This is a genomic window from Nocardia sp. NPDC060249 (assembly GCF_042728755.1).
GTDB lineage: Bacteria > Actinomycetota > Actinomycetes > Mycobacteriales > Mycobacteriaceae > Nocardia.
The window spans coordinates 1-114,243 of the sequence record NZ_JBHXAQ010000009.1; the positions used below are offsets into that span (position 1 = coordinate 1).

The 114,243-nt window shown below is 67.4% G+C and carries 107 protein-coding genes, 2 tRNA genes and 1 pseudogene (1 of these 110 only partly in view); 48 read left to right on the forward strand and 62 right to left on the reverse strand.

The window, feature by feature from the left end:
* Positions 1-196: 196 nt before the first annotated feature.
* Entirely contained in the window at positions 197-2,047 is a 1,851-nt protein-coding gene (locus ACFWFP_RS26220) for a TerD family protein (protein ID WP_379299272.1), read from the forward strand.
* On the opposite strand, the gene ACFWFP_RS26225 is transcribed toward ACFWFP_RS26220, so the two are convergent.
* Positions 2,044-2,334 (reverse strand): hypothetical protein, encoded by a 291-nt coding sequence (locus tag ACFWFP_RS26225; protein ID WP_378637732.1) that lies wholly within the window; start codon positions 2,332-2,334, stop codon positions 2,044-2,046. The two genes, ACFWFP_RS26220 and ACFWFP_RS26225, sit on opposite strands and share 4 nt — an antisense overlap.
* A 206-nt stretch (positions 2,335-2,540) precedes the next feature.
* On the opposite strand from ACFWFP_RS26225, the gene ACFWFP_RS26230 reads away from it, so the two are divergent.
* Positions 2,541-2,813 (forward strand): hypothetical protein, encoded by a 273-nt coding sequence (locus ACFWFP_RS26230; protein ID WP_101469239.1) that lies wholly within the window; start codon positions 2,541-2,543, stop codon positions 2,811-2,813.
* 166 nt (positions 2,814-2,979) lie between these two features.
* On the opposite strand, the gene ACFWFP_RS26235 is transcribed toward ACFWFP_RS26230, so the two are convergent.
* The 7 genes from ACFWFP_RS26235 to ACFWFP_RS26265 form a co-directional block, all read right to left on the reverse strand.
* Positions 2,980-3,468, reverse strand: coding sequence for an FBP domain-containing protein (locus ACFWFP_RS26235; protein WP_379299274.1), 489 nt, complete (start codon positions 3,466-3,468; stop codon positions 2,980-2,982).
* 110 nt (positions 3,469-3,578) lie between these two features.
* Positions 3,579-4,802: a VWA domain-containing protein gene (locus ACFWFP_RS26240; RefSeq protein WP_379299558.1), complete on the reverse strand. Its 1,224-nt coding sequence runs from the start codon at positions 4,800-4,802 to the stop codon at positions 3,579-3,581.
* Positions 4,803-4,853: 51 nt separating this feature from the next.
* Positions 4,854-5,474: a response regulator gene (locus tag ACFWFP_RS26245; RefSeq protein WP_379299276.1), complete on the reverse strand. Its 621-nt coding sequence runs from the start codon at positions 5,472-5,474 to the stop codon at positions 4,854-4,856.
* Positions 5,471-6,613 (reverse strand): sensor histidine kinase, encoded by a 1,143-nt coding sequence (locus tag ACFWFP_RS26250; RefSeq protein ID WP_379299278.1) that lies wholly within the window; start codon positions 6,611-6,613, stop codon positions 5,471-5,473. Before ACFWFP_RS26250 ends, ACFWFP_RS26245 begins: the two co-directional genes overlap by 4 nt.
* The gene (locus ACFWFP_RS26255) at positions 6,610-7,422 is read right to left on the reverse strand and encodes an ABC transporter permease (protein ID WP_379299280.1); all 813 of its coding nucleotides are present in this window, start codon (positions 7,420-7,422) and stop codon (positions 6,610-6,612) included. Before ACFWFP_RS26255 ends, ACFWFP_RS26250 begins: the two co-directional genes overlap by 4 nt.
* Positions 7,419-8,345 carry an ABC transporter ATP-binding protein gene (locus tag ACFWFP_RS26260; protein ID WP_379299282.1) on the reverse strand — a complete coding sequence of 309 codons (927 nt, stop codon included), beginning with the start codon at positions 8,343-8,345 and terminating at the stop codon, positions 7,419-7,421. The genes ACFWFP_RS26255 and ACFWFP_RS26260 overlap by 4 nt, the downstream gene beginning before the upstream one ends.
* A gap of 91 nt (positions 8,346-8,436) precedes the next feature.
* Positions 8,437-9,114, reverse strand: coding sequence for a hypothetical protein (locus ACFWFP_RS26265; protein WP_379299284.1), 678 nt, complete (start codon positions 9,112-9,114; stop codon positions 8,437-8,439).
* Between the two features lie 39 nt (positions 9,115-9,153).
* Here ACFWFP_RS26265 and ACFWFP_RS26270 point away from each other — a divergent pair, with 39 nt between their 5' ends.
* The 3 genes from ACFWFP_RS26270 (at position 9,154) to ACFWFP_RS26280 (ending at position 11,251) form a co-directional block, all read left to right on the forward strand.
* A complete protein-coding gene (locus ACFWFP_RS26270; RefSeq protein WP_379299286.1) occupies positions 9,154-9,774 on the forward strand; it encodes a TetR/AcrR family transcriptional regulator in 621 nt (206 codons plus the stop codon).
* Positions 9,775-9,843: 69 nt separating this feature from the next.
* On the forward strand, positions 9,844-10,371 hold the full coding sequence (locus tag ACFWFP_RS26275) for a nitroreductase family deazaflavin-dependent oxidoreductase (RefSeq protein WP_379299288.1): 528 nt from the start codon (positions 9,844-9,846) through the stop codon (positions 10,369-10,371).
* A gap of 100 nt (positions 10,372-10,471) precedes the next feature.
* A complete protein-coding gene (locus ACFWFP_RS26280; RefSeq protein WP_379299290.1) occupies positions 10,472-11,251 on the forward strand; it encodes an ATP-grasp domain-containing protein in 780 nt (259 codons plus the stop codon).
* Between the two features lie 7 nt (positions 11,252-11,258).
* Here ACFWFP_RS26280 and ACFWFP_RS26285 read toward each other — a convergent pair whose 3' ends face one another.
* Entirely contained in the window at positions 11,259-12,278 is a 1,020-nt protein-coding gene (locus tag ACFWFP_RS26285) for an aldo/keto reductase (RefSeq protein WP_379299292.1), read from the reverse strand.
* Between the two features lie 120 nt (positions 12,279-12,398).
* Here ACFWFP_RS26285 and ACFWFP_RS26290 point away from each other — a divergent pair, with 120 nt between their 5' ends.
* Positions 12,399-12,971: a TetR/AcrR family transcriptional regulator gene (locus tag ACFWFP_RS26290; protein ID WP_379299294.1), complete on the forward strand. Its 573-nt coding sequence runs from the start codon at positions 12,399-12,401 to the stop codon at positions 12,969-12,971.
* A gap of 50 nt (positions 12,972-13,021) precedes the next feature.
* Positions 13,022-13,192 (forward strand): hypothetical protein, encoded by a 171-nt coding sequence (locus tag ACFWFP_RS26295; protein ID WP_379299296.1) that lies wholly within the window; start codon positions 13,022-13,024, stop codon positions 13,190-13,192.
* Positions 13,193-13,410: 218 nt separating this feature from the next.
* On the opposite strand, the gene ACFWFP_RS26300 is transcribed toward ACFWFP_RS26295, so the two are convergent.
* From ACFWFP_RS26300 to ACFWFP_RS26310, 3 genes are all read right to left on the reverse strand, one after another.
* Positions 13,411-13,692, reverse strand: a complete 282-nt coding sequence (locus ACFWFP_RS26300) for a hypothetical protein (RefSeq protein ID WP_379299298.1) — start codon at positions 13,690-13,692, stop codon at positions 13,411-13,413.
* A 59-nt stretch (positions 13,693-13,751) separates the two neighbouring features.
* Positions 13,752-13,825: transfer RNA gene (locus tag ACFWFP_RS26305), tRNA-Ile, on the reverse strand.
* Positions 13,826-14,192: 367 nt separating this feature from the next.
* On the reverse strand, positions 14,193-15,197 hold the full coding sequence (locus ACFWFP_RS26310; RefSeq protein ID WP_379299300.1) for a zinc-binding dehydrogenase: 1,005 nt from the start codon (positions 15,195-15,197) through the stop codon (positions 14,193-14,195).
* A gap of 502 nt (positions 15,198-15,699) precedes the next feature.
* On the opposite strand from ACFWFP_RS26310, the gene ACFWFP_RS26315 reads away from it, so the two are divergent.
* Positions 15,700-16,203 (forward strand): hypothetical protein, encoded by a 504-nt coding sequence (locus ACFWFP_RS26315; protein ID WP_379299302.1) that lies wholly within the window; start codon positions 15,700-15,702, stop codon positions 16,201-16,203.
* Between the two features lie 5 nt (positions 16,204-16,208).
* On the opposite strand, the gene ACFWFP_RS26320 is transcribed toward ACFWFP_RS26315, so the two are convergent.
* From ACFWFP_RS26320 to ACFWFP_RS26335, 4 genes are all read right to left on the reverse strand, one after another.
* Positions 16,209-17,981, reverse strand: coding sequence for an SDR family oxidoreductase (locus ACFWFP_RS26320; RefSeq protein WP_379299304.1), 1,773 nt, complete (start codon positions 17,979-17,981; stop codon positions 16,209-16,211).
* Between the two features lie 31 nt (positions 17,982-18,012).
* Positions 18,013-19,050 carry a PDR/VanB family oxidoreductase gene (locus tag ACFWFP_RS26325; protein WP_379299560.1) on the reverse strand — a complete coding sequence of 346 codons (1,038 nt, stop codon included), beginning with the start codon at positions 19,048-19,050 and terminating at the stop codon, positions 18,013-18,015.
* Positions 19,051-19,103: 53 nt separating this feature from the next.
* Positions 19,104-20,006 carry a metal-dependent hydrolase gene (locus ACFWFP_RS26330; RefSeq protein ID WP_379299306.1) on the reverse strand — a complete coding sequence of 301 codons (903 nt, stop codon included), beginning with the start codon at positions 20,004-20,006 and terminating at the stop codon, positions 19,104-19,106.
* A gap of 151 nt (positions 20,007-20,157) precedes the next feature.
* The gene (locus tag ACFWFP_RS26335) at positions 20,158-20,823 is read right to left on the reverse strand and encodes a rhomboid-like protein (RefSeq protein ID WP_379299308.1); all 666 of its coding nucleotides are present in this window, start codon (positions 20,821-20,823) and stop codon (positions 20,158-20,160) included.
* 113 nt (positions 20,824-20,936) lie between these two features.
* Here ACFWFP_RS26335 and ACFWFP_RS26340 point away from each other — a divergent pair, with 113 nt between their 5' ends.
* The 3 genes from ACFWFP_RS26340 to ACFWFP_RS26350 are packed head-to-tail and all read left to right on the forward strand — an operon-like array spanning position 20,937 to position 23,027.
* Positions 20,937-21,254: a plasmid stabilization protein gene (locus ACFWFP_RS26340; RefSeq protein WP_379299310.1), complete on the forward strand. Its 318-nt coding sequence runs from the start codon at positions 20,937-20,939 to the stop codon at positions 21,252-21,254.
* Between the two features lie 20 nt (positions 21,255-21,274).
* The gene (locus tag ACFWFP_RS26345; protein ID WP_379299312.1) at positions 21,275-22,234 is read left to right on the forward strand and encodes a TIGR03557 family F420-dependent LLM class oxidoreductase; all 960 of its coding nucleotides are present in this window, start codon (positions 21,275-21,277) and stop codon (positions 22,232-22,234) included.
* 28 nt (positions 22,235-22,262) lie between these two features.
* Entirely contained in the window at positions 22,263-23,027 is a 765-nt protein-coding gene (locus tag ACFWFP_RS26350; RefSeq protein WP_379299314.1) for a DUF72 domain-containing protein, read from the forward strand.
* A gap of 109 nt (positions 23,028-23,136) precedes the next feature.
* Here the strand turns inward: ACFWFP_RS26350 and ACFWFP_RS26355 are convergent, their stop codons facing one another.
* On the reverse strand, positions 23,137-25,170 hold the full coding sequence (locus ACFWFP_RS26355; RefSeq protein WP_379299316.1) for a CocE/NonD family hydrolase: 2,034 nt from the start codon (positions 25,168-25,170) through the stop codon (positions 23,137-23,139).
* Between the two features lie 155 nt (positions 25,171-25,325).
* Between ACFWFP_RS26355 and ACFWFP_RS26360 the strand changes: the two genes are divergently transcribed.
* Positions 25,326-25,979, forward strand: coding sequence for a TetR/AcrR family transcriptional regulator (locus tag ACFWFP_RS26360; RefSeq protein ID WP_379299318.1), 654 nt, complete (start codon positions 25,326-25,328; stop codon positions 25,977-25,979).
* Positions 25,976-26,857: a transcriptional regulator CynR gene (gene cynR, locus ACFWFP_RS26365; RefSeq protein ID WP_379299320.1), complete on the forward strand. Its 882-nt coding sequence runs from the start codon at positions 25,976-25,978 to the stop codon at positions 26,855-26,857. Before ACFWFP_RS26360 ends, cynR begins: the two co-directional genes overlap by 4 nt.
* A gap of 10 nt (positions 26,858-26,867) precedes the next feature.
* On the opposite strand, the gene ACFWFP_RS26370 is transcribed toward cynR, so the two are convergent.
* On the reverse strand, positions 26,868-27,626 hold the full coding sequence (locus tag ACFWFP_RS26370; protein ID WP_379299322.1) for an ankyrin repeat domain-containing protein: 759 nt from the start codon (positions 27,624-27,626) through the stop codon (positions 26,868-26,870).
* 334 nt (positions 27,627-27,960) lie between these two features.
* Between ACFWFP_RS26370 and ACFWFP_RS26375 the strand changes: the two genes are divergently transcribed.
* The 11 genes and pseudogenes from ACFWFP_RS26375 (at position 27,961) to ACFWFP_RS26425 (ending at position 42,174) form a co-directional block, all read left to right on the forward strand.
* On the forward strand, positions 27,961-28,830 hold the full coding sequence (locus ACFWFP_RS26375) for a hypothetical protein (protein ID WP_379299324.1): 870 nt from the start codon (positions 27,961-27,963) through the stop codon (positions 28,828-28,830).
* A 43-nt stretch (positions 28,831-28,873) separates the two neighbouring features.
* The gene (locus ACFWFP_RS26380) at positions 28,874-29,092 is read left to right on the forward strand and encodes a three-helix bundle dimerization domain-containing protein (protein ID WP_379299326.1); all 219 of its coding nucleotides are present in this window, start codon (positions 28,874-28,876) and stop codon (positions 29,090-29,092) included.
* 59 nt (positions 29,093-29,151) lie between these two features.
* On the forward strand, positions 29,152-30,237 hold the full coding sequence (locus ACFWFP_RS26385; RefSeq protein WP_379299328.1) for an S-(hydroxymethyl)mycothiol dehydrogenase: 1,086 nt from the start codon (positions 29,152-29,154) through the stop codon (positions 30,235-30,237).
* Positions 30,234-30,857 (forward strand): MBL fold metallo-hydrolase, encoded by a 624-nt coding sequence (locus ACFWFP_RS26390; protein WP_379299330.1) that lies wholly within the window; start codon positions 30,234-30,236, stop codon positions 30,855-30,857. The genes ACFWFP_RS26385 and ACFWFP_RS26390 overlap by 4 nt, the downstream gene beginning before the upstream one ends.
* Positions 30,858-30,958: 101 nt before the next feature.
* The gene (locus tag ACFWFP_RS26395; RefSeq protein WP_379299332.1) at positions 30,959-32,233 is read left to right on the forward strand and encodes an acyl-CoA dehydrogenase family protein; all 1,275 of its coding nucleotides are present in this window, start codon (positions 30,959-30,961) and stop codon (positions 32,231-32,233) included.
* Positions 32,230-33,666 carry an LLM class flavin-dependent oxidoreductase gene (locus ACFWFP_RS26400; RefSeq protein WP_379299334.1) on the forward strand — a complete coding sequence of 479 codons (1,437 nt, stop codon included), beginning with the start codon at positions 32,230-32,232 and terminating at the stop codon, positions 33,664-33,666. Before ACFWFP_RS26395 ends, ACFWFP_RS26400 begins: the two co-directional genes overlap by 4 nt.
* Before the next feature lie 153 nt (positions 33,667-33,819).
* Entirely contained in the window at positions 33,820-35,202 is a 1,383-nt protein-coding gene (locus tag ACFWFP_RS26405; protein WP_379299336.1) for a styrene monooxygenase/indole monooxygenase family protein, read from the forward strand.
* Positions 35,203-35,418: 216 nt separating this feature from the next.
* Positions 35,419-35,739 (forward strand): annotated as a pseudogene (locus ACFWFP_RS26410) (alcohol dehydrogenase catalytic domain-containing protein); the annotation flags it as partial.
* A gap of 150 nt (positions 35,740-35,889) precedes the next feature.
* Positions 35,890-37,557 (forward strand): fatty acyl-AMP ligase, encoded by a 1,668-nt coding sequence (locus ACFWFP_RS26415; RefSeq protein ID WP_379299338.1) that lies wholly within the window; start codon positions 35,890-35,892, stop codon positions 37,555-37,557.
* A gap of 10 nt (positions 37,558-37,567) precedes the next feature.
* A complete protein-coding gene (locus ACFWFP_RS26420) occupies positions 37,568-37,834 on the forward strand; it encodes an acyl carrier protein (RefSeq protein ID WP_379299340.1) in 267 nt (88 codons plus the stop codon).
* On the forward strand, positions 37,831-42,174 hold the full coding sequence (locus tag ACFWFP_RS26425; protein WP_379299342.1) for a type I polyketide synthase: 4,344 nt from the start codon (positions 37,831-37,833) through the stop codon (positions 42,172-42,174). Before ACFWFP_RS26420 ends, ACFWFP_RS26425 begins: the two co-directional genes overlap by 4 nt.
* A gap of 19 nt (positions 42,175-42,193) precedes the next feature.
* Here ACFWFP_RS26425 and ACFWFP_RS26430 read toward each other — a convergent pair whose 3' ends face one another.
* Positions 42,194-43,507, reverse strand: coding sequence for a reverse transcriptase family protein (locus tag ACFWFP_RS26430; RefSeq protein WP_379299344.1), 1,314 nt, complete (start codon positions 43,505-43,507; stop codon positions 42,194-42,196).
* Between the two features lie 182 nt (positions 43,508-43,689).
* Here ACFWFP_RS26430 and ACFWFP_RS26435 point away from each other — a divergent pair, with 182 nt between their 5' ends.
* Positions 43,690-44,835 carry a DUF2254 family protein gene (locus ACFWFP_RS26435; RefSeq protein ID WP_379299346.1) on the forward strand — a complete coding sequence of 382 codons (1,146 nt, stop codon included), beginning with the start codon at positions 43,690-43,692 and terminating at the stop codon, positions 44,833-44,835.
* Here the strand turns inward: ACFWFP_RS26435 and ACFWFP_RS26440 are convergent.
* From ACFWFP_RS26440 to ACFWFP_RS26480, 9 genes are all read right to left on the reverse strand, one after another.
* Positions 44,830-46,155 carry a diacylglycerol/lipid kinase family protein gene (locus ACFWFP_RS26440; RefSeq protein ID WP_379299348.1) on the reverse strand — a complete coding sequence of 442 codons (1,326 nt, stop codon included), beginning with the start codon at positions 46,153-46,155 and terminating at the stop codon, positions 44,830-44,832. The genes ACFWFP_RS26435 and ACFWFP_RS26440 overlap by 6 nt on opposite strands.
* Before the next feature lie 9 nt (positions 46,156-46,164).
* A complete protein-coding gene (locus tag ACFWFP_RS26445; protein WP_379299350.1) occupies positions 46,165-46,524 on the reverse strand; it encodes an amphi-Trp domain-containing protein in 360 nt (119 codons plus the stop codon).
* A 117-nt stretch (positions 46,525-46,641) separates the two neighbouring features.
* On the reverse strand, positions 46,642-48,270 hold the full coding sequence (locus ACFWFP_RS26450; RefSeq protein ID WP_379299352.1) for a serine/threonine-protein kinase: 1,629 nt from the start codon (positions 48,268-48,270) through the stop codon (positions 46,642-46,644).
* A gap of 91 nt (positions 48,271-48,361) precedes the next feature.
* Positions 48,362-49,249: a DUF4231 domain-containing protein gene (locus tag ACFWFP_RS26455; protein ID WP_379299354.1), complete on the reverse strand. Its 888-nt coding sequence runs from the start codon at positions 49,247-49,249 to the stop codon at positions 48,362-48,364.
* Positions 49,250-49,252: 3 nt separating this feature from the next.
* A complete protein-coding gene (locus ACFWFP_RS26460; protein ID WP_379299356.1) occupies positions 49,253-53,527 on the reverse strand; it encodes a TIR domain-containing protein in 4,275 nt (1,424 codons plus the stop codon).
* Between the two features lie 5 nt (positions 53,528-53,532).
* Positions 53,533-54,687, reverse strand: coding sequence for a S8 family serine peptidase (locus ACFWFP_RS26465; protein ID WP_379299358.1), 1,155 nt, complete (start codon positions 54,685-54,687; stop codon positions 53,533-53,535).
* Positions 54,688-54,699: 12 nt separating this feature from the next.
* Positions 54,700-55,719, reverse strand: coding sequence for a trypsin-like serine peptidase (locus ACFWFP_RS26470; RefSeq protein WP_379299360.1), 1,020 nt, complete (start codon positions 55,717-55,719; stop codon positions 54,700-54,702).
* Positions 55,720-55,921: 202 nt separating this feature from the next.
* A complete protein-coding gene (locus ACFWFP_RS26475) occupies positions 55,922-56,077 on the reverse strand; it encodes a hypothetical protein (RefSeq protein WP_379299362.1) in 156 nt (51 codons plus the stop codon).
* 131 nt (positions 56,078-56,208) lie between these two features.
* Positions 56,209-56,454 (reverse strand): hypothetical protein, encoded by a 246-nt coding sequence (locus ACFWFP_RS26480; RefSeq protein ID WP_379299364.1) that lies wholly within the window; start codon positions 56,452-56,454, stop codon positions 56,209-56,211.
* A gap of 211 nt (positions 56,455-56,665) precedes the next feature.
* On the opposite strand from ACFWFP_RS26480, the gene ACFWFP_RS26485 reads away from it, so the two are divergent.
* Positions 56,666-56,738, forward strand: a tRNA-Asn gene (locus tag ACFWFP_RS26485).
* A gap of 111 nt (positions 56,739-56,849) precedes the next feature.
* Here the strand turns inward: ACFWFP_RS26485 and ACFWFP_RS26490 are convergent.
* Both ACFWFP_RS26490 and ACFWFP_RS26495 read right to left on the reverse strand, forming a co-directional pair.
* Positions 56,850-57,047, reverse strand: coding sequence for a hypothetical protein (locus ACFWFP_RS26490; protein ID WP_379299366.1), 198 nt, complete (start codon positions 57,045-57,047; stop codon positions 56,850-56,852).
* A gap of 28 nt (positions 57,048-57,075) precedes the next feature.
* Positions 57,076-57,408: a hypothetical protein gene (locus ACFWFP_RS26495; RefSeq protein ID WP_379299368.1), complete on the reverse strand. Its 333-nt coding sequence runs from the start codon at positions 57,406-57,408 to the stop codon at positions 57,076-57,078.
* 691 nt (positions 57,409-58,099) lie between these two features.
* Here ACFWFP_RS26495 and ACFWFP_RS26500 point away from each other — a divergent pair.
* Positions 58,100-59,314 carry a hypothetical protein gene (locus tag ACFWFP_RS26500; RefSeq protein ID WP_379299370.1) on the forward strand — a complete coding sequence of 405 codons (1,215 nt, stop codon included), beginning with the start codon at positions 58,100-58,102 and terminating at the stop codon, positions 59,312-59,314.
* Positions 59,315-59,371: 57 nt separating this feature from the next.
* The gene (locus tag ACFWFP_RS26505; RefSeq protein ID WP_379299372.1) at positions 59,372-61,510 is read left to right on the forward strand and encodes an AIPR family protein; all 2,139 of its coding nucleotides are present in this window, start codon (positions 59,372-59,374) and stop codon (positions 61,508-61,510) included.
* 57 nt (positions 61,511-61,567) lie between these two features.
* Here the strand turns inward: ACFWFP_RS26505 and ACFWFP_RS26510 are convergent, their stop codons facing one another.
* From ACFWFP_RS26510 to ACFWFP_RS26520, 3 genes are read right to left on the reverse strand one after another with little or no spacing between them, the layout of a single operon-like run.
* Positions 61,568-62,821 (reverse strand): restriction endonuclease subunit S, encoded by a 1,254-nt coding sequence (locus tag ACFWFP_RS26510; protein ID WP_379299374.1) that lies wholly within the window; start codon positions 62,819-62,821, stop codon positions 61,568-61,570.
* Positions 62,818-65,559, reverse strand: coding sequence for a DEAD/DEAH box helicase family protein (locus ACFWFP_RS26515; RefSeq protein WP_379299376.1), 2,742 nt, complete (start codon positions 65,557-65,559; stop codon positions 62,818-62,820). The genes ACFWFP_RS26510 and ACFWFP_RS26515 overlap by 4 nt, the downstream gene beginning before the upstream one ends.
* A gap of 36 nt (positions 65,560-65,595) precedes the next feature.
* Complete coding sequence (locus ACFWFP_RS26520; protein ID WP_379299378.1) at positions 65,596-67,071, reverse strand: N-6 DNA methylase; 1,476 nt, start codon at positions 67,069-67,071, stop codon at positions 65,596-65,598.
* A 253-nt stretch (positions 67,072-67,324) separates the two neighbouring features.
* On the opposite strand from ACFWFP_RS26520, the gene ACFWFP_RS26525 reads away from it, so the two are divergent.
* Positions 67,325-67,573, forward strand: a complete 249-nt coding sequence (locus tag ACFWFP_RS26525; RefSeq protein WP_379299380.1) for a hypothetical protein — start codon at positions 67,325-67,327, stop codon at positions 67,571-67,573.
* Positions 67,574-67,857: 284 nt separating this feature from the next.
* Here ACFWFP_RS26525 and ACFWFP_RS26530 read toward each other — a convergent pair whose 3' ends face one another.
* Complete coding sequence (locus tag ACFWFP_RS26530) at positions 67,858-68,208, reverse strand: DUF732 domain-containing protein (RefSeq protein WP_379299382.1); 351 nt, start codon at positions 68,206-68,208, stop codon at positions 67,858-67,860.
* Positions 68,209-68,598: 390 nt separating this feature from the next.
* Between ACFWFP_RS26530 and ACFWFP_RS26535 the strand changes: the two genes are divergently transcribed.
* Both ACFWFP_RS26535 and ACFWFP_RS26540 read left to right on the forward strand, forming a co-directional pair.
* A complete protein-coding gene (locus ACFWFP_RS26535) occupies positions 68,599-68,934 on the forward strand; it encodes a hypothetical protein (protein ID WP_379299384.1) in 336 nt (111 codons plus the stop codon).
* A gap of 117 nt (positions 68,935-69,051) precedes the next feature.
* Positions 69,052-69,450, forward strand: a complete 399-nt coding sequence (locus ACFWFP_RS26540; RefSeq protein WP_379299386.1) for a DUF4870 domain-containing protein — start codon at positions 69,052-69,054, stop codon at positions 69,448-69,450.
* A gap of 111 nt (positions 69,451-69,561) precedes the next feature.
* On the opposite strand, the gene ACFWFP_RS26545 is transcribed toward ACFWFP_RS26540, so the two are convergent.
* Genes ACFWFP_RS26545 through ACFWFP_RS26555 form a run of 3 tightly spaced genes read right to left on the reverse strand, consistent with a single transcriptional unit; the run spans position 69,562 to position 71,766 of the window.
* On the reverse strand, positions 69,562-70,113 hold the full coding sequence (locus ACFWFP_RS26545) for a hypothetical protein (RefSeq protein WP_379299388.1): 552 nt from the start codon (positions 70,111-70,113) through the stop codon (positions 69,562-69,564).
* An 11-nt stretch (positions 70,114-70,124) separates the two neighbouring features.
* Entirely contained in the window at positions 70,125-70,451 is a 327-nt protein-coding gene (locus ACFWFP_RS26550) for a hypothetical protein (RefSeq protein ID WP_379299390.1), read from the reverse strand.
* Positions 70,452-70,497: 46 nt separating this feature from the next.
* On the reverse strand, positions 70,498-71,766 hold the full coding sequence (locus ACFWFP_RS26555; RefSeq protein WP_379299392.1) for a PucR family transcriptional regulator: 1,269 nt from the start codon (positions 71,764-71,766) through the stop codon (positions 70,498-70,500).
* Positions 71,767-72,205: 439 nt separating this feature from the next.
* On the opposite strand from ACFWFP_RS26555, the gene ACFWFP_RS26560 reads away from it, so the two are divergent.
* Positions 72,206-73,006: an adenylate/guanylate cyclase domain-containing protein gene (locus ACFWFP_RS26560; RefSeq protein ID WP_379299562.1), complete on the forward strand. Its 801-nt coding sequence runs from the start codon at positions 72,206-72,208 to the stop codon at positions 73,004-73,006.
* A 2-nt stretch (positions 73,007-73,008) separates the two neighbouring features.
* On the opposite strand, the gene ACFWFP_RS26565 is transcribed toward ACFWFP_RS26560, so the two are convergent.
* Entirely contained in the window at positions 73,009-74,262 is a 1,254-nt protein-coding gene (locus ACFWFP_RS26565; protein ID WP_379299394.1) for a PucR family transcriptional regulator, read from the reverse strand.
* 116 nt (positions 74,263-74,378) lie between these two features.
* On the opposite strand from ACFWFP_RS26565, the gene ACFWFP_RS26570 reads away from it, so the two are divergent.
* On the forward strand, positions 74,379-75,134 hold the full coding sequence (locus ACFWFP_RS26570) for a class I SAM-dependent methyltransferase (protein WP_379299396.1): 756 nt from the start codon (positions 74,379-74,381) through the stop codon (positions 75,132-75,134).
* 13 nt (positions 75,135-75,147) lie between these two features.
* Here the strand turns inward: ACFWFP_RS26570 and dnaG are convergent, their stop codons facing one another.
* From dnaG to ACFWFP_RS26595, 5 genes are all read right to left on the reverse strand, one after another.
* Positions 75,148-77,070: a DNA primase gene (gene dnaG / locus ACFWFP_RS26575; protein ID WP_379299398.1), complete on the reverse strand. Its 1,923-nt coding sequence runs from the start codon at positions 77,068-77,070 to the stop codon at positions 75,148-75,150.
* A gap of 25 nt (positions 77,071-77,095) precedes the next feature.
* On the reverse strand, positions 77,096-78,349 hold the full coding sequence (locus ACFWFP_RS26580; protein WP_379299400.1) for a deoxyguanosinetriphosphate triphosphohydrolase: 1,254 nt from the start codon (positions 78,347-78,349) through the stop codon (positions 77,096-77,098).
* 1 nt (position 78,350) lies between these two features.
* Entirely contained in the window at positions 78,351-78,929 is a 579-nt protein-coding gene (locus tag ACFWFP_RS26585) for a YdcF family protein (protein ID WP_379299564.1), read from the reverse strand.
* Positions 78,930-79,048: 119 nt separating this feature from the next.
* Positions 79,049-79,414: a hypothetical protein gene (locus ACFWFP_RS26590; RefSeq protein ID WP_379299402.1), complete on the reverse strand. Its 366-nt coding sequence runs from the start codon at positions 79,412-79,414 to the stop codon at positions 79,049-79,051.
* Positions 79,415-79,603: 189 nt separating this feature from the next.
* Entirely contained in the window at positions 79,604-80,281 is a 678-nt protein-coding gene (locus ACFWFP_RS26595) for an MBL fold metallo-hydrolase (RefSeq protein WP_379299404.1), read from the reverse strand.
* Positions 80,282-80,350: 69 nt separating this feature from the next.
* On the opposite strand from ACFWFP_RS26595, the gene ACFWFP_RS26600 reads away from it, so the two are divergent.
* Positions 80,351-82,333, forward strand: coding sequence for a TPM domain-containing protein (locus ACFWFP_RS26600; RefSeq protein ID WP_379299406.1), 1,983 nt, complete (start codon positions 80,351-80,353; stop codon positions 82,331-82,333).
* A gap of 134 nt (positions 82,334-82,467) precedes the next feature.
* Here the strand turns inward: ACFWFP_RS26600 and ACFWFP_RS26605 are convergent, their stop codons facing one another.
* Together ACFWFP_RS26605 and ACFWFP_RS26610 are read right to left on the reverse strand one after the other, a co-directional pair.
* Complete coding sequence (locus ACFWFP_RS26605) at positions 82,468-83,769, reverse strand: acyltransferase (RefSeq protein WP_379299408.1); 1,302 nt, start codon at positions 83,767-83,769, stop codon at positions 82,468-82,470.
* Positions 83,770-83,898: 129 nt separating this feature from the next.
* Positions 83,899-85,299, reverse strand: coding sequence for a glycine--tRNA ligase (locus tag ACFWFP_RS26610; protein ID WP_379299410.1), 1,401 nt, complete (start codon positions 85,297-85,299; stop codon positions 83,899-83,901).
* A 188-nt stretch (positions 85,300-85,487) separates the two neighbouring features.
* Here ACFWFP_RS26610 and ACFWFP_RS26615 point away from each other — a divergent pair, with 188 nt between their 5' ends.
* The 9 genes from ACFWFP_RS26615 (at position 85,488) to ACFWFP_RS26655 (ending at position 92,219) form a co-directional block, all read left to right on the forward strand.
* Positions 85,488-85,838 (forward strand): helix-turn-helix transcriptional regulator, encoded by a 351-nt coding sequence (locus ACFWFP_RS26615; protein ID WP_067456316.1) that lies wholly within the window; start codon positions 85,488-85,490, stop codon positions 85,836-85,838.
* A gap of 4 nt (positions 85,839-85,842) precedes the next feature.
* Positions 85,843-86,292: a Fur family transcriptional regulator gene (locus ACFWFP_RS26620; protein WP_379299412.1), complete on the forward strand. Its 450-nt coding sequence runs from the start codon at positions 85,843-85,845 to the stop codon at positions 86,290-86,292.
* Between the two features lie 106 nt (positions 86,293-86,398).
* Positions 86,399-86,692, forward strand: a complete 294-nt coding sequence (locus ACFWFP_RS26625) for a type VII secretion target (protein ID WP_379299414.1) — start codon at positions 86,399-86,401, stop codon at positions 86,690-86,692.
* Positions 86,692-88,551, forward strand: a complete 1,860-nt coding sequence (locus ACFWFP_RS26630; protein ID WP_379299416.1) for a hypothetical protein — start codon at positions 86,692-86,694, stop codon at positions 88,549-88,551. The genes ACFWFP_RS26625 and ACFWFP_RS26630 overlap by 1 nt, the downstream gene beginning before the upstream one ends.
* Positions 88,548-89,063, forward strand: a complete 516-nt coding sequence (locus tag ACFWFP_RS26635; RefSeq protein WP_379299418.1) for a hypothetical protein — start codon at positions 88,548-88,550, stop codon at positions 89,061-89,063. Before ACFWFP_RS26630 ends, ACFWFP_RS26635 begins: the two co-directional genes overlap by 4 nt.
* 57 nt (positions 89,064-89,120) lie before the next feature.
* Positions 89,121-89,735 carry a DUF3558 domain-containing protein gene (locus ACFWFP_RS26640; RefSeq protein WP_379299420.1) on the forward strand — a complete coding sequence of 205 codons (615 nt, stop codon included), beginning with the start codon at positions 89,121-89,123 and terminating at the stop codon, positions 89,733-89,735.
* 12 nt (positions 89,736-89,747) lie between these two features.
* Entirely contained in the window at positions 89,748-90,128 is a 381-nt protein-coding gene (locus ACFWFP_RS26645) for a hypothetical protein (protein WP_379299422.1), read from the forward strand.
* Positions 90,125-91,462: a hypothetical protein gene (locus ACFWFP_RS26650; RefSeq protein WP_379299424.1), complete on the forward strand. Its 1,338-nt coding sequence runs from the start codon at positions 90,125-90,127 to the stop codon at positions 91,460-91,462. Before ACFWFP_RS26645 ends, ACFWFP_RS26650 begins: the two co-directional genes overlap by 4 nt.
* Positions 91,449-92,219: an ESX secretion-associated protein EspG gene (locus ACFWFP_RS26655; protein ID WP_379299426.1), complete on the forward strand. Its 771-nt coding sequence runs from the start codon at positions 91,449-91,451 to the stop codon at positions 92,217-92,219. The genes ACFWFP_RS26650 and ACFWFP_RS26655 overlap by 14 nt, the downstream gene beginning before the upstream one ends.
* A 489-nt stretch (positions 92,220-92,708) precedes the next feature.
* Here the strand turns inward: ACFWFP_RS26655 and ACFWFP_RS26660 are convergent, their stop codons facing one another.
* Positions 92,709-93,683: a hypothetical protein gene (locus ACFWFP_RS26660; RefSeq protein WP_379299428.1), complete on the reverse strand. Its 975-nt coding sequence runs from the start codon at positions 93,681-93,683 to the stop codon at positions 92,709-92,711.
* Positions 93,684-93,788: 105 nt separating this feature from the next.
* Here ACFWFP_RS26660 and ACFWFP_RS26665 point away from each other — a divergent pair, with 105 nt between their 5' ends.
* Both ACFWFP_RS26665 and ACFWFP_RS26670 read left to right on the forward strand, forming a co-directional pair.
* On the forward strand, positions 93,789-94,397 hold the full coding sequence (locus ACFWFP_RS26665; protein ID WP_379299430.1) for a TetR/AcrR family transcriptional regulator: 609 nt from the start codon (positions 93,789-93,791) through the stop codon (positions 94,395-94,397).
* Between the two features lie 109 nt (positions 94,398-94,506).
* Complete coding sequence (locus ACFWFP_RS26670; RefSeq protein ID WP_379299432.1) at positions 94,507-95,259, forward strand: LGFP repeat-containing protein; 753 nt, start codon at positions 94,507-94,509, stop codon at positions 95,257-95,259.
* Positions 95,260-95,263: 4 nt separating this feature from the next.
* Here ACFWFP_RS26670 and ACFWFP_RS26675 read toward each other — a convergent pair whose 3' ends face one another.
* The 5 genes from ACFWFP_RS26675 to ACFWFP_RS26695 all read right to left on the reverse strand — a co-directional run bounded on the left by ACFWFP_RS26675 (position 95,264) and on the right by ACFWFP_RS26695 (position 98,837).
* A complete protein-coding gene (locus ACFWFP_RS26675; RefSeq protein ID WP_245915009.1) occupies positions 95,264-95,617 on the reverse strand; it encodes a YbjN domain-containing protein in 354 nt (117 codons plus the stop codon).
* A gap of 77 nt (positions 95,618-95,694) precedes the next feature.
* A complete protein-coding gene (locus tag ACFWFP_RS26680) occupies positions 95,695-96,510 on the reverse strand; it encodes an isoprenyl transferase (protein WP_379299434.1) in 816 nt (271 codons plus the stop codon).
* A 44-nt stretch (positions 96,511-96,554) separates the two neighbouring features.
* Positions 96,555-97,337 carry a DNA repair protein RecO gene (gene recO, locus ACFWFP_RS26685; protein ID WP_101463905.1) on the reverse strand — a complete coding sequence of 261 codons (783 nt, stop codon included), beginning with the start codon at positions 97,335-97,337 and terminating at the stop codon, positions 96,555-96,557.
* Positions 97,338-97,384: 47 nt separating this feature from the next.
* Positions 97,385-97,984: a TetR/AcrR family transcriptional regulator gene (locus ACFWFP_RS26690; protein WP_379299436.1), complete on the reverse strand. Its 600-nt coding sequence runs from the start codon at positions 97,982-97,984 to the stop codon at positions 97,385-97,387.
* Positions 97,971-98,837: an alpha/beta fold hydrolase gene (locus tag ACFWFP_RS26695; RefSeq protein WP_379299438.1), complete on the reverse strand. Its 867-nt coding sequence runs from the start codon at positions 98,835-98,837 to the stop codon at positions 97,971-97,973. Before ACFWFP_RS26695 ends, ACFWFP_RS26690 begins: the two co-directional genes overlap by 14 nt.
* Before the next feature lie 142 nt (positions 98,838-98,979).
* Here ACFWFP_RS26695 and ACFWFP_RS26700 point away from each other — a divergent pair, with 142 nt between their 5' ends.
* On the forward strand, positions 98,980-100,407 hold the full coding sequence (locus ACFWFP_RS26700; protein WP_379299440.1) for an amidase: 1,428 nt from the start codon (positions 98,980-98,982) through the stop codon (positions 100,405-100,407).
* A gap of 6 nt (positions 100,408-100,413) precedes the next feature.
* Here ACFWFP_RS26700 and ACFWFP_RS26705 read toward each other — a convergent pair whose 3' ends face one another.
* From ACFWFP_RS26705 to hrcA, 9 genes are all read right to left on the reverse strand, one after another.
* Positions 100,414-103,260 carry an ABC transporter substrate-binding protein gene (locus ACFWFP_RS26705; protein ID WP_379299442.1) on the reverse strand — a complete coding sequence of 949 codons (2,847 nt, stop codon included), beginning with the start codon at positions 103,258-103,260 and terminating at the stop codon, positions 100,414-100,416.
* Between the two features lie 84 nt (positions 103,261-103,344).
* Positions 103,345-104,256 carry a GTPase Era gene (gene era / locus ACFWFP_RS26710; RefSeq protein WP_379299443.1) on the reverse strand — a complete coding sequence of 304 codons (912 nt, stop codon included), beginning with the start codon at positions 104,254-104,256 and terminating at the stop codon, positions 103,345-103,347.
* Positions 104,249-104,584, reverse strand: a complete 336-nt coding sequence (locus tag ACFWFP_RS26715) for a cytidine deaminase (RefSeq protein ID WP_379299445.1) — start codon at positions 104,582-104,584, stop codon at positions 104,249-104,251. The genes era and ACFWFP_RS26715 overlap by 8 nt, the downstream gene beginning before the upstream one ends.
* On the reverse strand, positions 104,577-105,947 hold the full coding sequence (locus ACFWFP_RS26720; RefSeq protein ID WP_379299447.1) for a hemolysin family protein: 1,371 nt from the start codon (positions 105,945-105,947) through the stop codon (positions 104,577-104,579). Before ACFWFP_RS26720 ends, ACFWFP_RS26715 begins: the two co-directional genes overlap by 8 nt.
* Positions 105,944-106,492, reverse strand: a complete 549-nt coding sequence (gene ybeY, locus ACFWFP_RS26725; RefSeq protein ID WP_364410399.1) for an rRNA maturation RNase YbeY — start codon at positions 106,490-106,492, stop codon at positions 105,944-105,946. The genes ACFWFP_RS26720 and ybeY overlap by 4 nt, the downstream gene beginning before the upstream one ends.
* Before the next feature lie 65 nt (positions 106,493-106,557).
* Entirely contained in the window at positions 106,558-107,622 is a 1,065-nt protein-coding gene (locus ACFWFP_RS26730) for a PhoH family protein (RefSeq protein WP_378637749.1), read from the reverse strand.
* Between the two features lie 190 nt (positions 107,623-107,812).
* Positions 107,813-108,553 carry a 16S rRNA (uracil(1498)-N(3))-methyltransferase gene (locus ACFWFP_RS26735; RefSeq protein WP_379299449.1) on the reverse strand — a complete coding sequence of 247 codons (741 nt, stop codon included), beginning with the start codon at positions 108,551-108,553 and terminating at the stop codon, positions 107,813-107,815.
* A gap of 4 nt (positions 108,554-108,557) precedes the next feature.
* Positions 108,558-109,712, reverse strand: coding sequence for a molecular chaperone DnaJ (gene dnaJ / locus ACFWFP_RS26740; protein ID WP_378637506.1), 1,155 nt, complete (start codon positions 109,710-109,712; stop codon positions 108,558-108,560).
* Positions 109,713-109,842: 130 nt separating this feature from the next.
* Positions 109,843-110,877 carry a heat-inducible transcriptional repressor HrcA gene (hrcA, locus tag ACFWFP_RS26745; RefSeq protein ID WP_101463915.1) on the reverse strand — a complete coding sequence of 345 codons (1,035 nt, stop codon included), beginning with the start codon at positions 110,875-110,877 and terminating at the stop codon, positions 109,843-109,845.
* 412 nt (positions 110,878-111,289) lie between these two features.
* Between hrcA and ACFWFP_RS26750 the strand changes: the two genes are divergently transcribed.
* The gene (locus tag ACFWFP_RS26750; protein WP_379299451.1) at positions 111,290-111,646 is read left to right on the forward strand and encodes a hypothetical protein; all 357 of its coding nucleotides are present in this window, start codon (positions 111,290-111,292) and stop codon (positions 111,644-111,646) included.
* A complete protein-coding gene (locus ACFWFP_RS26755; protein ID WP_379299453.1) occupies positions 111,646-113,070 on the forward strand; it encodes a hypothetical protein in 1,425 nt (474 codons plus the stop codon). Before ACFWFP_RS26750 ends, ACFWFP_RS26755 begins: the two co-directional genes overlap by 1 nt.
* 66 nt (positions 113,071-113,136) lie before the next feature.
* Here ACFWFP_RS26755 and ACFWFP_RS26760 read toward each other — a convergent pair whose 3' ends face one another.
* Positions 113,137-113,379, reverse strand: a complete 243-nt coding sequence (locus ACFWFP_RS26760) for a hypothetical protein (protein WP_067456243.1) — start codon at positions 113,377-113,379, stop codon at positions 113,137-113,139.
* A 291-nt stretch (positions 113,380-113,670) separates the two neighbouring features.
* Positions 113,671-114,243, reverse strand: partial view of a radical SAM family heme chaperone HemW gene (gene hemW / locus ACFWFP_RS26765; RefSeq protein ID WP_379299567.1) — the 3' portion only. It continues 645 nt past the right edge of the window; the window shows 573 of its 1,218 coding nt (coding positions 646-1,218); its start codon lies off the right edge, out of view; its stop codon occupies positions 113,671-113,673.

Sequence of the window (114,243 nt, forward strand, 5' to 3'; positions counted from 1 at the left end):
TTTTTTGTTTCTTTTTTCGTCTCCCGGGGCGCCCCCCCGGCGGCCCCTCAGGGCCGCGGACACGCGCGCGCCAGCGCGCCAATAAACACAGCGTCAAACCTCCTGGGACTACCAACCCCCGAATCCCCCCCCCCCCGACCCATCCACCACCCAGCACCAAAACCCTGTCAGACCCTCATGACATCATGCGAGCACCATGGAACTACGCAAGGGTGCGCACGCGCCGGTCCCGACATCGCTTCTCGCCGTGGTCGTTTCATGGCGGTCGGCACATACCGTAGACGCGCACGCCCTGCTGGTCACCGAGTCGGGCCTGGTCCGCGCCGACCGCGATTTCGTCTTCTTCAACGCACCCCGGCACGCCTCCCAGGCGGTGACCCTCGACCAGGAGCCCGCCCCCGGCACCGCGCGACTGAGCATTTCACTGCCCCGCACCGAACCCGATGTGGCGCGCATCGTCATCAGCGCGTCCCTCGACGACGCCACCTTCGACCAACTCCTCGACCTCACCTTGACCGTGCACGCCGCCGACGGCCCGATCGCCCAGTTCACCATCGACGGCATCGAAGACGTCCAGGCGATGATGTTCGGCGAGTTCTACCGCCGCGACGGCCAGTGGCGCTTCCGGGCGATCGGCCAGGGCTGGTCGGGTGGGCTGGCCGGACTGGCTGGCGAATTCGGGGTCACGGTCGACGAGCCCACCGCCGGACGCCCCGGCATCACACCCGACGACAGCGCGCGGGTGCCCGCGCGGGCACCGTCCGCCGACGCCGCGCGCTCCGCCGATCGCGCCCGATTCGCGAGTGTGCCGCCACGACACGACGCGTCGACGTCTACCGCCGATCTGCCCGGCGCCGACCACCGGGCGAACTGGTCATCCCCCGAATCTCCGAATCCAGCCGCGTCGCGACACGACGGACCGACCTCGACGCGCCCACCGGCCCTGTCCCGCCGCGTCATCGACGTGCCGCCCCCGCCACCGGTCGACCCGGAGATCGCCGACTGGCACCCCGACCCGGAAACCCCCGATCAGCTGCGCTGGTGGGACGGGGACGAGTGGACCTCGAGCGTGCACCCGCACATCCACGATCACCGAACCCGCTGCACGCGTTGTGGTAACCCCTTGCGGCGCAAGCTGTTCGGTGGGCACGGACCGTGCAAGAACTGTGCCGCCGACATCGAGGAGTTCCTCACGCACTGGCGCAACCGAGCCCGGCGCGTCCTCGCGGGCCCCGGCACGATGTCGGTGGAGTGGACGCAGGTGTGGGCCGCCCTGCGCTTTCAGCGCATCGACGAGGAGTGCGGCCGAACACTGCTGCGCGAGGCGGGACTGACCCAGGTCGAGCGGATGGTCGCCTTCGCCTTCGCCGACGGTGAGGTGTTCGCCGAGGAACTCGACGCCTTCGAACACGTCGTCAGCGAGCTGGCGCTGTCCGGCGGCATCGTCGACGATCTGCGCCGCCGAATGCATCGCGGCCGCACCCTGTCCCGCTTGCGCGCCGGCGAACTGCCCACCGTCAACACCCCCGGTCTGCATCTGGACCCCGACGAACGCGTGCACCTCGATCTGCCCGCCGTCCACATCCGCATGCTCGCGCGCGGTCCACGCAACACCGAGGGCCGCCTGATCGGCAGTTCCAAGAAGCTGCGTTTCGTCGGCGACGGCACCGGCATCGAGCTGCCGTGGAACCGGGTGGTGTCGGTGCATCCCGAGCACGGCACCGTGGTGCTCGCGGCGACCTCGGCGCGCGGCGGCGCGACCTTCGGAGTCACCGACCCCGACTATGTGGCAGCAGCGTTGGAAGGCGCACTGCGCGTATCGAAACGCCTGGTCCTGACACCGGGACAGCTCGACAGCCGCAGCATTCCCCAGGATGTGAAAGCCCAGGTGTGGCAGCGCGACGGCGGCAGGTGCGTCGAATGCGGCGACGGCCACTACCTGGAGTTCGACCACATCATCCCGCTCAGCCGCGGTGGTGCGACGAGCGTGACGAACCTGCAGATCCTGTGCCGGGCCTGCAATCGCGCCAAGGGCGCGCGGATCTAACCGAGAATCGCGTTCATGATGGTGCCGCCACTGGTGGCGACCACGCCGCCGATCATCGCGCCCGCGATCATCTTCGGCGACTCCATCGCACTACCGTTCCACTTCTCCCAGGCGAACTTTCCGCCGGCGACGGTGATGGCGAGCACACCCGACAGGATCATGAACCAGGTCAGGTACTGCACCATTTTCATGATCTTGTCCGACAGCGGAGGCGCTTCCGGCGACGGATTGCCGATCTGCGCATACGTGGTGATGGTGTCGGCCATCGACGTCAGAATGATGCTCATAGCCTGCTCCCCTATCGCGTGCCGCGAACTGCGTTCCAGCCCTGCCGTATTCGATCGTGGTCCAGGATACGGGCGCGAACCCCCTGCACACCAACAAAACCGATCGGTTCGATCGGGATGGGCGCCGACACGGCGGCACATGACCGGATACCATCAGTGCAGAGTTCATCGTCGTCCCGTTCCTCCGAGATACCGAGTGAGACCCCATGCTCCTGGCCGCCGTCACCGATACCTTGGCGCAGATCGGCAATCCCACCCCCGAAGCACCGCCCCTGGCGGACAAGATCATGCAGCTGGTCAGGTACCTGACCTGGTTCATCTTGTTGTCCGGCATCATCGCCATCACTGTCGCGGGCGGAAAGTTCGCCTGGGAGAAGTGGACCGGCAGCTCTATGGAGTCGCCGAAGATGGTCGCGGGCGCGATGATCGGCGGCGTCGTCGCCACCAGCGCGGGCACCATCATGAACGCGATGCTCTAGGGTTTCCGCTCCGCTCGGGTCGGTCCGGGATCAGCCCGGGCCGACTCGACCGGCCGGAAACGCAGCGACCCGAGTTCTGTTGGGTTTCAACAGAACTCGGGTCAGCTGGACTCTCGAGTGTCGGCGCACAGCATCTACCTCCTGTCCTTTCGGTGATTCGGCTCGGCTAGGTGTAGAGCCGGTCCACGAAGGCGTTCAGGTTTTCCACTACCCGCTGGGCCTTCTCCTCCGGCGTCAGGTCCTCGCGATACCGGCTGCCCATCGACGGCCGCTTCTTGTTGCGCGCGTACAACGAGCAGGCGAGATCGGTGCACATGTAGCTGCCGACCGTGTTGCCTTTACGCCCCGACTCGCCCGTCTTGCTCGCGGTCATCAGCGAAACGCCGCCGCCGGAATGCGTGGTGAGGCAGATCGTGCACATCTGTGTCTTGCCCGACCCACCGGTCTCGTGCCGCAACGCGACGCTGACCAGCCCGTCTTCCCGCGGCACCGAGATATAGCAGCGCCCCGCGTACGAGGCGTCGGTCCAGCCGAGGAAGTCCAGATCCTCCCAGGGTCGCTCGCCCAGGTCACGCGGCACATTCAAGCGTTTGGCGTCGCCCTTCGAACAGTTGACGAACGACGACCTGATATCGCGTTCGGTAATGGGTTCCATGCGTCGATCCTTCCAGTCTGCGACCTGCAAACGGTAGACACGCTAACGATCCCCACCTGCGGAGACAACCTGTTTTCCGGTGACGAGCATCCCCGCCGGGCGGGCGACGCTCAGCGCAGGATCCCCGCGGTGCGCGCGGCGCGCAGCCAGTCGGGGAATTCACCGAGCAGCCTGCCGTACAGCTCGGCGTCGCCGATCCGGTCGATGTCGTCGAGGGCGAAGAAGCCCGCGTTGTCGACGACGCGGCCGTCGAGTTCGTCGAGGGTACGCAGGACACCGAAATTGGCTGTGCCGAGGCCGATGAACTGCCAGAAGGCGGGCAGGTGAGCGGCCTCGCGCATGAGGGCGGCGATCTCACGCTTCTTCGCGAAGCCGCCGTCGGTGAAGAACAGGACGAGAGTGGGCTCGGTGAGGGTGTCGATGACCGCGCGCATGATCGGTAGTTCGTCGTTGCGTCCGCCGATGGCGTTGTAGTCGATGCCCTGATGCGTGCCCTTGAGATGGAGATAGGTGTGCGTCCACTGCTCGGAGCCCTCGACGGTGATATCGGGCAGTTTCACGTAGGTGAGCGCGTAGAGGTAGGCCTCGAGCACGCCGTCGTCATCGAGTTGCGTGGCAACCGGGATCATTCGCTCGACGACCCGATGCACCGTCCCGGCGCGATACATCTTCTCCATGCTGCCGGTCTTGTCGATCACCAGCACCACCCGCGCCCTGGCGCCGACAGCGCTCTTGTCGATCAGCACCTTCGCGACCGCACGCTTGCGCATGTCCAGCTTCTGGCGCTTGTCGAAAGACAGCGCCGCCTCGCCGGGCACCGTCCGCACGTGCGCGACCGCTTCCGGCTCGTCGTCGACGCTCACCCCGTGGTCGGTGACCAGGTCGGCGAATCCGCCCGCGTAACCCTGTCCGACCGCGCGGACTTTCCACTGGTCACCCCGGCGATACAGCTCGAGCGCGATCACCACCGACTCGCGATCGAGTCCGTCGATCACATACTCGTGCAGCACATTTCCCGCGCTGTCGGCGACCGAGGCCACCGGCGACGTGGCAGCTCCGAACGTATCCCCCGCCGCCGCGACAGTGATCACGGCGCGAATCCGCGCGATCTCGACCGGTACAGCGCCGAGTGACACCTCGAGCGCGGCACCCTGGAGCCGAACACCCGGTGCCTGCGGCTGATTGAAGAAGACGAAATCCGCGTCCGAACGCACCTTCCCCGCTTCGGTCACCAGCAGTGCCGAGAGGTCGGCGGCCACCCCGCCCCGAACCGACAGCACCACCTGCTCCGCCGCCAAGCCCGCGTTCTGCCCTTTGACCAGCGCAGCAGCCATCGCCATCCCTCTCATCGCACCGCAATGCCCCACACCCTAGGCGAATACGGGCTAGATCCAGCCCTTCTCGCGTGCTTTGAGGGCGGCTTCGTAGCGATTGGACACCCCGAGCTTGGTCATCGCCGAGGACAGATAGTTGCGGGTGGTACCCGGGGACAGGTGCGCGCGTTTGGCGATGTCCTCCACGGAGGCGCCGTCGGCGGCGAATTCGAGGACGTCGGCCTCGCGGGCGGTGAGAACGGTGTCGCCCGCGCTGATGGCTTCGGCCGCGAGTTCGGGATCGACGTATCGGCCACCGTTGTGCACCGACCGGATCACCTCGGCCAGCGTCGCCGCGGAGGTCGTCTTGGGCAGGAATCCGCGCACACCCGCCGCGAGCGCGCGCTTGAGATAGCCCGGCCTGCCATGGCTGGTGACGATCAAAGTGCCCGCGCCAGGGGTGATCCGGAGCAGTTCGACGGCGGTGTCGATGCCGTCGATGCCCGGCATCTGCAGATCGATGACCGCGACCGCGACCGGCTCGCCCGCCGCTGCCCTGCGTCGCCACGCGGCGACGAGTTCCGCACCGGAGCCGACGTGGGCAACGACCTCGAGGTCGGGCTCCAGGCCGAGCATCGTCGCCATGGCGGCGCGGATGAGGGTTTCGTCATCGGCGAGAAAGACGGGAATCACTGATTCTCCCAATGGATTTCGATGGTGAACTCGTCGCCGGAAGTGGCGATGTCGAGCGTCGCGCCGACGGCCGCGAGGCGTTCGCCCAGCCCGCGCAGCCCGGATCGTTCACCGATCGAGCCCTGCGGGCGGTCGTTGCGCAGCAACATGCCCGCCCCGCCGAGCGCGAGAGTGGCCGTCGTCGCTGACGAGTGCTCGACGATATTGGTGGTGCCTTCGCGCACCGCCCAGGCCGCGACCTCGTGAAAAGCCGCGGGCACCTTGGCCGCCTCACCCTCGACGACGAGTTCGCACCCCGCCGCCGACAGCAGCGAACGCGCTCCGGCCACCTCCCCGCGCAGGTCGATATTGCGGTAACCGCGCACCAGGGTGCGCATCTGTCCCATCGATTCGACCGCCAGTGTTCTCACCTCTTCCATCTCCGCGGTCGATCGATCGATGTCGCCCGCTCGGGACAGCGCCACTGCCAGTTCGCTTTTCACCGCGATCGCCGAGAATCCACGGCCGACGACGTCGTGCAGGTCGCGCGAGAAACGCAACCGCTCCTCGGCGACCCGCAGTTGCGCCTCGACGCCTTTGGTGCGCTCCAACTCGTCGATGATTCCCAGCGCCCACACCGTGAGCAGCGTCAACACAATCGCGAAGATCCCCGCGAGCAGCAACGACGCGGTCCCCCTCAGCCCCGCTCCCAGCGGTACTCCCAGTACCGGTGCGGTGGCCACACTGAGGGCGATCAGAATCCACCACTTGCGCCGGGTGAACGGGATGACGGCGAAGATCGTCAGCAAGGCCGCGGACATGCCGACCACGCGCGCGCCGACGACCGTCGACTCGGCGGCGGCGAGATGGGCGACAATGCCGCTGACCACCCAGAGCGCGACCAGTATCGCGGTCGCGATCGACAGCATCCGCGGCCGTGCCACCGCACCGGGGACGGTCGCGAAATCGGGTTGCGCCTCCACCGCGACCATCGCGGCGATACCGCCGACGACGATCCCGAGCACGGCGACCGCCGAGTCGGCCGCGACCGTCAACGCGAAGACCAACCCGGCGATGGCCGCCTGGAACGTGAGCCGCGAGTAGAGCCGGTACTTGGCCGACCCCGACAGCTCATGCCACCAGGCGGTCGCGCGCGTCACCCGCGATCGTCCCAGCGGAAGCTCTTGCGGGTCAGCACGAGCGCCAGCGCGGTCCATAGCGCCAGTGTCGCAAACGGTCGGCCGGATGCGGTAACAGAATCGGCGAAGCTGAGCGCCGCGTCGGATTCGGCGACCGCCGACAGCTTGCCCGCGGTGCCGAGGGAGATGAGGTCGGAGACGGCCGCGAACGGTGTCCAGTCGGCCGCCTGCGCCAACCGCTCGGGCAGCACTTCCCGCAGCGAGGCGAGGCCGAGCACGGCGACCATCATCACCGGCAGTGACGTGATCTGCGCGGCCTCGGCGTTCTTGGTATAGGCGCTGGTCGCCAGCGCGAGCAGCGAGAACAGCACAGTCCCCACGACCAGGGCAAGCACGATCAACAGCGGATTGATCGGCGCGGGCGTGCCGGTGCCGTAGACCACCGCGGCAACGACCGTGGTGCACGCGAGAGTCATGATCGCACCGGGTACGGACGGGGCGAGCTGGATCTGCCAGTCGGTGGCCTCCCCGGTGCGCAGCCGTTTCAGAACGCCCTCGCTGCGGCGAGTGGTCACCATCGACAGCACCGAGTAGTACTGGACGAACAGCAGCACGTTCAGCGCGAGCAACTCGAAGGCCACTGCCGCCATCGCCGTCGTCGGCTCGGCGTCCTTTCGCGCGACGAGGAAGGTGACCAGCGGAATTCCGATCGGGAACAGCGTCGCCATGTAGACGAGGGTCTTGTTGCGCCGGAACTGCAGCCACTCCGCCTCGGCGAGCGCGGCGACCGGACGACGGCGAAATCCGTTGGCGGGCAGTGTGGTGGTCATCGTGCTCCGATCAGGGTGGGAGTGGTGGCCTCGGCGAGATCGAGAAAGACCGATTCCAGCGATGCGGCGCGCGCTTCGAGTCCGGTCAGGCGGACACCTGCTTCGCGGGCCCAGCCGAGCAGCTCGAACAGGTGGCCCTGTAAATCGTTGGTGCTGATGGTGACTCGCGCTTGCGCGTCGACGCGAGCGCCGCGGAACTGCGGCACGGGCAGGCCGGGATGATCGAAGGCGATCCGCGCCGGATGGTCGTCGACGATGTCGCGCAACGTGCCCCGGCGGGCGATCGCGCCCTTGTGCATGATCGCGATCTGATCGGCGAGCGCTTCGGCCTCGTCCAGGTAGTGCGTGGTGAGAACCATCGTCACCCCCGACGCTTTGAGTTCGGCGAGCAATTGCCAGGTCCCACGCCGGCTTTCCGGATCGAGGCCGGTGGTCGGTTCGTCGAGGAACAGCAGGCGCGGCTGTCCGAGCAGGGCGCAGGCCAGATCGACGCGGCGCTGCTCACCACCCGACAGTGAGCCGACCCGCACCCCGGCACGGTCGGTCAGGCCGACCTGGGCCAGGACGGCGTCGGCGGTGGTCGGCGCGGTGCACGTTCCGCGCCACATCTCCAGCGTCTCGGCGACGGTCAGCTCGGCGGGCAACCCACCCGACTGCAACATGATGCCGACCTTCGGACGGACCTGGTCGCGGTGCCGGAGCGGGTCGAGGCCGAAGACTTCGACCTCGCCCGCCGAGGGGGCGATGAGCCCCTCCAGCATGTCGAGGGTGGAAGTCTTTCCCGCACCGTTGGTTCCGAGCAGCGCGAACACCTCCCCCTCGTGCACTTCGAGGTCCACGCCCGCGACGGCTTCGAACGCGTCGTCGCCGCGGCCGTAGGTTCGGCGCAGCCCGCGTGCGGTGATGACGTCTGTGTTTCTCATGCCTTCTACAGTGGTCGACGCGGGGCGCCGCCAGTAGTAAGCGCAGTCACCGATCCCCGATGGGATTCGCACGGGTCGGCCATGACATACGTCATCGGTCTCCGGCCGTGCGCAAGAGCGCGACGCCGTAGGCGATGAACCAGGCCGACCACAGCAGCCAGCCGGACAGGCCGATGAGACCCAGCGGGCCGTCGTGGTCGATGATCAGGGGCGTGATCGTCGCCGCGGTGAATTGCATTGCGGCGGCGAGGAACCCGATGGCGGCATGCCATGTTTCGACCAGCCCGCCGAGACGGCCCGAGATGGTCAGGCCGACCAGCGCCGTCGCGAGGAAGGTGCCGTTCAGCGCGAGCAGGGCATCGTGCAGCGCCCACAGCGCCGCACCTTCTCCGCTCGAAGTGCCGAGCGCATAGCGGATTCCGACGATCACGGTGAAAGTGGCGTTCTGCAACAGCAATCCGGCGAAGCCGACCAGCGACCACCCCGTCCCCGCTGTGCGCTCGACCGGTCGCAGGGCCGCCAGCACACCGGCGCCGAACAGCACGGCACAGAACCATCCCAGCGGAACCGGTGCCATCGCCAGCGCCACGAGGTCACGGTGGTCGACGAAGAAGGTGACGGCTGCGTGCGAGTCGGTACCGGGCTTCGGCAGCCCGGCGGGTGCCAAAATCAGATTGGCCCCCAGGATGACCAGGGCGAACCCGATACCGGCGATCCCCGCGACCCGCTGAAATCGCGCACCGCTCGACAGATTAGATTTATCACTCATATTTTGAATATAAGTACCGAAAAACGAAAGAGGAACCTCTTGGCTACCGAACCACCCCGCCGCCGCTACGACTCCCTTCGCCGCACCCTGCAGGCCCAGGCGACCAGCACCGAGATCGCCCAGGCCGCCCGCAGACTGTTCGTGGAGCAGGGTTGGGCCGCCACCACGGTCCGCGACGTGGCCCGCGAGGCAGGCGTCTCCGTTCCCACCGTCTACTCCGCCTACGGCAACAAAACCGGGCTCGTCCAGGCAATAGTCGACGCCGCCGATCTCTCCGCCGACGCCCCCCGGATGCTCGACTCCCTGGAGGCCGCCGCGGGCGAACCCCGAGTCCAGCTGGCCGCCATGGCCGGCTACGACCGTCGCCTCTACGAACGCGCGGCCGACGTGATCGCCCTGATCCGCGAAGCGGGCCGCACCGAACCCGCCCTGGCCACCACCTACATCGATGCCCGCCACCGCGCCGACCGAACCCGCATCGAGGTCTTCACCGCCTGGCCTCCCGGCACCCTCCGGGAAAACCTCGCCACCTCGGTCGACATCTACGCCGCCCTGTGCACCATCGACGTCTACACCACCCTCATCACCGAACGTGGCTGGTCTCCCGACCGAGTCGAATCCTGGTGGGCCACCACCCTCGCCCGCGAAATCCTCGCTTGACGATTCCCCCACCTCGTACCGAGACATTGTCTACTATCGGACGTAGTAGATCGAAACGCTGGAGGGGCAGTGAGTGATTCGAACAATGCCGATCCCGGTTACGGCACCACGAGGCCGTTGGTGGCACGACTGGTGGAGTCGTGCTCACAGTTCGTGAACAAGCGCGGCATCTATCTGGGGCGCCGATCGACGAAAATCCATGTGGCCCTGTACCGCCGGACCAACGGCCGACTGGGCGGCCACATGCCGGCCTGGCCCGATGCCCGAATTTTGCTCCTCGACCACATCGGCGCCAGAACCGGCATTCGCCGAACCTCACCCCTGATGTATCACGCCGACGGCGACATCATCGCCCTTGCCGCGTCCAAAGCCGGCCAGCCGACCCACCCCGCCTGGTTCCACAACCTGAAAGCCCACCCGGACACCACGATCCAGATCGGCGCCGAGTGCCACCCCGTCCGGGCCCGCGTAGCCACCGACGTGGAACGAAACCTACTGTGGCCGAAGTTCATCGAGCTGTTCCCGAGCTACGACTTCTACCAACGCCACGCAGGCAACCGCACCATCCCGGTCGTGATCCTGACCCCGCGCACCTGACTCACCCCGGGCCCGCACCGGCGGGGACTTCGGTTGGCGCGCAGGTAATTTCCCAGCCATTTGCCGAAGGCGCGACGCTGTCGACAGGCATCATCAAGACATGAGTTTTACGGTGGCCTATCTGCAGTACGCCGGGTCGGGTCCGATGCGGCACGAAGAGAAGCTCCTCACAGAGGGCCTCGCAAGACTCGACGTCCCCGTTCGCTACTACAGCCTGAAGCGTATTCAACGCAGGCAGCTGGCGTTGGGGCCCGGCATCTTCATCGCCGGGGACATGGACGCGATGCACGGCGCTATGCGCCAATTGGGCATCTCGATACCGCAACCCGACGACTATCCCACTGTGCTTCGCGGCTTCCTCGGACGGAAGGTCTGGGCGTCGACACTGGGCGAGATCGAGCGCGCGATGGATGGCGGCTCCACCCCACCGGTCTTCGTCAAACCCGCGGACCGCCGCAAGGCCTTCACGGGCGCGGTCTGCTATTCGGAACACGATTTCGCCGCATGGGGGAACACCAGCCGACGCCAGCGCGTCTGGTGCTCCGAGGTCGTCACCTGGGTGTCGGAATACCGCGTCTACGTCACCGGCCACCAGATCGTCGCCGTCGACCACTACGAGGGTGACAACTCCGTCCCGCTGAACATGGAGGCAGTCCGGTCAGCGGTCACCGCTTACTACCGTTCCGGGACGGCCCCCACTGCCTACGCCATCGATTTCGGCGTACTGGCCAACGGTGAGACAACACTCGTCGAGGCCAACGACGGCTATGCCCTCGGCGCCTACGACATCACCGCTGACCAGTACACCGCGTTGCTGATGAACCGATGGCGCGATCTACTCACGCCCGAGGCGCGGCCGACACGACCCACGAGCTTCTAGCGTCACCTCATCGACGTCGCAGGGATGCGTCGAGCAGAGAGGGTGGGGTGTCGTGCTTTTCGTGGGGGGCCAGGTCGGTGCCGGGGGTGACGATGGCATCGATCGCGTCGAGGAGGTCGGGCGACAGGACGGTGTCGGCGGCAGCCAGTTGGCTGTGCAGGTGGTCCATGGTGCGGGGGCCGATGATGGCGCTGGTGACGGCGGGGTGGGCGGTGACGAACCCCAGGGCGAGTTGGATCAGGGTCAGGCCCGCCTGGTCGGCCAGTGCCGCGAGTTGTTCGACAGCGGCCATCTTGGCGTGGTTGGTCGCGATGGTGGTGTCGAAGCGGTCGGGCAGGAAGGTCGAACGGCTGGTGGCTATTTCGCGGTCGGCGCGGATGGCGCCCGAGAGCCAGCCCGAAGCCAGCGGGCTCCAGGCGAGCACGCCGAGACCGTATTCCTCGGTGACCGGCAGGACGTGGGTCTCGATGCCGCGCTGCAGGATCGAGTAGCTGGGCTGTTCGGTGACGTAGCGGCCGAGGTGATGTTCCTTGGCGGCCCACTGCGCCTGCACTATGCGGTACGCGGGGAACGTCGAGGATCCGAAGTAGCGGATCTTGCCCGCGCGCTGGAGATCCGTCAGCGCCGAGAGAGTTTCCTCATCGCTGGTTTCGGGGTCCCAGCGGTGGATCTGATAGAGGTCGACGTGGTCGACGTCGAGTCGGCGCAGGCTGTTGTCGAGCGCGGTGGTGAGCCAGCGGCGTGAACCGCCGCGATGGTTACGCTCCTCGCCCATCGGCATGGTGGCCTTCGTGGCCAGCACGATGTCGTCGCGGCGACCCGCGATGGCCTTGCCGACCAGCTCCTCCGATTCGCCCTGGCCGTACATGTCGGCGGTGTCGATGAGGTTGATGCCGCCGTCGACGGCGGCCTCGATCATGGCGGTGACCTCGTCCTGCGTGGAATATCCCAACTTTCCGAAGTTCATCGCGCCGAGCACGAGCGTGCTGACCTGAACGCCGGTACGGCCCAGAGTGCGGTACTGCATGGCGGTTCCTCCCAGATGGGCTTGGTTCGGCTCGCCGATTCTGGCATCCTCGACCAAGCGGAACGGTGTTCCGCTAATCAACATACGGAACGCTGTTCCGTTTAACAAGAGGGAGGTCTCGTGGTCGACAACCCGACCGAGGCACCGCGCCGACGAGCCGACGCCCGGCGCAACCAGCAGGCCCTGCTCGACGCGGCCGCGGCCGCCTTCATCGCCTCGGGTGTCGACGTGCCCGTCCGCGAGATCGCCGCCCGTGCCGGGGTCGGCGTCGGCACCATCTATCGCCACTTCCCCACCCGGGCCGACCTCGTCGCCGGCGTCTACCGCCACCAGGTCGAAGCGTGCGCCGAAGCGGGCCCCGCACTCCTGTCCGCCCACAGCTCCCCCCACGCCGCACTCGGCGAATGGACAACCCTGTTCGTCGACTTCCTCACGACCAAACACGGCCTGGCAGCGGCACTTCAATCCGACGCAGCCACCTTCGAAACCCTGCACACCTACTTCCTCGACCGCCTGGTCCCCACCTGCGAAGCCCTCCTCACCGCCGCCGCCACCGCGGGCGAAATCGCCCCCGGCACCGACCCCTACGAACTCCTGCGCGCCGTCGGCAACCTCTGCATCGGCGGCAACACCCCCCGCTACAACCCCCGCCGAATGGTCGCCGTGCTCATCGCGGGGCTGAGCGCGAAGTAAGGCATGCCGAGGGCGCTGTCGCGCTGACGTACCCGGGCCGAGGTGGGCAGATGGTTGTCGTCGGCACCAAGGCACAGAAGGGCCGAGCGATCCCGGCGGGCAGCGGCGAGATCGGGGCGGAGCAGCGTGGCGAGTTCATCCAGGCCGGCCTGAATCCGGTAGCCAAGAGTTGGCGGGCGATCGAACGGAGTCGGCGACGCGTCGAACTGTCGACACACTGATTTCGGGTGCGCGCTACTTCCGCGCGACACGGTTCGTCACCGAGGGAGGTGCGCTCCACACCCAGGTTCCGTTGCGTTCCGATCGAAGGGCTGACGCGAGTAGTTGATGTCGATGATGTCGCCCTCCAGATCGGAGATCCCCACCTCGGGGTTGAGGCCCGCGACGATATCGGCCGTCAGCGGACGCAACGCGTAAACATGCTGAGCACCAGAGAGATTCACCTGAAGACAGCGGGGACATTCTCGAGAACCTCTGGAGCACTGGGGGCTTCGTGGTCGAAACTCTGCCCGTAGACGCCGGCGGCGCAGAACACGATGAACCAGTTGTCGCCGGAGCTGTTGCGCATCGAGGCGAGCTCCTCGGTAGCACCCCACGCCGCGTCATACGAGTAGTAGCGGTCCGCCCACTCGGGACTGAGAACGGCATCGAGCATTGCCATCGCCTGACAGCGCCGACGCAAAGTCGCGATGTCGGGCAGGCGGGGAAGCAGGTGGTTCACGGTGCAATCCAAGCGCACGGGCCGTCGAAAGACGAATATCCGCAGTTCAGGGGGGTAAGTGGGGCGGGTGGGGCTCGAACCCACGACCAGCGGATTATGAGTCCGCGGCTCTAACCGACTGAGCTACCGCCCCTCGCCGCGGGGGTCTCCGCGGGCGAGTCGCATGGTACCCGGCCGAGTGCGGGGTTGACCACTTGACGCGGTGGTCGTGTCGGATCGGCGGGGGTACGAGAACGGCGATCGGTCGCGGCTTCCGAGGAAGACGTGGCGACCGATCGCCGTGGTGGTGCTGCACCCGAGGGTAGGGTTTACGAGCTTTCGGCTCGCTGGCCTCCCCGCACTCGTACATCGCGTTCGCGACGTTCGATGTTGCCCCCTGGGTTGCTGGCCAACTTGATGACTCCAACTACCAACAACAGAACCGCAGCTATCACTGCGATGATTATCAGTCCCTGCACGGAACATAACTTAACGTGTATTCCGTTGCAGCGCACAATAAGTTACAATGACGCGCCGATCGTCAACAAGGTACGACCGAGGGCGGAGCGGCTTTCGATCGCGGAGTGAGCCTGCCGCACCTGATCGATCGGGAAGGTTTGCCCGATCACAACTTCCAGCGCGCCATCGGTGACCGCTTGCTGAGCGCGGGCGGTGATGCCCACCCAGTCCACATCCTGGCCGACGATATCGAACAGACCGAGCACCGTGACACCACGCGCGAGCGCGGCATCGGTGTCCCCTGTCGCGAAATCGCCTGCGGCGGAGCCATAGCCGAGGAACAGGCCGGTGTCGGCGGTGGCGGTCAGCGCCGCGCCACCGAGGCCACCACCCGCCCCGTCGAACACCACCACCGCTCCCCCGCCGGTGATCTCGCGGGCTCGATCCTCCCAGCCGTCGACGGAGTAGTCGACGACCGCGGTGGCACCCAATCGTGTTGCGAGCGCGAGCTTTTCCGGGCCACTCGCCGCCGCGACAACATGCGCGCCCGCCGCGATCGACAGCTGGACGAGCAGCGTGCCGAGGCCACCCGCGGCGGCGGTGATCAACACCCACGAATTCGGTTGCACGGCAGCTCTATCGAAGACAGCGAGCGCGGTGCGACCGTCGTGGGCGAGGCCGACGGCCTGTTCGGTGGTGAGCCCGTCGGGGATCTCGGTCAGGGTGGAGGCCTTGGCGAGGGACTTCTCGGCGTAGCCGCCGATGGGCAGGCCACCACCGATGCCGCTGGCGGCGGTCTGGGTGACGACGCGCTTGCCGAGCCAACGGGGATCGACCTCGGTACCGACCGCGCTCACCACACCGCCGATCGCACCACCGGGGACGTAGGGCAGGCTCAGCGGGAAGTAGTCCTGACCCCACCCGCTGCGCAGCCTGGTGTCGAGGAACATCACGTCGGCGACCTCGACATCGACGACCACTTCGACCGAATCCGGTTGCGGTGTGGGAACATCCACCAGGTTCAGGACCTCGGGCCCACCGAATTCTTTGACCTGCACTGCGCGCATCGCGACTCCTTCGTGGTGTTGACCGAACGAGTCAAGGATGAAACCTGAAGTCGAGTTCAGGTCAAGAACGCTGGGACGTAGGTCACACCATTAGGACCCGCCGCCACAGCTGCTACTGCTGCCACCTCCACAGCTGCTGCTGCTCCCACCGGAGCAACTGCTGCTGCTGCCACCGCTACAGCTGCTGCCGCTCCCCCCGCCGCAACCGCTGTTCGAACCTCCACCGCAGCCACCGGACGGGCTACCCGGATCCCACGGCTGCCCCGAGGTCCCGTCGACATACCCGGCTATCCCGGCCGACCCGGCCACCCACCGCCGATCCGGTGGGCGCGGGTGCTGCGGCCGACTCGACTTCTGGATCAGCCACACGACGGTCGCCACCACCACACCGACACCTACCGCTATGAAACCGAGCACGATCACGAGCGTCATCACCATGTCCGCAGGCTAACGCCAGAACCCGGCCACAGCACCCCTACCGTCAGTGGCCTTACAGTGAATTGTGGCGTTCTCTTTCCCCCGGCCCGGCAGACGGCAAGTCGACCTTCCCACCGTCGACCGCACCGTCGCCGCCCTTGCCCTGCCCGAAGCGATCTTCAAGACCTCGCCCTGGCAGCCGCGCGAACTCGTGGAAACCGGTCTGCGCCAATGGTTGCGGTGCTGCGGTGCCGCCATTCGCGACGACCAGGTGATCGGCATGCCCTCGCACGCGGTCGACGAGGCGTGGCACGGTTTCATCCTCTGCACCCAGCTCTACGCGACGTTCTGCGAGCAGGCTTACGGACGTTTCCTGCACCATTTCCCCGAGGGGGTCGGCGAGAGCACGCAGAATCACGGCACCATGGTCGAACAGCTGGGCCGCACCGTGGTCGCCTGGTCGCTGGTGGCGCGACCCGGCGAAGAGTGCGTGCTGTGGGACCTCGACCGCAAGGTCGGCGTCGAGAACGCGTGGGGCGTGGACGCCCGGCACGTTGCCGCCGTGGCGGAGCAACTGCGCCGGGCGTAGCCGACCTAGACCAGCTTCATCCGGCGCGCGGCGAACCGCACCGCGCCGGGTGCGATCCGGTTGATCCGATACTGCACCCACGACTCCGGCGTCACCGGCACGATGTCGCGCCCGGTCCGCACGGCCTTCACGATCTGCGCCGCCACCCGGTCGGGGGTGTAGCCGCGCCGCTCGTACAGCTTGTCGAACTTCTGCTGCGCGGCGGCCTCCTCGTCGGCGGATACGCCCGAGATACGGGTGGTGGCAACGATGTTCGTGTGCACGATGCCGGGACACACGGTCGCCACCGAGATGCCACGGTCGGCCAGTTCGGCACGCAGGCAGTCGGAGAACATGAAGACCGCCGACTTGCTGGTGGCGTAGGCCGCCATGTCGCGCTGCGGACTGTAGGCGGCCATGCTGGACAGGTTCACGATGTGCCCGCCGAGCCCGCGATCGGCCATCGCCGCACCGAAGGCCCGGCAGCCGTTGACGACACCACCGAGGTTGATCCGCAGCACGCGGTCGAACTCCTCCGACGGAGTATCGAGGAAGCCACCCGCCTGGCCGACACCGGCATTGTTGATCAGCACATCGGGCACGCCGTGCGCGGCGATCACCGTGTCGGCGTGCGCGCGCACCGCGTCCTCGTTCGACACATCGAGCGGATAGGAGTGCGCCACACCGCCTTCCGCTGCGACGAGTTCGGCGGTGGCCTTGGCGGCGAGCTCGTTGACATCGGAGACCACCACTTCGGCGCCGAGGCGCGCGAAAGCCAGCGCGGTCTCGCGGCCGATGCCGCTGCCCGCACCGGTGACGACCACCAGCTTGTGCTCGAATTCCCTACGCGCGGGGCCCACTTCGGCCCTGGCCAGCCCACGCGAGACACCGGCGCCGTCGAGCGCGTCGATCAGTTCGGTGGTGGCGGTCGCGAGGAGTTCCGGATGCGAGAACGGCATCCAGTGCCCGGCGGGAACATCGCGTCGCCACAGCCGGTCGGTCCACTTGCCCGAGTCGTCGTAGCCCGCGGGCCGCACGGCGACATCGCGTCCTGCCACGATCAGCTGCACCGGTACCTCGGTGCGACGCTCCCGGGGGGAGAGCATGCGCGCCACGATGTTCGCGCGATAGATGAGCAGCCCGTCGACCATGTCGCGGCGGAAGGTCGGACCGAGCTTCACGTTGGCGGCCGGGGTGTCGTTCATGAGGGAAACCGCGCGCTGCCACAGCTTTTCGGTGCCGATGGTGTTGAACGTCGCGCGCGGCAGCCCGGGAGTCATGAAGAAGAAGGTGTAGGCCGAGGAGGCCAGCTGGGTCATCGGCTGCCACACATTGCGCAGGGTGGGCCGGGAGAGCCGGTCGCGCACCCAGGCGGACAGGTGGTCGAGGTTGGGGCCCGAGACCGAGGTGAACGAGGCGACGCGCGCGGCGGCCTGCGGCTCGCACACCGCCTCCCACACCTGCACCGAACCCCAGTCGTGGGCGAGCACGTGCACGGGACGCTCGGGACTCACCGCGTCGATCACGGCGTAGAAATCGCGCGCGAGTTCGTCGAGGCGGAAATCGCCGGTCCGCTGGGTGCGGGTGGATTCGCCGTGGCCACGGGTGTCGTAGGCGACCACGTGGAAGCGCTCGGTGAGCAGCGGGATCACCCTGTCCCACAGGTGGTGGGTGTCGGGCCAGCCGTGCACGAGCACGACGGTGTCGGCGGCCGGGTCGCCGTATTCGAACACGGCGATGTCGAAATCACCGCTGCGAACGGTGCGCTGGTTCGCGGGCCGCGGGCTGTCGTTCGTCATGGTCTTTCGGACTCCTTGTCCAGCAGGGAAATCACAGGTCGAGCACCAATCGCTCACCGCGAGAACGGGATACGCAGGCCAGCATGGCACCTTCGGCACGGTCGGCAGCGGACAGCGTGGACTCGCGATGGTCGGGTTCGCCCGAGCGAACCCGGACCACGCAGGTGCCACAGAAGCCTTGCCTGCACGAGTAGGGCTGGTCGGGGCGGGAATCGAGGATCGTGTCCAGCACGGTCCGGTCGGCATCGACCGTCACCACCGCACCGCTGGAGGCGAACTCGATCTCGAACGGGGTTCCGTCGACGATCGGTGGCGGCGAGAACCGCTCGAAATGCAGTTCCACGTCGGCCATCTGGCGCACCGCGGTGACGATCGCCGAGGTCATCGGAGTCGGGCCACACGCGTAGACCGCGGTGCCCGGCCCGACGCCGGGCAGCAGGTCCACCGCGGCAGGCAGACCGTGCTCGTCATCGGTGCGCACGACGACATTCGCGCCGAAGCTCTCGATCTCGGCCAGGAACGGGATGGTGTCGCGACTGCGTCCGCTGTAGACCAGCGTCCACGGCACGCCGAGCCGGTGCGCGAGCCTGGCCATCGGCAGGATCGGGGTGATGCCGATCCCGCCGGCGACGAAATGCAGCCGCTGCGACGGTGATCCGTGGCCGGGCACGGCGAACGGGAAGGCGTTGCGCGGCCCGCGCACCACCAGCCCGGAGCCGACGGGCAGTTCGTCGTGCACCTCGATCGAGCCGCCACCGCCACCGGGGATGCAGCGCACGGCGATGCGGTACGCGCGCTCGTCGGCGGGATCGCCGCACAGCGAATACTGGCGCAGCCGACCCGACGGCAGTTCCAGATCCAGGTGCGCCCCGGGCCACCAGCGCGGCAGCACGCGGCCGTCGGGGGCTTCGAGGCGAAGACTCACCACGTCCTGGTCGTGCGCTTCTATCCGGCGTTCGGTCACCACCACGGCCAGGCGGCGATCATCGACGCGGGGGCGCAGATCATGGCGGTTGACCAGCGCGCTCCAGCGCAACCGCGCGGCCGCGATGGCGTCGATCACCTTCATCGCCGGATCGTGGCGGTACTTGCCGTAGAGATCGGCGGGCAGGTCGCGCGTGGTCACGACGCTGCCGCGCGGGCACCGGGCGAGGCGGCCAGATACGCGATCGCCTGCGCCGTCGAGCCCACCGATTGCGGGTTGTAACCGGGCTGGAAGGTCGACAGCGCACTCGCCAGCAGCGACGGAACGCCGGGCAGCGCACCGCGCCACATCGCGCCGAACACGCCGGCGAGCAGCCGCGCATAGCCCTGATCGGGCAGTTGAGGATCCTGCTGGACGAGGAACCGCGCCCCGCGCACCAGCACGATGAGGAAGATCGGGAACACCAGCGCCATCGACGCACAGCGCCGGACATAGCCGACCCCGAAATACTCCGCGACATCGTGGGCGACGTTGCGGTGTTCGACCTCTTCGGCACCGTGCCAGCGGAACAGGTCGGCCATCCGCGGGTCGGCGCCGAACTTCTCGAGGTCGGCGTTGAGCACCCAGTCCCCGAGCCAGGCGAAGAAGTGCTCGAGACAGGCGATGAAGGCGAGCCGCTCGACCAGCATCTGGCGTCCGGCGCGATCGTCGCCGCCGCGCGGGCCCAGCGAGATGCGGAACAGATATTCCATCTGCGCCAGATAGGGGCTCGCATCGACGCCGTGGGCGGTGAAGACGTCCTCGAGCACCTTCCCGTGGGTCTGGGCGTGCATGGCCTCCTGCCCGATGAAGCCGAGCATGTCCTCGCGCAGCTTCTCGTCCTTGACGTAGGGCAGAGCTTCCCGATAGGTCTCGATGAACATGCGCTCGCCCTCGGGCAGCAGCATGTTCAGCGCGCTGATCAGGTGGCCCGCGATCGGTTCCGCCGACATCCACTGGAGGTCGACACCCGACCATTCGAAGCTGACATTGCGCGCGTGCAATGCCACCACGCCCGGATCGATCTCCAGGCTTTCTCTTCCCCAAGGAAATAGCATCATCGGTACTCCTCGATCAACCGCGCACGGACACTCGTGCACCAGGTCGCGGCGTTGCGTCCTGCTCGGTAGTACCGATGATACAACTATCCATAACTGTACGTAACACCTAAATGTGTCAGTTGGCCTCGCCGTGGCACGCCATCGACGGCGATCAGCGCCCGACCGAGAACCGCCGGCGCAGCAATGCGCCAGGATCCCAAGAGCGCCCGCGCCCCCGGGCCAGCGGGTAGCACGCGAAACCGAGGGCGGCGGCGCTCGCATGTCCGATGTCGGTGAAGGTGCGGTTCAGAAAGATCGGCGGAACCACCACCGCGAGGACCGCCAGCCCGTACGCCCAGCGCCACGGGGTCACCAGCCGGTAGGCGAGCACCGCGGCGACGCCGGCGAGTCCGTAGCTGACGCCGACATCGAGGACGAACATCGCCCGCTCGGGCGCGTCGTCGCTGTGGATGGCCCACAGGAGCACGCCCTGGCTGAGATAGGTGGCGCCCACATGCGCGAGCACGACCACCACCAGCCAACGCAGCGTGCCGAGCCAGCGTTCGGCGTTGGCGTGCACGAGCGTGAAGAGCACCGCGTAGGCGAGCCATCCGCTGCCATCGGTCCAGAACGCGCTGGTGATCAGCACGCGCACCGGGTCCTCGGCCAGGTGGTGCAGGTTGGTCGAGCGGTGACCGAGCCACTGTTCGGCTTCGTCCGGGGGGAGCAGATCGATGATCACCGTGGTGACGGCCAGGGCCGTGAGCCACAGGTAGGTGCCGGGCGCACTGCGGATCCACCGCCAGACCCGTTTCGCCGTTGCGGCCGGTGCGCCCACCAGGACAGTCTGCCAGGGACCGATCACAGGATCTGTGCCGCGCACGTTGTTTCCCGTGCCGATCGCCGGGTAGGCGGCAACCAGACCGTCAACCGAACGAAAGGGATCCGGCTATGCCCCAGCAAGCGTGGAGTGACAAGCGTGAACGGCAGTACAAGGACATCAAGAAGTCCGAGCGCGACCGTGGCCGCAGCGAGGGCCGGGCCGAGGAGATCGCCGCGCGGACGGTCAACAAGACACGCGCCCAGCACGGCGAGACCAAGGGGTCGAGCAAGTCGTCGCGATCCGGCGGTTCCGCGCAGCGACGCGGCGGTCAGCAGAGCGGCGGCAAGACCCGCGATCAGCTCTACGACGAGGCCCGCCGCCGCAATATCGACGGACGCTCCAAGATGAACAAGCAGGAACTGGCCAACGCCCTCGGCCGAAGCTGACCCACTGCGAAAGGTTCGCCATGCAGCTCGGATTCAAACTGGCGGCCGAGGCTTTCGGCCCGAAAGAGCTTGTTCGACAGGCAGTTCGGGCCGAAGCGGCCGGTTTCGATTTCGTCGAGATGAGCGATCACTTCCATCCGTGGCTCGACGAGCAGGGCCATTCGCCCTTCGCCTGGACGGTCCTCGGCACGATCGCGGCGAGCACCACCGACATCGGACTCGCCACCGGCGTGACCTGTCCGACCATCCGCTATCACCCGGCCGTCATCGCCCAGGCGGCCGCCACCACCGCGCTCATCTCGGACGGGCGGTTCACCCTGGGAATCGGTTCGGGGGAACGACTCAACGAGCACGTCGTCGGCCACGAGTTCCCGCCGGTGCTGATCCGTCAGCGGATGTTGCGCGAGGCGCTCGAGATCATCCGGTTGCTGTGGCGCGGCGGCTATCGCAACTATGACGGCGAGTTTCTGGAGCTCTCGGACGCGCGCGTGTTCGATCTGCCGCAGACACCGCCGGTGATCGCGGTGGCCGCGGGTGGGCCGAGCGCCGCGGCGATCGCCGCCGAACTCGGGGACGGATTGTTCGCCACCGAACCCGATCCTGCACTCGTGCAGACCTTTCAGCACCGGGGCGGCTCCGGCCCACGCTATGTCGAGGTGGGGGTCGCCTTCGCCGACAGCGATCGCGCGGGCGCCGAAGCCGCGCTGTCGACCAACCGGTGGTCGACCGGTGGCTGGAAGGTGATGAGCGAGTTGCCCAATCCAGCGAACTTCGCCGCCGCGTCGAGCACCGTGCGCGTGGACGACATGCTCGAATCCTTTGTCTGCGGCAATGATCCCAAGCGCTACGTCGAGGCGGTGCGCAAGGCCGCCGACGCGGGCTTCGACCATGTGGTGTTGATGAACGCGGGACCCGATATGGACGCGTTCCTCGACTTCTACAGCAGCGAACTCGCGCCCCTGTTGCGCTCGGAGATCTGACGGCGGGCGCTGCGGCAGGGAGGCCGAAATGACCATGTACGTCGGCACTTCCGGCTGGCAGTACCGGGACTGGCGGGGCGTGCTGTATCCGCCGGGTCTGCCCGTCCGGCAGTGGCTCGAGCACTATTCGCGGGCGTTCGCGACGGTGGAGTCGAACAACGCGTTCTACCGGTTGCCGAGCCGGGAGAACTTCGCCGGATGGCGGGAGCGCACGCCCGCGGGTTTCGTGATGGCGGTGAAGGCGAGCCGCTACCTGACCCATATCAAGCGATTGCGGGACCCCGCCGAACCCGTGCACCGCCTGCTCGACCGGGCCGAGGGTCTGGGTGACCGGCTCGGACCGATCCTGCTCCAGCTGCCGCCGACCCTGCGCGCGGACCCCGCACTGCTCGACGACTGTCTGCGCTGCTTCCCCGACACGGTGCGAGTGGCGGTGGAACCGCGCCACGACTCGTGGTGGACCGACGAGGTCCGTGACATCCTGCGATCCCGTGGCGCTGCGCTGACCTGGGCGGACCGTGACTCGCGCCCGATCTCGCCCCGGTGGCGGACCACCGACTGGGCCTATCTGCGCCTGCACGCGGGCCGTGCCACTCCCCTGCCGTCCTACGGCACACAGGCGTTGAGCGGCTGGGCGCATCGGCTGCTCGACACGTGGTCTCCCGACGCCGACAGCTACGTCTATTTCAACAACGACCACGGCGGTGCCGCGGTCCGTGACGCGGTCACCTTCGCCCACCTCGCGGCGGCCGCCGGAGCGGATGCGACTCGCGTACCCGCCACCGCGGGCTGATCAGTACGGGATCGGGGCCGAACTCGGTCGCGAGAAACGGCGAACCCCGCCCCCGATGTCGCGCGCGATCGATGATCGGCGCGCACTCGGAGGCGGGGTGAACCGGTGCTCACCAGCCGGGATCGGTGTCCAGCGGAACGTTGATCCAGCTCGGGCGGGACGGATCCAGCTCGAGGTGCTGGGTGCGCAGGCCGCTTTCGTTCAGCAACGGCCGCAGCGGGATTCCGCTGGGGAAGTTGCCCGCGAAGACGTCGACACGCAGGCGGTGACCCGGCAGCAGGACACCGTCGGTGGCGCGGATGCCGATATCGATCGTCGTCGGCTCGCCGGGCACGATCGGCTGACGGGTATCCAGGGTGAGGTACGGATACGGGTCCGTGTAGTCACCGTTGGGCGAGCGGGTGGCCTTGCCCTCGTCGATCGTGCGCAGCGACGCCGTCAACTGGCCCTGCGACCAGACCGTCGAGGTGCCGTCGGGGGCGACATCGTTCACCGTCACCGTCCAGTAGCCGTCGGTGGCGTCGAGCACGGTGTTCAGGTGGGCGGCGATCGGGCCGGAGATCCGCGTCGGCACGTTCACCGGCGTCGTGGTGAAGGTGAGCGCGGCACCCTCGCTGATCCGGGCGTCCTTGGCACAGATATCGGGCAGCGGAACCAGTCCGGCCGTGCCCTGCGCGGCATCACGCGAGCAGATGGTGGTCAGACTCGGATCCACCGAAACGCGCTGCGCGGCACCGGGTGCGGTGCGCAGGCTGCCGTCGTGGCGGGCGCCCGGCGCGGTGCCGGAGGAGGCGGCGTCCAGATACATCCGCCGGTACTGCATGCCCGGTCGCGGGAACGCGACGTCGGCGGTCCACTGCCCACTGCCCTGCTGCCACAACGTGACCGGGTCGTAGCGGTCGATACCGTTGTCGATTCCCTTGAGCCACTTGTCGAACCACGCGCGCTGCAACGAATCCGCAGGCGCGGGCGCACCCGGTTGGCCGAGTCCCGAGCTCACCGTCACGTGGTAGACGTCGTCCATGACGAGCTTCTTCTGCTCGGCGGGCACGTTCACCGCGTTGTAGATGCGCGGGGTGGAGTAGGTGAAGATGTCGTGCCAGCCGCCGTACAGGAAGGTCGGCACCCGCACCTGATCCGGCGAGCCCACCCAGGCGGTCCGCAGCGCGCTCTCGTCGTCGAGAATCGCCGCCATCTCCGGCGGGATCTGCTCCACGTTGGGCGTGGTGAGCGCGGCGATGAGCACGTTGAAGAAGGTGAACGGGTCGGTCACCCGGTCGCGCAGCCAAACCCAGTCGAATTTGCCGTTCAGCATCGACATCAGGTCGGGCAGCAGCTTCGCGCCGTCGACGGCGAGCAGCCAGGCCGGGATGAACCCGATCCCGAGCGCGCCACCGGGAGCCGCGACATCGCGGATCAGGTCGCTACCGGGCACGATCGGGAAGATCGCCTTGAGCGCCGCGGGATGGCGCTGCGCGGTGTGCAACTGGTTGATCGCCGAGTAGGAGATGCCGCTCATCCCGATCTTGCCGTTGGACCAGCCCTGTTTCGCGGCCCAGTCGACGATTTCCACACCGTCGAGCTGCTCGCGTTCACCGAAGACCTGCCAGGTGCCCTGCGAGAACCCGGTGCCGCGCACGTCGACGACCACCTGGGTGTAGCCGCCGCGAATCAGATTCCGGTCGACGCCGAAGGTGCGGGCCGCGCCACCGGGCAGCGCGTTCATCATGTCGCTGAGGCTGCTGAAACCGAACGGCGAGAAGTCCAGGTTCTGCAGCACCGGCAGCAGTAGGTCCGACAGGCCGGGGACCGCGAGCGCCGAGTCGGCGACGTTGGTGACCAGCTTGGTGTAGGGCGTCATGTTGACGATCGTGGGTGTCGGCTCCGCGACAGGCTGACCGTCGGCACCGGCCGGGTGATAGACGTTCGCTTTCAATACGGTGCCGTCGCTCATGGTGATCGGCACGTCCCACTCGATGAAGACGTTGGGGTACTGCTGCGGTCCGTTATGGGTGGCGACGAACTGCGCGTCGAGACCCTCGGCGTTCGGCGATGCCTGGCCGACCGGTGCGGATGCGACGGCGCCTGCCATTACGACGACGGATGCGATCAGCGCAGCCAGCCGCCCACGATGTGTGATCATGCTTCGGTTCAGCCCTCCACCATCGGGAACTACGACGTTCCCGTACCGGGAAGTAACGTAGCGTGGGTCACGTCCGATCGCAAGAACATGTTCTGGGCAATCCACGATCAGCGCCCGCGCGCATTCCATCGCGAGCACCTGACAGAATTGGCGTTGTGACAGCGTCCGAACTCGACGACGGCCGCCGGTACCGCGGCGCCGCCCCCGGGCAACGTCAGCAAGAACGCCGCACCCGGCTGATCGACGCGGCCACCGACGCCTTCGGCATCGACGGCTACCGCAACACCACAGTCACCACGATCTGCGCGGCCGCCGGCGTCGGCAAGCGCTACTTCTACGAATCCTTCACCGACAGTGAGGATCTGCTGCTCGAGGTCTATCGCGAGACGGCCGCCAGGATGATCGAGGCGATTCATACCGGTCTGCGCGAGGCCGAAGCCGTCGACGCTCAGGTCCGCGTCGGCCTGACCGCGTACTTCCAGCTCATCGTCGACGACCCCCGGGTTCCCCGGATCGCGTTCTTCGAGATCCTCGGTGTGAGCCCCGCGGTCGACCGGGCCTATCACGACGTTCTCGACGCGTTGGTCGATATCTGTCTGGCCCTGATCACCCCGCATGTCGACCTGGAAACCCATCCCGCCGTCAGCGTGCGCACGGTGCTGTTCGGCCTGGTCGGCGCCATCGTGATCATCGCCCAGAAGTGGGTGCTCGACGCCTACCGCCAGCCGATGGCCGATGTGGTGGACAGCGCCTGCCTGGTGGTCAACGCGGTGCTGGCGCGGATCGGGCCGGACGGCGACCGGCGGTGACGCCGGAACTGCGGCACCTGCGCTATCTGGCCGCCGTCGCCGAGCACGGGAACTTCACCCGGGCCGCGGAGGAACTGCACGTCACGCAACCGACGCTGTCGCACCAGATCAAGCAGCTCGAGCGCGCCGTCGGGGCGGTGTTGCTCGACCGGACGGGGCGCAGCGTGCGGCTCACCGACGCGGGAGCGGCCTATCTCGCTCACGCCCGCCGAGCTGTCGACGAGGTCGCCGCGGCGCAGCGGGCCGTGCACGACGTCACCGATCTCAGTCGCGGCCTGCTCCGCTTCGCCACCACCCCCACCTTCACGCCCTACCTCGTCGGCCCGCTCGTCGCGCGATTCCGGGCCCGCTATCCGGGGATCACCGTCGAGTTCGGTGAGTTGTCCCAGGACGCCATGGAGTCCGAGCTGCTCGACGACCGCCTCGACCTCGGCATCGCGTTCGCGCCGCCGCGCCTGCCCGGCATCACGGCCGAAGCGCTGTACGAGGAGACCCTGGCCGCGGTACTCGGCATCGCCGCGCACCCAGAACTCCCGGCGGCCATGACACCCGGCGAACTGGCGAGCCACGATCTCGCCCTGCTCAATTCGGCTTTCGCGACCCGCCATCACATCGACAGCTACCTCCACGAGCACGGTGTTTCGCCGCGAATCGCGGTGGAGGTCAATTCGATTCAGGCCCTGCTGGCGGTGGTATCCGCCTCGGACCTGATGACGATCCTGCCCGAAGCGGTCACCGACGCCCATCCTCAACTCGCCCGGATTCCGCTGCGACCCACCACGTCTCGTCGAACCGTCACCCTGCTGCAGGCGACGGAGGGACACCGCAGCGCCGCCGCGACAGCTTTCGCCGAATCGGTGCGCGAACTGGCGCGGTGAGCGCATCCGCTCAGCGCAGCAGGGCGACGATCGCGTCCTGGCCGAGACGTTCGGCGTTCTGGAGCGCGGTGCGGCCCTCGGCGTCGCGGATCTGCGGGTCGGCGCCCGCCGCGAGCAGCGCCATGACGGTTTCCTGGTAGCGCTGCGAGCCGTCGCCGTAGACGACCGCCTCCTGCAGTGCCGTCCACCGCGGCGTGTTCACATGGTTGACATCGACCCCCGCGGCGATCAGCATCCGCACGGTGCGCACATGCGCGTGCTCGCTCGCCGGGATGAGTGCTGTACCGCCGTAGCGGTTCACGCTGCGCAGGTCGGCGCCGTGGCGCAGGGTCGCCGCGAGGATCTCGTCGAGGCCCTCGGCCCCGGCGTACAGGTAGGCGGAGTCCTGGAGGTCGTCCTTGGCGTTCACATCGGCGCCCGCCTCGATCAGCGCCACCGCGGCCGCGGTCGCCCTGTTCTTGGTGGCGGCGACCAGTGGCGTGCGCCCGTTGTCGCCACGCGTCTCCATATCGGCGCCGCGGGCGATCAGGTCGCGGACCCCGGCGGCGTCGTCGGCGAGCGCGGCGGCGTAGAGGTCGTCGTCCAGGGCGTGGTCGCGCTGCTCGGTCGGCGGTGCGGCGGCGGAAGTCAGGACCGACGTCTCCGGCGTCACCGAGGGGGCGTCCGGCGTTCCCGGGTCGGCGGAGCAGGCACCGACGCCCACTGCGAGAACCGCGAGCGCGAGCACGGCCGCGCGGGGGCCACGAACTGTCGGGCGAGCCGGATTCATCAGGTGTCTCCTCTGGTCAGGTCACCCTCCACCGTGCCCACCCCGTCCCGGCTCGTCCAGGACGCAGTGCCGATGGTCACCATCGACCCCATCTATGCGCCGCCATCGGAGGCGGTGCGCGAATCCGGGATGGGACTTCGGCGCGAGGCTCGACGAGTGGATCGCGGTGACGGTGGGGTGAACAGCACAGAACCATCCCCGACGCGCCTTGCCCCGTACGGCGATCTGTGCCCAGACTGGGTGTCTGTTCGACAGCGTGGTCGAAAACCCCGCCGCCCCACGCGGTTTCCCGCGCACTCCGGGTCGGCGAACAGGACGAGCCGAAGGACACGCGATGCCGTTTCTGCTGATATCCGGAGTCTTCGTCGCCAAAGGCGCACAGCCCGACGGTGATTCGGTGCGCTTCCGGCCCGACGACCCCGCCCTGTGGGACCGGGTGGGCGGCCCGCATCGGGTCAAGCGCAACGCCTCGGGAGCCGCGCAGTTGCGCCTGGACGGTATCGATTCCCTCGAAACCCATTACACGCCCCGGCACGGCACCCGCACGCACCAGCCGCTGCCACTGGCCCGTGCCGCCGCCGAGGAATTGCTGGCGTGGCTCGGCTTCACCGGCGTAGTACGCAACGCGAGCGAGACCGTCACCAGCACCGACCAGGCCGACGTCCCCGGTTTCATCCTGACCCGCGGCGCCGACCTGCACGGGCGATGCGTCGCGTTCGCCGGGCGCGGGCAGGCACCCGGCGCCTCGGGCAGCGAGACTTTCGTCGATGTCGCGCTGCTGCGCCTCACCCTCAATCACCATCAGCTCGCGACCGGCCTGGCCTACCCCACGTTCTATCGCAGCCTGTTCCCCGCCTTGCGCACCGAGTTCGCCGCCGTCGCGATCGCCGCCGCCGCGGGCGGACTGGGCGTGTGGCCCGCCGACGCGACGACGACCGGCGCCGCGCTGACCTCGCCGGCCTCGCTGACCGACGACGTCGTCCTGCTGCCGAAACTGTTCCGCCGCCTCGCCGACTATCTCGAACTCGGCGACGGCGACCTGTCGCTGGACGGCTTCCCCGCGTTCCTCGCCCAGGCGGCCGATCGGTACTTCATCCTGTCGACGGGCCACTCCACCACCGGGTTGGACGCCATCACCGTGATCGACGGCGCGACGGTCCGCCTCACCCACCCGCCGACCGATCTGGTCTTCGACGAAAAGTAGCCGACGACCGTTGATCGACGGCCTACGCGGGTAACCCCGGAGTATGACTACGAACGAGAACCGCCAACTCGACGAGGTCATCGAGCGGCTGATCATCCGGTACCCGACCATCGCACCCGCTGAGCTCGCCGACATCGTGCACAACGTCTATGACGCGTTCGGCAAGGTGCACATCCGCAACTATGTCCCGTTGCTCGTCGAACACCATGTGCGCGAGGAACTCGGCAGTCCGACAGGTGAGATCCCACCCATCCCGCAGTGACCGGACGGGCGGCCCCGCTAGCGTTGACGTAGACCCACGCCAACCATGAGGAGGTCCGCATGCCAGACACCGTCCGCGGAGTCATCGCCCGCGCGAAGGATGCGCCGGTCGAAACCGTCGACATCGTGATTCCCGACCCGGGACCGCACGATGTCGTCGTCCGCGTCCAGGCCTGCGGGGTGTGCCACACCGACCTGCACTATCGCGACGGCGGGATCAACGACGAGTTCCCGTTCCTGCTCGGGCACGAGGCCGCCGGTGTGGTCGAGTCCGTCGGCGCGGCCGTGACCCATGTGGCCGAGGGCGATTTCGTCGTCCTCAACTGGCGCGCGGTCTGCGGCGAATGCCGAGCATGTCGGCGCGGACGTCCCTGGTACTGCTTCGACACCCACAACGCCAGCGTCCCGATGACGCTCACCGACGGCACCCCGCTCACCCCCGCCCTCGGCGTCGGCGCGTTCGCCGACAAGACCCTTGTGCACGAAAAGCAGTGCACCAAAGTCGATTCCGAGACCGACCCCGCCGTCGCGGGCCTGCTCGGCTGTGGCGTGATGGCCGGGATCGGCGCCGCCATGAACACCGGGAACGTCTCGCGCGGCGACAGTGTCGCGGTGATCGGCTGCGGCGGCGTCGGTGACGCCGCCATCGCCGGTGCGCGCCTCGCCGGTGCGGGCACGATCATCGCGATCGACCGTGACCAGCGAAAGCTGGACTGGGCCAAGGACTTCGGCGCTACCCACACCATCGACGCGACCAGCGAGGACGTGGTCGAGCGGATCAAGGAACTCACCGACGGGTTCGGCGCCGATGTGGTGATCGACGCGGTCGGCCGCCCGCAGACCTGGCAGCAGGCGTTCTACGGGCGCGACCTGGCCGGCACGGTCGTTCTCGTCGGCGTCCCGACACCGGACATGACGTTGGAGATGCCGCTGATCGACTTCTTCTCGCACGGCGGCGCGCTGAAATCCTCCTGGTACGGCGACTGCCTGCCCGAGCGCGACTTCCCGATGCTCGTCGATCTCTACCGCCAGGGCCGGCTGCCGCTGGACCGGTTCGTCACCGAGCGGATCGGCATCGACGGAGTCGAGCAGGCGTTCGCCGCGATGGCCGAGGGCCGGGTGCTGCGGTCGGTGGTGGTCTGGTGACCCGCATCGACAGAGTGATCACCTCGGGCACTTTCGCGCTCGACGGCGGCACCTGGGACGTCGACAACAATGTGTGGCTCATCGGTGACGACACCGAGGTGCTCGTCATCGACGCCGCCCACGACGCCGACGCCATCGCCGCCGCGGTCGGCGACCGTCACGTCACCGCGATCCTGTGCACACACGGTCACAACGACCACGTGACCGTCGCACCGGAACTCGCGAAGCGCCTGGACGCGCCCGTCCTGCTGCACCCCGGCGACGAACCCCTCTGGCGGATGACCCACCCGGCCGACGACTACCACTCACTGGCCGGCACCACCCGAATCACGGTGGCGGGCACCGATATCGACATCCTGCACACCCCTGGTCACTCCCCCGGCTCGGTCTCGCTGTACCTGCCCGACCTCGCGGCCCTGTTCACCGGCGACACCCTGTTCGCGGGTGGCCCCGGTGCCACCGGCCGCTCGTTCTCCGACTTCGACACGATCATCGACTCGATCCGAGACCGATTGCTCACGCTCCCCGAGGAGACCACGGTCCACACCGGTCACGGCGACACCACCACCATCGGCGCGGAACGGCCCGCGCTCGCGGACTGGATCGCCCGCGGACACTGACCCGGGTGCCCACCGCTGATCAGCGGTGGGCACGCGGCTGCGTTGCGATCGCGCTGCGCGCAACCCGTGAATCCGGCATCTCCCTGCGCGATCGTGAAAGCATGACTTCCACCGCCGCGCCATCGCCCACCGATTCCGAGCTGGACGCCGTCTTCACCCCGATCTTCGACCGGATCGCCGCGGGCGCGGTCGAGCGGGAAGTCGATCGGCGGCTGCCCTTCGACGAGGTGGGCTGGCTGAAGGAGGCCAGGTTCGGAGCGCTGCGGGTGCCGGTCGAGTTCGGTGGGTACGGCGTGAGTGTGCGGCAGCTGTTCCGCTTGCTCATCGACCTGGCGGCGGCCGAGTCGAATCTGCCGCAGGCCCTGCGGGTGCACTGGTCGTTCGTCGAGGATCAGCTCCTGGCGGAGGTGGGGCCGGAGCGGGAGCGGTGGTTGCGGGCGGTCGCGGCGGGCACCCTGGTCGGCAACGCGATCACCGAACCGGGGGTCGGTGCGGTCGACCGGTATCGCACCCGGCTGACCCGCGACGGTGACCGGCTACTGCTCAACGGCGTGAAGTACTACAGCACCGGATCGCTGTTCGCCGATCACATCCTCGTCGCGGCCGACAGTGATGGTGAGCGGCTCGGTGTGCTGGTCGACGCGGACGCCGACGGTGTTGTGCAACACGATGACTGGGACGGTTTCGGGCAGCGGCTCACCGCGAGCGGCACCACCGAGTTCACCGACGTCGTCGTCGCCGAGGACCGCGTACTCGGCCCCGGTTACGGTGTCGCCGGCCCCACCTACGGCACCGCCTACCTGCAACTGGTGCAGCTCGCGGTGCTCGCGGGGATCGCCGCCCGCGCCGAACGCGACGCCAGGGAGTGGGTGAGCGCGCGCACCCGCACCTACACCCATGCCGCCGCGGATCTGCCGCGCGAAGACCCTCTCGTCCAGCAGGTGATCGGCAAGCTGTCGGCGGCGGCGTTCACCGCACGAGCGGCGGTGCTCGCCGTAGCCGATGTGCTCGACGGGGTACTCGACGCCGGGGCGAAAGACGAGAAAGCTCTCGTGGCAGCCGAATTGGCCGCGGCGCAGGCGCAACTCGGGGTGATCGACATCGTGCTCGGCGCCACGACCCAATTGTTCGAACTGGGCGGGGCCTCGATCGTGTCCGAACAGCTGCGCCTGGACCGGCATTGGCGCAACGCCCGCACCATCTCGGTGCACAATCCCGCCCTCTTCAAAGCGCGCGCCGTCGGCGACTACCTGCTCAACGGGACCGACCTGCCCTTCGGCTGGAGCGCGGGCGAGCGGCGTACCGGCACAACAGCTTCCACGAGTCCGGAAGCCGCGGATTCGAGCACCGCGCGTCCCGAGGCGGCGTCGCGATGAGCAGGCCGATCCGGTTCAACGCCTTCGACATGAACTGCGTCGCCCACCAATCCCCGGGGCTGTGGCGACACCCAGCGGACCAGTCGCACCGCTACACCGACATCGGCTACTGGACCGAGCTGGCGAAACTCCTCGAACGCGGACGGTTCGACGGGATCTTCATCGCCGACGTCCTCGGCACCTACGACGTGTACGGCGGCAACGACATCGCCGCGCTGCGCCAAGGCGCGCAGACACCGGTCGCCGACCCGCTCCTGCTGGTCTCGGCGATGGCGGCGGTGACCGAGCACCTCGGCTTCGGGATCACCACCGGCACCGGCTTCGAGCACCCGTTTCCGTTCGCGCGCCGCCTGTCCACCCTCGACCACCTCACCAACGGGCGGCTCGGCTGGAACGTGGTCACCGGCTATCTACCCTCCGCGGCGAGAAATTTCGGTGCCGACGATCAACTCGACCACGACGAACGGTACAACCAGGCCGACGAATACCTCGAAGTGCTCTACAAGCTCTGGGAGGGTTCGTGGGAGGACGACGCGGTGGTGCGCGATGCCGAACGCGGCATCTACACCGATCCGTCGAAGGTGCACCACATCGGCCATCACGGAAAGCACTACACGGTGCCGGGGATCCATGTCTCCGAACCGTCGCCGCAGCGAACGCCGGTGATCTATCAGGCGGGCGCGTCCCCGCGCGGTGTGCGGTTCGCGGCCGAGAACGCCGAAGCGATCTTCATCGCCGGACCATCCAAACGCGTTCTGGCGCAGACAGTTTCGCGTGTCCGTGACGCGCTCGAGGCCGCGGGCCGTGACCGATACGCGGCCAGGATCTACGCGCTGGCCACCATCATCACCGACGAGACCGACACCGCCGCGCGGGCCAAACGCGAGGAATACCTGTCCTACGCGAGCGTCGAAGGCGGGCTGGTCTTCATGTCGGGCTGGATGGGCATCGACCTGTCGCAGTACGACCTCGACGACCCGATCGGTGACGTGCAGAGCAACGCGATCCAATCGGCGGTCGCGGCGTTCCAGGAATTCGACGACGACGGCCGCGCGTGGACGGTGCGCGATATCGGCCGCTGGGCGGGCATCGGCGGCATGGGCCCGGTGTTCACCGGCTCCGGCGAGACAGTCGCCGACCTGTTGCAGGAGTGGGTCGCCGACACCGATCTGGACGGATTCAATCTCGCCTACGCGATCACCCCGGGCACCTTCGAAGACATTGTGCGCCATGTTGTTCCGGTACTGACCGAGCGCGGCGTCTACCGGACCGAATACGAGCCGGGCACATTGCGCAATGCCCTGTTCGGCGCCGGTGATCGGCTCCCGCCGGAGCATCGCGGCGCCGGATATCGCGTCGGCGGTCCGCGCTCCACCGTCTTGCCACCCGAGCAGTCGCGTCCCGCGCCGGTGGAGGCACTCGCCGGTCCATAACGTCGCGTGCGCGCCGATCAGCGTCAGGACGTTCTCGCCCTGACGCGATCGGCGCGCGCGCATGTCCGCAGATGGTGGGGTGCAAGGTTTTCGGATCGATTCCCGCTGATCGCAACACTCATCATCGGGCGACGGTGAGCGCACCATTCCGGTATGACATCGCAGACACCCGTTTCCCGTACCCCCCGTTCGGCCGCGGTCATCGGCGCCGGCCAAACCGGCGTCACTGCGGCGCTAGGTCTTCTCGACGCCGGTTTCACCGTGACCCTCTACAGCGACCGAGATCAACGCTCACTCCGTGACGACGTCCCCGCCACCGGCACCGCCCTCGAATTCGGCGAGACCCAGCAGGCCGAGGCGGCGCTCGGGCTCGACAGCTACACCGGGCGCGCGCCCCGCCACACCGGGCTCAGCGTGCGCATCGCCGGACCCGAGAACGCCGAACTGATCGCCTTCGACGGCACCTTCGACGGTTATGTCGGCGTCGCCGTCGACACCCGGCTCAAGGCAGATGAGCGCCTCACCGCCTTCCTCGAACGCGGCGGCGATTTCGTGGTCGAACCGGTGACTCCCGACTCCCTCGACGCCATCGCCGCCGCCAACGACCTCACCCTGGTCGCCACCGGTCGAGGCGGGCTGGCCGACCTGTTCCCGATCGACGAAGAACGCACCGTCTACGACACGCCGCAGCGCTCGCTGCTCACGGTCACGGTGACCGGCCTCGACTTCGACCCCGGCGTCTTCGCGCACCGCAGCCCGGCAGGCGGCGCGCACAGCCTGTTCTCCATTCTCGCCGAACAGGGCGAGGCGTGGTGGGGCCCGTACCTGCACAAGGACGCGGGCCCGAGCTGGGCGTTCCTCGGCTGGGCCCGACCCGGCAGCGACTGGGAAACCCGGTTCGCCGCATCCGATTCCGCCGAATCCGCGTTGCAGATCGTGAAGGACCTGTACCGCGATTACATCGACTGGGACCTGCCGGAAGTGCAGGCCACCCAGGTGATTGCCGAGGACCCGCACTCCTGGCTCAAGGGTGCGGTCCGGCCGGTCGTGCGGGCCGGGGTGGGACACACCGCGGGCGGCCATCCGGTCGCCGCCCTCGGTGACACCGCGGTCGCCTACGACCCGGTCGCGGGCCAAGGCGCGCAGAGCGGGCTGATCCAGGCGCAGCGCCTGGTCGCGGCCGCCGCCGTCCACGACGGGCCGTTCGACGAACAGTGGATCACCGACCAGTACGCCGCGTTCCTCGCCGCCCGCAGCGACGCCGCCGCCAAGGTGACCCGCCTGTTCCTCAGCGACCCCGAATTCGCCGACATCGGCGGCCAGTTCTTCGCCACCGCCGCCGTGAACCCGAAGTTCGCGTCGGCATTGGTCGGCCTGCTGCACCGGCCGCAGCCGTTCCTGCCGATCGACTCCCCCGCCGACGCCGCCGCCTACATCACCGAGGTCACCGGCGCGGACGCGGCCGAATTGCTGGCGAAGTTCGCCCCCGCGGGCCGCTTCGAACGCTCGACGTTCGCCCCGGCCGCCGTCGGGTAAGTGTGCGATCCGGGCGGCCGCAGGCATCTGCGCCTGCGGCCGCCCGTTCCGGTCTCTTCTACGCCGAAGCCTCGGGGCGGGTGGTCTCCCAAGCCGCCTCGATCATCCGGAAGATCTCGTCGACCGCGGTTTCCGGATCGGCGGCCTCCCGGCCCAGCGCGTAGGCGTCGATCACGAATCTCGCGATCGCGGCACTCTCCGTCGCGGTCCGCGCCAGTGCGGGATCGGGCGGGTCGCGGCCTTTTGCGCGTCAACCCGGTCGACTGGCGATTGCGCGAAGGCCAGGTCCTCGGGGCGCATCCGATCGAATTGCCCGCCGGTGTCGGACTGGACGCGGCCGGGGTGGTGGACGAGGTCGGCGCCGGCGTCGAGGTCGGCGACCCGGTGTTCGGCGAAGGCTCGAGCACCTACGCCGAGTTCGCCGTGCTCACGGCCTGGGCCCGCATGCCGGAAACCCTGACCTTCGAGGAAGCCGCCGGATATCCCTCCGTGGTGGAGACCGCGCTGCGCGTCATCGACGAGGTCGGCGTGCCGGGCTCGGGCGCCGCGGCGTGCACACCCAAGGGGTGGACAGCCGCCACCCCCGGGTTCGCTGGGTGATACCTGCGGGCACTATCCGGACCGGCACAGAGAGCGGATAGTCATAGTCAGTCCCTATGACTTTCTCCCCGGTGAAGGAAAGGCCACATGCAGCCCAGCTACGTGCACCACGTCAGGCAGCAGGTTCGTGTCTACGGCGAGACCCGCTCCTACATCTACCTGCGGGAAGCGGGGCGCGAGCTCGTCGAGGAGGTCGTCACCTACCGCGAACTCGATCGCGATGCCAGGGCCCTCGCCGCGTGGCTGACCGACCGCCCGGAATCGACCGAACCCGTCGTTCTGCTCTACCACGACGGCATGGCGTTCCTGCGCGCCTTCCTCGGCTGCCTCTACGCCGGCGTCATCGCGGTGCCCGCCCCCCTGCCGCACGACGAGCGCAGCACCCGGCGCGTAGCGGGCATCATCGCCGACTCCGGCGCCCGCCTGGTGCTCACCACCGCCAACTTCGCGCCGATGGTCGCCGCGGCCACCACCGCGGCCGTGGTGGCCACCGACGACCAGCTCGGCGACCCCGACGCGTGGCGCCTGCCCGCCATCGACACCGGGACCATCGCGTTCCTGCAGTACACCTCCGGTTCGACCGGCACACCGAAGGGCGTCGTCGTCACCCACGGCAACCTCCTGCACAACGAAGCCGCGATCTCCACCGCGATCGGCAGCGACGACACCTCGACCGGCGTCACCTGGATCCCGCAGTTTCACGACATGGGCCTCATCGGATCGCTGCTCGCCTCGATCTACGTCGGCGCGAACCTGGTGTTCATGTCGCCCACCACCTTCCTCAAGCGGCCCGTGCGCTGGCTACAGGCGATCGACAAGTACCGCGCCACCTGCACCGCCGCCCCGAACTTCGCCTACGAACTGATCGCCAAGCGCGTCACCGACGAGCAATTGGCAGCCCTGGACCTGTCCACCCTCGAAGTGGCACTGTGCGGCGCCGAGCCGGTCCGCGAACGAACCATCGCCGCGATGCGCGAACGGTTCGCGCCCGCGGGGTGGCGACCGACCGCACTGCTGCCCGCCTACGGTCTGGCCGAGGCGACGCTGCTCGTCACCGCGGGGCCGGTCGATGCCAAGCCGGTCGTCACCGACGGGCCCGACAGCCCGCTGGTCGGTTGCGGACAACCGGCGCGCGGTCTCACCGTCCGCGTCGTCGACCCGCACACCGGGCAGCAGGCCACCGACGACACCGTCGGCGAGATCTGGGTGCACGGCGACAGCGTCGCAGCCGGCTACTGGAATCGGGCCGAGGAGACCCGGCACACCTTCGACGCGTATCTCGGCGACGAAGGGCCGTTCCTGCGCACCGGCGACCTCGGCATGCTGCGCGACGGCGAACTGTTCGTCACCGGGCGGCTCAAGGACCTGCTGATCATCAACGGCCGAAACCTCTACCCGCAAGATGTCGAGGAACTGGTGGAGGAGCTGCACCCCGCGCTCACCACCGGTGTGGCCGTCTCCGTCGAAGCCGGTGGCCGGGAACGACTCGTCGTCGTGCAGGGCATCAAGACCGCGCTGCTGCGCGGTACCACCCTCGCCGAGCTGACCTCGACGATCAAGATCGCGGTCGCCCGCGGTTTCGACGTCCCCGCGCCGAGCGTCGTCCTCATCGAAAGCCGCTCCGTGCACCGCACCACCAGCGGCAAGGTCCAGCGAGCCTCGATGCGCGAGGCCTTCCTCGACAACAGCCTCTCGACCGTCCTGCACGAAGATCTCGAACCGGCCCTGAGCCGATCATCGACCGCGACCCGCTGAGGAGCGAAACATGTTCGCCACCATCACCACGCATTCCACGACAACCCAGGACTGGCTCATCGAGCGCGTCGCCGACTACACCGAACGCGCACCGCACCAGGTGGACCCGACGATCCCGCTCGCCGAACTCGGCATGGACTCGGTGTCGGCCGTGGCCCTGTGCGGCGAGATCGAAGACCGGTGGATGCTCGACATCGACCCGACCCTGGTCTTCGAATACCCCACCATCGCGGCCATCGCCACCTATCTCACCGCGGAAGTCGCCGTCGCCGCATGACCGACATCGCTGTCGTCGGCCTCGACTGCCGCTTCCCGCACGCCGCCGACCCGGCGCGGTTGTGGCAGTTGCTGATCGACGGCCGCGACGCGATCTCCGAGGTCCCCTCGAGCCGCTGGAACGCCGACGATTTCCACGACCCGGCGGGCGCGCCCGGCACCATCAACACCCGCAGCGGCGGATTCATCGACGACGCCGACGCGTTCGACGCCGAGTTCTTCGGCATCACCTCGCACGAGGCCGAGTCGATGGACCCGCAACAACGACTGCTGCTCCAGGCCACCTGGCGAGCCTTCGAAGACGCCACTCTCGACCCGCGGGCGCAGGCAGGCTCACGGACCGGGGTCTATGTCGGCGTGATGGCCAACGAATGGGCCAACCTGCAGATGAGCGACTACGCCGCGATCACGCCGCAGCACGGGTCGGGCAACGGATACTTCATGACCGCGAACCGGCTGTCCTACCAGTTCGCGCTCGAAGGGCCGAGTATCGCGGTCGATACGGCCTGCTCGTCGTCGCTGGTCGCGGTCCATCTCGCGTGCAATGCCCTGGCAGCGGGCGATTGCGACCAAGCCGTCGCCGGGGGCGTCAATCTCGTGCTGACCCCGGCCGTCGGCGTGTTCTACACCCAGGCAGGTCTGTCGGCGCCGGACGCGCGGTGTAAACCGTTCAGCGGCAACGCCGACGGGATCGTGCGTGGTGAAGGCGTGGCGGTGCTGGTGCTGCGTCGCCTGGCGGATGCCGAAGCCGCGGGGCTGCCGATCTACGCGGTGATCAAGGGCAGCGCGGTCAATTCCGACGGGCGCAGCAACGGCATCACCGCGCCGAACCGGTGGGCGCAACAGAAGGTGATCGGCGAGGCCTATCGGCGCGCGGGCGTGCGGCCCGACGACATCGATTTCATCGAGGCACACGGCACCGGAACGGTTCTCGGCGACATGATCGAGGTCAAGGCGCTCGGCAAGCTGCACGGGAGCGACCGGGCGCGGCCCTGCGGGATCGGATCGATCAAGGGCAACCTCGGCCACACCGAGGGCGCGGCGGGCGTGGCCGGACTCGTCAAAGCCGTCCTCAGCCTGCACCACGGAGTCGTCCCGCCGTCGAGGTTCGCCGACCAGGAGAATCCCCGCCTGCAGATGGCGCAGCACGGCCTGCGTCTGCTCGACGACCTGATGCCGCTCGACCGACCCGCGCACGGTGGGGTGAGCAGCTTCGGTCTCGGCGGCACGAACGTGCACATGGTGTTGGCCAGCGCCACCACAGCACCCACGGCTTGCGCACCGTCCGAGGCGCCCGCAACGTCCGGAGCGAGGGTGATCACCCTGTCGTCGGACAGCGAGGACGGGCTGCGACGCAACGCGATTCGCCTGTCCGAGGCGTTGAGATCGGTGCCCGAGGATCGCTTCGCCCAGTTCTGCTGGACGAGCAATCAGGTCAAGGCGTCGGGTCGGCACCGGCTCGCCGTCGTCGCCCACCACCGCGACGAGGCAATCGCGCAGTTGCACCCCGGTGACGGCACCGGCGACGACGTGAGCCTTCGGCACGGTCTCGCGCGAGCGGTGCGCGCCGGCTGGATGTTCACCGGGCAGGGATCGCAATTCCCCGGTATGGGGCGGACTCTGCACGAGTCGAGCCCCGGATTCCGGCGAGCACTCGAACTCGTCGACACCGCCATGACCCCCCACCTCGGCCGATCGATCCGCGACCTACTGCTCGACGAGCAGGCCGACCTCGATCCCACCGCCCTCGCGCAACCGGCGATCTTCGCCATGGAATACGCCATCGCCAAGACGCTCGCCGATCTCGGCATCCGACCGGCCTGGCTGATCGGGCACAGCATCGGCGAATTCGCGGCCGCGGCGGTGGCGGGTGTCTTCGATCTCGACGACGCCTGCAAGCTGGTCACCGCGCGGGGGCGACTGATGCAACGGCTGCCGGCAGGTGGCGCGATGCTGGCCGTCCGCGCCACCACCGAGCAGATCGCCGACCTGCTCAGCGGCGAAACCGCTGTCGTGGTCGCCGCCGTCAACGGTCCGCAGGATCTCGTTCTCTCCGGCGACGCCGAGGCACTGCGCCGCATCGCGTCGGCGCTGCGCACCCGGTCGGTGGTCGCGAAGCCACTCAGCGTGTCGCATGCGTTCCACAGTCCGCTGATGGCGCCGATGCTGGCCGAGTTCGAAGCCATCGCCAGTACCTGCGCCTACCGCGCCGCCTGCCTGCCGATCTACTCGACCGTGCACGGTCGGCTGCTCGATCCCGAGGAGGTGATGGACGCCGAATACTGGACCGAACACGTCCGCGCCACAGTCCGTTTCGGCGACGCCGTCCACGCCGCGCTCGGCACCGATCCCACGCATCTCATCGAGGTCGGCCCCCGGCGCGTACTCGCCGCGGCGGTGCGCAGGATCGATCCCGGGCGCGGCGCGCGCTGTCTGGCCCCGAGTCCCGGCCCCGGCGCGACCGGCGACGAACTCGCCGCCACCGTCGCCGCGCTCTACCGCGACGGTCTCGACCCCGTGTGGGACGAACTCTACGAACCCGCACAGCGCGTCCGTCAGCGGCTGCCGGTGTACGAGTTCTCTGTCGCGCACCGATTCTGGGTGGAACCACCCGCGGTCGGCGACGTCGGCACATCGGCGGCACCCCCACTCCACTCCGCACCCACCGAGGAAACGACGATGGACTCACTGATCGCGCTCTTCCGTGAACAGAACGCGGTACTGGCAGGCCTGCTGGCGGCGCCCGGCGAGGCACGAGGCGCACACCTCGACACCGGCTCCGTGCGCCGCGATCACGACCCGGACGCCGCCGGGATCGTCCGCGCGGAAGTGGCCAGGGTGAGCGGATTTCCCGCCGACCGGCTGGAGGACAGCCGAACACTCGGCGACAGCCTGGGATTCGACTCGCTCATGCTCACCGACCTGTTCACCGGTCTGGCACGCAAGATCCCCGGCACGACCGTCGATCCGGCCCTCGTCACGGGGACGACGACGCTCGGCGATGTCATCGCCCACTTCACCGGTCACCGCACCGCTGCACCTGCCGAGCCGAACACGTCGATCGAGACGCCCGAACCCACCTCCGCCGCAACCGAAGCCAGGCCCACCACCGTTGCCCCCGAATACCGGATCTCCGAGTTCGCCGAGGTACGGGCCATCACCGATCGGCTCGCGGGCGGCGAGGCGCTCGGCTTGGCCAACCCCTACTTCCTGATCAACGACGGCGTCACCCGAGACACCTCGGTCATCGACGGCGTACAGGTGGTCAACTTCTCCAGCTACAACTACCTGGGACTGTCGGGTCACCCCGCCGTCGTCGCCGCCGTTCAGGACGCGGTGGCCCGCTACGGCAGCTCGGTCTCGGCCAGCCGCCTGCTCTCCGGCGAGAAGCCGATCCATCGCGAACTCGAGGCCGAACTGGCCGCCCTGCTCGGTACCGAGGACGCGATCGCACTGGTGGGCGGCCACTCGACCAACGTGACGATCATCGGCCACCTGGTCGGTCCCGAGGACCTGGTGATCCACGACAGCCTGGCGCACGACAGCATCCTGCAGGGCTGCCTGCTGTCCGGCGCGACCCGCAGACCGTTCCCGCACAACGACCACGCCGCCCTCGACGCGTTGCTGACCGAAATCCGGCACCAGTATCGCCGGGTCCTGATCCTCATCGAAGGCGTCTACAGCCAGGACGGTGACATCCCCGATCTGCCCGCGATCATCGAGATCAAGAAGAAGCACCGGGCCCTGCTGATGATCGACGAGGCCCACAGCATCGGCGTGCTCGGGGCGAACGGCGGTGGCATCGGCGAATACTTCGATGTCGACCGCCGTGACGTCGAGCTGTGGTCGGGCACGATGTCGAAGGCGCTCGCGGGCTGCGGTGGCTATGTGGCAGGCAGCGCGGAGCTGGTCCAATTCCTGAAATACACCACCCCGGGCTTCGTCTACAGCGTCGGCATGACCCCGATGAACGCGGCCGCGTCCTCGGCCGCGATGCGGCTGATGCGGGCCGACCGGGCGCCGCTCGACCGCCTTCGACACAATGCGGAACTGTTCTTGCGCCTTGCCCGCGAGGCGGGCATCAACACCGGCGACAGCCACGACACCCCGATCATCCCGTGCATCGTCGGCGATTCGATGAAGACGCTGAAACTGTCCACCGCGCTGCTGCGTCGCGCGATCAACGTCAACCCGATCATCTACCCGGCCGTGCCGGAAGACCTGGCCCGGCTGCGTTTCTTCGTCACGGCCTGCCACACCGAAGACCAGATCCGCGACACCGTCGCCGCCCTCGCCGAAGAACTCGCCCGGATTTCCGCCGACTACCTCGTCGACCACTAGCCCCGGCGGATCCGTCCGGTCAACCGGCCCAGTCGACTCGCTCGGCCATGGCGAGGAGTGTGTCGCGGCGGTGCGGGCTGGTCTCGCCGATCCACGAGATCAGGCCGTAGACGTGGGCGCGGAAGTCGGTGTGCTCGTCGAGGTTCTGCGCGGCGGCACCGGTGCGCGCGCAGTTGTGCAGCAGGGCACGGACGGCGTCGTAGCGCTCGCGCGGTGCGGCCGGGGAATCGTTGACGACGAGCCCTGCCAGCACCTGTCGCTGGTGCGCGCGGCGGACCAGGGTCTTGCCGGTGTGCACGGTGAAGCCCTCGTCCCGGGCGATTGCGGTGACCGTCCAGATCAGCCGGGCGGTGTCGAGGTCGGCGGCGCCCGAGAAGGCGAGGTCGTCGGCATAGCGGGTGTAGGTCGCACCGTACCGCAGGGCGTAGCCGGTCAGGCGCCGGTCGAGACCGTGCGCGACGAGGTTGGCCAGGCGTGGCGAGGTCGGGGCACCCTGCGGTAGATGCCGGGCAGCGAGCAAGGTGCGCTGGGAAGAGCCCAGTCCGCGCAGTTCGGTCACCGGTGACGCGGTGGTGCACAGTTCGGCGAGAACGCGGGCTACCGCCGTGGAATACCCGCAGGCCGTGAACACCCCGCGCACCCGCGCAACCGTGATCGTCGGGAAGAAATCGCGCAGATCCTGTCTGTTCACCAGCGCGGATCCGGCGTGTGGGGCGGCGAAAGTTGCCGCGCTGCGCCCTTTCTCGAAACCGTGACAGGCCGGATGCGCGGGAATGCCCGCGAGAATCCGATGCAGGATCCGGCGCTGGATCTCGCGCAGTCGCACCTTCGGCGCCTCGACGACCCGCACCCCCGTCGCTTTGGGCAGCCGCCGATATCGGTAGTGCGACAACGGTTGTGACGCGCGGCGCAACCAACCGCCGCGATCGGCGAACCACTCGAGCTCCGTCGGGGTCACATTCAGCAGCAGGGCCAGCGCGGCGAGATCCGGGATCTCGACCGCGCCGAATCGCGTCGGCACGACCACCGGATCGAGGGGAACAACAGTCGTCGCCAGCTTCGGCAAGTCGGCCAGTACCCGGCGCAGCGTGTGCAGCGGATCGACCGGTTCCACCGGCATGAGTTCGATCACGCGCCCCGCGATGTCCTGTGCCCGATCGGGCTCGACAACGTCGGCGAATGCCTCGGCCAGCGTCGACAGCCCCCAATCGTCGTCGAGCAGCTCGAACGAGCGCGCCAGGCGCGTGGCCAGCTCGAGCCCGATCGCGCGGCTCATCGGGATGCGGCGGTGACGGGGCGACCAGAATCCTTCGTCCGCGGTGCTGCGAGGCACGCGAAGCGTGCGCCCAAGCTCTGGACGCTGAGCCCAACTGACAAGACGCGCCCAGGGGTTACCCCTGAGGTGGGTCTGAACGACCCGCTCTCGCCCCGCCACCGACGCACCGGGCCACTGTAGCGAGGAGTCATCCTTTTCGGGTGAGCCGAGCCGCACGGTCGATATGTGACCATCGGCGAATGCCCGTCCGGACAGCCCGCCCCCGCCGCCTGCGAGCCGGTCTGGCCCAGCTCGTCTTCATGTTCGCCGGGCTCTGCGCGGGACTGGCCGCGCCGCGGATCTCCTGGGGACCGCACGCGCCGAGCACCCCGGTGACCAACGCGCTGCTCTCGATCGGGATCGGCCTGCTGGGCGCGGTGGCCCTGATCTTCTCGCTGCTCTTCCTGGTGGTGCAGTGGGTGATGTCCACGTTCACACCGCGGTTGATGCTGTTCCGCGACGACCCCATCGTCTGGCGGACCTTCGGGTTCGCCCTCGGATTGGTCGTGTTCTGTGTGACCGCCGCCCTCGCCATCGGCAAGCGTGCCGAGGTCTCGGTAGTCGTGCCGGTCCTCGCGATGCTGGCGCTGCTCGTGCTGATCGCGCTGTTGCGGGCCTTGCAGTTGAAAGCCTTCGCCGCCATCCAGCTGGCGCCCGCGCTCGGGACGATCGCCGATCGCGGGCGGACGGTGCTCACCACCCTGTACGCCGCACCCCGCCCCGCCGCGCCACAGCTGTCGCCCGTGCGGACGACGGTTGTCTGGAAGCAGCCGCCCGCGGTGCTGCAACGGGTCGAGACGGCTGAACTGGTCCACGCCGCGAAGGCCGCGAATGTGACCATCGTCCTGCGCGAGAATCCGGGCGCCACCCTGCGCCACGGCAGTCACGTGGCCGATGTGCACGGCGGCGAACTGCCCGAAGCGACGGTGCTGGGCGGTCTCGTCGTCGGCGGCGAACGGACCTTCGACCAGGATCCGTTGCTTGCGTTTCGCCTGCTGGCCGATATCGCGCTGCGCGCGCTGTCCAGCGCGGTGAACGATCCGGCGACCGCCGTCCAGGCCTTCGACGAGTTGGAAGACCTGCTCGGACGGGTAGCCGCGGCACGTCTGGGACCGCTGCGGCTCACCGACGACACCGGGGTCGACAGGCTCGTCGTTCATCTGCCGGGATGGGAGGAATTCGTCCGGACCGCGGTAGACGACATCGTGTTCGCCGCCGCCTCACCGATGGTCGTCATCGGGATACGGGACGCGCTGCGTCGGGTACGCGACCGGGCAACCCCCGAGCACGTCGCATTGCTCGACCGATGGCTGACCCGGCTCGACGAGCAGGTGGCCGCGTTATGACCCGGGTCGAGTCCAGCGGGCCGTCTGCCACAGGCGTGCCCAGTCGAAGGCGGCGGCGGCCGGACGAACTCCCGGTCTGGTTCTGGGTACTCGCACGCGCAGAGCGCCCGGTTGGATGGTGCACCGGACCGGGGTGTCGAGCAGCAGGGATTCACCGTCGATACCGGCCGGGATCTCCGGGACGTCGGCGTCGACGATCAGCTCGATCACCGTTTCCTGCGACAGGCCGCGAAGTCGGGTGCGGCGCAGCAGACCGACCGCTTCCCTCGTGCTGGTGACCGACAGCGTGACCGCGCCGAGGACACCGCGATCGAGGCGGACGCGACGGCTCAGGCCCGCGAGATCATTGCTGCCGTAGGGATTGTTGCTCACCAGGACCGCCTGCGGTCCGTCCACCGCGAGTTCCCCGATCCGGGCGACCAGTCTCGGCCCGCGGTGCCCGTTGAGCAGTTCGGGCAGCAGCGCCAGCACCGTGGCGGTCTTGTCGTCGCGGTATGCCGGACTGCGCACGATCTCGGCGTAGACCCCGAACGAGGCGTTGTTGACGAAGGGCCGTCCGTTGACAGTGCCCAGATCCACGCGCAACTCCACACCGTCGCGAAGTGCGTCCAGTGACCGGCTGGGATCGGCGCGATCGAGTCCGAGATCCATGGCGAAGTGATTGCGGGTGCCTGCGCTGATCACCAGGAACGGGAGATCGTGTTCGACCGCCACGGCCGCGACCAGGGCCTGGGTCCCGTCGCCGCCCGCCACCCCGAGCAGATCCGCACCGTCGGCGACCGCCCGTTGGGCCAGCGCGGTGACGTCGATTTCCTCGGGCCCCTCCAGGAGAGCGACCTGAGCGCCCAGTTCTTCGGCCTTGCGCACGAGGTCGAACTTCGACACCTTCCCGCCACCGGAGCGCGGATTCATGATCAGGAACGGGCGCTCCGGTGCCGGGGTGGAGTATTCGGGCATCGTCGTCTCCGACCCGCTGCTGCGCAGGGCGATGCGCGCGGCGCCGACGGTCACCGCCGCGAGCGCACCCGAAACCACGGCGACCCACAGCAGATTCGCCCGCACGAACGAGACCACCACGACGACCGGCGCGAGCAGCGCCACCACCAGTGCGATCCACCGCAGGATCCCGAACCGGGTGATGAACGTGTAGAGCGCCGCCACCGCGACCACGACGCCACCGGTGCCCACGATCAGCAATGCCACGGCGCCGAGCACCCCGGCGGCGAGCACGGGCACCACCGCGGCCGCGGCGGCGGCGACGAACGCCAGTCGCGCCCACCACCGTCGAGCGCGGCTACCGGTGGTGTCCGGGGAGTTCATGGAGGCGGCTCACTTGGCAGTGGTCTTGCGCGCCCGGGGCCGGCGCGTCGCCTTGACCGGTTTCGATGCCGGCGTCGGTTTCGATGCCGGTGCCGGTGCCGGTTTCGGTGCTGGTTTCGCGTCGGACTCCGTCTCGGCGGCGGGATCGTCGCGCCACTTGATCTCGATTTCGATTTCGGTCTCGTCGCCGTCGACTTCGATCTCGAATTCCCAGCGGACGCGGTCGGCGACGACGATCTCGATCGAGTCGTCACCGGTCTTCAGTTCCACCTCGGAGCCGTGGGCGATGGCCCGTCCGATCATGATGAGCCGCTCGCCTACCTCTTTGCGGGAGAGCTCCGTTTTCCTCTTGATCTCCAACTTCGGCACGGCAACTCCTGACTGGATTCAGCGTGGACGTTGCTCCACCGTAGCCACGGCGGCGAGCCGGACGGATCACCCTTTTCGGATGAGCTGCGCCGGTCCCCGGGGCTGGTGAAACGCGGCTCAGCCTGCCGGGTCGATGCGGGCGACGCAGTAGCCGTTCGCGGCGTGCTCGAGGGTGAGCTCGACCGCTGATGTCGCGCCGTCCGCGCTGCTCACCGGCGCGCTGATGGTCACGACCGAGCCTGTCGAGCTACGGACCGTGAGTGCCTTGTCCTCGAATCGCCGCACCCCGGACAGGCTGGTGCCCGGCTGGGTGCCGTTGCACAGCAGCGGGTAGTCCGGTTCCACGTCGGCCGGGTTCACCGGGTCGCCGACCACCCGGCTCAGATAGCGCTCGACGGTGTAGCGAGCCTGCTCGTCGGTGAGGCCGCTCTTCCATCGTTCACTCACGGTCGGGCACCCGTACTCCGACCGCAACTCGCTGGGGCGCAAGCTGACCAGGAGGTCCTCGTTGTGCCAGTAGGGCCCGAATTGGCCGAGCACGCCCGGGCGTTGCACCGCATCGATGATCGGCAGGACATCGCCGTACATCCGGGGGATCTCGGCGGGCGACTGCGTCCAGCACTTGCGGATCAGCGCGCTCATATCACCGGCGAGGACATCGTCGAGCCAGGGACGCAGGACCGCCGCCGCCTTGGGACTGTTCGGGACGGCGCCGATCCGCGCGGCCTGCGTCGTGGCAGGCACATCCGAAGCACCCCGATCCTCGGCGGTCAGCACGGCGAACGCGGTCACCGCGGCCACCACCGCCGCGCCACCGACACCGAGCAGGACCTTCCTGGCCAGGGACGTGCCGGGAGCCTGCGGCGTATCCCGCCGCAGCACAGCGGTATCCCCCACCACCGGCGCGCCGGTGAGAGCGGCGATCGCGGCGTCGGCGAGCTCGCCACAGCTGGCATACCGGTCGGCCGGATTCTTCGCCATCGCCCGCGCGATCACACCGTCCAGGGCAGGCGGCAGCCCCGGATCGGCTGCCGACGGACGCGGCGGCGGCTCGATCAGATGCGCGCTGATCAACGCGGCCGGACTCTCCCGCTGGAACGGCACGAATCCGGTGAGCAGCTCATAGAGGGTGCCGCCGAGTGCGTACACGTCGGTGCGCACGTCGAGCGGTTGCCCCTCGAGCTGTTCGGGCGCCGCGTACGCGAGCGTGCCGAGCACCGATCCCGCGGAGGTGAGACTCGTCGTCTCCCCCATGCTCCGGGCGATCCCGAAGTCGGTGACCATCACCTCGTCGGTGCCGTCGTCGGCACGCGCGATCAGCAGGTTCGCCGGTTTGATATCGCGATGCAGCAACCCCTGCCGGTGCGCGTAGTCCAGTCCCTTCGCCGCCTCGGCGACAATGCGTACCGCCCGCTGGGGCGTGAGCACCGACAGCCCCTGGCGCAGCAGCTGCGCCGCGTCGAGCCCGTCCACGAACTGCATCGCGATCCACAACCGTTCGCCGTCGACGCCCCGATCGAAGATCTGCACGACGTTCGGATGACGCAGCCGCGCAGCCAGATCGGCCTCACGCTCGAACCGCGCCCGAAACGTCGGCTCCACCGCGAGCCGGCCGTCGAGCACCTTCACGGCGTCGCGGCGCGGCAGCCGAGGATGCTGGGCGAGGTACACCGTCCCCATTCCCCCGCCACCGAGCCTGCGCTCGATGCGGTACCCCGCAAGGATCGCCTCCGGCCCGAACTCCATCACCACTCCTTCGCACGACCACCCACGTGACTGCGCTCAGGTTATCCGGCACGGGCCACCCCGGCCGCACCTCGGATTCGGCTGCCCGGCTTCAGCTCTCCGCGCGCTCGCCCCATTTCGCCATCCAGCTCGCGTTCTCCAGCGAGATGGTGTTCTCGCAGTCGGCGACGAACTCCGCCCATCGGACCCGGTCGGTGGGTGATCCGTCGGTGCGCCACCGCTCGAGCCGCCGTCGCAAGCGATCCGCGGTGGCGAGGTAGGTCATCACCAGGAAGTCGTACCGCTTCCCCGCGAGGTAGGCCAGCAACGATCCGCTCAACGTGGTCATGACCGCGACCCAGGGCGCGATTCGGCCCGACGATTCCGCGCCGACGCCGGTGTTGATCGCGGCGACGATCGTGGCGGCGAGGCCGAGGCCGATGGCCGCCCGGCGCAGCCTGGTCGCGCGGGCGCCGTAGCAGCGGGCCGTCGGCAGGTAGTAGTCGTCGATCTGAGCCCGTACCCGGTCGCGGACGTACTCGTCGGGCCGCATCGATCGCGGCGCCTGGACAGGGTCGTCGCCGGGCATGAGCAGTGGCAGCAGGTCCTCGGCCGCCTGCTCGATGCCATCGATGTCGGCCCGCAATCGCTCGGCCTGGTGTGCGTCGCCGAGGGCGCGGAAGGTGAGAACTCTCTGCTTGATGCCTTCGGAGACCGCCCGCGCTCTGGTCCAGCGGCGGGTCGATTCCGCGGTGAGGTACTGGGCGGTGAGAAACGTCGCCACCGCCAGCGCCCCCGCACCCGAGAGCGCCACGATGCGGGTCGGGATGCCTGCCGAGCGGAGGACGGTCGTGGTCGAGGCCGTGGCGATCGCACCCCAGCTACCGAGGAACAGAACGGCGAGGCGCACTCGATCCAATCGGCGCTTCATCCGGGTAGCGGTGCTCGACCAGCGAGTTCGCCGCTGCCAGAGGGTGTTCAGGAGCTCGTCGTCGGACATCGGCTACTCCTGCTCGCCGGCGATCGGGAGTCCCGGGCACAGCTCGATGTAGTCGATCTCCGACGAGACCCAGCTCCGCCACATCTCCCGGCTCATGTTGTGCGTCATCTTGGCGCAGAGTTGCTCGGGCGAGGCGGTCGGCACGGGCCACATCCGGATGGTCTCGTCCACGCTCGCCGACATGATCCGAGCACCGTCGGGGGTGAAGTCGACGGCAGTGATGGGTGCACCGTGACCGACCAGGGCAGGGCCGATCTGGTTGTGCGTCGCCACATCCCACAACCGCAACACATTGTCGGTGCCGACGGTGACGAGTGTGTTGCCGTCCGGCGAGAATTGGACCAACACGACCGGACCGTCCTGCCACATCGACTTGTCGATCTGCCGACCGGTATCGGTATCCCAGATGCGCACCGACTTGTCTTCGTAGCCGACGGCGAGCAGGTGGCCGTCCGGGCTGAAGCTGGTGCTCTTGACCCACGAGGACCCGGTCATCGACTCGCCGACCTGTTTGCCGGTGTCCGCGTCCCACAACCGCGCCGAGTAGTCGAAGGCGCCGGTGGCGACCCGCCGTCCGTCTTTGTCGATCGATATCGTCCGCACGGAGACATCGTCGTGACGGAGCTCCGGTCCGATCGGCCGCATACTCGCCATGTCGTGGATCTGGACGATACCGCCGACTTTGAGCACCAGCCTGCGTCGGCCGGGATCGTAGGCATAGGCGCTCGTCGCTGTCGGCAGGGAGATCGGCGGCCCGATCGCCGCGCCCGTCGCGGCATCCCAGAATCGCACGTCGGTCATGGTGAGGGATTCGGTGCTGAACTCGCCGGACGCCACCTGCGCGCCTTCGGCTGTGTATTCCGCGACCTGAAACCTGCCGGGCTCGCCGCGGATCACCGGACCGACCTGTGCACCGGTGGCGGCGTCCCACTGCCGGATGGTCCCGTCGGTGCCGCCGGAAACGATATGCCTGCCGTTCGGGCTCACGTCCGCGCCCACCACCTTGGCGCCGTGTTGCATGGTTCGTTCTCCTGCCACCACCCACTCACGGACGGTGGAATCCAGGCTGCCGGACAGTATTCGATCTGATTCGGGGTGGAACGCGACGCTGGCCACGACGAGTTCGTGTCCTTCCAGCGGCTCCCCGAAAGGCTGACCCGTCGAGGCGTCCCACAGCCGGATCGTCTTGTCATCGCTCGCCGAGGCTATTGTGGCGCCGTCACGACTGTAGGTCACGGATTCGATGGCCGCGGTGTGGCCACGTAGCGGCTCCCCGATCAGTCGGCGAGTCCGTGTATCCCACTGCTGGACATCGAATCCCGCGACCACGAGCCGATCACCGTTGCCGTCGAAGGCGAGATTGTTCACCGCGCCGGCGGTGTACACCGGTATGGGCTCGCCCGACGGCAGTCCGGACCGCGGGTCCCAGAATCGGACGGAGCCGCCGAAGTCTCCCGAGGCGATCAGCCCGTCCCCGCCGAAAGCTACCGACGTCACCGGCATGGTGTGCCCGGTCATCTCGTGGATCTGCTGGTGGGTGTCGGAATCCCAGAGCCGGACGGTTCTGTCCACGCTCGCCGACACGATCCGGCGGCCGTCCGGGCTGAACGCCACAGCCATGACCGCCTCGGTGTGGCCGCGCATTTCGGTACCGATCTGCTGCTGGGACCCGGTGTCCCACACCAGCACGGTTCCATCCCGGCCCGCGGATACGAGGCGGGCGCCGTCCGGACTGAACGCGATGCGTGTCACCTCGGACTTGTGACCCTCCATCAGCGCACCGATCGGCTCCCATGTGTCCGCGTCGCGTAGTTGGATCTCGCCACCACCAGCGGCCGCGATCGTTGTCCCGTCCGGGCTGTAGACGACGCTGCTGACCTCGGCCTGGTTCATGGAGACGATCTTGCGGAGTTTTCCTTGCTGGTGGACAGCGTTGAGCAGGGCGAATTCCCGCTTGTTGTCGGTCGGGATTCGATAGGCGGCCATGGCCATCTGCATTCCCAGGATGTCGTCGCTCTTTCCCGGCCACCTGCCCGACAACATGAGCTGCGAATTCGCCGACAACGCAAGCACTGTCGCATGACGGTTCTCGGCGACGGCTCGTTCCTGTGCGCGATCCGCGCGCACCCACAGCAGCCCTGCTGCCAACGCGGCCACCATGGTCAACGCCAGCGCCGCCCGCAGGATCCGCGACCGCCGGCGCAAGGCCCGGGCGCTGCGCTGCGCGTCCTCCTTCGCCCGGCTCTCCGTGGCCGCCAATGTCTCCGCCGCCTGCTGGCGCTCCCTGGCGGCCCGCAGCTCGTCCTCGCGGTGCCTGCGTTCCTCGTCGATGCGCTCGTCCTCGGCCTGCCGTGAGGCCAGCAGCAGTCCCCGGACCGGGTTGAGCCGCTCACGGAATCCCGGTGTGGTGGCCAGTGATTCGGCATCGGTAAGCCGTGATCCGGACAGCAGCCATTCCTCGCGCCGCCCGTTCTCCTCCCATGCCTGTGCGGCCCGTTCGATGTTGTCGGCGGCCTCGAGATCGGCCGCCTCCACCCGCAGCCATTCGGCGAGCGCATCCCATTGGCGCAGCAGGCTTTCCAACGCGACCTCGACGACAACGGCACCGTCTCGCTCGTCCTTGACCAGCAGCCTGCGGGCGACGAACTCCTCGAGCAGCGGATGGCTCTCCGGCGGCAGATCGAACCAGCGGGCCGGGCGGCGCATCGGCCGGTCGGTACCGGAACTGATCGTCGCCAACCATGGCACGAACGCCCGCCGCAGGATCGCCAACTGCCCGCCCCGAACCTCGGGATCGGCGTCGAGGAGCTCGTCGACCTCCCGCTGGACCACCCGCCGCAATCCGCCGAGGGTTTCGTAGTGCGCGAGAGTGATCTCCCCGTATCCATAGTCCCGATACAGCCGGGCGAGGGTGAGCGAGAGCAGCGGCAGAGTGTCGGCGCCGCGGGACCAGTCGTCGAGCAGACGTTCCACCAGGTCCGGGGCGAACGACAACTGCGCGCCCGCTTCCCTCGCCCGCCGGGCGGGCCCGACGATGACCTCCTTGAACTGGGCCTGCGGCATCGGTTTCAGATCGTCGAACGGCCGCACCGCCACCGATGCCAGCATGGGTGCGGTCTGGAGCGGTTCGTAGCGGTCGGAGCGGATGGTGGCGACCGCGATCATCGCGATCCCACGCTCGCGGTCGAGCAGGCCACCGAGGAGAGTGAGCAGCACGCCTGCCTGCTCGCCCGCCTCGGGGCCGAACAGTTCCTCGGCCTGGTCGATCGGCAGGATCAGCGTGGGCGCCGGGTCACCGCCGGAGTCCGGGACGGCCGCCCGCGCGGCCTGCTGGGCTTCGACCAGCCAGCCCCGCACCTGTTCGATGTCGCGAACGCCGTCCTCGATCTCGGTGAGGCAGGGTCGGCGCAGCCCGGCGCCGACGCGCAACGCGTGGATCGACCGCGCGAATCCGGCGTCGCCGGTGAGGGCTCTGCGGTGCGGCCGCACGATGTCCATGGTGCGGAAGTGGCGGTCGTCGCGGGCCAGACGGGGCAGCAACCCGGCTCGCACGAACGACGACTTGCCGACGCCGGAGGGACCGAGGACGACGAACAGGTGGCCGCCACCGAGACCACGCAGGCCGCGCACGGTGTCCATCGCTCGCCCGATCTGCGCGTCGCGCCCGAAATACACTGCGGCATCGATGGATTCGAGCGGTTCCCACCCCCGATACGGCGCCCGCTCCGGGTCGCCGGGCGGTGGCCAGCCGAAGGTGTCGGCGCCGATACCGGCGGCCCGCAGGCCGTGACGTAGTCGCTGCAACCCCTCGGTCAGGAACTCGACCGTGTCCCCGTCCACCGGGATCGCGGTCTTGGGTCCGTCCCCGAACAGGTCGCAGCGCTGCCACTCGCTGGTCATGTCGCGCCCGGTCAGTGGTTCGAGGCGGACCGTGAAGATCGGCTTGTTCAGGGACTCGGCGTGGCGGTATTCGACCTTGCATTCATGAGAACGGTCCCAGTTGTCCGACAGCAGGCAGATGACCGCCTCGCAGCGTTCGCCTGCCCGGCGCAGTGCGTCCTTCCAGCGGACGCCTGCCGGAATCCCGGTGTCCGGATCGAGATCGAGGAAGATCTCGCCTGCCAGACCGGGTTCCGCCTCGATCAGCCAGGCCCGCAGCGCGACCGCTTCGCGGCTGTCGCGGCTCGAATGACTGAGGAACAGCCGGGCCACTGTGCCGAAATGCGCTCGCGCCGAGCGCGGGTCGTCCCCGCGCCCGGCCGAACGATCGGCATTCATGGCAGCTACACGCGCGAACGGTCGATGCCCGCTTCGACCAGTGCCGACCTGGCCACGTCCTTCGCACAGGCGGTGAGCGCGCCGAACGCGCTGATCCGGCTGAACGTCTGCCCGGTGTGGACGACGTTGTCGTTTTCGTCGTCGCCGTCCACGATCGGCACAGCACCCGCCACCAGCCATTTGCGAACATCGGCAACCGATGGCATCGTCCCGGCCACCCGCAGATGGAATTGCTGGATCAGCAACACGATGCCGGCGACCACGGGCGTGGCCTGACTGGTGCCGTGCTGGATCGACTCGCCGCTGTCGTTGCGGATCCCCGACGAGGTCGTCGGAGCCCCGGGCGCGAAGATGTCGGTCGCGCAGTCGCCACCCACACTGGAGTGCAGGCGCTGCGAGAACGGCGTGATCCGGTCCGGAGCCGTCGAGAGGGCGGTCGCGCCGGAGCCGTAGCTGAACGAGCCCTCGTCGGCGTCGTAGACCGCGCCGACGCTGATCGTCTGGCGGAAGATCGCCGGGTAACTCATGCCCTGGCCACTGTTGTGGCCGAAGTAGTCGTTACCCGCGGCGACACAGCAGCCGACGCCGACGTCGGTGAGTTGCTGCATCACGTCGCCGATACCGTCACCCGCGAAATCCGCGTCCGAGGTGTTGTTGTCCGATGCGCCGAGCGACATACACACGACGGAGATCCCGAGCGATGTCCGATTGGCGAGCACCCAGCGCAGGGCGTCGCGGATCGCGAGGAAACTGCCCCCGCCGGAGTTGCCGAGGACTTTGACGGGCACGATCTTCGCGCGCGGCGCCATCCCGGTGTGCACCCCGCCCGCGCAGATGATCCCCGCGACGTTGGTTCCGTGGCCCTGCCCGTCGCTCGGATCGGTGGGCGAACCGTTGTTGTCGGAGGTGAAGTTCCGCCCGGCCCGAACCCGGCCCGCGAAATCGACGTGAGTGGTGCGCAGCCCGGTATCGAGGACGGCGACCGTCATACCGGTTCCGTCGACGTGGAACTGGGCGCGCGCCTCCGCCGCGCGCACCAGCAGATCGACCTCGAGCAGTTCGGGCATCACGGTCAGGTCGGTCTGTAGCGGCTTCTCGACGGGCACGACGGATTCGTAGGCGACGTCGGCGACCGATTCGGCAGAGATGGTGTCGGACATGATATTTCCTTCCTACAGAGCCGAGTACGCGACGACGAAGTCGTAGACGTCGCGGGTCATCCGCCGCCCGAAGTTGGGCTTGGTGTTGTCGCCGATCGCGCCGGCGGCACCGCGGAGCACGCCGACGACGTAGGGCCATCCGTCGGTGTCGTACACGTACAGTCCCGAACCGCTGTCGCCGTACCACGCGTCCATGAAGAAGTTGATGTACTGACCGTTGAGAACGCCGTTGCCTTCGTTGCCCCAGATCTGGGGCTGGGCCTTGTCGCTCGGATGGCCGTAGAGGTACATCCGATTGCCGCTCACAACGTTGTCGGGCGCGACCCACAGGCCCTTCCACCCCGACGCGCGGCCCGGGAAGTCGCCGTATCCGGAGAATTCGATGACGGCGTAGTCGAACCGCGCGTCGCCGCCCGCGTTGTTGATCCAGCCGCCGGGGACCGTCACGTTGTAACCGCCATGGCTGCCGAAAGGCATCGGGGTCGAGTCCCCGCGGTCGGTGCCGGGTGCGATGGAGGGCAGCCGGAGCCAGCTCGTCCCGTTGTGCACGACGTGCGCGGCGGTCAGGGCGGTAGACGGCCCGATCATCGTCCCCGACCCGGAGTATCCGCCGTTCGCGAGGGCGAGGTAGGCGACCGTACTCATCGGATACACCGTGTTGTCGCGACGCACGACCCGGTTGTCCGAGCCGATGATTCCCGAAAACGCGTGCAGCGACGACGAATCGACCTGTTCGGACTGGGAGCGCGGCAGCGCGGTGTAGGACGACGTGCGCCGTTCGCCGTCCGCCCGCAGCAGCTCGACGAACGAGGTGTTCGGTGCGTCGACCGTGTATTCCTTGCCCTCGTTGAAGATCACCGGCCGCAGAGCTTCGGCGAGCTCGTAGTCCGACATCTCGAGGACCGGCCCGAGTTCGTCGCCGCGCGGCGGTTCGATGCGGGGACACACCGAATTCGGTGAGAGCTTCGCGTCGCCGATCAGAGTCAGTGGTTGGCCCTTGGGCGATGTCAGCGTGGTGATTGCGGTAGACATCCGTGCTCCTCGACACTCGAGCGGCTCCGAAGTCCTCAACGCCGACGTCAGCCGCAGATTTTCAGGCTGATCTGAACGTACGAGGATGTGTCCGAACCCACACGAGTACCCGGCTACCCCAATTTCCGCGGAAGTACTACCCGCGCCGAACTGCCGGGGAGCTCTCGCCGTCGACTACCGGTAGCGGCGAGGGCGAGCACTGCTAGCTCTGGTCCGGGTCTTCGACAGCGGCCAGAAAGGTCGGCAGATGGTTGCCGGGCACCGGCTCGGCGGGCTCCGCGCTGACGTCGCCGTGATTCTGGGCGCTGAACAACGACACCGGTGCGGCGCCGGCAGCGTTCACGTGCGGATCGGTCATGGTGGTCCCCCGTAGTGGTGAGAGTGAGGTGGAGTGTCGCCGAGCCTGCGCGGCAGGATGATTCGGCGGTTGGACGCTCGTCCCCGTGCGCCGGCAGACGAGCGCGACCCTACACCGCGACGGAACTCAGCTCAGCGACGCAGCTGGTTGTGCGGAATCAATACCGTGGTGCGCTCGTCGATCGGCTCCATCGGCTCGAGCTTGGGCTGCGTGCTCAACTTGTCCGACAGCTTCTGCCGGCTCACCGACACCAGCTTCCTCGTCACCGGACTCCCCGCGATCGCTCGCGAGGCCGCGGTGATCTGTTCGTAGCGTGCCCGACCGGCCTTCGTGCCCAGCACATAACCGGCCGCTACGCCGATGATCAACCGCAGCATCTCCTGGAGCTCCTCCCACGTCTGTGTGCGGGCTCCATCCTGCCCCAGCCGCCCCACCCCTGTCGATCCGGCCACTGTTCGACAGCACATCGTTATACGCCGCATGTCCGCAGGTAGTGCCCCGATTTGGGTTCCCACGACACGATGCGCTAAAGTTTCATCTCGGTCAGCCCGCCAAGGCCGACCACCTGAGTCTAACCACCCAGGACAATCCCCTATAGCTCAATTGGCAGAGCAGCCGACTGTTAATCGGCAGGTTTCTGGTTCGAGTCCAGATGGGGGAGCATAAAAAATCCCCTGACCAGGCAAAATGGTCAGGGGATTTCTTCGTTTATCCCGCATTTTCGGGCCATCACCAAGAAAACACCAAGAATTCGCCACCAAGAACGTCGTTGTCAGCCCGACGTACCGAACCCCAGCTCCAACACGGCCGATGAGTCCGGCGCCTGCTCCGGTGACGCGATGTAGTGCCGTTCGGTGACCGCCTCACGAGAGTGCCCCAACTGCTTGGCGGCGGTCTTCGAATCCGACGTCTCGGCGATCAGCGTCGCTACCGCCTTCCGGAACGTGTACTGCGTGACATCCTTGTACAACGTGCCCCGGGCATTCCGCCATGTCCGATTAGTTGTTCGGATCGCGCAGCACCCTGCCCCGGCCGGGAAACACGAGTGGGACCTTGTCTTCGACCTGCACCACGCTGGCACCCACCTCGCGTAGCGCCTTCACCGAGCACATCCGCCCCCAGGTCGGGCTGTCGCGCAGCCGCTTCAGCATCTCGATCGTGAACCCGGGTAGTGCCACCGTCCGATGCCCGGCATCGGACTTCGCCCACTCCTGCCGGAACAACCCCTTCCCATTGAGCTTGACAATGGTCGCCGACACGGTGAACGTCGCCGGTTTCGCCTCAAGATCGAACTGATCCCACGACGCTGCCAGCGCTTCGTCTGGCCGCACTCCTGAACCAAGGATCAAATCGGCACATCGAGTATCGTCCGGTCCCTTTTCGGGCCGTGCGCGTAAGCAGGTGCTCCAGGAATCTCGTTCCCAGCCAACCACTCCCGAAGTTGAGCACGCAGACCTGCCAGGCGGTCCCGCTCGATCGTCTGAGGTTTGATCTTGCGGCTGCGCAGACGCGATGTGTCTCGCACCGGGTTCTCCGGCAGGGCTCCGTATCGCACGGCGACCCCCATGATTGCCGGTCAGAATCACCTTGCGCACCCGCGCCTTCGACCTCATTCCGGCAGCGACAATCGACTGGATGTGTTCGTCGAGTCGGCCTGTATCTGCCTCCCAGACACGAAGATTGCCGATCGCCGGCACCCGGGCGTCTGCTGCCGTGAATATATGCCTTCGCAGTCGTTGAGTACATGGCCCTACCTACACCCGTCGGGTAGGCGAATCGAGAGCTTCATTCAGGGGATGGATCAGGAGATCTGCGACCAGATCTGATCAGGCAGCCGCCAGTGAGGAAGGATGGATGTGCGAAATAGTCTGTGCGACAGGCTAACCTAGCTTCGCCAAGCCGTAGGAGATCGCCATCGAGGGGGCGCGTGTGAGACCAGTGCGGACAAAGCCGGCAGATGCCGACAATCCGGTAGTTTCGGTACGGTTGGCGATCCTACGTCCCGATGAAGTCTTTCTCGGAATGGTCCTCAACGACCTGTCGAAGGAGCGGTCCTACTCACAGGCCTGTCTCGACTGGCCCGACTCGAAACCGCGCCTCGCGATCATTGTCGCTCCGCCGCCAACCCGCGATCGAGTCCCCTCTCTCCGGCAGGTAGAACGGATTTGGGGACTGGGCATCGTGCGCCCCGCCCGCGACACCGACCGCGACCGGAAGGTATATCTCTCCCAGGTCCACCAGTTCGGCGACGGTGTTGATGCCCCGCAGCGCTGGTTCGACTCGCGCAGCTCCGAACATCTGCCGGAATCCGGTCCGATCACGACACGAGCGGACGCGGTGCTGGCCGACCTAGTGGGGCTCTCTTCCGGCATTGCAACAGCAGTGAAGGCCCTGGCACCCTATCTCGATCACACTGCCGATTGGAGCAGCGAGGGGCTTCGTTGGCGTGATGAACGTGATGCCATCGCACTGTTCGCGAAGATCGCAGGCGTTTCCCCGAACGACTTTGCGCAGCTAAAAGATTGGAAGCCACCAGAGATTGGCGCAAGCTTCATCAAGGGAATGCAGGGTGACGCGGTCCAGTCGGCATTCGGTGACGTTCGAGAGGAAATCGCCAGCAACCTTGGTCGAGTTGGCGACCTAACGATTCGAACAGTCGTTGGCGACCCTACGCGGCAGACCAGCAGCTACCACCTGGAGTTGGCATCAGTCGTGGTACCGAGCTCGGCCCGGGCAACGAGTGGCTCGATCGATGCCTACTACTACCACGCTGTCAGCGCTACCCTAATCACGTTGCGCTACGTCGGGCCTGGGTTGGCCACGCTTGCGTTGCCAGGCGTTCGGCAGAGCTTGACCGAACTCGAAGACTTGCTCCGCAGCGCGATCGGTCCCGATAGTCGACGGCCCGCTGATTTTGGGTTCGTGAAGAACCCGCTCTTTGTTCGTATTCATGCGCACGAGCCGTTCACCACGGCGTTGTCACAGACAAGCCCGGGCGCGATTTATCCGATCGAGCAGCTCTCGACGGCCATCTCGTCCTCGGACCCGCCCAACTACAGGTTGGACAGGCACCTTGTGCCAACTGATTTCGCCCGGCTGGTGCGCGACGGTTGGATTGGCGCGCGTGAGGTCGATCTTGACACTGTCAACGCGATGGTGGCGGCGTCTGCGGAGACGCTGGGGTGCGCAGTTCTGGTGGTCGACATGAGCCCTCGCCCCCGCGGCAACGGGCCGTAGCCGCGGGCGCGACAGCAAATCAACCCATAACATCGATAACCGAAGGACGATTACCTAATGGCTACGCTGGAAGCGGACACTCCCCGCCAGGTCACCCAGGTCCGCGAACAGCTTCACGAAACATTCGACGGTGTCGTCGACGACAGTGACATCGCACATCACAAAGGAAAGGACTACGAGCAACGCTTTCTCTCACGTGCGCTCGCCGCACTCGCCGTACGGCGCCTCGCGAAATGCAGCGCGGCGGAAGCGGCGGCCTTCGTCACCGATGGAATCGCTGACCAGGGCCTAGACGCCATCGCACCCCTGCCTGATAGCGGACAGGTCCTGCTGGTGCAGGCGAAATGGAGCGATCACGGTTCCGCTACCTTTGACGTTGGTGCCGCAAAGGCCATGGTCGATGGTTTAAACCGCATCGAGAACGAGCTCTACGAACAGTTCAACCAGCGTGCGGCGACCCTGGCGCAGGAGGCGCGCCCGCTGCTGATCTCAGGCAAAACGATTCTCGTGATTGCGCTGATGGGCACGGTGCAGCCTTCATCGCAAGCGCTGGAGGTGCTTGACAACGCCCTCCAGGAATTCAACAAGCACGGCTCGCGTTTCAGCATAGAGGTCCTGCTGTCCAAGGACTTTCACGAGCAGATCCACGCGGATCTTCGCCCGGACCCCATTGGTCTTGAGGTGCGATTGGACGACTGGTACAAGCAGAAGGGACCGCTTGAGGCTTACCAGGGCACGGTCTCCGCCGAACTCGTTGCCGACTGGTTCGAGATGTACGGAACCGCACTCTTCGAGCACAACTTGCGGGCGCCGCTCGGCACCACGGTGACCAACGCGGCGATCGGTCAGACACTGACCTCAACCCCGACCACCTTCTGGCACCTCAACAACGGAATCACGATGATTTGCGATGAGCTTGAGGCAAAACATGAAAGCGCGAAGGCCCCGCAGAGCCGAGCGACCACCCTCACGGTGCGGGGCGCGAGCATCGTGAACGGAGGACAGACTGTCCGCGCAATCGCGAGAGCAATGCACGAGGATGGCGAAACTGCGGCCAATGCCACCCTGAGCATCAAGATCATCAATACCCATGGTGACAAACAATTCGGAATAGACGTATCCCAGGCAGCCAACCGGCAGAACGCCATCGAGCAACGCGACCACATTGCCCTTGAACCCGTGCACCAGGCGATCAAAGCAAACCTGCGTGCCGAGCTGCGCAAACACTATGTGATCAAACGCGGTGATCAGCCTCCCGCCCCCGAAACTGGCTGCTCATTGGACGAGCTCGCCCTCGCATTGGCCTGTTTGCACCCGGACCCCGAGTACGCGGCGCGTGCCAGCAGTTCCATGGAAAACCTCTGGGAAGTGGGGCCCAATGGCAGCCACACGGTGTTGTTCCGGCGAGAGCCCAGCCCCCTGAAAGTTTGGCGTTCAGTATTAACGCTTCGTGCGGCGCGCAGCGCCGTTTACGACCACGGCGTCGAACTCAGCGGACGCGCGGCCGCCGTCGCTGAACATGGTGCTTTCCTCATCACTCATCTGCTGTTCCAACACCTGGGCGGAACAAGCATCGATGACCCCGACTTCGATTGGGATAGCGAGGTACTTGAGAAGATTCCAGCCGTGGTGCCGGAATTGGTTCGCCGCCTCGCGTATCAGATCGAACTGAACAGTCCTCGACGCGAGGTCCGGGTCATGTTCAAGTCCGCAAGGGAATCCCAGGACCTTGCCCTCCAGGTGCTGGATCAGCTGTCCGACGGGATCGTGATCCCCGAGCCGCCTATCAAACCTCGTAAACCACGGCGACAGAACACAGTGCCCTTGTTGGTCGATCGCCGTGTAATCAAGGACGGGACCCCGCTTCGTTACGAAGGGCAGACCGAGCCGGAGCGTAGCGCGATGGAAGGCTGGCTCATCGAGGACGAACGGCGACGGCAAGCCACGTGGGTAAATCACCGCACCAAGTCGATCCTGTGGGCATATGACGGACAGCAATATTCCCCATCGGGACTGGTGATGAAGATGTGGTGGGACGCTGGCTGGGCCGACCATCCGGTCGCAAACCAGGGAACCATGCGTTGGCTGCTTGCTGACGACCAGAGTCTGTGGGATTTGGCTCAACGAATCCACAATGAAGACGACGAGGAGACCAGCGATCTAGAGCTTGAAACGATGGCAGACCGGTCGACGTAGCGTTGATAGAGGATGGTGTTGGGTGGTAATCGCCCAATGTGTGAGTTGGTCGGATGATCAGGCCGGGACGAGTTCCTCTGTATGGCGAAGTTCATTGGGGGACTTGGTCAGCGTGCCAGAAAACGCTGCGGCCAAGACCGCCTTGCGAAGCCTCAGCTCTTGAGCCAGTGCGGTTACGACGCCAGACTTCAAGCGGTCGGCGGCGTCTAGTCGGTCGCGCGCGGTTGCCACAATCTGACGTTGTTCGTCGAGCGGTGGGAGGGGGAACTCGATTTCCTTCAGTCTGCGTGCCGAAAGATGCGCGAGATTTGTCGTGATTCGTGATTCGCGCTTGAAACGGCCTGCGCGCATGTGCCTTCGGAAGACAAGCAGCGCGAACTCTGGGTCGACCTCGTTCGAAGCCTTGAATCTGATGAGACTGTTCGTGAACGCGACGTCTGTGGGGACGCCACGATACATCGCTGGTCGGCCCAGGAACTCCGGCGACTGCCCTTCGTTGAGTAGGACCTCGCCGGGGCTGAGCTTAAATCGGTCGAATGTATCTGCGGGCCAATGCATCTCCATCACGTCTGCGATGTCTATGCGGTCCTCGAAGACATTCGCAACCCGTAAGTACGGGCGCATGTTCGGCCCCGCATGCCAGTCGGGGTGCCGCTGACGACCCAGTTCAATGGTCCCAGCATCACCTACGGTCAGTTCGGTCCAATGCTCCGGATAGGCGACAGGGTCCGGGATCAGCTCACGAAGAATGGCACTCTTCATCGCCTCGATTCGCCGCGGTGCGGCGGTCAACTCTTTCTGGCCTGCGTCGAGTCGGGAGAGGTGGTCCTCGAGGATTTCGACAATGCGGTGTTGCTCGGCGAGGGGCGGCAATGGGACCGGGATGCGCCGTAGTTTTTGTTGGGGAAGATGCGCGATCGTAGATCCAGTTGAGAGCTTTGCCAGCGCACCGCTCTTGGCCTGATGCTCCAGCAGGTACCGCAGGAACCGGGCGTCCAGCACCGCTGACGGGCGAATCCGGTGGAGTGCTTTTTGATAGGCGAGGTACGCAGACCGACCTTGCCAGATGGCGCAACGCCCGACGTCTCCTCCTTCGCAGACCAGGAGGTCACCGCTGCGGACGCCGAACCGTTCACGTTCGTCCTCGGCCAGTTCCATCGTCAGCAAGTCGTGGGTGTCGATTCGACCCCACTGGACGTTGATGTTTCGCAGATATGGAACGTGCTCGTTACCACGTGACTTGCCTTTGTCGAGCATCTTGCCGAGGGCCGTCTCGGCTACCTCGCCCAGCGGCACGACAGGCCAGTTCATGCAGTCAGCTCCGTATTCAGCTCGTCGATCAGTTCGGTGGTGGCGTCACCGAGGTCGCGGAGGGCGCCGTCGGTGCCGCCTCGTTCGGTGAAGGGGGCGTTGTCGAGTTCGGCGGTGGTGAACTCGGCCGACGCCGCGATCGCTGAGACTATCCGATCCAGCCACCAGCGTTGCGTCGCGGTGAACTCGACGCCTGCCTGGCGTTGTTGGGCGAGCCAGTTTTCGTATCGGGCCCCGACGCGCTCGGCGTAGGGGACTAGATCGTTGTCGACGCCGAAGGTGAAGCGGATTAGCGAAATTAGGTCGGTGACGGTGCGGTGGCCACCAATATCGCTGTTTACCTGCACTTCGAGGCCCTGGTAGGCGTTCCAGATGATGTCGGGGGTCCAGTTATACGGGGGTCGTGCGATCCGGGAAGCCAGTTCTTGGATTTCGGCGTAGGTCGCACGGCGGTCACCGGCCTCGCTCAGGATCTGGATAGCGGTGATCTCTGAGCGGTGTTCGCTGAGGTAGTCGCTCCAAGAATCCACTACTGTGCGTGCGCGTGATGGGTCGACTACGCCGAAAGCATCAAGCAAAACGTCGTGGCTGACTTCGTCGATTGTGCGGTCATGGGTGGCCCGGAGTTCGAGTATGCGGCTTCGGAGCTCTGGGTTGGCCGCGATTGGTTCCACAGCGCGATCGAGTAGATCTTGAATGTCGCCGTCGTAGGCTGCCTGGATGTCAGGGCTGACCGCGTCTACAAGGCCGCGGACGATGTCGCGCACAGCACAACCAGCGACGGAGTCCAGCTCACTGCGCTCGGGGTCGGTGAGGTCGAGTTCGAGTTTCGCCAGACGCGAAGCGAGCGTGGCAGTTTCGGACTCAGTGAGGGTGAGCGCGGCGGCCTTGTCGAGCAGCTTCTTCAAGCCGACGCCACGCTCCCGGTTCAGCGGCGCGTCGCAGAACGCGTGTTCAGTGACTCCGACGGTGTCGACGATGACGAAGCGTGTTTTCACTTCGGCGTCGGGGGTGACCGCTTGGAAGTCGGCGTTGGAAATAGTCCGTGCGCCACGGCCTTTCATCTGTTCGAAGTATTGGCCGGAGCGCACGTCACGCATGAAGAACACGCACTCAAGGGGCTTGACGTCGGTGCCGGTGGCGATCATGTCGACGGTTACCGCGATTCGCAGCGTTGGGCTGGTGCGGAACGCTTGCAGGCGACGTTTGGTGTCGCTGGCGCTGTAGGTGATCTTCGCGGCGAAATCGTTGCCTTTGCCGAAGACCTCACGTACGAGGGTCACGATTTCCTCGGCGTGCGCGTCGTCCTTGGCGAAGATCAGCGTCTTAGGAACGGTGGTGCGGCCAGGGAAGATCTCGGTGAACAGCCTGTCACGAAAGGTCTCCAGCACGGTACGGATCTGCGACTTGCTGGTCACCGCGCGATCGAGCTGCTTCGCGGAGTAGGTCAAGTCGTCCTCGAGGGTCTCTAAACGCTCGATCCTGGTGCGACGGTCGACTTTTGGAACTACGGTGCCTTGCTCGATCCTGGAACCGCGCGCGCTGATCTCGGTGTTGATCCGGTAGACGTCGAAATCGACGTTGACCAGGTCGGCTACTGACTGAGGATAGGTGTACTCCGACACCAGGTTCTGTTCGAAGAACCCGAACGTTTGTTTGCCGGGAGTCGCGGTCAGGCCAACGATGTGGGCGTCGAAATAGCGCAACAGGCCCTGCCAAACACCGTAGATCGAGCGATGTGCCTCGTCGACTATCACCAAGTCGAATGTTTCCGGCGGCAACTCCGGGTTGTAAGTGACGGTGATCGGGGCTTCTGGGATGTAGCCGTCAAGATTCGGGTCGTCGGTATCGGGCACATCCTGGCCTTGCAGTGCCTTGAACACACGCTGGATGGTGGAGATCACCACGCTTGAGGACGCCAGCATGCCCGTTTTGGTGAGCTTGTCGACGTTGTAGAGCTCGGTGAAACGGCGGCCATCGTCCGGGGTCCGGTAGTTCTGGAACTCGGCCAGGGTCTGGTCGGCCAGATTATTGCGGTCGACCAGGAATAGCACTCGCCCGAACCCGCCGTGGTGGAGCAGGCGGTAGGACTCGGTGACCGCGGTGTATGTCTTGCCCGCGCCGGTGGCCATCTGCACCAGGCTGCGCTTGTGGCGTTGTTGGGCGAGGCTTCGCTCGATGCCCACAACTGCCTTGATCTGTGCTGGCCGCAAACTCTTGCGGTCCAGTTCGGGCATGGCAGCGACCTTGGCCCGCCATGTCGGTGCATCCGGATTGGCGGCCGCGTCTCGCAGGAACCGGGCGAGTGTCGAGGCTTGTGGGAAGTGGAACAACGCGCGCGAACGCGGGTTCGGGTCGAAACCGTTGGTGAAATGCAGTTCGGTGCCACTGGATTCAAACACGAACGGCAAACGTCCGCCCACGGTGAGCGCTTTCAATCGGACGTCGGCCGGTAGGCCCTCGGCGTACATCGCAGACTGCCACTCGACCCCGGAGAGCGGTGTGCCCACCGGCTTGGCCTCGATGACCCCTACGGCCTTCTTGTCGACGTAGAGCAAGTAGTCGGCCCGGCCGTGGCCCTTCTCCATGATGACTTCGCGCACGGCCACGCCCTCGGCGGCGAAGAGGTTCATCGCGCGTCGGTCCTGAACCGCCCACCCGGCAGCCGCCAGTTGGGCGTCGATCAACGCTCGTGCGCGTTGTTCGGCGGCCAGCCGGTCTGAATCATCTTGGCTCATAGGCCTTTCAGCGTATCGGAGGGTGCGACAAATCGGTCAGGATGCGTCGGCGGATGTACGTTCGAGCTCTGCTGCCACCGCTTCGAACTCGACCAGCGCCGCGGTCAGATCTTCAACGATCTCGCGTGCCAGGATTTCCGGCGTGGGCAGGTTGTCGGTGTCTTCCAGCGATTCGTCGCGCAGCCAGGTGATGTCGAGGTTGGTCTTGTCACGGGCAATGAGCTCGTCGTAGGTGAATGAACGCCAACGCTCAGATTCCACCGCCTCACGATCTCCGTCGTAGGCGTCGACGAACTCGTCAAGGTGTTTGCGTCGCAGCGGGTTCTGTTTCAGCGTGAAGTGCTGGTTGGTGCGCAGGTCGTAGACCCACAGACGCTGTGTCCACGGTTGCTCGGAGGCGGGCTTCTTGTCGAAGAACAAGACATTGGCTTTGACGCCGTTGGCGTAGAAGATGCCGGTCGGCAGGCGCAACATGGTGTGGAGGTTGAAGTCCTCAAGCAGTTTCTTGCGCAGGTTTTCGCCCGCGCCACCTTCGAACAGCACGTTGTCGGGTAGGACGACCGCTGCGCGACCGTTGATCTCAAGGATGGTCATGATGTGCTGCAAGAAGTTGAGCTGCTTGTTACTGGTGGTGACGACGAAATCCGTACGCTCGATCTCGCGGTCCTCTTTCGCTTCGCGACCATCAGCGCCGACCATCGTCAACGAGGATTTGCGGCCGAACGGCGGGTTGGACAGCACCACGCTCCAGCGACGGCCGGGGTCGGCTAGGAGCGCGTCTTTGACCTCGATCAACGAGTCCCCGGTGGGGGTGCCGATGCCATGTAGGAGCAGGTTCATCGCTGCCAGGCGAGCCGTGCCGTCGACCAGTTCGAAACCGGCCGCGAAGTCATCGCGCAGGTGACCGCGCTGGGAAGGAGTGAGGTTCTCCGCGCCTTTGGCAGCGTGCTCGTGGGCGACAAGGAGGAAGCCTCCAGTGCCACAGGCAGGGTCGACAACGGTGTCATCAGGTTTGGGTTTGATGACGTCGACGATGCCGGCGATCAGATCACGCGGGGTGAAGTATTGGCCCGCGCCGGAGCCCTTGTCGGACGCGCCTTTCGACAGCAGCGCTTCGTAGGCGTCGCCCTTGAGGTCGGTACCCGACGCTGACCAGTTCTCCTTGTCGATCAGGTCGGCGATCAACCGCTTGAGCTTCGCGGGATCTTGGATCCGGTTCTGTGATTTGCGGAAGATCGTGCCGAGGGTGCCGGGTTGCTCAGCCAGACCTACCAGAATTCTCGTGTACTCAAGTTCGAGCTCGATACCCTCGGCGTCGAGGAGGCGCTGCCATGAGTACTCCGACGGGACTACCTGCTGGGGGTTGAGGCGGCGGGTTGCCCGCTCGTGAGCCATTTTGAGGAACAACAGGTAGGTGAGCTGTTCTGTGTACTCGATCACTCCAACGCCGTCGTCGCGCAGCACGTTGCAGTAGGACCACAGCTTATCTACGAGGCGACGTGAGTCAGTCATTCGAGCATTCTTCCACGTGCGACTGCAGCGTCATCAGGGACTAGCCTCGATCTTTCGCCGGGCGGGGCCTGCCCTGATCCGTTTCGGAATGGTTGAAAACCGCTGATCAGCAGTTCCGAGCAGCCATCAACACCCCTGGTCAGCGGGTTGATTGCCGGGTCCACGGGCCAGGGTGTTCCTTTCAGGGGCTGCAGGGACGGTTTGGGCGAGGCGAGATAGATCGCTGCAGAAGTGCCTAGCTCAGGCGGCGCTGGTGTGGCGACTGGTGAAGCTCACCTGGGTGTCATCGGCACAGCGAGAGGCGCGGGCCGACGAGATCGCCGCCCGCAGCCGCGCCGCCAAGGCCGAAGCCGAGGCCAAGACCGCGCAGGCCGAGCAGCTTGCCCAGCAGGCGCACGTGCATCGCGATGATGCCGCGGATTCGCGGGCCGACCTGGACAAAGAATGGGAGCGTGCGGACAAGGTCGATCCGGACACGAAGTCGGGTCACAAACCCGAGTGATCCGGACCGACCGGCCCGGAACGACCGATCCACCGCAATGAGCGTCGCCACGGCATCGCGGTGCGAACGGTTGTGAGAACGGGCGCATCGCCCGCAGGCAGGAACACCACGCCGCGTACGACGTGATCGGCATCAGCTGTCGAGAGTCGGGCAACGGCGTCAGAGTCGGCCGTGCGCCGACCCGTGCCGGAGCGCTCGGTCAGATCTTCGTCCCGTTGCCGGCAATCTCGCGACCGCACCCTGCCGCACCACCGCGGTCGGACCGGCCGATAGTGCGCACATGGTCACGAAACGAAGTCCGGGCACAGATTCGTGGTCGCGGCGCTGACGAACAGCGGGCCCTGATCGAACTGGTAGGTCTGCTCGACCGCGGAAGTCTCGTCCAGAACTGACACGCCGCCACGCAGGTGTTCACATGTCGCGTGGCCCGCGGCGACCAGCTCCTTCGCCGACTTCCCCGGCAGGGCCGCATCGTTGATCCTGATCTCCTCGAGGAACGATGCTTCGTCGCTGCTGAACTCGGCTGCTTCGGCAGTGCGGGTCTTGGTGACGTCGACAGTGTGGGGCTCGGTAGTCGGGTCGCAGCCCGCGACTGCGGCACCGAGAACCGCGAGAGCCAGGCTGACCGCTATCACGTTGGCACGTAACTGAACTCGCCGTGCAAACATCGTATTGCCCCTGATCTCGAGCAGAGGGACCGACACCCTCGATCGATCCTCTCCGACACCGTTTCCGGTGTGACATCAACGATCCCGGGGCAGCCGAATACCCGATACCCACCCCAGGGATGGCGCAACCCAACCTATGAACACATGGCCGATCTCTCGGTCGGTTGACTGGCTCGGCAAAGAGCGGCAGGAGGCCCCGACGCGGGTTCGCCACGCCCAGACAACCGCCGCCTCGGTTTCTCGGGACCGGCCGGACCGTCAATGCCAGTCACTTTCACAGCGAGGGTGGCGGATTTCGCTGGATACAGTCGACAGTGGTGCCGCCCGCCGCGAATCCCAGTGAAGGACAGCCGAACAATGCCTGAAAGCAACGAACCCGCAGTGCGCTACTTCGCATTGATCGATGACGAGAGAGGCTGGCCCGATGGCTGGCGCGCCCGTCGGATCACCGGGCTTGTGCGCCGGACCGACACCCGACCGCTACCGACCGACGAAGCGCTCGGCAGGGACTTCACCTGGGGTCCTACCGAGTACCTCCAGCGCTATCAGCAGGGAGTGGACATGCCTCACGAGGAGATCTCCGCCGAGTCAGCCGAGCGATTCATAGCGAGTTGGCGCGCCTCGAAGGCGCGCAGCGAGGCCCAACGCCCGCGCCCCGCGTCGAACCCACCTATCGAGGACGCACAAGCCTGATCGGTTCCGCGCGGCAAGCAGGTCGTCGGGTTCCGATGCTTCGGCCCGGCTCGCGGCCACTTGTTTCGTGCTGAAAGTTGGGATCGGTAGGCGGCGGGCGTGGCATGTACTTGCCGCATGACATCTTCTCAGCTTCCCTCGAACCGACCGCAGTCCGCCGGACTGGACAAGAAGACCAGTGCGATCCTGTCCTACGCGCTGGGCTGGCTCACCGGAATCATCTTCCTCTTTGTGGGAAAGAACGATCCCGACGTGAAATTCCATGCCGCGCAATCGATCATCTTCTTCGCCGGGGTCTCGGTGCTCAATATCGTTCTGAGCATCGTCGGCTCGCTCCTCGGCGCCCTGGGGATCATCTTCAGCCTCGCCGGACTCGCGCTCGCGGTCTTCACGGTCGTCGTCTGGATCATGGCCATGGTTCAGGCGAACAACAGCGGCGGCGTCCGCGCAGAGCTTCCCCTTGTCGGAAAGTTCGTTGCCCCGTTCGCCGATCAGCTGGCCGGTTCGGTCAAGTAGCGACGTACCCGAAATCCCCGCACGGCGACCACACCCAATACTCCGAAGATCAACGGCCCGAGACTGTCTCGGGCCGTTGACGTCCGGCCGGATCGACGTAACCGCAGCCATTCATTCGAGGATTCGTTTTCGTTGGGCGATGTCGGCGGTGAAGACGACCATGACATCGTCCGTGAGGTTGTAAAAGCTCGGTGTGCCGGCGGGTTCTGACCGGCCCGATGCGAGCCAGATGGTGTGGGAACCAACGGATATTCGGACTGCGGCTGGGACGTGCAGTCCAGGCTGGAAGTCGCGATACCAGCAGAGGTCGGCGTGGGAGATCGGTTCGCCGATCAGTGGGGCCCAGCGCGGGTGAGTGGCCATAGGCACTGGAGCCGGGCCGTCTTCGGCGATTCGGATGAATTCGGAGATGGGGCGAGGAAAGACTTCGAGGTGGTATTGGGTGAAGCTGCTGTTCCACACGGCGGAGTAGAGCTGTCCGGTGTCGGTAGCCAGTTCAATGCCCATGGTGGCTTCGTGCCATTCGCCGTAGTCCCACTTCTCGGGTCGGTAGGTGTCGTCATCGATCAGCACGGGCAGGGTGTAGTAGGTGACGGCAGTCAGGCGTTGTCCGCGTAGGCCGGCCACTGTTTGTTCGAGCTCGGCGACGGTTGTCGTGGCCATAGGAGATCGGCTCATGCTGTGAACAGCGCTGCGGCGGGCAGTGCCGTCAGGACTACCAGCAGTGTCGCCACGATCTTGGCCAGTCGAATTCGGTTCGAGCCGGGTTCGACGACAAATGGCGCCGCGACCGCGACGACCGCCGCGGCGGGTAGGGCGAGCACGGTGCCGATGAACAGTTCGTAGCCATGGGGATCTGTCAGCGGATCGGTTGACAGTCGGGAATGGAGCGCGATGTACACGCATCGCAACCAGAAGAGTCCTCCCGCACAGGCGATGAGAAGGGCCGACGCGGCGACCGGTGTGCGCCATCGGGTGCCCGGCCCCTCCTTGGTGCTCATCACTGCCTCTCCACGACTTCGGTGGCCGACTCGAGTTCCGCCCCGATCAGCATGCCTGGGCGGTCTGGTCGGGGTCACCCCCGGCGGCCGACTCTTCCTCGCCCGCGCCGGTCGCGCGGGCCACCAGCGCGGAACGCAGGCGCCAAACGCCGTCCGGGTGCGTCGGGTCCAGCCCGGTGATCTCGGCGATCTTGTTCAGTCGATAGTCGACCGTGTTCGGATGGACGTGCAGCGCTCGCGCGGTGCGCAGGCGCGTGGAGCGGGTCGCGAGGTGCGCTGTCAAAGTTTCCAGCAGGACTGGGTGATTCTCGAGCGGGTCCAGCAGCGCGGCCAGATATCTTCCCGCCGTGCCCGGCCGGGACAGCTGGTACTCCAGCGACAGGTCGTCGAAGCGTTCCAGCCCGGCTCGGCGCAGGCGGCGCATGATGTCGAGTACCGCGTGCGTGCGCTCGACCCCTGCGGTGATGCCGCCGGCCTCCGCCGTCACGAATGTGGCGCGAACCTGTGTCTGCGCCGCGTCGGCGATCTGCTCGACGAACCGTTCGGCCCCGGCGGGATCGAAATGGTCGTGCGGAATCAGCAGGGTGGCGGTGTCGGTGCCCATCTGTATCAGCGCCTTGTCATCGCAGTGGTGCAGCACCTCGGCTCTGACTCGCCGCATTGTCCGGTGCGCGAGGATGTGCCGATCCGGGCGCGGCTCGCCCGCTGAACGGGGTGGCATGAACTGGATCGCGAAGACGAAATAGGTTTCGGCCAACCGGACCCCGCACGCACGCGCCATGGCCGGTGTCGCATTCCCGGCGATCAGGGCGGCAGCCACGGTATCCGCTGCGGCGCTGTCCGCCATGCGCATTTCGCGCAGGTAGGCCTGCGAGATCGCCATGGAGAGCTCGCGGGTGAGGTGGACGAACATGTGCGCTGTTTCGATCACCGCCACGTGATCCTCGTCGAGCCTCGCCCGTGCGGTGAGGTGGTCGAACACCGCCTGCGTGCCTACCCGCACGGCCTTGTGCATCGCGCCGATCGTGACGCCCTCGCGTGCCCATTCCATGATGTCGGCGCGCACCTCGGCCAGTGGTTGGGCGGTGTCGCCGCCGGTCAACATTCTGGCGGTAAGCTGCAGGCACGCGTTCACCAGCGTGGTGACATCGCGCCGCAGGTCCGCTATGGGCACCTTGGCGGGTAGTTCACTGCCGACGATGAACAGACTCATGATCTTGCCCGAAATCGTTGACGCGGAGGGGAGCCGGTCGAAAACCGGCCGACCTGCCATCGTCGCGGCCCGGGGCGGCACGACGCTGTCGGGCTTGCGCACATTTCCTACTTTCCGCTGGTTGCGCTTTATCGTGCGGCCTGCGCACCCCGCGTTCCAATGGTGCTTCGCACCGAGATGAAACCAGCGTTGTGCACTATGCACCATCGGCCATGCGCCGAGCAATTCACCTGTACACCGAAACAGGATCAGGAAGCAGGATTCGTCGCTGTGGCCGACGCGGTTCGACCCCAGGGACAGCGGCTCGGCACGTGTCGAAGATCGGGCCATTTCCACTGTACAAGTACCGACCGCGCCCGCGATGACGGCAGGTGAACCGCTCACCGCCCCGGAGCCGACGGCCCATGACTCACTGTCAGCAGGCATCGGATTCGCCGGTCGAATTCGAGTGAACGCCTGTGTACTATTTTGTCGTGAACAGCTCGGGCGCACGGCCGCTACAGGGTTCGACCAGCCACGCTACTCCGCCAGGGTTCGACCGATGACCACAGTCGTCATCACCGTGCTCGCGATCGTCGCCGCCGGTGAAGCCGTCGGCCTGCTCGTCCTGTCGATCTTGCTGGTCCGGAGTCGGCGCAAGCGCCGGGCGCCGCGCCGGTCGACGACGGGGCAGCGGTTGGTGGTGAGCGGCCGCGAAGCGGTACGAACTGCCTGGCAGGCCGCGGATCTGGTGCGAGCCAAAGGCTTTCGTGCCGCCGTGCTCACCTCTATCGAAGACCTCGCGGGCTGGGCACGGGTCGAACGTCCGGACTTGGCCAGACTCGCACCGGACGGCAACGTCGTGATCATGTTCTCCGACATCGAGCAGTCGACCGCTCTCAACGAACAGCTGGGCGACCGCGCCTGGGTCAAACTGCTCGACCGCCACCACCGTCTCGTCGATCGATGCGTGCAGAACCACGGCGGCCATGTGGTCAAGAACCAAGGCGACGGGTACATGATCGCCTTCGCCGTGCCCGATCAGGCGGTCCGATGCGGCGTGGCCATCCAGGCGGCGCTGCGCAAGGACGCCGAATCATCGGGGGGTGAGGCCGATTTCCGGGTCCGGATCGGTATCCACATGGGAAGTTCCGTCCGCCGGGGTGACGATTTGTTCGGACGTAACGTCGCCATGGCCGCGCGTGTCACCGCGCAGGCCGAGGGTGGCGAAGTCCTCCTCAGCGAGCCGGTGCTGGAGGCGATCGGAAGCAGCACCGATCTCACGATCGGGACCGGACGTGAAGCGACCCTCAAGGGTCTGCGCGGCACGCACCACCTCACTCCCGTCTGCGCGCGGCGGTAACCTCAACTGAGCCGGGAAGTGTTCTGCCGCCAGTACAACGCGTCCAATGCGACCGCGACATGCACGCCGTTCTCCGCCAGCGGACGCGGCAGCAACTCGTCCGCGCGGGCGATCCTGCGCAAGATCGTGTTCCGGTGGGTAAACAGGCGCGCCGCGGCGCGCGTGGCATTGCATTGCTCGTTGATGTAGACGAGCACTGATTCGCGCAGTTCGCTGTCGGCATGCTCCAGATCGCCGAGGGTGTACTTGATGAATCGGTCAGCCTGAGCGCCGTTTTCGGTGATCAGCGAGGTCAATTGCACCTCGCCGAAGGTGACCAGTCGCCGGGTGCTGTGCGGGCGGGCGAGGATTCGGTGCGCGGCCTGCGCGTCGAGGTGACTCGTCCGGAACCCGGCGAGGTCGCGTCCGGTCGAGCCGATGGCGATCCGCACGCCGGGGATATGGTCCAGCGCTTCGGTCAGTGCCGCGGTGTCGGGAGGGGTCGGGCCGGGCACCCATACCCACAGGGTGGCCGCGCTGGCGAGCACGCTCAGGGCCGTGGCCGCCCCGGCGGCTTGGGTGAGGGCCCTGGTCACCCGATGCGGTTCGTCGAGTTCGGCACCGGGAATGTCACTCCAGGCGATGGCCGCGGTGTGGGTGGCGTCGAGCCGGTAGCCGAGTCGGGTCGACGCCCGCTCGATATTGGTCGGCTCCCCCTCGAGAATGAGCGAAATGACCTCGCGGCGTTCGGCATACGAGCCGCGGGCGAGTTCGTCGCGCTCCTCACCGATGACCTCGGTGATCGCCTCGATGGTGCCGTCCACGAACACGGCGATCGAGGCGGCGGTGACCTCCAAGACCTCCTGCAGCTCGAACGGGTCCGGCGTCAAGATGAAGATGATGGTCATCCACCGTCGCCAGGCGACATTCTGGCCTACGCGATAGGCCTGCAAAGCGGTCTCGTTCATGCCACGGCGGACCAGGTCGCGAACGATGGCGATCTGGTCCGCGCCGAGGTTGATCGGCACCGGCATGCCCGGATCGGCCACGTTGGCCGAGGCCCAGTGCAGCAAGTTGCCACGATTGACGCGCCGGACCGCCTCGGCCAGCAGCGGATCCCCCGCGATCGCACGCAGGCTGGTTGTCAGGAGAGTGGCGTCATAGAGCTCGTCGAGCCATTCCTCCGGCGCGTTCAGCGCGATCTCGGCACCTTGGCGGATCACTTCTCGCGCGCGGTCGGACAGGCGTCGATCGAACAGACCATCACCAGAGTGCACCGCCTCATTATGAACCTCCGATCTGAGTTCATATTCGCCAAATGCCCTGACCAGATCGGCCGGTAGCCGCGAAACTCGGATGTGGTCTCGGGCGGTCGCTGGCATAGTGATCGCGCATGGGACCGACGTTCGAGGATGTGATCGCCGAGGCCGCATCGGCGCCGGTGGAGGGGTGGGATTTTTCCTGGCTCGACGGGCGGGCCAGTGAAGCGCGTCCTTCGTGGGGCTATCAGCGGCTGATGAGCGCCCGGCTGGCGACTGCCTCCGCTGCTCTGGACATTCAGACCGGTGGTGGCGAGGTTCTGGCCGAGGCGCAGGTGTTCCCGCGGACCATGGTTGCCACCGAGTCGTGGCCGCCGAACGTGGCCAAGGCGACCACGTTGCTGCATCCTCGCGGCGTGGTTGTCGTCGCCGCGCCCGACGAGCCGCCGCTGCCGTTCGCCGATGAGGCGTTCGAGCTGGTCACCAGCCGCCATCCGGCAACCATCTGGTGGGGTGAGATCGCGCGCGTTCTGCGGCCGGGGGGCACGTATTTCGCACAGCATGTCGGACCGGCGAGCGTGTTCGAGCTGGTCGAGTTCTTCCTCGGTCCGCAACCGGAAGCCCGTCGAGGGCGCCATCCCGACGACGAGGCCGCCGCCGCGCGGGCCGCCGGACTGACGATCACCGACCAGCGGACCGAGCGCCTGCGCATCGAGTTCAACGACATCGGTGCCGTTGTGTACTTCCTGCGCAAGGTGATCTGGATGGTGCCCGGGTTCACCGTCGAGGCCTACCTCGACCAACTGCGCCGGCTGCACGATCGCATCGAGCAGGAGGGGCCGTTCGTCGCCTACTCCACCCGAACGCTCACCGAAGCCACCAAACCGTGACTCGCGGGTGGTGTCAGGCCCCGGCCGCGTAGCCCTCGTTGCCCATCGCCTGGGCGGCGAGGCTCTTGCGGTACTGCTCGAGCGCCACCAGGTCGCCGAACAGCGTCATGTAGGTATCGGGCTCCTCGCTGGCAGACAGTCGCTGCAGCCTCGATTTGAGCTCGGCGATCTGGCGGCCCACCCAGGCTTCCTGGACGCGGGCCAGGATGCCGGTGATGAAGCGGGGGGTGTCGTTCTGGGTGCGCACCGGGAGCTGTTCGCTGGCCAGTTCGGAGACGAGGGCGCGGATCATCAGGTCGTCGGTGTGATCGGCGACGGCGGCGACCCATTCCGCACCGCTTAGCCCGGCAGCCGTGCCGCCGGCCTGGGCGATCATGATGCGCACGGCCACGTAGGCGGGGTGGGTGAAGGCGGCGGCGTCGATGGCGTCGAAGGACACGCCCGCGATGCCGGGGTATTGCAGTGCGGCGCTGAGGGTTTGGCGCTGCGCGTACAGCACCGGGTCGTTCGGCGCGGGCCGCACCGAAGAGCTCTCCTCGACGCGGGGCGCGGGGATCGCCGCGGCGCCGGACTTCAGGTCGGGCGTGGTGGCGCCCGTGCGGTTCTTCTTCGCCTCTTCACCGACCCGGCGCACGACGAGCTGGATGTCGTCCCAGCCCACCCAGCCGGCCAGCTTGGTGGCATACCCCTTGCGGGTGGCGTTGTCCTTGATCTGGGCCACCACGGGCACCGTACGGCGCAGCGCCTCGACCCGACCCTCGACATCGTCGAGGTTGTGTTCGGCGAGCAGCCCGCGAATCACGAACTCGTACAGCGGGGTTCGCCGCGCCACCAGATCACGAACGGCGCTGTCGCCGGAGTGCTGACGCAACTCGCACGGATCCTGCCCGTCGGGCGCGATCGCGATGTAGGTCTGTCCCGCCAGCCGCTGATCGCCGCTGAACGCCTTCAACGCCGCGGCCTGACCGGCCGCGTCACCGTCGAAGGTGTAGATGATCTCGCCACGCCAGAAGTTGTCGTCCATCAGCAGCCTGCGCAGTACCTGCAGGTGTTCTTCGCCGAACGCGGTACCGCAGGACGCGACCGCGGTTTTCACCCCGGCCAGATGCATGGCCATGACGTCGGTGTAGCCCTCGACGACCACGGCCTGATGTCCCTTGGAGATGTCGCGCTTGGCGTGGTCGAGACCGAACAGCACCTGAGACTTCTTGTACAGCAACGTTTCCGGCGTGTTCACGTACTTGCCGGGCATGGTGTCGTCGTCGAACAGCTTGCGCGCGCCGAAACCGATCACCTCGCCGCCGAGGTTGCGGATCGGCCACAGCAGGCGGCGATGGAACCGGTCGATCGGACCACGCTTGCCCTGCTTGGACAGTCCGGCCGCTTCCAGTTCCTTGAACTCGAAACCCAAGCGCTGCAAGTGCTTGGTCAGCCCGTCCCAGCCCGCGGGGGCGTAACCGCAGCCGAACTGCTGCCAGGACGCCTTGTCGAAGTTGCGGTCGGTCAGATACTTGCGCGCGGTCTCGGCCTCGGGTTCGTGCAGCAGGCCCATGTAGTACTCGTGCGCGGCGGCATTGGCGGCGACCAGTCGCGAACGAGTGCCGCGGTCGCGCTGCACCGAGGTGCCGCCACCCTCGTAGTTGATCTGGTAGCCGATGCGATCGGCCATCTGCTCGACGGCCTCGACGAAACCGATGTGTTCCATCTGCTGCAGGAACTTGTAGACGTCGCCGCCCTCACCACAGCCGAAGCAGTGGAACAGCCCGTGGTTGGGGCGCACATGGAACGACGGCGACTTCTCGTCGTGGAACGGGCACAGACCTTTGATCGAGTCGGCGCCCGCGCGCTTGAGCGCCACGTACTCACCGACTACATCTTCGATCCGGACACGTTCACGGATCGCCGCGATATCGCGATCTGGGATTCGTCCGGCCACGGTGAGCGAGTCTAGTCGGGTCCGCTCAGCGGCAGTCCAGCGAGGCGGCGACGCGTTCGAAGCGGCTCTCGGTGTAGGACGCGATCTGGTCGATCACCACACGCACGCGGGCGGTCTCGGTGGTGGCGGCGTTGAACCATGGCAGCATCTGATCGTCGAGGTGGGCGGGCGCGGTGGTGAGCAGGCGGTCGGCGACAGCCTGCACGCGATCGCGCTGGGTCTGCTGGCGAGCGAGGTGACCGGGGTCGGAGCGCACATAACGCAGCGCCATGGTCTTGAGGACCGCCACCTCCGCCGCCACGATCGGCGGCACGATGAGGTCGGCCTCGTAGCGGCTGAGCGGGCCCTCGCCGGAGCGCTCGTGGGTAGCCGAGATCGCGGCGGTGGCGAAGCGGCCGACCAGCTCGCTGGTGAGCCGTTTCAGCGCCACCGAGGCGCCGAAGCTGCCGTCGTAGTTCGCGGCGTCGGCCACGATGTCGAGCTCGGAGAGCCGCTGCGCGGCGGCGGCGAGTGCCTCGATCGACTGGTCGGGATGCTGGCCGTGGCCCTGTTCGGCCAGCGCCGCCTGTTCGGCCGGGTCGGCGAGGGCGCGCAGGTCGATACGGCCCACGATCACGCCGTCCTCCACGTCGTGCACCGAGTAGGCGACGTCGTCGGACCAGTCCATGATCTGGCATTCCAGGCTCTGTTTGCGGTCGGGTGCGTCTTTGCGCACCCAGGCCAGGCGCTCGAGGTCGTCGTCGTAGGCGCCGAACTTGGTGCCGGAACCGCTTCTGCCCCAAGGGTATTTGAGGGTCGCATCCAGGGCTGCCCGGGTCAGGTTGAGCCCGAAGCTCTCTCCGTCGGCGTCGAGGACCTTGGGTTCGAGGCGAGTGAGGATGCGCAGGTTCTGCGCGTTGCCTTCGAAACCGCCATAGGCGTCGGCGAATTCGTCGAGCGCGCGTTCGCCGTTGTGGCCGTAGGGCGGGTGGCCGATGTCGTGGGCCAGGCCGGCCAGGTCGACGAGGTCGGGGTCGGCGCCCACACCGTCGGCGATGCTGCGCCCGATCTGGGCCACTTCGAGCGAGTGGGTCAGCCGGGTGCGCGGGGTGTCACCCTCGCGCGGGCCCATGACCTGGGTCTTGTCGGCGAGGCGACGCAGCGCGGCGGAGTGCAGCACGCGGGCACGATCGCGGGAGAATTCACTGCGATGACCCTTGCCCGCGGCGCCGGGCCACGCGATCTTGCCAGGCTCGTGGACCATGCGCTCCTGGTCGTGCGAGGAGTACGTCCCTGTCATCTCACTGTCCCGCCTCGTAAGGGAAATCTGCCGAGAAATGAGTGAGCTGATACCAGAGCAGCGCGCCGGTCTCGCGGGCGATGCCGTGGAATTGCGACTCCCTCGTGTAGACGGCGGGCCCGGTGCGAGTGGGTGCGGTCCACGCGTCCAGGCCCGCGTCGCGAGCCATCGTCCTGGTTCGCAGTGAATGCCACGGATCGCTCACGAGTACGGCCGATGACATATCGCGCTCCCCCATCGCCGACGCCACCGCCTCGATGCTGCGCAGGGTGTCGGAACCGGTTTCGACGGCGAGGATGTTCTCGCTGGGGACGCCCTTGTCTTCCAGATACCTTTTGCCCGAGGCGGCTTCGGTATACAGGTCGCCCTCTTGCTTGCCGCCGACGGTGATCACGGTGGGCGCCACGCCGGCTTCGTAGAGTCGCCACGCCTGATACAACCGCGCCTCGAAAACCGACGACGGCGTCCCCGAGTACTGCGCCGCGCCGAGCACCACGATCGCGTTCGCCGGGGTGTAGTCGTCGATCCGCGCGACCTGCCAGACCCGGACCGCCGTTCCGGCGACCAGCACCAACCCCATCAGCACCGCTCCGGCGATCAACCGGACGAACCACACCGAGACCGTTGGCACCAGCCCGCGTGGATGCCTGACATCCGGGGCGGGCGTGACCGTTCGCGAGAAACCCGATTTCACCTTCGTCAGTCTGCCAGGTCGGTCCGACGCCCCGCGGGGTCAGCGGTCACCACCGGATTCCGTTCCGGTGAACGCCCGACCGCCGACCCCGCGGACTCCCAGGGGATCGTCGCGGCGATGTCAGCGAACGAGCGGATCAGCGAGCTGTGCGCCGCGCTGGTCCAGGCCAGCACGAGGCTGCTCGGCGGCTTGTCGGCGAGCGCAACCACCACGAGGCCGTCCGGGACCGGGTGGCCCAGCGGCGTGAGGCCGACGGTGCCGTTCCACAGCACGGTCTGCTGACATTCGTGGACGGTCCGCACCACCGGACCGGTGTCCGGATCGGTCGGGTGCGACCAGTAGTTCCGCCAGATCGGATCGGCCGCGGCCACTCGGCTACCACTTCAACAAGGACCTCGCCCTGGCCGGTGCCGCACTGGTGTTCTTCGCGGTCTTCGCCTACACCGCCGACCTGGGACTCACCCTCACCGGCCCAGCTTTCACGCTGCGCTGATTCCGCCGAAGGCACTCTCCTTGTCGGCGACGAGGTCGACTGGCGACCGGCCAGGACGACCCGGACGTCACCAACCCCGCGCACGCCATTCGGGCAGATTCGCGCGGTCGGCGCCGAGGGTGGTGTCGTCGCCGTGGCCCGGGTAGACGACGGTGTCGTCGGGGTAGCGGTCGAAGAGCTTGGTGGTGACGTCGGTGAGAAGCGTGTCGAAGTCGGCGGGACTGTGAGTTTTCCCGACTCCACCTGGGAAAAGAGAGTCGCCGGTGAAGAGGTGGGTGTGGCCTGTGTTGTCGGTGAGGGCGAGGGCGATCGAGCCGGGGGTGTGGCCGCGCAGGTGGATGACCTGGAGGGCGAGGTCGCCCACTTCGATGGTGTCGCCGTCTTCGAGCCGGCGGTCGGGGCGGACCGGGAGGTGGTCGGCGTCGAGGGGGTGGGCGGCGGTGGGAACGTCGAGGGACTTGGTGACCTCGGTCAGTGCCTGCCAGTGATCGGGGTGACGGTGGGTGGTGACGAGCAGTTCGATCTGGCCGGGTGTCTCGAGCGCGGTCAGTTCGATGATGCGCTCGGCGTCGTTGGCGGCGTCGATCAGCACCGCGGCGCCGGTGGTGGTGCTCTGGATCAGGTAGGTGTTGTTGTCCATCGGACCGACGGACATCTTCACGATGCGGGCGCCGGGGACGTCGCGCTGCTGGGCGTCCTCGCCCGCGGTGACGTGACCGGTGTACTGGCGAGCGATGGTGACCATGCACCCGATCGTAGAAGCCACGCGCCGCGCTGTCGTGCCGGTGTCGGTGTCGACCGTTAGATTCGACATATGCCGCTGTCGAGTTCGGCCCCACGATCGGTTTCTGTGCTCTGCGCGGTGTTCGCCGTGTTGAGTCTGCTGTGCGCGCCGAGTGCGGTCGCCGAACCGCCCGAGCGAATGGGCCCGCAGGTGGTCGATACGGCGAATGTGCTCAGCGCGGGCGACGAAGCACGCGTGCTCGAGGCGGTCGACACCCTCTACCGCGATCACCAGGTGAAGCTGTGGGTGAACTATGTGCGCACCTTCGGGTCGATGGCGCCACGCGACTGGGCTGCCCGCACGTCCGACCTCTCCGGCTTCAGCGATCGCGACCTGCTGCTGGCGGTGGCCGTCGACGACCGCGGCTACTGGCTCGACGGCACCCTCCCCGAGGCCGTGAGCGACGCCGAACTGGACTCGCTGCTCGCGGGTTCGGTGGAACCCGCGCTGCGCGAACAGAAGTGGGCGCAGGCCGCGGTCGACACCGCCGAGGGTCTCGGTTCGGCGATCCGGGGTGGCGGGGTGCCGTGGGGGGTGCTGATTCTCATCGGGCTCGCCGTGGTCGTGGTGGCCGGTGGCCTGATGTTGTTCTCGCGCAAGCGTCGTGGCGACCGGGATCGTGCCGAGCTGACCACCGCGCGCGAGGTGGACCCGACCGACTCCGCGGCGCTGGCCAGATTGTCGCTGCCGACCTTGCACACGCTCTCCCGCGAGCGGCTGGTCGAGATCGATGACGCCGTGCGGACCAGCGCCGAGGAATTGACCTTGGCCACCAGCGAATTCGGCGATACCGCGGTGACACCGTTCCGCGCCGCGCTCGACGCCGCCCGCGCCGCCACCGCGAAGGCGTTCACGATCCGTCAGCAACTCGACGACGCGATCCCGGAGACGCCGGACCAGCAGCGCGCCATGCTCATCGAGCTGATCGCCACGGCGGGCAAGGCCGATCGCGAACTCGACTCACAGGTCGCCGATTTCGACGCCATGCGCGATCTGCTCATCGACGCGCCCGCTCGGCTGGACACGCTCACTCGCGACATCATCGAGCTGACCGCGCGCATGCCGGGCTCCGAAGCCGAACTCGCCCGCCTGGGTTCGACCTATCCGCCCTCGGTCATCGCGCCGATTCACGACAACGTGCGAATGGCGCAGGAGCGAATCACCTTCGCCGAGAACAACATCGACTCTGCTCGTACCGCGCTGACCCAGCCCGTCGGGCAACAGGGAGGTGCGGTCGCGGCGATCCGCGCGGCCGAGGGGGCGATCGGGCAGGCCAGGACTCTGCTCGATGCGGTCGACCGGGCCGCGACGAATATCCAGCAAGCGCGCGATGGTCTCCCGGCCGCCCTCGAGGAACTGCGCGCCGACTTGGGCTCGGCCGAGAGCCTCACCGAATTCGGCGGCGCCGACCTGGCCGCCGCGGTCTCCTCCGCCACCGCGGCCCTCGATGCCCCGAACGCCGACAGCGATCCCCTCGGTACCTTCCACACCGCGGTCACCGCTGATGCCGAACTGGACCGTGCGATCGCGGCGGCCTCGGATCGCAAACTGGCGGTGGAGGATCTGCGACGCCGACTCGATCGCACCCTCACCGACGCGTCCGCGCGCATCGACGCGGCGTCGTCGTTCATCACCACCCGGCGCGGCGGCGTCGACGCGCAGGCGCGCACCCGGCTCTCCGAAGCGCAACGCCACCTCGCCGAAGCGCGCGGACTCGCGGGCAGCGACCCGGAGCGCGCACTCGTCAGCGCGCAGACCGCCGCCGACCTCGGCGGCCAGGCCATGCAGCAGGCGCAGGCCAGCGTGCAGGCGTGGGAGACGCGTCAGCCGATGTCGGGCGGCGGCTCGCAGACCGGTGCGGTGCTGGGCGGAATCCTGCTGAACGAGCTCCTGCGCGGCGCGATGAGCGGCGGTTCACGAGGCGGTGGCTACGGCGGAGGCGGCGGCTACCGGCCGGGCTCCTACGGCGGTTCATCGGGCTCGCGGCGAGTCAGCCGGGGCGGCAGATTCTGAGCGCTTGACTCACCTGCTCATCGCGCTGATAGAGCTAGGTTCACGCGTCACCTCGGTGATCAGGCCGCTGGTCAGCGAATTGTCGGACCGCCTGGCCAAAGCCGCAATAGCGGTCGGCGAGCGAATCTCCGGCCTCAAGCGGTCGCGGCTTGCTGATCGGCGGACGGCCAGGACAGCTCGGACGCCACGGCGTCGAGTAGTTCGGCGGCGAGCGCGCCGCCGCCCAATCGGCCGATGGTCAACCTGCCGAGGTAGGTGTAGACGAGGAAGGTGACAGCCGCGGACGCCCCCGTCGAGGGCCGGGGGTGTGCGGAGAGGTAGACGATCTCGTAGTCGTCGAGGATCAGCCCGCCGGGGGCGCGGAACGTGGGCACCGTCCCGGTGTTGGTGAGCGCGATATGCCCTGCGGTGGAGTGGATTCGATCCGGACCGAAGAAGTCGGGGAAGTGCAGAACGGACTGTTCGATCACCCCGTCGGCCAGGTCGTTGTGCAGGCTGGTGCCGATCCGGCGGGCGAGAACGACGAGGTCCGCGGTGTCGGCGGCATCCGTGGCGAACGCGGCCAGACCGGACAGGTTGGTGCCCGCTTCCGCGGCGACCGCCGGGTCGAGGCGCCTGCGCAGGTCGACCGGATACACACACGCGACGCGGTCCGCACCCGAGAGATCGCTGTACGCCCGCAACACCGCGGCGGTGACCAACCCGTTGACGCTCACCGCGTGCGCGCGAGCCATCTCGAGCACCCGCGCGGTCGCGACGGTATCCAGCTGAATCCGCTCGGGCCGGGCCAACGTGGCCGGTGCGGCTTCCGGGCGCTCGATCCCGCTCACCGCGTCGGCGACGACGAGCGGGCGCGCCACCGCCTCGAGCCCCGACCGCTGCCCACGCCGGATCCCCCGCTGCGCCAGCAGCAGCTCGAGCGACGCCGGGTACGTACCGGCTGCGGTTTCCGGCTCGGCCACGACGGTTGCCGTGTCCCCGATCTTCCCGGTCTCCACATAGTCGGTGTAGTAGCCCCACAGCCGCGTGAACAGTTCGACGCAATGCCCCGCGTCGGCCACGCTGTGATGCACGAACAACGTGACCCGAGCCCGATCCTCTTCGGCGAGAACCACATCCAGATAGGCCAATTGAGCCCCGGGATCCATGGACTCGGCCGGAACACGCACCTCGTCGGGATCGCCGAAACTCACCCACGCGCCGACGGCCTCGATATGCCCGGGACGCAACAGGATTCCGTTCTCGTCGGCATCTTCGACGATCCGGCACACCAGAATCGGAAACTGCCGCTGCAACGCCGCGAAGGCCGCGCCGAGCCCGGCCGCGTCCAGTTCCCCGAGCACCGTGACCGACCGCCCGGTGAAGGTCGCGTGCCGCACGAATCGTTGTTCCGACGGGTCGAGCACCCGCACCACGTCTTCCGTTTCCCACAGCACAACGAAGATCGTGAGGCAAGCGCCCAGCCAACGCAAACCGTCAGCTACGCAGTGTGATCAACCGCCCAGTGCGCGGACATGGAAGAGCCCGCACCGAGATACCGGTGCGGGCTCCGTGGACCTGGCGTATCAGGCGCCGATCAGTCGTGCTGCCAGGTAGGACTCGACCTTGTCCAGGGCGATGCGTTCCTGGGCCATCGAGTCGCGCTCGCGGATCGTCACCGCGTGGTCGTCGATGGTGTCGAAGTCGACCGTGATGCAGAACGGGGTACCGATTTCGTCCTGACGACGGTAGCGGCGGCCGATGGCACCCGCGTCGTCGAAGTCGACGTTCCAGTTGCGGCGCAGCTGGGCGGCGAGATCCTTGGCCTTCGGGGTCAGGTCGGCGTTGCGCGAGAGCGGCAGCACCGCGGCCTTGACCGGCGCGAGGCGCGGATCCAGACGCAGGCTGATCCGCTCTTCGGTCGTGCCCTTCGCGGTGGGCACCTGGTCGACGGTGTAGGCGTCGACCAGGAAGGCCATCAGCGAACGGGTCAGACCGGCGGCCGGCTCGATGACGTACGGCGTGTAGCGCTCACCGCTCGCCTGATCGCGGTAGCTCAGGTCGACGTTCGAGTGCTCCGAGTGCGTCTTGAGGTCGTAGTCGGTGCGGTTGGCGATGCCCTCGAGCTCGCCCCACTCGCTGCCCTGGAAGCGGAAGCGGTACTCGATGTCGGTGGTGCCCGCCGAGTAGTGCGACAGCTTTTCCTTGGGGTGCTCGAACAGGCGCAGGTTCTCCGGGTCGATGCCGAGGTCGGTGTACCAGGCCAGGCGGGTCTCGATCCAGTACTTGTGCCACTCGACGTCGTCGCCGGGCTTGACGAAGAACTCCATCTCCATCTGCTCGAACTCACGCGTACGGAAGATGAAGTTGCCCGGCGTGATCTCGTTGCGGAAGCTCTTGCCGATCTGGGCGATGCCGAACGGCGGCTTCTTGCGCGCGGTCTCCTGGACGTTCTTGAAGTTGACGAAGATGCCCTGTGCCGTTTCGGGACGCAGGTAGTGCATGCCCTCTTCGTCGTCCACCGGGCCGAGGAAGGTCTTGAGCAGGCCGGAGAAGTTGCGCGGTTCGGTCCACTTGCCTGGCTGGCCGGTGTCGGGATCGTTGATGTCGGCCAGGCCGTTGGCGGGCGGGTGGCCGTGCTTGGCCTCGTAGGCCTCGATGAGATGGTCGGCGCGGTAACGCTTGTGCGTGTGCAGCGACTCGACCAGCGGATCGGAGAAGGTGGCCACGTGGCCCGAGGCCTCCCAGACCTGGCGCGGCAGGATCACCGAGGAGTCGAGACCGACGACATCGTCACGGCTGGTGACCATGGTCCGCCACCACTGCCGCTTGATGTTGTCCTTCAGTTCGACGCCGAGCGGACCGTAGTCCCACGCCGACTTGGTGCCTCCGTAGATCTCACCGCACGGGTAGACCAGACCCCGGCGCTTGGCGAGGTTGGCAACGGTGTCCACCTTCGACTTGGGTGCCACGCGAGATTTCTCCATCCACTGCGAGTCGGAATTGTTCGCTCCGTCGGCGCTATCGCGATACGACGTAGCGTTGGTATTGCGTTAGAGCGTATCGGCACCCGTCCAGTGAGTTTGCAGCACCCGAGATGTCCGCGCGGCGCGTCATTTGACATGCGCAATTGTGCATATCAAAATGGAATCTGTTTCCATTAAGGAGTTGGTTCATGACCACCGAGGCCGCGCCCGCGCACCCGCACAACCCGTACCACTCCCCCGCCCCCGCCGCCGTGCCGTCGCGCACGGTACTCGAGGACGCGGGCGAGCTGTTGCGGGCACTGGCCGCGCCGGTGCGCATCGCCATCGTGCTGCAGTTGCGTGAGTCGCCGCGCTGCGTGCACGAGCTGGTCGACGCGCTCGGGGTCACCCAGCCGCTGGTGAGCCAGCATCTGCGCATTCTCAAATCGGCGGGCGTCGTGCACGGTGAGCGCTCGGGCCGCGAGGTGCTCTACGAACTCGTCGACGATCATCTGGCCCATATCGTGGTCGATGCCGTCGCCCATGCCGAGGAAGGGTAATCCGATGGCAGACAACGCCTCCGCGAAGCAGGTCGGGGTCCGCAGCACCCGCCAGCGCAGTGCCATCTCGGCCCTGCTCAGCAATATCGACGAGTTCCGTTCGGCGCAGGAATTGCACGACGAGCTCCGCAAACGCGGCGAGGGCATCGGCCTGACCACCGTGTACCGCACCCTGCAGTCCCTGGCCGACGCCGGCATGGTCGACGTACTGCGCACCGACACCGGCGAATCCGTCTATCGCCAGTGCTCGAGCGGCCACCATCACCATCTGGTGTGCCGCCACTGCGGGCGCACCGTCGAGGTCGAGGGCCCGACGGTCGAGGCCTGGGCCGAGACCATCGCGAGCGAACACGGCTTCACCGAGGTGAGCCACACACTCGAGATCTTCGGCACCTGCCGCGAGTGCGTGCGCAGCCGGGCCGACGCCGACGAGGACCAATCCGCATCAGTGTGACTCACATCACATAACGGAACCTTCGCTTCGCGAGCCCCGTCCAACCTTCACGAAGGGACCGGTCCGCACGGGCGCGCAGTCCTCTCGGCAGCGGAGGAGGGGCATCGTGAGTGGGACCCTGGGCGTCGAGCCCGATCAGTTGAAGACCATGGCGACGACCTGGCGTCGGGAGGCAGCCGAAGTCGACGCGCTGAGCTGGGCGGCCGCGAGCGAGGCGACCGGTGACGGCAGCGAGGTGCTCGCCGCCGTCCGCGGGCTGACCGACCCGGCGTCGCAGGCGATGGGCTCGATCGCGACCCGGTACACCACGCTGGCCGACCTTGTCGACAAGTTCTCCGCCGACATTCAAGCCAAGGACGCCGAGACCGCGGGCGAAATCGGGAAGCTCGGTACCCGCTGATGCGGCCGACGATCCCCCAGCTCGACACCTGGAATCTGGAAGGCTTGCACCGCGCCGGGGAAGCCGCGCGCGCCAACGCCGACATCCTCTCGACCTCGGTCGACGACTGCTCGCGGGCGACCTCGGCGGCGGGGAGCTGGTACGGGCAGACCAAAGACGCGGCCTCGCGGCGAATCGACGAGGAAGTCGATCACGGCTATGAGGTCCGCACCGTGTTGCTCCGTGTGGCCGACGACGCCGAAGACGCCTACCAGGGCTTGAAGCACGCCAGAACCTATGTGCTGGAACAGAAGAACCTCGCGGTCGGGCAAGGTTTCGCGGTCGCAGCCGACGGCCGGGTGACCCATTCCGATCCGGAAAAGGAAGGCGCCGCGGGAGTTTTCCAGCTCAACCTGCTCAGCGGGTTGGACGAGCTCGAACGCCTCGACAGCCTGTTCGGCACCAGGCTGCGGGAATCGATGGGCGACCTCGGGGCGATGCGCGACGGGCAGCCCGATATCGCCCTCGCCGACGGTTCGATGCGGGACCCGGACGCGGTCGCGATCCAGCTGGCGTCGATGTCGCCGGACGAGCGGGCGACATTCCTGGCCGGGTTGAGTCCCGACGCGCAACGTCAGCTGGTGATCGCGGCGCCGGAGAAGCTGGGCAATCTGAACGGGGTGCCGTTCGTGATGCGCATCGAAGCCAACGAGATCAATGTCCGCAACGCGCTGACGTCGGAGAAGGCCAAGCCGAATCGGGACGAATCGCGGGTGAAGCAGTTGGAATCGATGCTGGCGCCGATCCCGAATCCCGAAGGCGCGGGCACGCTCGACGCCACCGCCGCCGCGACCGGCGATGCGGCGACAGCGCGACTGGACATGGTCGACCGCAAGTTCGTCATGTTCAGCACCGAGGGCAACGGCCGAATGATCGAGATGGTCGGTGAGATGACGTCGGGTGCGCCCGGTGTCGGGGTGTACGTGCCCGGCACCAGTACGAATCTCAACGGTTCTGGGTCGAATCACGTGGCCGCGTGGAATCTCGCCGATCAGACCGGCGGACCGATCTTCCTCTACATGGAGGGCGATTTTCCGCAGAGTCTGACCAGCCTCTCCGATGGTGCGCCGAGCCCGAAATTCGCCGCGGATATGGCGCCTCGACTTGTCGACTTCGGTCGCGAGATCGACCGGGAAGTAGGTGTGACCGCGCCGGGAACGCCGGTTTCCTATGTGGGACATTCCTATGGTGGTTCGATTGTCGGCTCGGCCGAGCAGTTGGGTCTGCGGGCTGACCGCATCCTGCACGCTTCTTCGGCGGGCACCGGTGTTTTCGACACGGGCTGGAACAACCCGAACCCGAATGTTCAGCGGTATTCGATGACAGCACCCGGGGACTTGATCGGTGTGGTGCAGTCGTATCCCGAAGGCGGGCTCAGCATTCCGGGCGGATTCACGATTCCCGGCAACCCGCACGCATCCGCCGAATTGGGCGGTGATCCCGACGAGGTACCCGGGGTGACGCGACTCGATACCGGCTTCTACAGCGACTCCTCCACGAACCACCCCACCGAGGTCGTCTTCGGCACCGACGGGCACGGGAAGTATTGGGACGACCCGAGATCGACGGCGTTCGAGAACATCGTCGGCGTTATCGAGGGGTCGAGTGCGACCGCGTATGTGGAACGAGGAATCGAAACACCGTACGTCGATATCGGTGTGGGCGACAACGGCGACGGCGGCAAGGAGGGGTTCGACGCGGCGAAGGCAGCTGCTGCCGCTCGCATCGCAGCAGCTCTCGGCAACCCCGACCTCGATCCGTACGCCGATCCCCGCATCACCGACAATGCCGGTCCCGGCCGAACGATCGACATCCCATGACGAAAGCGATGATCGCGGCGTGCCTGCTGATGATCACCGCGGGCGTCACGGGATGCGGTGGTTTCCTCCACGAAGGGCCGACCAACCAGCGGATCAAAGACACCACGGGGCTGACCGTCGCCGAAGCGGGCGCGACTGTCGAGCACAATTTCGAGCTCATCTGGCCGCGGAAGGGACCTGTCGAGATCGCGAATCTGACCTTGCCGGGCACGGGCTGTCGAACGAACCCGAATTCTCTGATGTCCGAAGGCCCGCCGTGGCGTCCCCGGTACACGAGGGAGCAAGTGAACCCGTCCCCGGAGTTCATCGACCAGGCGATGGCGAATCTCGCGGCGATGACCGCACGCGGCTTCACCCTGGTACCGAGCCAGCGGCCGGACAACGACCCGGTGAACCGGTTGTACCGCGACCCGGCCGGCTACACCGTCGCGTCGTCCCGGGATACCTCCGTGGGGCCGAGGAACGAGGTGCGGTTCTCGATGACCGCGTCCGCTCCCTGCGCGGCGGAGTAGAACGTGAGCTGTCGCGATGTGTGTCGGAGTGACTACGATCTCGGGAGCGGGGACGTCGTGAACGAGCACCAGTTCTGTGGGAGGGACGAAGGCATGGCAGTTCGAGGTCGAGTGGCGGGGGTGTTCGGCGTTGCCGTGGGGGTGGGGTTGGCTGTCGTGGGGTGTGGGAACGGCGAACCGGGGACGGCTGCTCCGCAGACGAGCGGTGCGAGTGTGGCGGCGAGTCCGACTTCGGTGGATGCCGAGGCGAAGGTGTGGGATCCGTGTTCGCTGCCGGATTCGGCTGTCGCTGCGGTCGGGATGAACGTGGGAAGCAAGAAGAAGGATGTCGCGGGAGTGGACTTCACTGGATGGAAGGTCTGCAACTGGACGGACTCGGCTAAGAAGTACACCTTCTCTGTGATGTCGTCTTCACACACTCTCGCCGAGTCCAGGCAGCGAACCAGCGAGTACACCGGATGGACCGACCTCCAGGTCGGATCCCGCAATGCGCTCGAGTTCCGACCGATCGGGTCCGCGAACGACGTCGCTTGCTACGTCAGTGTCGAAGTGCCGGCCGGGTCGGTCGATTTCAAGGTGCAGAACCGCGTCAGCGCTGAAGGGGTCGGCGAACCTTGCGGCGAGGCCCTGCGATTGAGCACCGCGCTGGTTCAGTACTTGCCCGCAAGCTGAGGGGGACAGCTGATGGTTCTCGGCATAGATCCAGCTCAATGGAGCCGACTACTCGGCCAGGCAGAGGCCGGTCAACTGTTACTGGATCCCACGACCGGCAAAGACCTGGATCGCGTGTGCGACGACCACTTGGACCGGCTCGAGGAAGTCTACGAGATGGTCGAAAGTGTGCGACGGGTCGGCGGATTCGGCTCGTTCGACTCGAGCAAGATCCTCGAGAACAAGTTCTCGCTCACCGCCGCCGGAGGTGAGCGCGCGTTGGATACAGTGATCAGGCAGCACATCGAAACGGTCAAGACAGCGAAAGAGGTTGTGGCCAAAGCGATTGCGAACTTCGTCACCCAGGACGAAGCGACCGGTGCCGAGATCTCCGCGACAGGAGAACACCTGTGACGTATGAGGACTACAAAAGCAAGGTGATCGCCGCTCAGGAGCAGTGGAACACCGAGCGGGCCAAGATCTACGACCGACAGCGCGCGGGCAACTACGCCACGATCTTCGGCGGCGATATCCAACCCCCGCACATCACCACCCCGGACAACTACGACAGCATGACGCTCGAGCAGATGCAGGCGGCGGTCGCGGCGATGAAACCGCAGCTAGTCGATGACGCGGTCACCGCGTGGGCGAATATCGGCGGTGCGCTGATGGGCACCTTCACCGGGTTCAACCAGCAGTTCGCCCGCACTGTCACCGGCGCAGGCGGCCACAGCGGATGGACGGGTGCGGCAGCTTCCGCCGCCGTCGCCGCCGTGAACAACTATGCGCAGCAATCGATTCCGCTCTCCCAGGCCGCGACCGCGATCAGTCTCAAACTGACCGAGATGCGCACCGGGATCGAGCAGACCCAAGCGTTGATGCCCGGCCTCACCGAGCGCACCAACGTCACCGGCAAGTCGCTGCCCGCCGACGGTGTGATGAAGGTCGACGATCACAACCGCGACGAAGCCACCCAGGAAGGCCGGCGGATCCTGCGCTCGGTGTACAGCCAGGTCGCCGGCCAGACCGACAACGGCGTGCCCTTCTTGCCGACCGCGCCGACCATCGTCGGCGATCACGGCGAGCCCGGCAGCGATGGTGGCACGAATATTGTCGGCAACCAGGGTGATTCGACCACCAACGGCACCGACTCCGAAGACCCTGCAGCGGGAACGCCCGGCGACAACGCCACGCCTGAGGCATCCGTGGTCGAACCGTCTTCCACCACAACAACTTCGACCGATCCCGCCTCGACCACACCCCAGAGCAGCACCACCACACCGCAATCCACCACCACCACCGGAACCACTCCGAACACCGCTACGCCCGCCAGCCCCGGCGTAACAACGCCAGCCCTCGGCAGACCCGGTGTCGGTACACCGGGCACCGGCGCCCCCGGATCCGGCAGACCCACCGGCAGCGGGCCCGGCGGGTCGGGCACCCCCCGCGGCAACGGCACCCCGACCAGCCCCACGCCCGGCCAGGGCACCCCTGGCACCCCCTCCCCCGCTGCCACGGCGGCAACCGGACCCCGCGCGGGCACCACCTCCGCCGCCGGTCGCGGCGCAGCGGGTATCGGCGGCATGGGCGCACCCGGCGCAGGTCGCGGCAATTCCGACGACGAACGAACCAAGGATATTCCCGACTACCTGATCACCCAGGAACACGGTGACCTCCTGCTCGGCGCGGACCAGATCAGGACCGTGCCCCCGGTGATCGGCGGAGACGACGACAGTGCACCGCGCTGAATTCACCGGCATCGAATTCGAGATCCTGTGGTCCGGCTACGGCCGTGACCGCCTGCCCTATCCCCTCCAATACCGCACCGACATAGCCGAATTCGACGAGCTGAAGCGGCACCGGGAAGCCGCGGTGGACGCCCTCCTGCGCAAGTACGATCCGGTGGTAGAACGCGCCCTCGCCGTCCTGCTCGACCCCGAGGCCAGGGTGGAGTCCAAAGGCTATGTGGGCCAGGACAACGCGAATGTCATCCGCTTCCACGGCGCGATCCGCGGCACGGTCGGCGCCACCCTGCAGCAGGCGCCGGGCGCCGCGGAGGACACCGGCGCCGACGTCACCCTCACCTACTGCACCCCCAGCCAGGTGGCAGCCCTGACCATCGCGGCCCTCCCCCGCACGAAACCGGGCAAGAAGGCTCCGGTCGAGGTCCGCCGTGACCAACTGTCCGCCGAAGAAGACCACTTCGAATACCGGGCAGGCCGCCTCAGCTCGGTCGACCAGCTCAACCGCATGTTCCACCGCCCCCGCCGCGCCTTCGGCGAAATATCGGCCCTCTCCGGCCCGGCCCTCGACTCCCGCCCCACCCCCGCCCGCACCTTCTGGTGGATGGACTACCCCGACGGCCGCTACTACGTGAAAACCGGCGACCCCATCGTCGCCGAGCCCCTCCCCACCGACCGGATGATCGCCGGCGTCTACCGCATGCTCACCCGAGCCCAGCGCTACCACCAAGAATTCGGCACCGACGACTACCGCACGGGATAACCGAACAGCACCCGATGCAGCGATTACCCGCCTATTCACTTCAAATTCTGCAGCGAATAGCGAGTACTCGAAGGCGAGCTCGACGCGGCGTCGGCCCGATCGTCCATCGCGCGCAGGCTCGGTGTTGACATCGGTGCGACCACGCCCACCGACCGCCGGGTCGACGGCGTCGTCGATATGGTCCTCGACGCAACCCGCCATCACGACCGACCGGTGACCGCGGAGCGCCTGTTCGGCTGGCCCGCCGGACTCTTTCCCACGGGCTACTCCGGCATCTCACGAATTCGGGTGGGCGGCTGGCGAACCGATGAGACCGGACCGATGGAGGTCATCTCCGGACCATACGGTCGGCAGCGAGTCCACTTCGAAGCCCCGCCCCCATGCACCGCTTCCTGGCATGGGCGATCATCACCACAACGTCCCAGGCAACATAAGCGCCACAACGCTCCGCACGACAGTGGGTCGTGCGGAGCGTTTTCGTGGAGATGGTCAGGCGGGAACGGCCACCGGTTCGGGAGATGCGGTAGGCGTGGGCTCCTGGCGGGAGCGGAGGGCGCCGAGGCCGAGGAGAGCGACTCCGCCTGCCGCCCAGGCGAGCAGGACGGCGAGGGGGGCGAAGGCGCCGGCACCGTCGAAGTAGGCGACCGAGCGGAGCAGGGAGGCGGCGGCGCCCGGGGGAAGCAGTTGGCCGAGGGTGCCCCAGGGCTGGGGCAGGAGTTCGGGGGCCGAGGTGGCGGCGGAGAACGGGTTGCCGACCAGCAGCATGGTCAGGGCGCCGAGGCCGATGCCGGGGCGCCCGATGGCGGCGGCCAGGCCGACGATGACGGCGGCGACGGCGAAGGAGGCCAGGCCCGCGATGGCGGCCAGTTCGAGGTAGGAGCCGGGCAGGATCGAGAGCCAGGTGTGGAAGATGAGGGCGCTCAGGAGCCCGCCCGCGATACCGAAGGCGGCCAGGCCGGCGAGCCGGGCCCCGAAAGCGGGGACCAGCAGGGTGAGCAGGACGCCCGCTGCCATGCCGGACATGACCAGCGGCAGAACCATGGAGCCGAAGCCCGCGCCGCGCTGATCGTCGGGATCGATGGCGATCACGTCCTCGACGGGAGTGGCGGGGATACCGCCGAGCTGTTGCGCGATGGCCGTGAGCTGCTGGGCGACGGCGGGCGAGGCGGCGGAAGCGACCAGGACCTGTGGTGCGCCGTTGCCGGTGACGATGGCGCCGTAGATCTCGTTGTCGGCCAGTGCGGTTCGCGCCTCGGAGACATCGGCGACGGTGGTGATCTCGAAAGCCTCGGGATCGCGCTGCCGCAGCTGCTGGGCGACCTGGGCGGAGCCAGGACCCGCGACGGCGATCGGCAGATCACGCGGGCCGATATTGACGGCGGGCCAGGCGAAGGCGATCAGCATCAGGGCCTGGATCGCGGTGGCCGCGAGGCCGAGAGCTACTGCTCGGCGGGTGATCGTCATGCGGTTGTTCCCCTCAAAAGCGAATGTTCGTTCTTTTTGATGTTTCCTACCGTGACACCGCCCACCTCGCTTGTCAAGAACGGACATTCGTTTTACTTTTGACCCATGCCCCGAGTCAGCGAAGAACACCTGGAACGCCGCAGGCAGCAGATCCTCGACGCCGCGCAGCTGTGCTTCGCCAGGAAGGGGTTCCACGAGACGTCCATGCAGGACGTGTTCGCCGAATCGCAGATGTCGGCGGGTGCGGTCTACCGGTACTTCACCAGCAAGAACGAGATCATCGGCGCCCTGGTGAGCCACACCATGGGACCGTTGCGCGAGCGGCTCGCCGAGATCATCCGCACCGAGACCCCACCTCCCCCGGCGGAGGTCATCCGGCTGCTGACCACCGAGATCGTCAAGCGGAGTGGACCCGACGGGCCGCTGCGCCTCGCCCCGCAGGCCTGGGCGCTGGCTCTGGTCTCGCACGAGGCGGCCGTACCGGTGCGCACAGCGCTCGCGTCCATGCGCGAGCTGTGGCTGGAGTACGCCGAACGGCTGTGCGAAACCGGCTGGCTTCCCCCCGGTACCGATCCCGGCGTGATCGCCAAGACGATCATCGGGTTGCTCCCCGGATTCATCCTGCAGCACTTGCTGCTCGAGGACGTCGAACCGGACGATTTCGCCCGCGGCCTCGAGGTGATGCTGCCGGGACCACCCCATCACCCCAGGTGAGCAAGGCCACTGTTGCCACCGCCGCCGAACGGGTAGGTTCGGGTGCGGCACCGGAGGGGGTCCCGAGCGCCGGACATCGTTGAATACCGATCCGACCAGGGAGTTTTCTGTGACTTTGCACCGTCGAACCCTTCGATCACGCGGCCTGACCGCGCTGGCAGCCGTCACCGTCGTGGCCGCGCTGCCCGCGGCGATGGCAGGCACCGCGCAGGCGAGGACGATCGGCGGATTCGAGGTGGGCGGCGCGATCGAGACCGAATACGACCAGGCGGGCGGCCCGGCGCTGGGCGATCCCACCTCCCCGGAAACCGACGCGGCGGCCGGCGGCAAGTACCAGACCTTCGCCAACAACGCGGCCATCTACTGGCATCCCGACACCAACGCCAACACCGTCGCGGGCCAGATCCGGGACAAGTTCGCCGAGACGGGCAACGAGTCGGGCAAGCTCGGCTACCCGACCACCCGCGAGCAGTCCACCCCGTCGGGCGGCGGTCGCTTCAACCACTTCCAGCAGGGCTCGATCTACTGGTCCGTCGGCACCGGCGCACACCAGATCAGCGGCCCGATCCGCGACAAGTGGGCGGCGCTGGGCTGGGAGTCGAGCCCGCTGGGTTTCCCGCTCACCGACGTGTCCGCGGCGGGCAAGGGCGACGGCCAGTTCACCATGTTCCCGACCGGCGCCATCTACTGGACCTCGAAGACCGGCGCGCACGCGGTGTGGGGCAGCATCCAGGCCGACTGGATCCGCGCGGGCGGCGAAAACGGCCGCTACGGCTACCCCACCAGCGACGAATACGACTACCAGGGCGGCAAGGCCCAGGATTTCACGGGCGGCAAGATCACCTGGAAGCCCAGCAACTGATGCGCTACGGCGCGAGCAACCCCTGACGGGCTCGGCTCGCGCCGGACAGGGCCAGCAGCAGCATGGTGGTGAGTGCCCCGTCGTCGAGACCTTCGGCGGGGAAGGTGTAGCGCAGGATGACATCGCCCAGTTGACCCCGGGCGATCAGCGTGACCGAACCGAACTGGATCTCGTTGTTGCGTTCGGCAACGCGCTTGTGCAGCGCCGTCTTGAGCGGGCGATCCCACGCCAGCACGCTGGTCAGCGACAGCACGGTGAGGCCGGGTGCGAGGGTGACGGCGCGGATCGAGCACAGGGCGCCGTCGTATTCGAAGCCGAGCGAACCGTCCGCGTCCACCCGGACATCGACGTCCTGCATCTGCAGGCACGCGCCGGTGCGCGCCTGCAGGTCGATTTCGGGTGAGACCGTGGTGTCCATCTCGGCTCCGTCGTCACTCATTTGGCGCCACCGAAGCGGCGATCGCGCTTGGCGTATTCCAGGCACGCGTCCCACAGGTTACGCCGGTCGAAGTCGGGGAAAAGCGTGTCCTGGTAAACGAATTCGGCGTAGGCCGCCTGCCAGATCAGGAAGTTCGAGCTGCGGAACTCGCCGGAGGGGCGCAGGAACAGATCGACATCGGGCATGTCGGGTTCGTCGAGATACTTCGCGACGGTGGCTTCGTCGACCTTCTCCGGGTCGATCTCGCCCGCGGCCACCCGGCGCGCGATTTCCCTTGCGGCATCAGCGATTTCGGCACGACCACCGTAGTTGACGCACATGGTCAGCGTCATCACGTCGTTGTCCCTGGTGAGCTCTTCGGCCACCTCGAGCTCCTTGATCACGCTGCGCCACAGGCGAGGCCGGCGACCGGCCCAGCGCACCCGCACACCCATCTCGTGCATCTCGTCGCGGCGGCGGCGGATCACGTCGCGGTTGAAGCCCATCAGGAAGCGCACCTCGTCGGGGCTGCGTCGCCAGTTCTCGGTGGAGAAGGCGTAGGCGGAGAGCCACTTCACGCCGATCTCGATACAGCCTTCGACGGAGTCCATGAGCACGGCCTCGCCGCGTTCGTGTCCGGCGGTGCGTGGCAGGCCACGCTCCTGGGCCCAGCGGCCGTTGCCGTCCATCACCAGCGCGACGTGGTTGGGGACGAGCTCGTGCGGGATCGCGGGCGGACGCGCGCCGGAGGGATGCTGAGACGGCGGCCGCACGGTGCGGGTGCCGTCCTTGCTCGCGGGAGAAGAGTCACGACGCAGGATCACGGCGTCCATCCTGCCTGATCGCCGGGTACGGGTTGCACGGGCTCCGGGTTTGCTCAGCCGACCCGGCCGACGACAGCGGCGTCGGGCCGGTCCGCGGGTTCGATGCGGGATCGCTCGATCAGCGGCAGCGTGCGCAGCTGGCGTTCCAGGTGCCACTGCAGGTGGGCGGCGACGAGACCGCTGGCCTGGCGGCGGACGTTGTCGGGAACGCTGTCGATGTAGGCCCACTCCCCCTTCAGCAGGGCGACGAGCAGATCGAGTACCCCGGTGATGGGCGTGCTCGCGCCCGGGGGACGACAGTGCACACAGACCGCGCCGCCCGCTGCCACGTGGAAGGCGCGGTGCGGGCCGGGCGTCGCGCAGCGGGCGCATTCGTCGAGTGCGGGCGCCCAGCCGGCGAAACCCATGGCGCGCAACAGGTACGCGTCGAGGATCAGTTCGTGGGGTCGCTGTTTGGCGGCGATCGCGCGTAGGGCACCCGCGGTGAGTACATGCAGTTTCGGGGCGGGTGCGCGTTCTTCGCCCGCGAGGCGCTCGGCGGTTTCGAGGATCGCGCACGCGGTGGTGTAGCGGCCGTAGTCGTCGATGATGTCGGCGGCGAACGCCTCCACGGTGATGACCTGGGTGACGATGTCGAGGGTGCGACCCGGATGCAACTGCACGTCGATGTAGGAGAACGGCTCGAGCCGCGCCCCGAACTTCGACTTGGTGCGGCGCACCCCCTTCGCCACCGCCCGGACCAGCCCGTGTTGCCTGGTCAGGAGCGTGACAATGCGATCGGCCTCGCCCAGCTTGTGCTGGCGAACCACCACCGCCTCATCCCGATACAACCGCACGCGCCCAGTCTTGCATGCGCGCCCGACACCGCGGTCACGGACACGGATCAGGACTGGAGTAGACCGGCGATGAGTAGCAGCAGCGATTGCTGGGTTTCGAGGCGAGCGCGGTCGGGGTCGTCCGCGTGGGCGACGATGAGCGAGGCCTCGGCGATGGCGCTGAGCAGTAGCTGCGCGAGTACCGGAACGGGGGCGACCGGGATCAGGCCCGCGTCGGTGGCGCGTTGCAGTTCGGCGGTGATGAGGCCGAGTCCGTGGCGCGCTTCGAATTCCCGGAAAGCGGGCCAGCCGAGAACGGTCGGGGCGTCCATCAACACGATGCGCAGCATTTCCGGGCGGGCGCAGATGTCGAGGAAACGCGCCAGACCCGCGGTCATACCGCCGATGATGTCGGCGCGGTCGACAGCGGCGACGGCGCTCGCGATCTCCTCGGTGGCCTCGGTCTCGACCTGTTCGAGGACGGCGAGGAACAGGCCGCGCTTGTCGCCGTAGTGATGGTGCAGCGCGCCGCGGGTGACCCCGGCGTCGGCCACCAACTGCTCGGCCGACGTACCGGCGAAGCCGCGCTCAGCGAACAGGCGACGGCCTGCCTGCTCGAGCGCGGCTCGGGTGACGCGGGAGCGATCCTCCTGACTACGGCGCTGCATGCAGCCGAGTGAACTCCACGATCAGTTCGGTGAGCAACTCCGGCCGGTCCTCGGGGATGAAGGTGTAGGAGTTGTCGAGGGTGCGCAGGCTCGCCCGCGGTAGATCGGCGACCAGCCGTTCGGCCAGCGCCATCGGGAACAGTTTGTCCTCGGTCGACCAGACCACGAGCACCGGGACATCGACCGCGCCGAAGCGTTCGGCGGCGGCCACGGTGCATCGATTGTCGACACCGGTGGCGAAGCGGCGCAGGTCGTCGCGGACGGCGGCGTTGCGCCGGGCGGGCCCCAGATAGGACTGCGCGATCTCTCGCGGCAGTGCGTGTTTGGTGACCAGCCCGAATCCGAGTGGCAGTCGCTGCATGAGTCCGAAGCGCATCGGCGCCAGCAGCGGGCGGATGACGCCGGGAATCTTCGCCACCTTCAGCAGCGCCGCGAAGGGTTGCGGCGGGAACACTTCGTAGCAGTCGACGGCGGCCAGGACGACGCGGCCGATCCGTTCCGGTCGGCGGGTCATCAGGATCTGGGTGAGGGCACCGCCGGTGTCGTTGGCGACGATCGTGACATCGGTGAGGTCGAGCGCGTCGAGGAACTCGGCGATCAGGTCCGCGATGCCGGTGGGGCTGAGGTCGGCGTCGGGCATCGGGATGGTGTGAGATCCGAGCGGCCAGTCGGGTGTGAGGCAGCGGTGGCCGGCGGCGGCGAGACCGGGCACGACCCCGCGCCAGATGTCGGCGTTGACGAGTAGCCCGTGGACGAAGACGACCGGCGATCCGGAGCCGGTGTCGTGGTAGCGGATGCGGCCGGATGACAGGGCGATCTCGCGGGCCGGGCCGAGTGCTGAGCTGATTCCCATGGGGTCCTCCCCTGGTCGAATGCTGGGCAGGTCCACTGTTACATACATCCCGCATGTATGTCTATACCCACCCTAGGGGATGTGGACGGGTGACCAGCTTCGCGTTACGGTCGAGCCACGTACCTGCAGAGACGGAGCTCACATGTCCGCGCCCGACCACATCGCGCCGAATTCCTCGGCCGATCTCGGCCTCACCGAACTGTCCTCGGCGTTGGCCGAGGGCAGCATCTCCTCGGTCGCCGCCGTCGCCGACGCGCTCGACCGGATCGAGGCGTCGCAGCCGACGCTCAACGCGTTCCGGGTCGTCCGTCGCGAAGCCGCGCTGCGGGAGGCCGCCGAAGCGGACACGCGATGGGCGGCGGGCGTGCGGCTGCCGCTGCTGGGTGTGCCGATCGCGGTCAAGGACGACACCGACATCAGCGGCGAAGTCACCGCCTTCGGGTGTGGTGGGGAGTTCACGCCGAAGTCCGCGGACGCCGAATCGGTGCGCCGGTTGCGTGCGGCGGGTGCGGTGATCGTCGGCAAGGCCAATACCTGCGAGCTGGGACAGCTGCCGTTCACCAGCGGTGACGCGTTCGGCCACACCCGCAATCCGTGGGATCGCACGCGCACGCCGGGTGGGTCATCGGGTGGGTCCGCGGCGGCGGTCGCGGCCGGATTGGTCCCCGCCGCACTGGGTTCCGACGGTGCGGGGTCGGTGCGGATCCCGGCCTCGTGGACCAACCTGGTCGGGATCAAGCCGCAGCGGGGGCGGATCTCCACCTGGCCGCTGGCGGAGGCGTTCAACGGGCTGACCGTCAACGGACCGCTCGCGCGCACCGTGCGCGACGCCGCGCTGCTGCTCGACATCGCCGCCGGGCCACACGACGGCGACCGGCACAAGCCCGCGCCCATCGAGGCGAGCGCGGCCGTCGGGCGCGATCCCGGCACGCTCAGAATCGCGCTCTCCCTGAGCATTCCGTACACCGCGACCAAGACCGCACTCGATCCGCAGATCGCGGCCGCCGTGCACGCGCTGGCCGCCACCCTGCGCACGCTCGGCCATACCGTCACCGTGACAGACCTGCACTACGGGTTGATGATCGGCGCGTCCTTCCTGCCGCGCTCGCTGGCGGGGATCAGCCGGGTGCACCGGGGTATGCCGGGCGCGGTCGTCGACCCGAGGACCACCACCAATGCGCGCATCGGCCGCGTGCTCACCGGGCCCGCACTCACCGCGGCGCGGCTCGCGGAACCCCTGCTGCACAAGCGCATCGGCTCGTTCTTCGACGACTACGACGTGGTACTGGCGCCGACCACCGCGACCCCGGCACCACAGGTGGAAGAGATCGACCGCATCGGTTTCGGTGCGACGAACAATCTGATCACCGCCGCGTGCCCCTACACGTGGCCGTGGAACGTGCTCGGCTGGCCGAGCGTGAACGTGCCTGCCGGTTTCACCGAAGCCGGGCTGCCGATCGGCGCGCAACTGATGGGCACCGCCGACAGCGAACCACTGCTCATTTCGCTGGCGGCCCAGCTGGAATCGGAACTGCGCTGGGAACGTCACCGCCCCGCGCAGTGGTGGTGACAGTTCCTATCGGCCCGGTTCGGTCCATCCTTCGAGGTCGCTCTTCGTGCCCGACGGACAGCCGTCCCGGCCGGTCTGCCGGGGAAACATCATCAGGCAGCGCTGCGGGCCCGCGCCGCCGACCGCGGTGGTGACCAGGACCGCGATCGACGAACCGTCGGCGACGCGGCTGGTCGAGAAGCCGAGAGTGCCGGTGACGCCGCGATAGTCGGACTCGCGCAACTGGACCGCGATGGCGGTTCGGTTCGGTGGGACGTCGGCCAGCACACCACGGCTGTTGCGCACCGCTTGCACGAACAGGCCGCTCACGTCGAAGGCCAGACCGGTGCGATCGCCCGCCCAGGTGGGCCGGTAGTCGGTGAGGTCGGGATAGCCACGGAGGTCTTCGATCAACCCCGCCAGTTCGGTACACAGCTGCTCGTGTTCGAACGGCACCGGCTGGTCGCCGAGCTTGCCGACGCCGCGGACACAATCGGCGCCGCCGAGCATGACCGGCGAGGCCTTGGACACATAGCGCACGGTGAGGTTGGCGGGAAGCGCGGCGGTGGCCTTCGGATCGGTGATCAGCCTGGTCACCGCGTCGTTACCGAGGATCGCCGGGCCCGCGCCACTGAGGCAGCCGCGACTCACCGATTTGGCGAAGGTCGGGAAGTCGTCGTTGCGGCCCGCGAAGAACAGCAGAGTGCGGCGGTCGAATCCGGCGGTCTCGCACGGTGCGGGGAAACGGTAGAGCTGCTGCTGTTCGCGCCAGCTCATGCTCTGCTGTGCCACACCGCGTTCGGCGAGCTCTTTCTGTAGGTCTTCGACCAGGGTGGTCACGTACAGATCACCGGCGACCTCGGGGTGATAGATCGCCACCTTGTCGTAGCGGGGCGTGCCGTTGACGTCACGGGCGCCCTGCACATAGTCGGCGACGAGACGAGCCTGCACGGTATTGCTCGGTGCCGCTTGGAAATACAGCGGCGACGCCTGGTCAAGACCGTCGGCGGACAGGGTCGTGGCCACCGCGGGAACACCGAGTTCACCGAGACGCGTGATGGCCCTGCGAGTTTCGTCGTTGCTGCGATCGATCCCCACGACACCGAGCACGCTGGGGTCGTCGGCCACGAGCTCGCGCAGCGGATTCTCGACCACCCACCCGGCCTGGCGCATATCGGAACCGCCGTTGGCGATGATGATGCGCAGCAACGGTTCCGATTCGTCGGAAGCCAGCAACGCCCGACGCTGCTGCACCGCCAGCCCGGCCAGCTCCTCGACCTGGGCATGCGGGTACCGCACGTTGGTGTCGACGTAGCTGAGGCCGGCGAAATACACCAGCGAGATCAAGGGCCGATTCGGGTTGTTCTCGCGCGCGTCGGCCGCGGCGACGTTGAGCCGGAACACTTCTCGCTGCATCGCCGACAGCTCGGGGTCGTCGGCGAAGGTCTGCCGGGGGTTGTCGCTGTAGCCGACGCATTCACCGTCGCGCACACTCACCGAGACACCGTCGGTCCACGGCCAGTGCGAACATTCGGCGCCACGCAGCGGCGGGAAGTAGACCAGCGTCGCGGCCACCGCCAGCACGATCGGGATCAGCACACACAGACCGACGAACCAGCTGCGGGCGGCGAGCGGGGGTGCGGGCGGCAGTGCGAGACCGCGGAAGCGGGCATCGCTGACGCGCGGTGTCGTGTCGGGCGGCAGGATCGCGCGCAAGGGCAGGAACCAGGCGTCGGCCTGACGATGGGTGCGCCGGTTGTCGATCTCGCGCACCCACTCCTGCAGCGGATCGGGCGGTTGCGGGGACGGCGCGTCGGCGAGACTTTCCAGGGTGCGCAGCGGGCGGAGGTCGCTGATATGGGAGAGCTCGCCGACCTCGCGGCTCGGCCCTTCGTCGCGCAACGCCACCACGACCAGCGGATCGAAAAGGCCGGTCTCGTTCCGGATTTCGTTGATCCAGGTGAGAATGCGCGCACCGTCGCTGCCCTCGGCCAGGCCACCGAGCAACGCCACCGGGTACGCGGTGCGCCGCCAGCTCGAGGGGCGCCAGATCCGGCGTCGGTAGGCGTCGCGCAGGTCCTCGAGAAACGCGTGCACGAGCAGCTTGGCAACCTGCTCCTCGTTCTCGTCGACCCGGTGTGACGCGGTGAGCCGGGACGCGAAACCGAGGAAACTGCCCGACAATTCAGGCGCCAGGTAGCGCTGGTGCAGAAACCACCGCGTCACCTTCGACATGCCGGGAATGCGCCCCGATACCCACAGCCACAACCGCAGCACCGGCCACAGCGCGAGCACCCCGAAGACCACCCGCGAAATCGTGTCGCCCGCAACCCCTTCGGCCGTATCGGAGCGGCTCGTCGGCGAACCGCTGCGCAGCAGTTTGGGCAGTCTGCGGCGCAGCTCGTCGGGGGCCTCGGATTCGTCGGAGGTCACCCGCTGGCGGGTCAGCCAGTCGGCGGTGCGGTAGCGCGGGAACTTGATCGCGCCCATCGCGGTGTCGTCGGCGGCGAAACCCGCCACCAACAGCTGGACGATCGGCAGGCAGTGGCCGGGGATCTCCTGATCGTTGGCCTGCGGGCCCGCGTCGATCGCGTTGAGATCGGGGGTGAGCTGCGTGCGCGGCAGGTCGGGTGCGTGCAGGTCGACCTTGACGCGCGGCGTCGCCCGCCTTCCCCCGGATTCGCTGAGCCAACTGTAGATTTCGCCGACCAGCGCCGTATGCCCCGAGACGCCGACGACTTCGATGATCGGGCGGGGCAGCGCGCGCCGCCCGTGGACCAATGTGCGCAGCACGCGCGGGCGGGCGTCGGGAATCTCGAGCGCCCGCAGCAGCTCCAGCAGCTTGCCGACATCATTGGCATCGGGCACTTCCACGGCCTCCCCGGACGATCAGCGAAGCACGCCGAACGAACCGGCGTGTTCGCCGAACGATACCCCGAACCGCCGACAGTCAAACGGTCAAAAGCCCAGCTTCCCCAGCTGTTTCGGGTCGCGCTGCCAATCCTTGGCGACCTTCACGTGCAGGTTCAGGTAGATGCGGGTGCCGAGAATGTGCTCGATCTGCTTGCGGGCATTGGTGCCGACCTCCTTGAGGCGGGCGCCGTTCTTGCCGATGATGATCGCCTTCTGGCTGGGCCGTTCGACGTACAGCAGGGCATGCACCTCGAGCATGTCCTCGTTCGCCTCGTACGGCTCGATGTCCTCGATCACCACGGCCAGCGAGTGCGGCAGTTCGTCGCGAACGCCCTCGAGGGCGGCCTCGCGGATCAGCTCGGCCATGAGGGTTTCCTCCGGCTCGTCGGTGATCTCACCGTCGGGATAGAACGCCGGGCCCTCCTGCATCTGCGAGGCGATCACGTCGACGAGCACCTCGACCTGTTCGCCCTTCACGGCCGAGACCGGCACGACCTCGGCTTCGGGGCCGAGCAGCTTCGACAGTGCCATCAGCTGGTGGGCGATCTCGTCGCGACCCACCTTGTCGATCTTGGTGACCACGCCGAGGATCTTGGTCTTGGGCGCCATCATCCTGATCTGCTCGACGATCCAGCGGTCACCGGGGCCGATCTTCTCGTCGGCGGGGATGCACAACGCGATCAGGTCGACCTCGGAATAGGTGTCGCGGACCAGGTCGTTGAGACGCTGACCGAGCAGCGTGCGCGGTCGGTGCAGGCCGGGGGTGTCGACCAGGATCAGCTGGGCGTCCTCGCGGTGCACGATGCCGCGGATGGTGTGGCGGGTGGTCTGCGGGCGCGAGGAGGTGATCGCGATCTTGGTGCCGACCAGGGCGTTGGTGAGCGTCGACTTGCCGGTGTTGGGGCGGCCGACGAAACAGACGAAGCCGGAACGGAATTCCTTGCCCGAGTCAGCCACCGTGCACCTCGCTCAGCACGGCGCCGGTGCGGTCGGTGCGGATCACCGACGCCGACGGCGAGACCTCGCGCACGGCGTCGATGCCGGCGTCCCCGGCGTCACCGCCGACGACGACCGCCGCCTCGAACCCCTCGGCGCCGCTCGAGATCGCGGCGGCCACGGCGGCCTGCAACGCGGTCAGGCGCAGCGCGGTCAGCCCGACCTCGCCCGCGGCGTAGGTGCGGCCGTCGGTATCGCGCACCGCGGCGCCGCTCGCGCCCCCGGTGCGGCCCAGCGCGCCACGCGCCAGCACCAGCAGTTTGTTGTCCTCGGCATTCAGTTCACTCATGGTGTTCTCCGTTGTCGTCGGGCACGCGCACCGGATCGGTGTCGGCGATTGCCTCGTCGGTCGTGCCCTTGCGGGGCTTGTCGCTCTTCTTCTCGGCCTTCTCGGCCTTGTCCGAGGCCCGGCGCACCAGCACGGTGTTGACGCGCATGCGCCCGCGCGCGTCCGCGCCGCCCTCGCCGCGCAGCACCAGCCCGTAGACGGTCACCTTGGAGCCGGGCAGCGGGACGCGGCCCAGTTCGTGAGCGAGCAGCCCGCCCACCGTGTCCACGTCGTCGTCCTCGATGTCGAGGCCGTACAGCTCCCCCAGGTCTTCCACCGACACCCGCGACGAGACGCGGTAGCGCCCGTCGCCGAGGTCCTCCACGGGCGGGGTTTCGTCGGTGTCGTATTCGTCGGCGATCTCACCGACGATCTCCTCGAGTACGTCCTCGATGGTCACCAGCCCCGCGATACCGCCGTACTCGTCGACCAGCAGCGCCATGTGATTGCGGCGCCGCTGCATCTCGTCAAGCAGTTCGTCGAGCGGTTTGGAATCGGGGACGAAGATCGCGGGCCGCATGGCATCGCCCACCGACACCTTGCGGGCGCGATCGGCGTAGGGCACAAGGTCTTTCAGGTAGACCACGCCGCGGATGTCGTCGACGTTCTCGCCGATCACCGGGATCCGGGAATGGCCGGAACGCACCGCCAGCGACATCGCTTGGGCGGCGGTCTTGTCGTCCTCGATCCACACCATCTCGGTGCGCGGCACCATCACCGCGCGAGCCGGGGTATCGCCGAGTTCGAAGACCGACTGGATCATCCGGCGTTCGTCGTCGGCCACCACGCCGCGCTCGCGGGCCATGTCGACCACCTCGCGCAACTCGATCTCGGAAGCGAAGGGGCCGTTGCGAAATCCCTTACCGGGGGTGATCGCGTTGCCGAGCAGAATCAGCAGGCGGCTGACCGGGCTGAGCACCGCGCCGATGATCTGCAGCGGCACCGCGGCGGCCAACGCGATCGAGTAGGCGTGCTGACGGCCGAGCGTACGCGGACCGACGCCGATCACGACGTAGGAGACAACGACCATCAACGCGGCGGTGACCAGCAGCGCCGTACTCTCGTTCCACAGGTCGAGCGTCGCTGCCGCCAGCAGCACGGTGGCGGTGATCTCGCACAGAATGCGCAGCAGGACAACGAGGTTCACATAGCGCGGGCGGTCGTCGACGATCTTGCGTAGTCGCGCGGCGCCGGAGCGCTCCTCGCGGACCATGTCGTCGAGCCTGGCCCGTGACACCGTGTTCAGGGCCGAGTCCACACCCGCGAACACCCCGCCGATACCGATCAACACGATCGCCAGCAGGATCAGGGTCAGTGCTGTCACGCGGGGCCTTCACCGGGTGCGGTGAAACCTGCCTTGCCGAGTAGGCGGTCGTCACGCTCGGCCAGCTCGGCGCGGCGCTGTTCCTCGCGCAGGCTCACGTACCACTCCTCGAGCAACTGGGCCTGCAGCGCGAACATCTCCTTTTCCTCCTCCGGCTCGGCATGGTCGTAGCCGAGCAGGTGGAGCACGCCGTGCACGGTGAGCAGGGCCAGCTCGTGGTCGAGCGAATGGTCGGCCTTCTGCGCCTGACCCATCGCGAACTCCGGGCACAGCACGATGTCACCGAGCATGGACGGGCCTGGCTCCGGGCTGTCGGGACGACCGCCGGGCTCGAGCTCGTCCATCGGGAACGACATCACGTCGGTGGGGCCGGGCAGATCCATCCAGCGCACGTGCAGGTCGGCCATGGTGTCGAGATCGACGAGCACCATCGACAGTTCGGCGGCCGGATGGACGTCCATCCGGCCGATCACGAAACGCGCGACGCTGACCAGGTCTTCTTCGGGAACGTCCATGCCCGATTCGTTGGCGATCTCGATGCTCACCTGTTCAGGGTACGGTGCTGGCCCGACGCCGCCGGGAGCGGCATCGGGCCAGCGTGGCGCAGGTGTCAGCGCCGGTCGCTGCGACCGGCGGCCCTGCGCTGGGCGCGATTGCCCGGATAGTGCGGGCCCGGCACCGCGCGGGTCTCGGATTCGAAGCGGTCGTAGGCGTCGACGATGTCGGAGACCAGACGATGACGGACCACGTCGGCGCTGGTGAGCTCCGAGAAGTGGATGTCGTCGATATCGGTGAGGATCTCCGCGGCCGCCCGCAGGCCCGAGCGCTGCCCGTTGGGCAGGTCGACCTGCGAGATGTCACCGGTGACCACCATCCGCGAACCGAAGCCGAGGCGGGTGAGGAACATCTTCATCTGCTCGGCCGTGGTGTTCTGCGCCTCGTCGAGAATGATGAACGAATCGTTGAGGCTGCGACCACGCATGTACGCCAGCGGCGCGACCTCGATGACACCGGAAGCCATCAGCTTGGGAATGGCTTCGGGGTCCATCATGTCGTGCAGGGCGTCGTAGAGCGGGCGCAGGTACGGGTCGATCTTGTCGTTGAGGGTGCCGGGCAGGAAGCCGAGCCGCTCGCCCGCCTCGACCGCGGGCCTGGTCAGGATGATGCGGGTGACCTGCTTGGACTGCAGGGCCTGCACCGCCTTGGCCATGGCCAGGTAGGTCTTGCCGGTGCCCGCGGGGCCGATGCCGAACACGATGGTGTTGTCATCGATCGCGTCCACATAGCGCTTCTGGTTCAGCGTCTTGGGACGGATGATCTTGCCGCGCCGCGACAGGATGTCCAGGCTCAGCACCTCGGCGGGCGATTCGGACACGCCCTCGTCGGTGAGCATCGAGATGGTGTGGCGAACCGCCTCGGGAGTGATCACGCGATTGCGGCCGGTCAGCGCCACGAGCTGCTCGATTACCCGCTCGGCCAGCGCCACATCGCCGGCCTTACCGGTGATGGTGACGGTGTTGCCGCGGACATGGATGTCGGCGGGGAGGAGTTTCTCGAGCTGACGCAGGTTCTGGTCGGCCGAGCCGAGGAAACCGAAAACCGACTCCGGGGCGAGCTCGATGCTGGAACGCACGGTCCGCGCAGCGGGACCAGCATTGTTACCGCCTGCGCCGATGTCTGATACGGGGTTGCCGATCTCGCCTGAGTTCTTCAAAAGTGGCTACAGCCTGCTTCCGGTTTCGACCTGGTGTTCGATGAGATCAGTTTACCGCCGAGCACTGACACCGCACAGTGGTTAAAAATGTGCCCGTGGTAGGCCGTTCGCGACCCCCTCGGAGTACCCGATCCCGCACGGTCCACTCCTGTCACCAGCGTGCGGTCAACGCCCCCAGCGCACCGAGCGCGACGGCCGCCGCGGTGGAGGTGCGCAAGACGGTCGGGCCGAGGAGCACGATGTCGGCTCCGGCCTCCGCCAGCGCGGCCAGCTCGGCGTCGTCGAGGCCGCCCTCGGGGCCGACGATCAGCACCACTTCGCTCGCCTCGGCCAGCGGGAGTTCGGTGAATTTACTCGCGCCGGATTCGTGCAGGGCCGCGACGATCGCGCCGTCCGCCTTGGCTTTTCGCACCAGTTCCACCAGGTCGCGGGTGCGGTGCAGGCCGGCGATCTCGGGGATGTAGGCGCGCCGGGATTGCCGGGCCGCGGACTTCGCCGCCGCACGCCACTTCTCGATGCCCTTGGCGGCCTTGGCTTCCCAGTTCGCGACGCAGCGCGCGGCCTGCCACGGGACGATCAGGTCCGCGCCTGCCTCGGTCATCAATTCGACCGCCAGCTCGGAGCGGTCCGACTTGGGCAGCGCCTGCACCACGGTCACCGCCGGGGTGGGCGGCGCGGCGATCCGGCGGTCACGGACCGCCAGTTCGAGCCGGTCCTTCTGGGCCGCAACGACTTCCGAGCCGGCCAGCACACCGTGCCCATCGGACAGGGTGATCGGTTCGCCGACCTTGATCCGGCGCACGGTCGCGGCATGGCGGCCCTCCGGGCCGTCCAGCACCGCGACCGCGCCCGGCTCGGGGACCTCGTCGAGGTAGAAGACCGTCGCGGCCACGGGCTCAGCGCCCGCTGAACGACGCGCGCAGCCGGGCGAACAGACCGCTGTTGTGCTCGGACTGGGTCGACATCACTTCGGCGCGATCCTTGTCCCGCATGCCCTTGAACTTGCGCAGCAGATCGGTCTGCCTGCCGTCGAGCTTGTTCGGCACGACGATGTCGAGGTGGGCGAGCAGGTCGCCGCGCGCACCCGAGCGCAGCCGCGGCATGCCGTGCGCCCGCAACTGGATGACCTCGCCGGGCTGGGTGCCCGCCGCGATGGTGAGTTCGGTGGGGCCGTCGAGGATGGTGTCGACGACCACGGTGGTCCCGAGAATCGCGTCGACCATCGGTACCCGGACGGTGCAGTGCAGGTCGTCACCGTCGCGCACGAAGGTGTCGTGGGGCTGCTCGACGACCTCGACGTAGAGGTCACCGGCATGGCCGCCGCCGGGGCCGACCTCACCTTGGGCCGCCAGGCGAACCCGCATACCGCTGGCGACACCGGCCGGGATGGGCGCGGCGATCTCGCGCCGGGCGCGCACCCGTCCGTCGCCACCGCACTTGTTGCAGGGGTCGGGGATGGTCTCGCCCGCGCCGCGGCAGGTGGGGCAGGGACGCGAGGTGAGCACCTGACCGAGGAACGAGCGCTGCACCGACTGCACCTCGCCCGCGCCGTCACAGGTCTCGCAGCGCACCGGCTTGGAGTTGCCGTTGGTGCCCGAGCCCACGCAGACATCGCAGAGGATCGCGGTGTCGACGGTCAGATGCTTGGTGACGCCCACCGCGCATTCGGCCAGGCTCAGCCGGGTGCGGATCAGCGAGTCGGCGCCGGGCTGCACGCGCCCGCGCGGCTTGCGCTGGCCACCGCCCTGGCCGCTCATCCCGCCGAAGAACGCCTCGAAGACGTCACCGAGGCCGCCGAAGCCCGCACCGTTGAATCCTGCTCCGCCGCCGCCGTTTTCGAGCGGGTCACCGCCGAGGTCGACGATCCGGCGCTTCTCGGGGTCGGTCAGCACCTCGTAGGCGGTGGAGACTTCCTTGAAGCGGGCCTGCGCGCCCTCGTCCGGGTTCACATCGGGGTGCAGTTCGCGGGCGAGCTTGCGGTAAGCGCGCTTGAGCTCCTGGTCGGTGGCGTTCTTGCCGACGCCGAGCAGTCCGTAGTAATCCCGTGCCACGTGAGTTCTCTAGTCCTTGGTCGGTGTGGGCCGGCCGAGCGCCGGGCGCATCCTTTAGTCGAATCCACTCAACTTTACCGGCCGAAGTATCGACCTTAACAGTCCGGTTGCCGTGGTTCCCGAGCTGGCTTCACCTTTCGGCGAGCACCTCGCCGATGTAGCGGGCGACCGTCGCGACCGACGCCATGGTGCCGGGGTAGTCCATGCGGGTCGGGCCGAGCACACCCATACCGCCCAGCACGGCGCCTGCCGCACCGTAGCCGGTGGAGACGACGGAGGTACCGCGCATCTGCTCGACCTGGGTCTCCTCGCCGATCTGCACCATCACCTGGCCCGGCTGCTGCGCGGCGGCGAGCAGTTTGAGCACGATGACCTGTTCTTCCAGGGCTTCCAGCACGGTGCGCAGGGAACCCGGGAACCCGAAATCGGCGACATTGCGGGTGAGATTGGCCGTACCGCCCAGGACCAGGCGTTCTTCGGGGTGCTCGACCAGCGTCTCCACCAGGACGGTCGAGACCCGGACCAGCACGTCGCGGATCTTGGCCGGTGCGCGTTCGGGCACACCGGCTACCGACGCACTGGCCACCGACAGCAGCTTGCCGTCCATGGCCCCGCCCAGCAGGCCGCGCACGGCGGCCAGGTCCTCGTCGGAGATCACCGCGCCCAGGTCGACGATGCGCTGGTCGACGCGGCCGGTGTCGGTGATCACCACGAGCAGGAGCCGGGCCGGGTTGAGTGCGACGACCTCGATGTGGCGCACGATCGACGCCGAGACGGTGGGGTACTGCACCACGGCGACCTGACGGGTGAGCTGGGCCAGCAGGCGCACCCCGCGGCGCAGGACATCGTCGAGATCGACGCCGGATTCGAGGAATTCCATGATCGCCCGGCGTTCGGCGCCCGAGAGCGGTTTCACCTCGGCGATCCGGTCGACGAACTCGCGGTAGCCCTTGTCGGTGGGAATGCGGCCCGAACTCGTGTGCGGCTGGGTGATGTAGCCCTCGGCCTCGAGCACCGCCATGTCGTTGCGGATGGTGGCACTGGAAACGCCGAGGTTGTGCCGTTCCACGAGGGACTTGGAGCCGATCGGTTCCTTGGTGGCGACGTAGTCCGCGACGATCGCTCGCAGGACCTCGAAACGTCGATCCTCTGTACTCGACGCCATCGACCCCACCTCCTCGCTCGTGCCTGGTTCGTCACGCCTACCCGTGCTGCGTTCGCACAGGGTCGCACGCCGACGCTCGCAGCGTCTTGTTGTCCAGTCTAATTGTCTTGTTGCCGATCCCTGGATCGCACGGCTGTCCGGCATCGAACTGTCACGCGGGGGATATCCGGCTCCGGGGGCGGTGTTCGGGCTGTCGGCTCAGTCGAGCCCGACGGCGAGTTATCCACAGGGCCGAGTTGTCCACAGTTGCGGTTCCGGGGCTTGCCGGGCTCGGGCTCCGGGCGTAGTTTCGGGACTGAATCAGGGGGTCTACCAGCTATTTTCAGCTGTCATCAGTGCGCACGGGGAGGGAACTGTGGGGTATCCGGGTGGGGTCGGCGAAGCGGGGCAAGTCGGGTCGGGCGCGGTCGCGGTGCGGCCCGCGGAGTTCGCCCGGGTCGACAGTGCGTGTGCGGAATTCCTGCGGGCGATCGCGCGGATTCGGGCGCTCGCCGTGGAAATCGGCGATCAGGAGCACTGGGGGCTGGGCGAGGGCGAAACGCGGTTGATATCCGGTCACACATTGGTCGCGCGATTGCGTGCCGTGGCGGGGGCGAACGAGAACAGCGTCGCTGCCGTCTTGGATGCGCATTCACAGATCGTGGACGGCATTCGGCAATCTTTCGCGGCCGCGCGCGATCTGATGGTGGCGGCTGACGAAGAGTGGGCTGATCGACTTCGATTGTCGGAAACCTCTGCGGGACAACATATTTCCTCGGAGTCAGCGTGATGGGGCGCGAGCCGAGCGGTATTCACGGCGAGAACACATATCCGAACTATTCGAACGAGGCCACGGAATCGGGTGTTTCCGGCGGCGCAGAGAACACACATTCTTGGCGACATCGGGAGATCGTCGCGGCGTTCGGGGCGCTCGAGGTGACCGGCGCGTTGGCGCAAGCGGACAGGTTCGAGCAGATCGCGCGGTCGTGGGACGACAGTCTTCGCGCATTCCGGCACGCGGTGAACGGGTCGCTGGTGTCGGCGTGGTCGGGCATGGCCGCCGCCGCGGCCGGATTCGCGGTCGAAGGCTATGTCGCGCGGGCGCACGATCTGACTGTCGCGCTGGAGGCGTTGCCGGGGGTGGTTCGAGCGGCCGCCGAGGCGATCGTGGCGACCAAGTACGCGGTCGGGTCGCCGGTCGTCGAGGGAACCGGTGCCGCGGCGTGGTCGGCGAGTGGGGCGGTACACGACATGGGCTCCGCATCGGCGCACGGTGCGGCTTCGGCTGCGGAGGAGGATGCGCGAGCGGCGATGCGGCAGCGGTATGTGTTGCCGTTCGCGGAGTTGGTCGCTCGTATTCCGGTGCTGCCCATGCCGCTCGGGTCGTCCGACTCCGGCGAGTCGAACGACCGGCAAGCGCTGATCGGCACCGCGGGGCAATCGTCAGGCGAGCGAGGCGCGCTGTCGCCGGTCGAGGTTTCCGCAGGTGGCGGGCGGGATGCGTCTGGGGAGAGCTCGGCTCTACACGGGGTGATCGGCGACTCGGAGAAGATGCGGCGCGAGGGTGGCCGGACAGGAGTGCCAATCGAGGGTTCGGACCTGCTCGATGGCAGAGCGGTGGAATCCGATGACCGGGCGGCACGCTCAGACAGCGCGACGGCGGTGACCTCGGCGTCGGCGAGCGGCACCGGCGCGGCACCGGCGAGCAGTACGGCTGCGTTGACGAATCCTGCCGCAGGGCTGCTCACAGCGCCCGCGGGAACTTCCGCGACGACTGTCGACCACGCGGTCGTTTCGGCAGGCCGCAGCCCCGCTGGCGGCTCAGCGGCTGGGCGTATGGGGCCGGGCGTCAGCACGAGCGCAGGCGGTGACCGAACAGGGGGCAGCGCGCCGAGATACCGACCGCCCGGTCGGCATGACGTGCCGAGGCCGGGTGGCGGGCACAGCGTTCCCGGATCGACAGGCCCGGCCATCGGCGCCGATCCGCCGTCGACGCATGCCACAACCAGGTCGGTCGATCGCTACTTCTCTTGCGGCGGGGCACCGCCGGCGCCGGGCATCGACGCCGTGCGCGGACTACCGGAGTACTTGATCACGCTCGCGAACACCGCGGAACTACTCGGTGAGCCACGACCGGCGATAGCCGGTGGGGTGATCGGCGGTGGCGACGACTTCTCGCCGGTCGAGCAGCGCCCTACGGCGACTCGGGGCTGACGGTGATGTCAGCGAGTCGACGAAGGCGTCGGCAGTGGCCGCCCGAGCCGGGCGGCCGGTGCCGGATCAGACTCGGGCAGCAGCGCCGCAGCGAGCGGCGGAGTCGGGGGCGCCGACCTGCTTGCCCGCGAGGGCGTCGAGACCCAACATCGCCAGCAGCGACGTGCAATCTTCGGCGTCGTTCGAGTGCGAAGCGACCGTCCGCGCGGCGACCGCGCATTGACGAGCGTTCTCCGCCTTCTCAGCGGAGCGCGCTTCAGCGAATTCGCTCTGCTCGTGGACGAGGGTGATGTGCCGTTCGGTGGACATATAACTCCCTAGGATCGAGCCGAAGCCTACGCCCCTAATCGTTATCTTCCACCCCGAACCCACCGAACATACCCTTAGAGCACCCCACTGCTCCGGGCCTGCCATCAGGTGTGCATTGGTGGATTACACCAGCATGACCGGGCAATCTCTGGATCCGATCCCGAGCCTGAGAAATCTCGAAATTCAGATCACGATGACATCACCGCTCGCGCGATTCTCCGACTCGTTCAGCCGGCCCTTCGCACCCCACCACTGATCAGCCGAGAAAGCCTCCCGCGTGCCCTTCAGCGGTCAGGTGAGGAGATCTCGGACGATGCCGTCGGCGAGGAGCCGGCCCCGGTCGGTGAGGACCAGGTTGTCGCCGGTGACGCGGGCCAGGCCGTCGGCCAGGACGCGGTCGAGGGCCGAGTGTGCCGAGGGGGCTAGATCCGCGAGAGGCAGGCCGGTGCGGAGGCGGACGGTGAGCATGAGGTGCTCGGTGTAGCGCTCGTCGTCGGTGAGCGCCTCCCAGCCGGCGGCCGGGAGACCGCCGAGGGCGACGCGGTCGGCGTAGCGAGCCGGGTGTTTGACGTTCCACCAGCGAACGCCGCCTACGTGGCTGTGCGCACCGGGACCTGCGCCGAGCCAGTCGCCACCGTCCCAGTAGCCCAGATTGTGCTGACAGCGGGCGGCGTCGTTCGCGGCCCAGTTGGAGACCTCGTACCACGTCAGACCGGCGTCGGCGAGGCGAGCATCGATGCGTTCGTAGCGGGCGGCGAGGACATCGTCGTCGGGTGCGGGCAGTTCACCACGGCGGACCTTGCGTGCCAGCGCGGTGCCGTCCTCGACGATCAGGGAGTAGGCGGAGACATGATCGACACCGGC

What these genes read in the sequence shown, in the direction of transcription:
- ACFWFP_RS26230 (WP_101469239.1), top strand. Translation starts at nt 2,541, where the DNA reads ATGCTCCTGGCCGCCGTCACCGATACCTTGGCGCAGATCGGCAATCCC.
- ACFWFP_RS26325 (WP_379299560.1), bottom strand. Translation starts at nt 19,050, where the DNA reads ATGAAGGTGATCGACGCCATCGCGGCCGCGCGGTTGCGCTGGAGCGCG.
- ACFWFP_RS26570 (WP_379299396.1), top strand. Translation starts at nt 74,379, where the DNA reads ATGGGACCGACGTTCGAGGATGTGATCGCCGAGGCCGCATCGGCGCCG.
- ACFWFP_RS26760 (WP_067456243.1), bottom strand. Translation starts at nt 113,379, where the DNA reads ATGTCCACCGAACGGCACATCACCCTCGTCCACGAGCAGAGCGAATTC.
- ACFWFP_RS26415 (WP_379299338.1), top strand. Translation starts at nt 35,890, where the DNA reads ATGCAGCCCAGCTACGTGCACCACGTCAGGCAGCAGGTTCGTGTCTAC.
- ACFWFP_RS26375 (WP_379299324.1), top strand. Translation starts at nt 27,961, where the DNA reads ATGCCGTTTCTGCTGATATCCGGAGTCTTCGTCGCCAAAGGCGCACAG.
- ACFWFP_RS26255 (WP_379299280.1), bottom strand. Translation starts at nt 7,422, where the DNA reads ATGACCACCACACTGCCCGCCAACGGATTTCGCCGTCGTCCGGTCGCC.
- ACFWFP_RS26465 (WP_379299358.1), bottom strand. Translation starts at nt 54,687, where the DNA reads ATGTCCGACACCATCTCTGCCGAATCGGTCGCCGACGTCGCCTACGAA.
- ACFWFP_RS26665 (WP_379299430.1), top strand. Translation starts at nt 93,789, where the DNA reads ATGCCCCGAGTCAGCGAAGAACACCTGGAACGCCGCAGGCAGCAGATC.
- ACFWFP_RS26285 (WP_379299292.1), bottom strand. Translation starts at nt 12,278, where the DNA reads ATGCAGTACCGCACTCTGGGCCGTACCGGCGTTCAGGTCAGCACGCTC.
- ACFWFP_RS26240 (WP_379299558.1), bottom strand. Translation starts at nt 4,802, where the DNA reads ATGGCTGCTGCGCTGGTCAAAGGGCAGAACGCGGGCTTGGCGGCGGAG.
- ACFWFP_RS26260 (WP_379299282.1), bottom strand. Translation starts at nt 8,345, where the DNA reads ATGAGAAACACAGACGTCATCACCGCACGCGGGCTGCGCCGAACCTAC.
- ACFWFP_RS26420 (WP_379299340.1), top strand. Translation starts at nt 37,568, where the DNA reads ATGTTCGCCACCATCACCACGCATTCCACGACAACCCAGGACTGGCTC.
- ACFWFP_RS26295 (WP_379299296.1), top strand. Translation starts at nt 13,022, where the DNA reads ATGGTTGTCGTCGGCACCAAGGCACAGAAGGGCCGAGCGATCCCGGCG.
- ACFWFP_RS26690 (WP_379299436.1), bottom strand. Translation starts at nt 97,984, where the DNA reads ATGCAGCGCCGTAGTCAGGAGGATCGCTCCCGCGTCACCCGAGCCGCG.
- hrcA (WP_101463915.1), bottom strand. Translation starts at nt 110,877, where the DNA reads ATGGCGTCGAGTACAGAGGATCGACGTTTCGAGGTCCTGCGAGCGATC.
- ACFWFP_RS26355 (WP_379299316.1), bottom strand. Translation starts at nt 25,170, where the DNA reads ATGATCACACATCGTGGGCGGCTGGCTGCGCTGATCGCATCCGTCGTC.
- ACFWFP_RS26680 (WP_379299434.1), bottom strand. Translation starts at nt 96,510, where the DNA reads ATGGACGCCGTGATCCTGCGTCGTGACTCTTCTCCCGCGAGCAAGGAC.
- ACFWFP_RS26585 (WP_379299564.1), bottom strand. Translation starts at nt 78,929, where the DNA reads ATGGGGTTGGTGCTGGTCGCCGGAACGGCGGTCCGGGTCTGGCAGGTC.
- ACFWFP_RS26635 (WP_379299418.1), top strand. Translation starts at nt 88,548, where the DNA reads ATGACGAAAGCGATGATCGCGGCGTGCCTGCTGATGATCACCGCGGGC.
- ACFWFP_RS26400 (WP_379299334.1), top strand. Translation starts at nt 32,230, where the DNA reads ATGAGCAGGCCGATCCGGTTCAACGCCTTCGACATGAACTGCGTCGCC.
- ACFWFP_RS26220 (WP_379299272.1), top strand. Translation starts at nt 197, where the DNA reads ATGGAACTACGCAAGGGTGCGCACGCGCCGGTCCCGACATCGCTTCTC.
- ACFWFP_RS26595 (WP_379299404.1), bottom strand. Translation starts at nt 80,281, where the DNA reads ATGGTCACCATCGCTCGCCAGTACACCGGTCACGTCACCGCGGGCGAG.
- ACFWFP_RS26615 (WP_067456316.1), top strand. Translation starts at nt 85,488, where the DNA reads ATGACCACCGAGGCCGCGCCCGCGCACCCGCACAACCCGTACCACTCC.
- ACFWFP_RS26580 (WP_379299400.1), bottom strand. Translation starts at nt 78,349, where the DNA reads ATGACAGGGACGTACTCCTCGCACGACCAGGAGCGCATGGTCCACGAG.
- ACFWFP_RS26645 (WP_379299422.1), top strand. Translation starts at nt 89,748, where the DNA reads ATGGTTCTCGGCATAGATCCAGCTCAATGGAGCCGACTACTCGGCCAG.
- ACFWFP_RS26620 (WP_379299412.1), top strand. Translation starts at nt 85,843, where the DNA reads ATGGCAGACAACGCCTCCGCGAAGCAGGTCGGGGTCCGCAGCACCCGC.
- ACFWFP_RS26380 (WP_379299326.1), top strand. Translation starts at nt 28,874, where the DNA reads ATGACTACGAACGAGAACCGCCAACTCGACGAGGTCATCGAGCGGCTG.
- ACFWFP_RS26695 (WP_379299438.1), bottom strand. Translation starts at nt 98,837, where the DNA reads ATGGGAATCAGCTCAGCACTCGGCCCGGCCCGCGAGATCGCCCTGTCA.
- ACFWFP_RS26345 (WP_379299312.1), top strand. Translation starts at nt 21,275, where the DNA reads ATGCAGCTCGGATTCAAACTGGCGGCCGAGGCTTTCGGCCCGAAAGAG.
- ACFWFP_RS26505 (WP_379299372.1), top strand. Translation starts at nt 59,372, where the DNA reads ATGGCTACGCTGGAAGCGGACACTCCCCGCCAGGTCACCCAGGTCCGC.
- ACFWFP_RS26545 (WP_379299388.1), bottom strand. Translation starts at nt 70,113, where the DNA reads ATGGCCACGACAACCGTCGCCGAGCTCGAACAAACAGTGGCCGGCCTA.
- ACFWFP_RS26520 (WP_379299378.1), bottom strand. Translation starts at nt 67,071, where the DNA reads ATGACTGACTCACGTCGCCTCGTAGATAAGCTGTGGTCCTACTGCAAC.
- ACFWFP_RS26320 (WP_379299304.1), bottom strand. Translation starts at nt 17,981, where the DNA reads ATGACGAACGACAGCCCGCGGCCCGCGAACCAGCGCACCGTTCGCAGC.
- ACFWFP_RS26500 (WP_379299370.1), top strand. Translation starts at nt 58,100, where the DNA reads ATGGTCCTCAACGACCTGTCGAAGGAGCGGTCCTACTCACAGGCCTGT.
- ACFWFP_RS26435 (WP_379299346.1), top strand. Translation starts at nt 43,690, where the DNA reads ATGCCCGTCCGGACAGCCCGCCCCCGCCGCCTGCGAGCCGGTCTGGCC.
- ACFWFP_RS26470 (WP_379299360.1), bottom strand. Translation starts at nt 55,719, where the DNA reads ATGTCTACCGCAATCACCACGCTGACATCGCCCAAGGGCCAACCACTG.
- ACFWFP_RS26395 (WP_379299332.1), top strand. Translation starts at nt 30,959, where the DNA reads ATGACTTCCACCGCCGCGCCATCGCCCACCGATTCCGAGCTGGACGCC.
- ACFWFP_RS26535 (WP_379299384.1), top strand. Translation starts at nt 68,599, where the DNA reads ATGCCTGAAAGCAACGAACCCGCAGTGCGCTACTTCGCATTGATCGAT.
- ACFWFP_RS26560 (WP_379299562.1), top strand. Translation starts at nt 72,206, where the DNA reads ATGACCACAGTCGTCATCACCGTGCTCGCGATCGTCGCCGCCGGTGAA.
- ACFWFP_RS26385 (WP_379299328.1), top strand. Translation starts at nt 29,152, where the DNA reads ATGCCAGACACCGTCCGCGGAGTCATCGCCCGCGCGAAGGATGCGCCG.
- ACFWFP_RS26480 (WP_379299364.1), bottom strand. Translation starts at nt 56,454, where the DNA reads ATGCTGCGGTTGATCATCGGCGTAGCGGCCGGTTATGTGCTGGGCACG.
- ACFWFP_RS26280 (WP_379299290.1), top strand. Translation starts at nt 10,472, where the DNA reads ATGAGTTTTACGGTGGCCTATCTGCAGTACGCCGGGTCGGGTCCGATG.
- ACFWFP_RS26715 (WP_379299445.1), bottom strand. Translation starts at nt 104,584, where the DNA reads ATGAGTGAACTGAATGCCGAGGACAACAAACTGCTGGTGCTGGCGCGT.
- ACFWFP_RS26675 (WP_245915009.1), bottom strand. Translation starts at nt 95,617, where the DNA reads ATGCAGGACGTCGATGTCCGGGTGGACGCGGACGGTTCGCTCGGCTTC.
- ACFWFP_RS26510 (WP_379299374.1), bottom strand. Translation starts at nt 62,821, where the DNA reads ATGAACTGGCCTGTCGTGCCGCTGGGCGAGGTAGCCGAGACGGCCCTC.
- ACFWFP_RS26600 (WP_379299406.1), top strand. Translation starts at nt 80,351, where the DNA reads ATGCCGCTGTCGAGTTCGGCCCCACGATCGGTTTCTGTGCTCTGCGCG.
- ACFWFP_RS26235 (WP_379299274.1), bottom strand. Translation starts at nt 3,468, where the DNA reads ATGGAACCCATTACCGAACGCGATATCAGGTCGTCGTTCGTCAACTGT.
- ACFWFP_RS26405 (WP_379299336.1), top strand. Translation starts at nt 33,820, where the DNA reads ATGACATCGCAGACACCCGTTTCCCGTACCCCCCGTTCGGCCGCGGTC.
- ACFWFP_RS26515 (WP_379299376.1), bottom strand. Translation starts at nt 65,559, where the DNA reads ATGAGCCAAGATGATTCAGACCGGCTGGCCGCCGAACAACGCGCACGA.
- ACFWFP_RS26450 (WP_379299352.1), bottom strand. Translation starts at nt 48,270, where the DNA reads ATGGAGTTCGGGCCGGAGGCGATCCTTGCGGGGTACCGCATCGAGCGC.
- ACFWFP_RS26310 (WP_379299300.1), bottom strand. Translation starts at nt 15,197, where the DNA reads ATGCGCGCAGTGCAGGTCAAAGAATTCGGTGGGCCCGAGGTCCTGAAC.
- ACFWFP_RS26265 (WP_379299284.1), bottom strand. Translation starts at nt 9,114, where the DNA reads ATGAGTGATAAATCTAATCTGTCGAGCGGTGCGCGATTTCAGCGGGTC.
- ACFWFP_RS26700 (WP_379299440.1), top strand. Translation starts at nt 98,980, where the DNA reads ATGTCCGCGCCCGACCACATCGCGCCGAATTCCTCGGCCGATCTCGGC.
- ACFWFP_RS26350 (WP_379299314.1), top strand. Translation starts at nt 22,263, where the DNA reads ATGACCATGTACGTCGGCACTTCCGGCTGGCAGTACCGGGACTGGCGG.
- ACFWFP_RS26475 (WP_379299362.1), bottom strand. Translation starts at nt 56,077, where the DNA reads ATGACCGATCCGCACGTGAACGCTGCCGGCGCCGCACCGGTGTCGTTG.
- ACFWFP_RS26370 (WP_379299322.1), bottom strand. Translation starts at nt 27,626, where the DNA reads ATGAATCCGGCTCGCCCGACAGTTCGTGGCCCCCGCGCGGCCGTGCTC.
- ACFWFP_RS26550 (WP_379299390.1), bottom strand. Translation starts at nt 70,451, where the DNA reads ATGAGCACCAAGGAGGGGCCGGGCACCCGATGGCGCACACCGGTCGCC.
- ACFWFP_RS26540 (WP_379299386.1), top strand. Translation starts at nt 69,052, where the DNA reads ATGACATCTTCTCAGCTTCCCTCGAACCGACCGCAGTCCGCCGGACTG.
- ACFWFP_RS26460 (WP_379299356.1), bottom strand. Translation starts at nt 53,527, where the DNA reads ATGAATGCCGATCGTTCGGCCGGGCGCGGGGACGACCCGCGCTCGGCG.
- ACFWFP_RS26630 (WP_379299416.1), top strand. Translation starts at nt 86,692, where the DNA reads ATGCGGCCGACGATCCCCCAGCTCGACACCTGGAATCTGGAAGGCTTG.
- ACFWFP_RS26225 (WP_378637732.1), bottom strand. Translation starts at nt 2,334, where the DNA reads ATGAGCATCATTCTGACGTCGATGGCCGACACCATCACCACGTATGCG.
- ACFWFP_RS26330 (WP_379299306.1), bottom strand. Translation starts at nt 20,006, where the DNA reads ATGATGCTATTTCCTTGGGGAAGAGAAAGCCTGGAGATCGATCCGGGC.
- ACFWFP_RS26340 (WP_379299310.1), top strand. Translation starts at nt 20,937, where the DNA reads ATGCCCCAGCAAGCGTGGAGTGACAAGCGTGAACGGCAGTACAAGGAC.
- ACFWFP_RS26440 (WP_379299348.1), bottom strand. Translation starts at nt 46,155, where the DNA reads ATGAACTCCCCGGACACCACCGGTAGCCGCGCTCGACGGTGGTGGGCG.
- ACFWFP_RS26425 (WP_379299342.1), top strand. Translation starts at nt 37,831, where the DNA reads ATGACCGACATCGCTGTCGTCGGCCTCGACTGCCGCTTCCCGCACGCC.
- ACFWFP_RS26660 (WP_379299428.1), bottom strand. Translation starts at nt 93,683, where the DNA reads ATGACGATCACCCGCCGAGCAGTAGCTCTCGGCCTCGCGGCCACCGCG.
- ACFWFP_RS26455 (WP_379299354.1), bottom strand. Translation starts at nt 49,249, where the DNA reads ATGTCCGACGACGAGCTCCTGAACACCCTCTGGCAGCGGCGAACTCGC.
- ACFWFP_RS26610 (WP_379299410.1), bottom strand. Translation starts at nt 85,299, where the DNA reads ATGGAGAAATCTCGCGTGGCACCCAAGTCGAAGGTGGACACCGTTGCC.
- ACFWFP_RS26755 (WP_379299453.1), top strand. Translation starts at nt 111,646, where the DNA reads ATGGGGCGCGAGCCGAGCGGTATTCACGGCGAGAACACATATCCGAAC.